This window comes from Vibrio anguillarum (assembly GCF_003390515.1).
Classification (GTDB): Bacteria; Pseudomonadota; Gammaproteobacteria; order Enterobacterales; family Vibrionaceae; genus Vibrio; species Vibrio anguillarum.
In genome coordinates, this window is sequence record NZ_CP031479.1 from 1,808,801 (window position 1) to 1,912,053 (window position 103,253).

The following is a 103,253-nucleotide window of genomic DNA, read 5'->3' on the forward strand; positions in this document are numbered from 1 at the left end:
CCGTCGTTCGCACCATTGATGCCCGTCACAATTGACCCTAAAGCACTTTGAGAATAGCTTTCTAATAGCGTTAAACTTTGTGTTTCAGAGAGGCCTAGCGCGGTGAGTGCTGACGTGGAGAATTCTGTTGCGGCTATGGTTTCCGAAGCGTCGCGAGCGATGCTGACTGAGCCCGTCGGGCTTGAACCGTTCGATTCACCCGCTGCAGTTGCAAGATCTTCGCCTAGCTGTGTTGGGTCTTGGCCTTGCTCTAATGCTGCGAAAATTTCATTGATGTCATTAGTTATATCTACGTTGCGACCATCGGCGTTAACTCTTGATATTTGTACATCATTATTATTGCCTACATCGTTTGGGGTAGCGTTACTGGCACTGATGATTATTTCACCAGGCAAGGTTTTTTCTCCTGGCTGAAGCACCCGTACATTGCCATTTGCATCCACAACGATCATCTGACCGAAAGTTAATGTTGTACCTAAAGAAAAAGAACCAAGTTCCATATAATGCCTCTAATAACTTCCGAATTCACAACGATGCGACTGTTTACATTCCTACATCTTTGCTACGTAATTTGTCATTTCTAATGGTAATAAATTAGCATTTAACACCTGTAATACAAAGGAAAAACCATTTTTACACCTTCTTATGTGACGTAGGTGGAGACTTAAGTCACACATTTATAGTTTGAATCAATATCACACTAAAGATGTACTTTATTATAAGAACAATCAACAATGTTTAATAAATGTTAATTGATGATTTGGTGTATGATTCTTTGCTAAAATCACGAATGTAATGAATATGTTGCTGTTTACTGATGAGAATTTAATGTTATTTTGTTGCGTTTTTCCATCAAGCGTCTCGATAATGCAACAGCTAATGCCGTACTATTGCGGCTTAAAAGAAGTAGAAGTCCCTAGAGGAGTGCCCAAGTGAATTGGATGAACATGAAAACGTTGAGCTACGCCATCGCACTCAGCTTCCCGATCTCTGTATATAGCCAGACTCTTGAGCAAGCGGTGTCAATAACGCTTGCAACCAATCCAAATATTAAAAGTGCATATAACGAATATGTGAGTAAGCGCTATAATAGCGAAGCCTCTTCTGGTGCTTATCTTCCAAGGATCGATCTCGATGCTGGTATTGGCTACGAAGCGGTAGATTTAGCCTCTGGTACTGAAAATGAACTTACCCGTAAAGAAGCCACCATTACCTTAACCCAACTGATTTGGGATGGATCTTCGACTTTAAACGATATTGATCGTACTTCGGCTGATGCCGAATCGGTTCGTTTCCAACTCTTAGCTGACGCTCAAGATATCGCATTAGAGGTCACTAAGGTGTATCTCGATGCAACGAAAGCGTTTGAAATACTGACACTTTCTGAAAGCAACCTCTCAGTACATAAGAAAATATATCGTGATATACAAAAGCGTGTGGAATCAGGCATTGGTTCAACCGCTGATCTTTCTCAGGTTGAAGCTCGTTTAGCTAAAGCCCATGGCAATCTTTTAGCTGCACAGAATAATCTGTTTGATATACATACCCAGTTTAAACGGTTGGTAGGTCAACCTCCTCAAGATTTAATTTTCCCTAGAGCAGACCATTCTGCTTTGCCTTTTACCGTTGATGACGCTTTAGAAAAAGCCTACCAAGATCACCCGGTCATCAAAGTAGCGCAAGCCGATGTTGATTCCGCAAAGTTTCAATATAAACAAACTCAGGGAACAAATTACCCAACGTTATCTTTCGAAGCTGCACAAACATGGCGTGATGATGCCGGTGGGATAGAAGGTAGCAGCGATGAATTCTCGGCCATGATTAGGATGCGTTACAACCTGTACAATGGTGGTTCAGATTCTGCGCGCACCGACAGTGCTGCCTACCAAATGAACAAAGCGAAAGATTTAAGAGATCGGACTTATCGTAGTGTTGAAGAGGGGTTGCGTTTATCTTGGAGCGCTCTCGATTTGACATTACAACAAAAAGAATTTTTAGCCGATCATGTTGATTCTGCTTCAGATACGGTTATTGCTTATGAAAAACAATATAAGCTCGGCAAGCGAACACTATTGGATGTGTTGAATACTGAAAATGAGCTTTTCGAAGCAAGAAAAGGTTATCTCGATGCCAAATACGATGAACAGTATGCAAAATACCGTGTTATGAATGCAACTGGGTCATTGTTGAGTTCGTTGAGAGTGGATACACCCAAAGAGTGGCATGATGCGGTGGAGTACTAACATGTTGAAATACTTATGGCCAATGATAGCGAGCTTACTCTTTATCACCTCGACGGCTTCATCTGCTAGAGATGGTTATCCATATATTGATATGCCACTCGCTGATCAAATAGACGATTTACGTGACGATGATTTTGACGGCGTGATTAATGCCAGAGATTTGTGCCCCGAAACACCATTGAAGTCAGAGATCGATAATGATGGTTGTGGCACTTTCATTAAAACCGAAGAGCAACTCCAGCTTAGAATTCTGTTTGCGAATGATTCAGCAATAGTCAACCCTGTGTTTCTAAGTCAAATACGGTCAATGGCCAATTTTCTCAAGCAATACCCTTCAGCTTCGATTGAATTACAAGGTTATGCCAGTAAGGTTGGGAATCCAGGTTATAACTTAGAGTTATCGAAAAACCGAGCTTATAATGTCGAGAAGGCGCTTGTTAGTTACGGCATTAGCCATACTCGTGTCCGTATTGTTGGTTTTGGTGATACTGAACTGACAGAAAATGGTGATGATGATATTAGCCATGCGATGAATAGAAAAGTTGTCGCCACTGTCGTCGGCCACAAGGGTTCGGTGAAAGAAGAGTGGACCATTTTCACCAAACGCGAGCGTTGAAATCGATATTTATCGAGGATTGGGGCGTTTTCGCCCCTTTTTTCTGTCTAAAATTGTAATGAGTTTACTAGCACAAAATGCTATCCTTGCGCGTCATCACCTTATGAGATAAAGATAATGAGCAAATTAACTGCTGACCTTCAAGCAAACTTAGAATTGTTTATTGAACAAACAAAAGAGACCCAACTAGTATGGGGCTTAAAAAATGAAGATGGTTGGCTGGCATGCGACTCGACAGAATTTGAAAGTAGTGAAGTTATGCCCTTTTGGTCAACCAAAGAAGATGCACAAACTCACAACGTTGAAGAGTGGTCTGACTTCGAAGTGTTAGAAATCCCTCTCGATATTTTCGTAGAAGATTGGTTGATTACCCTTGATGAAGATGGTGTATTAATTGGCACCAACTGGAATGCAAGCTTAGAAGGTAAAGAAGTAGAACCTGCAGATTTGGCCAAAATGTACCTTTAGTACCTTGAACTATTTAGTACCTTGAGCTAAATAATGGGTGTTCTATTTGCACGCTATTCCATTCGCAAACACTAGAACACCCGTTTAAATTTCACTTGATCTATGCGTTGATTATTAGATACATCATAAAGTTACAGATTGCTTTTGGTGAAGCGCATTCATCACCAACGCTTTGTTTACTAAATAATCGTTTAAACCCGCTTTACGTAGCTCACATGATGGGCAATCGCCACAACCATCACCAATAATACCGTTATAACAAGTCAGTGTTTCGTGTCTTATGAGTTCGAGAGCATCATGTTGATCCGACAATGCCCAAGTTTCTGCTTTGTTTAGCCACATTAAAGGAGTACGAATGTTGAATGGGCGATCCATCCCTTGCACCAAAGCACTGTTCATCGCTTTAACAAAATCATTTCGGCAATCCGGATAGCCAGAAAAGTCTGTTTCACAAACACCAGTAATCACCTCATCTGCACCTATTTGATACGCGTAAATACCCGCAAGGGTCAAAAACAGAATGTTACGTCCCGGCACAAACGAGTTCGGTAACCCATTCTCTTGTAACTCGTGTGATACTGGAATATCGTCACGAGTAAGTGAACTGATCGCCAACTCATTGAGTAAGCTGACATCCATGACTTTATGTGCAGCTACACCTAACTTTTTCGCTAAGGTGCTGGCAACCTCAATCTCGAGTTTATGGCGTTGGCCATAATCAAAAGTGATGGCGTGCACTTCATCAAACTCTTTTAATGCCTGAACCAAACAGGTTGTTGAATCTTGGCCACCACTAAATACCACAACGGCTTTTTTCATTTTCCTCTCCTCAGGCAATACTTAAATATTTATGCGTTTGAATCGATAAACGCCAGTTCCTCGCAATGCATGTTTCAATGCACAATTGGGTTGCCCGCTCTTTCTGACTAATAGGCTGTAAAGCAATCACTGTTGAATCAGGAACTTGCGCTCGCAGCAATAACGCATCTAGCTGTTCAATATCTTTAGCCGTTGCGACGGGGTGCTTGATCTCATTTGCTCTTAACAGAGCTGAGTCGAGTACAGGCAGTTTGCCCTTCATTGCAATTTTTGGTGACACTGTCACCCATGTATTTGCCGAGGTTTGAACCGGGAATGTGCCGCTGGTTTCAATTTGAATGTGACATCCCATTGCCTCAAATGCTTGCGCAAGTGGACGCAGATCATAAATACACGGTTCACCGCCCGTAATTACAATATGTTTAGCATGATAACCCTGTGTTTTATAGAGCGACACCATCTCTTCTGCACTGACTGAGCACCAAGTTGGGCTATCTTGGGTTTTGGCTAGCACGTCATTGATTGGGCGTTCATCTTGCGGCGTTGCATCCCACGTCTGCTTTGTATCGCACCAAGCACATCCCACTGGGCATTTTTGCAAACGAATAAAAACCGCAGGAACGCCGGTATGCACGCCTTCACCTTGAATGGTCTCAAACATTTCATTAATTTTGTACAACGTAAACTCAGCCTAACTCAATATCAAAAAATGCAGGTCGCTGACCTTAATAGATGCCTTGCCTTAGGTCAAACTAAACCCATCACGTGCGTAAAAATTTGACTAAATCAGTGGCGATCATATCTCAACTTGCATAAGCTGCTGGCTTTCTTCTTCACTTAATTTAGGTAAGTCATGTATAAACTCATCGCTTTAGATATGGACGGTACTCTTCTCAATAGCCAAAAACAGATCACAGCCAGAACAAAACAGGCTATAGCCAAAGCTCGTGAAAAAGGCGTAAAAGTGGTGCTGGCGTCTGGACGTCCCATTGATGGCATGCGCGATAAGTTGCAAGAACTGCATTTAAACTCAAATGAGGATTTTGTCCTTTACTACAACGGCTCAATGGTTCAAAACATTGGCAGTGGTGAAATTATTCATCACAAAATTATCGATGGCCGCTCTGCAAAATTAGTCGCTAACCTTGCTAACCAACTTAACGTGAATACGCACGCCTTTAGCCAAGTTCATGGTCTGATCACGCCTAAAATCAGTGAATATACCGAGCTTGAAGCAAGAATCAACGGACTGCCGATCACGGAAATGGATTTTGAACAGCTTGAAGATGATCATCCCATCATCAAAGCAATGATTGTGGCAGAGCCGAGCTTGCTACAAAAAGCCATTGAACAACTTCCTCCGGAACTCTATCAACAGTTTACCATTGTACAAAGTGCACCATTCTTTCTTGAATTCTTAAACACACAGAGTAATAAAGGCGTCGGTGTCAAAGCGATTGCCGAGCACTTGGGGATCGAGGCTAAACACATTATTTGTATGGGAGATGCTGAAAATGATCATCACATGCTGCAATACGCAGGACTTGGAATTGCAATGGCAAATGCGATGGAACAAACTAAGCAGCTAGCCGACTATATTACACTCAGTAATGACAACGATGGTGTAGCAGTTGCTATAGAAAAATTTGTACTCGGTGAGTCTCACGAATAGGCATTAAAGACGCCTCAGTCGAGGCGTCTTTAATCGGGATGTTGACTAAACAACCAAGTTAAGCACGGAATTTTCTCATGAACCATGCAAAGATGAGCATGAGTATTGGCAAGCGGAGCGTCTCAACCATTAAAGAGAAAATACTGCTGTATGAAACGAGCGTGGCACCAAATAACACCACTTGATTGAGTGCTAATAACAAAATGATCAGCAGCCACATTCGTTGAAGAGTGATGTGTAGTGGTTCAGTGCCCTTTGTCATAACTAAAGCCGATGCCGTCAGCAAAATGGCTAACCAAGCGGTGAAACTAGGCAAGGGCCAGATCATAACCAGCAGTGCAACCGTGATCGTTAAACCCCACCATACCCCACGCGAACCCAGCAGTGTTCTGACGTCGGTATAAGATTGTTCATCTAAACGAACAATATGCCACGCGACCAGAGCGCCCAACAATCCACCTATCACCATATCGCTGATGAAGGCTTCCCCAATATAGAATTTGGCCAACATTAATAGCCCCATCAACACGATAAAACCCACAAACATTCGGTTGAAATCGAGATGATCAAAAGCTCGCAATAGTGATATCCCGACACCAAACCAAACTGCAATCGGTAAACTTGGAAAACCGTACCCGTAACTTTGGCAAAGTTCCAACAGTGGTATATAGGCATGAGGTCTTGGTAATGCAAATCCTTGCTGAGCCACCAATGACAATAATGAACTCACGGTAACCACAAAAAATATCTTATAAACAGACTCTTTACCCAGATAACAGGCAATCACTGGAAATAAAACTATCAGCAATAAAGGATCCGTCAATTTGGTGATCAATACTGCGATTTGATAAATCGACGAACTCAGCGTATACGGCCATTCCGCGACCGTATTCTGCAATTTCATCATCCAGCCTAATTCGATTTGGTGAAACCGAGGCGCAGCAGAAACCAGATTCTCTACATAAATCACGGGTTGGCTATCCGCTTCTTGATACATGGTTTTGATCCGATCCCATTGCTCAGGGTAACGATACTGACTTGCATCAATACGATACGGATCGATCAGCATTGCGCTAGCAACCTCGACACCATAATGAGGAGCAAACCAAATAGGCAACTCATGTCCATTACGGCTATTTTTTGACTCAAAAGCAATCACATCGGAATCACTGCGACAGCTGTAAACGACAGCCGTATCCGTATACCCCAACGTGCGCCCTACCGTTACAACAAGGCCCGTTTCTTCCCATGTTTCTCTTTGCGCGGCCAATTCTGGAGATTCACCGGGAGATATAGTCCCTCCTGGCAATGAAATCTGCTTGGTGATCACCTCGTTAACGAGCACGATCTTATGATCGGCTTTAACTAGGCATAGAGCACCACGAATATTATCTGGTAGCGTTACGGGTTGTTGAGCGACACCAACACTTGACCAGAACAACGACAGCAAACAGACACTCAACAATGAAAACTGTTTTAACACATTAAAAATCCATGATTATTATTATCGAATTACTTGCTATCGATTGACTTTCTTAACCAATGTATATGCGATGAAAAACCAGAACGTTGATAAAAAGATTGCGCTCCTTGGTTAAAATCCCACACTTCGACAAATACTTGGGTAATACCGTACTCTTTTAATGTCTGCTCCATTTTTTGAAACAGCTGCTGTGCGATATGCTGCTGACGATATTGTGGCTCAACGTAAAGCTCATCAATACTGCCCATTGGTACCGCTTTGCTCACGCTTGAAATTAACTCGCAAAAGTGACCCGATATAAATCCCACAATTTGACTGTCTATTTTGGCAACGTAAACCAAACATTCCGGATCATCTAAATAACGAGCAATACTTTTTTCTTGTTCAATCTCTTCTGCTGTTTTGAAATGCTCAGGGCAAGCAAGGTGATGCTCATGATGAAGGTCATACATCAACTGATTCAGTTGCGGTAAATCACGATCACAAGCAGGAGTTATGATAACTAACGACATATTTCGCGCTCTGAATGAATAAAGCTTTGGCCGTGATTCTATAAGATAGTGATTAAAAAATATATCTTCATGCGTAGTGTTTTTGGTCGATTGAGCGCTAATCTCGTCTTAGAACTAAGACAGATGAACTAAGAGAAACAAATAAAATGCGGATTGCAAATTGGCAGTAAAAACGCCTCATTCATCTGAGGCGCCTCGATTAATCGTCAACTATAGGGTAGCCGCTAGTGATGGAGCGCTTTTTCTAACTCACTCAAGCTCATTGGGTCATCAATTGTTGAAGGGACAGCATACTCTTCGCCATCGGCAATTTGTCGAATGACGCGACGCAGAATTTTACCAGAGCGCGTTTTGGGTAAACGATCAACAATTAACGCATGCTTAAAGCACGCTACCGCACCAATTTCACTGCGCACTTTGTTAACAAGTTCTTGTTCCAACTCGCGCTCATCCACCTTAACGCCATCTTTGAGTACCACCAACCCTAGCGGCAACTGCCCTTTCAGCTCGTCATACACTCCGACTACAGCACATTCGGCAACCGCAGGATGAGCACCGACGATTTCTTCCATCTCCCCCGTAGATAAACGATGGCCTGCAACGTTTATCACATCATCAATTCGCCCCATGATGAAGAGATAACCCTCTTCATCCAAATAGCCACCATCACCAGAAACATAGTAACCGTCAAATTGAGCAAGGTAACCGGACTCAAATCGTTCGTGATCACGCCATACCGTCGCTAAACAACTTGGTGGTAAGGGGCGTTTCAACGCCACAAACCCTTGTTGATTGGCAGGCATCACTTCACCTAGCTCATTGAGAATCTCAACCTGATAGCCGGGGATCGGTTTCGTTGCTGACCCCGCTTTAATTGGCATCGATTCAAGCCCTATCGGATTACCAGCAATCGCCCAACCGGTTTCGGTTTGCCACCAATGGTCAACTACTGGCTTTTTAGTGTGCTGCTCTACCCATTCAAGTGTCGGCGGGTCAAGACGCTCTCCGGCCATAAAAATAGTGGTTAAAGTGGATAAATCATAATGTTTGAGTAGATCGCCATTGGGATCTTCTTTTTTGATGGCGCGAAAGGCGGTAGGCGCAGAAAAAAGTACGTCCACCTTATACTCTTGGCACACTCGCCAAAATGCAGCCGGATCGGGTGTGCGCACCGGTTTACCTTCATACAAAATAGTGGTGCAACCGTGAATCAAGGGCGCATAAACAATATAAGAGTGACCGACTACCCACCCCACGTCCGACGCAGCCCAAAAAACACCTTGTTGAGGCATATTGTAGATGGTTGACATGGAGTACTTCATCGCGACTGCATGACCACCGTTGTCGCGCACCACCCCTTTGGGTTTGCCTGTTGTACCTGATGTGTAAAGAATATAAAGCGGATCGGTCGCCAAAACCGGCACACAATCATGCGGCGGCGCTTCTTTAACGGCTCGATTCCACTCTAGATCTCGCTCATTATTTAAGTCAGCCACATGCTCCGAGCGTTGTAACACCACCACTTTTTCCGGCTTCCATTTGCTGTCTAAAATGGCACGGTCAACTAAGGGTTTGTAGGGTAAAATCTTATTGATTTCGATACCGCAAGATGCCGTCATAATCACTTTCGGTTCAGCATCTTCAATACGTACCGCTAATTCATTGGGTGCAAAACCGCCAAAAACGACAGAGTGAATCGCGCCAAGCCGTGCACAAGCGAGCATCGCCATCACTGCTTCCGGGATCATTGGCATATAAATGATCACCCGATCGCCTTTAGCAACACCTTGCATTGCCAACATTCCCGCCACTTTCGCTACCTGATCTCGTAATTGCGTATAGCTGTATTGACGCTTTCTTCCGGTTACTGGGGAATCATAAATCAGCGCGGTTTGCTCACCTCGCCCCTGTTCACAATGGAAATCTAGCGCCAACCAACAGGTATTGAGTACACCATCGGTAAACCAGCGTTCAATGCCATGCTCATCTTTTTGTAAGATAGTTTGGGGAAACTCAAACCACTCAATCTGCCGAGCTTGAGCCTGCCAAAATGATTCAGGTTCAGATTGAGCCCATTGATATTCCTTTAAATATGCCGACATAACATTTCCCTTAACATGATTTGAGGCTTAACGATGGACTCGCACCCAACCTTCCATTAACACCCGCGCGCTGCGGCTCATACTGGCTTTCTCTATTCCCCAATGACCCTCTCGTAAAACGGCTTTAGCGCCCACTTTCAGCGTACCGGATGGATGACCAAAAGTGACCGATTCTTTTGCTCCACCGCCCGCCAACATATTCACTAACGTTCCAGGGACACTGGCCGCTGAAGCGATGGCCACGGCGGCCGTTCCCATCATCGCATGATGCAGTTTTCCCATAGACAGCGCGCGCACCACAATATCGACATCGTTCGCCGATACCGCTTTACCACTGGATGACAAATAGGATTGCGCTTTTGCCACAAACGCTACTTTAGGCGTATGTTGGCGCAGTTGGGCTTGTTCAATATGCTCAATCAAACCCATTTTCACAGCGCCATAAGCGCGAATCGATTCAAACATCGTCAAGGCATGATCATCATTGTTGATCGCCTCTTGCAGTTCAGTACCTTGATAACCGATGTCCTGAGCATCGATAAAAATCGTCGGAATGCCCGCATTAATGAGCGTTGCATTCAAGGTTCCCACGCCGGGGATTTGCAGTTGGTCGAGCACATTTCCGGTTGGGAACATCACACCGCTATCATCGGCAGGATCGAGAAAATCAACCGCAATTTCAGCAGCGGGAAAAGTCACCCCATCGAGTTCGAAATCACCACACTCTTGCACTTCACCCTGCTCAATTGGCACATGGATGAGAATGGTTTTGCCAATGTTGGCTTGCCAAACGCGAACCGTCACTACACCGTTATTAGGGATCCGTTCTGGGTCGATAAAACCGCTGTGAATCGCAAATGGCCCTACCGCCGCAGAAAGGTTACCGCAGTTGCCGCTCCAGTCTACGAACGCTTTGTCTATCGAAACTTGGCCGAACAAATAATCCACATCGTGATCGGCTTGCTCACTTTTGGATAGAATCACGGCTTTGCTGGTGCTAGAACTTGCGCCGCCCATGCCATCAATTTGTTTGCCATAAGGATCGGGGCTACCAATGACACGCAACAGCAGTTGATCTCGCGCCTCTCCCGCTTGCTGAGCCTCTTTGGGTAAATCTTCAAGCCGAAAAAACACGCCCTTACTGGTGCCGCCGCGCATATACATCGCCGGAATTTTTAATGAGTTACTCACCTGATACTCCTTTATCCTTAGCGTCATTGAGCCAGAAAATCTTGCGCAAAACGCTGCAATACACCACCAGCCTGATACACACTGACTTCATCAGCCGTGTCTAAACGACAAGTCACCGTAACCTTCTGCTGTTCGCCCTTATTTGCGCCTTGCGTACGCGTGATCACCAAGGTTAAGTTGATGCCCGGCTTAATATCTCCCACCACATCATAAAGCTCAGTACCATCGAGTTGCAGTGTGTGGCGGTCTGTTCCCGTTTTAAATTGCAGTGGCAGAACACCCATCCCGACTAAATTCGTGCGATGGATCCGTTCAAACCCCTCGGCAACAATGGCTTCAACTCCCGCCAAACGTACACCTTTCGCCGCCCAATCACGTGACGAACCTTGCCCATAATCGGCCCCAGCAATAATGATCAATGGCTGCTTACGATCCATATAAGTCTCTATCACTTCCCACATGCGGGTAACCAAGCCTTCAGGTTCAATACGCGCTAACGAGCCTTGCTTTACTTTGCCCTCCTCTTGCACCATCTCATTGAACAGTTTGGGGTTAGCAAAAGTGGCGCGTTGCGCGGTCAGATGGTCACCACGATGCGTGGCATAGGAGTTAAAATCTTGCTCCGGAACGCCCATTTTGAGCAAATACTCCCCAGCGGCACTGGTCGCTAAAATTGCGTTCGATGGCGATAAATGATCCGTAGTGATGTTGTCACCTAAAATCGCCAAAGGTCGCATGGCTGACAACCGACGTTCACCCGCTAACGCACCTTCCCAATAAGGCGGACGACGGATATAAGTGCTCATGGGGCGCCAATCATAAAGTGGCTTTTGTTTGGCCATGTGCTCATCTAATTTAAACATCTGAATGTAGATTTGTTTGAACTGTTCGGGCTTAACATGGCGCGCCACCACATCATCGATCTCTTCATCGGTTGGCCATAAGTCATTGAGGTAAATCGGCTTGCCTTGCGCATCTATTCCCAACGCGTCTTTTTCAATATCAAAACGAATCGTACCCGCAAGTGCATACGCCACCACCAATGGCGGAGAGGCAAGAAAAGCCTGTTTCGCATAGGGATGAATGCGGCCATCAAAGTTTCGGTTACCTGATAGCACAGCCGTCGTATAGAGATCGCGTTCAATGATTTGCTGCTCAATCCTAGGATCAAGCGCGCCACTCATACCATTACAGGTAGTGCATGCATAAGCGACGATGCCAAAACCGAGCTGTTCTAGTTCAGGCAGCAGGCCGGCTTCCTCTAAATAAAGTTTGGCTACTTTTGAGCCCGGTGCAAAAGAGGTTTTGACCCAAGGTTTGCGAACCAAACCCAATTGATTGGCCTTTTTCGCCAGCAACGCGGCGGCCACGACATTGCGCGGATTACTGGTATTGGTGCACGAAGTAATGGCGGCGATGATCACTGCGCCATCAGGTAATTCGCCTTCTTTGGTTTGCCACGCCCCCGCAATACCGCGCTCGGTCAGTTCGCTTGTCGGCAAACGGCGATGAGGATTCGAAGGCCCGGCTAAATTGCGCTGTACACTTGAGAGATCAAACTCCAGCACCCGTTCGTATTGCGCTTCAATCAAATCATCGGCCCATAAGCCGGTTTGCTTAGCGTACTGTTCAACCAAGGCTACTTGCTGTGCGTCTCGACCCGTGAGTTTGAGATAGTTGATGGTTTGCTCATCAATATAGAACATGCCTGCGGTTGCACCATATTCAGGTGTCATATTGGAAAGCGTTGCGCGATCGCCAATCGTCAATGCGCGAGCGCCTTCTCCGAAAAACTCCAGATAACAAGACACCACGCGCTGATTTCGCAAGAACTCCGTAATGGCAAGCACAATGTCGGTCGCGGTGATCCCCGCTTGGCGTTGACCGGTTAGTTTAACGCCGACAATATCGGGCAGACGCATCATCGAAGGTCGACCTAACATCACTGTTTCAGCTTCTAACCCACCGACGCCAATCGCCAACACACCTAATGAATCGACATGAGGAGTATGGCTGTCAGTACCGACACAAGTATCTGGAAATGCTAAGCCGTTTTTCACTTGGATGACGGGCGACATTTTTTCTAAGTTAATCTGGTGCATGATGCCATTACCCGCCGGAATAACGCTGACATTTTCAAAGGCGGTTTTGCACCATTCGATGAAGTGAAAGCGATCTTCATTGCGGCGATCTTCAATCGCACGGTTTTTTTCAAACGCGTCAGCTTCGAAGCCAGCATGTTCAACCGCGAGTGAGTGATCGACAATCAGTTGCGTTTCCACCACAGGGTTTACTTTGGATGGATCACCACCTTGCTGAGCGATCGCATCTCTTAACCCCGCCAAGTCCACTAAAGCGGTTTGCCCTAAAATGTCGTGGCACACCACACGCGCCGGATACCACGGGAAGTCGAGATCGCGCTTACGCTCAATCAGCTGTTTCAGCGAATCAACCAATGTGTGCGGCTCACAGCGGCGGACTAAGTTTTCCGCCAGTATTCGTGAGGTATAAGGTAGCCGATCATACGCTCCGGCTTGGATATCATTGACCGCTTGTCGTGCATCAAAATACTCCAGCGCGGTCGCTGGTAATACTTTTTTGTATTGGCTGTTGATCGTTTGATGACTCATCAATTCCACCCATAAAACTGTCTATTCGAAACATTGTCTAGCGAGCTAGGTTTTACCTGCCATCAAACCATACACCAAAGGAGCATGGCTTGATTTCATCCCATTAACGCTGCTCTATTGGTATCCACTCTTGATGTTCAGGACCGTCATAATCGGCACTTGGGCGAATAATTCGGTTATTAGCGCGCTGTTCAAACACATGAGCGGCCCAGCCGGTTAATCGACTCATCACAAAAATAGGGGTAAATAATGGCGTAGGAATACCCATAAAATGGTAGGCCGAAGCGTGGAAGAAATCCGCATTACAAAATAGGCCTTTCTCACGTTTCATCACCGCTTCAACACGTTCTGATACCGCGTACAAATGCGTATCACCCACCGCTTCAGATAACGCTTTTGACCAACGTTTGATCAATGCGTTACGCGGGTCACTTTCACGATAAATGGCATGACCAAAGCCCATAATTTTGTCTTTATTAGCCAACATTTGCAGAATATTGGCCTCAGCTTCGTCCGGTGTTTGCCAGCGTTCAATCATCGCCATCGCCGCTTCATTGGCTCCACCATGCAACGGGCCGCGCAGTGTGCCAATCGCCCCAGTTACGCAAGAGTGAATATCTGACAGCGTAGATGCACAGACGCGCGCGGCAAACGTTGATGCATTAAACTCGTGCTCTGCGTACAGAATCAATGAGCAATGCATCACCTGCTTGTGCAGCTCGCTCGGTGCTTTTCCTGTCAGCATTTTTAAGAAGTAGCCACCAATGCATGCTTCGCTTTGATCTTCAGTGTCAATCCGGATACCTTGGTGGCTGAAACGATACCAATAACAGATAATAGCGGGGAAAAGTGCCAACATCCGTTCGGTCGCACTCAACTGCTCAGCAAAACTGTGCTCGGTTTCAAGGTTGCCTAAAACTGAACAGCCAGTGCGCATTACGTCCATTGGATGTGTACTGGCTGGCAGCAGCTCTAGCGCGGCTTTTAACGGCTGCGGTAAACCTCGTAATCCCATTAAGCGGGTTTTGTACTGGTCAAGTTCACTTTGATTAGGTAAATGGCCAATCAATAACAGATGAGCGACCTCTTCAAACTGTGCATGGTTGGCAAGATCGGTGATGTCATAACCTCGATAAGTTAGACCCGTCCCAGTTTTTCCGACAGTACATAAAGCGGTGACTCCCGCGCTTTGACCGCGCAGACCTGCGCCGCCCAGTGGTGCGTTTGACATGTTGAACTCCTTTTCCTTTGTTTTTATTATTCCTTTGATGAAAAAAGCTCGTCGAGCTTATCTTCGTAATCGTGGTAATTGAGATAGTCATACAGCTCGCTACGGGTTTGCATGCTATCGAGCAAAGCTTGTTGGTTGCCCTGCTCTAATAAATGGCGATAGACATTCTCAGCCGCTTTATTCATCGCACGAAACGCGCTCAATGGGTAAAGCACCATATCCACTTTCACTTGAGCAAGTTCTGCACATGGGTAGAGCGGCGTCTGCCCAAACTCAGTAATGTTGGCTAAAATCGGCACTGACTTACCACAAGCTGCGCTTAACGCGGTGGAGAAACGATCGTACTGCTCAAGAGTGGTCATCGCTTCGGGGAAAATCATATCGGCTCCGGCCTGCACGCAAGCAATGGCACGTTCAATGGCGCTATCAATGCCTTCCACCGCTAACGCATCGGTACGCGCCATGATCACAAACTCTGGGTTCACTCGTGCATCTACCGCGGCTTTTACGCGATCAACCATCTCTTGCTGGCTGACGATCGCTTTATTAGGGCGATGCCCGCAGCGTTTCTGCGCAACTTGATCTTCCATATGCACGGCAGCCGCGCCCGCTTTTTCCATCGCTTTGATAGTGCGAGCAATGCTAAATGCGCCGCCAAAACCGGTATCAATATCCACCAACAAAGGCAAATCACACGCATTGGTGATGCGCTCAACATCCACCAGCACATCATTTAATGTGGTGATACCTAAATCGGGCAAACCATACGAAGCGTTAGCGATGCCACCACCCGACAGATAAATGGCTTGGTGGCCTAAACGTTTGGCCATCATTGCGCAATAGGGATTGATCGTGCCGACAATCTGCAGTGGATCATTTTGTTGAACAGCGAGTCTAAATTTCGCCCCCTGACTTAAGCTCATGAGATTCTCCTAATCAGTCGCTTGGTTATCGCCCTTATTCAAGGCCGCTCTATGCGTGGTTCTTGGTTTGCTTCATTGCAGGCATGATTATTTTCTGCCCACCGCCCTGTGGCTTACTCTTTTACTATCTGCTGTTCAATCAAGATTCGACTGCCCGAAATATGGCGTCGCATCAACATCTCAGCCAGTTCTTCATCGCCGTTTTTGATCGCTTGTAGAATGTATTTGTGCTCGTCCAACGCCTCCTTCGGACGTGAATGTGAGCGTGGCGATTGATAACGATACATGCGCAGTAAGTGATAGAGCTCATCACACAATAAAGTCACTAATTTATGATTACGGCTGGCTTTGATGATGCGGTAATGAAAGTCAAAATCACCGTGTTGATGAAAATAGGAAGCCCCTTCGACTTGCTCAATATGATTCGAATGTGTCGACAATAATGCCTCTAGCCCTTGTAATTCAGAGGGCGAAATGTTGCGCGCCGCTAACCTTGCCGCCATACCCTCTAGCGCTTCGCGTACTGCATAAAGCTCGACCAACTTACCGGGTGACAACTCAATGACTCGCGCACCCACATGTGAAACACGTTCGATCAACCCCAAGCCTTCCACACGCATTATCGCTTCACGCAGTGGCCCACGGCTGACTTGAAAACGTTTGGCGAGTTCGGGTTCTGAAATTTTGCTGCCCGGTGCTATACGCCCTTCAACAATCGCCTCAATCAGATACTCCGTAAGGTTTTCCGATTTGGTGTTCTCTTTTTCTCGTTCAACAGCGTGTGATTTTGTATCAGTACTGTTTAGTGTTAGTGCACTATTCATCTTGTTATCGCTCACAGGTTGGATTCATGCTGAGACGCAAAGCACTCACACACTTATATGTGTTAACAATCATTAAAACTTATTGTTAAAATAGACCATAAAACCATCGATAATCAATAAAATTGTCGACACATTAGACTAATGTATAAGAAACTTAATGATTAAATTTGAACCAGAAGAAGATAAAACTCTGTGAGCTTGAAAAGAGAAAAGTGTCGATTTCGCAGATAGAATAAGCAGTGCAACCCATTACCGATGACACGGCCGTCACTTATGAATATTTGCAAGAGAATCACGCACTCTCCTTTTGGTTACGCTCTCGCCTGCTCGTTGCTCTTATCTGGATGCATTGCTTACAACAGTAAACCGAAAAATCCGCGCAGCTACCCACTACTGAGTGAGGCGATCTATTCTGAAGATGATCTTTCATTGGCAGACAACCCAAATATTATTCGCACGGCAATAGAGCAGAATCAATCGGTTACGATCAATGACCTCAACGCGCTAACAAGCCAGTTACCTATTGTTTTTCCTGAATTAAATTTACACCTTGAGCAAGAGCACTCATTTGATGCTCGCTTATTTCAAAGCGCAGTACAGCAACTTGTTGCTCAATTTGCTTGTGAATTGTACAGCAGCCAGCAAATGTCCGATTCGGTTCAAATGTGTGCAAACGATGGCCGTATAACACCGAACAACTTAGGTTATTTGCCTTTCCAGCAAGGCAAGTATTCGGGTGAGCGCTTAACGGTTCATCGATATTCTCAACCGCAAGGTTCTCAATCGCAAAGTGTAGCTGTTGATCTCTATCTTAAAAGCACATCGGAGCGACCACTGAGTTCAATATGGGGCTCGACGCATACTTTAGGGCGGTTCCATGGATCGCACTTTTCATCGGACAGTGTGGTACTCACCGTCTACTTCGAAGGGCATGTGTTAGATGAGCGTCATCAATGGCAAGCCCAATATCCCGAACCTTTGATCTTTTTCTTGCTGCTACCCAGTATCACGACCTTACTTCAGCAAGGTAATGACGCCTTAGCCGCGCAATTTGCAATGAATAACACCCGTTTACTGCTCGTAGATAGTGAGACAAGACGCTAGCGAAGACTCGTCACACAACGCAGTAAAATAACGCCGTGAACTTTATGAACAAAAACGTTTTTATGCCCTATATTGTTTTTATCTACGCATTAGAGACAAACCTGTAACAGGTTATTAACTTAACGTATCTGCATTAGATCATTGATGCAGTCATGATAACAACGATAAGCACCCTATCTCCGCCTGTAGCATTCAGTCACAAACGCTCCAAGGTAAAGATGAAGATGCGCCCTACATAAGGAACGTGAATATGTTTAAGCAGTTCAAACCAACCCTCACTGCATCCATACTGGCTGCAACCTTTTCTGTTAGCAGCTTCGCCGCTGATATTGAGAAACTTCACATTTTAGTACCCGGTGGCGCGGGTGGTGGTTGGGACATGACGGCTCGTGGTACAGGTGATGTACTGATGAAAACCGACATTGTCGGCAATGTGTCTTACCAAAACTTATCCGGTGGCGGTGGTGGTAAAGCGATTGCACACTTAATTGAAACCGCAGACCGCCAAGAAGATACCTTGATGGTCAACTCTACACCGATTGTTGTTCGTTCTTTATCCGGTGTTTTTCCACAATCCTTCCGCGATTTAACACCGATTGCCGCCACCGTTTCTGATTATGGCGCTATCGTTGCTGCAGGCGATTCAAAATACAAAACGTGGGAAGATGCGGTTGCCGATTTCAAAGACAACCCGCGGAAAGTGAAAGTCGCTGGCGGTTCTGCTCGTGGCAGTATGGATCACTTAGTCGCCGCAGCCGCTTTCAAAGGGCAAGGGTTGGATCCAAAAGAAGTTCGCTACATCGCCTATGACGCGGGTGGCAAAGCCATGGCGGCACTGCTTTCTGGTGAAACACAACTGCTTTCAACAGGCTTAGGTGAAGTGCTTGAAATGTCCAAGTCTGGCCAAGTGAAAATTTTGGCGATCACCGCCCCCAAACGTTTGGAATCTGCCCCGAATATTCCAACATTAACTGACTATGGCAACCCAACTGTATTTGCCAACTGGCGCGGCTTCTTCGCGGCCCCTGGGATCAGCCAAGAGAAGATTGATCAGTGGAACGCAGCATTAGCGAAAATGTACACCACCGATGAATGGAAAATCGTCCGCGACCGCAATGGTTGGATCGATAATTATCAAGCGGATAAAGAGTTTTACGCCTTCTTAGAAGCCCAAGAAAAAGAGATGGGTGATCTGATGCGTGAGCTCGGTTTCCTGAAGTAAGGTCGCTAAGGGGACAGTTCCTTGCCTTGTCCCCGCTAGCAACACTTTTGCCGTGTGCAGTTATGCTCAATACTCCTTTGTTTATCAGGCAAATATGGATAGGAAAACCTCCATACACCTATCCCTTTGCCCTTAGTTAATCAATTCATTAACTCGCTGCTACACGGCTCTTTTCTCCCCTATTTTTACCATGGAGTTGGATATGTCGGATCTGCCAACCAAATTTTTCAGCAAAGAATATTTACTGTGCCGCGATCGCGTTGGCGCGTTGATCTTCCTTGTTCTTAGCCTTTGCTACGGCTATCAAACGACTCAAATACCGATGTTTCCCGGTGATGAATACGAACCGTTTAACGCCCAAACCTTGCCGACTCTGCTGACTTACGCTGGAATTGGCCTCTCTTTGTTGATGCTGGTGTTAGGGCAGCCCGATAAACAAAGTGGCGCGGTATTGCACTTCAACTGGAAATTGTTGATTGGTTTTTTAGTGTTGATGGCGCTGTACGGACTTGGCCTAACCTATTTAGGCTTCGTACTGGCCACCAGTTTCTTTCTACTCGCTGGCTTTTATATTTTGGGTGAAAGACGCAAATCAGTGTTATTTGGTGCTTCTTTTCCCTTTGTCATCGCGTTTTATCTGCTGCTTACTCAAGGTTTGGACATCTACCTTGAGCCCGGCGTTATTTTCACACTCTGGTAGGAACTGATTATGTTAGATGGAATTTTACAAGGGCTTTCTACCGCCATGATGCCAATGAACATCTTCATGGTGATTGTGGGCTGTTTCGTCGGTACTTTTATCGGCATGTTACCCGGGCTTGGCCCGATTTCGGCCATCGCGTTGATGATCCCGATCACCTATGGCCTTGAACCATCTTCAGGTTTGATTTTAATGGCCGGCGTTTATTACGGCGCTATTTTTGGCGGCTCCACTTCCTCCATTTTGATTAATGCTCCCGGATGCTCGGCAACCGTGGTCACCGCGTTTGACGGCTACCCCATGGCGCAAAAAGGCCAAGCTGGTAAAGCGTTAGCCATCGCCGCTTACGCCTCTTTTACCGGCGGAACCTTGTCAGCGATTATGCTCTTGGTCGCAGCGCCTGCACTGGCCAGCGTGTCACTGAGTTTTCAATCCTCTGACTATTTTGCGTTGATGCTACTCGGTCTATCGGCGGTCGCTGCCTTTGCTGGAAAAGGACAAGTCCTTAAAGCATGGATGATGGTTGTTCTTGGCTTGATGCTCTCTACCGTTGGTATTGATAAAGGCGTAGGTGTGGAACGTTTTACCTTTGGCTTAACTGATTTAATGGACGGTTTTAGCTTCCTCTTGCTGGCGATGGCGACATTCGCTTTAGGCGAGACATTAATGGGTATTTTAAAACCAGAAAACGACACGCGTACAGATGAACAGAATAAAATCAGCAACTTGGGCAGTATGAAAATCACCAAGGCAGAATTTAAAGAAGCGGCTCCCGTTTCAATTCGTGCTTCCATTTTAGGTTTTTTCACTGGCGTGTTGCCCGGCGCTGGCGCAACCATCGCCGCATTTTTGAGTTATGGTATGGAGCGCAGCTTAGCGCCCAAAGATAAAAAAGAAGAGTTCGGTAAAGGGTCTTTGCGTGGGCTTGTTGCACCAGAGTCAGCCAATAACGCCGCCTCTAGCGGATCTTTTGTTCCGCTGTTGACACTCGGCATTCCCGGCTCTGGCACCACAGCGATCATGCTTGGAGCCCTGCTCTCTTACGGCATTCAACCTGGCCCTCGTTTATTTGTTGATCACCCTGATGTCTTTTGGTCTGTCATCATCTCAATGTATCTCGGTAATATTGTACTTATCATCCTTAACTTGCCGCTTATTCCTTATATTTCAAGGCTATTGGCGGTACCGAGAACCGTATTGCTGCCGATGATTTTGTTCTTCTCAATCACCGGTGTTTATTTGGTTTCGTTTAACACTATGGATGTTTACGTAATGTTGATCGTCGCGATGGGGGCGATTGCTCTACGGTTAGCCAACTTCCCGCTGGCACCACTGCTGCTTGGCTTTATTTTGGGTGGATTAATGGAAGAGAACCTTCGCCGCGCGTTGATGATCAGCGATGGGGAGTTAAGCTTCTTGTGGGAACGTCCGATCACTTTCGTGTTTACCGTGCTTGCAGTTGTGATGTTGACTAGCCCACTTGTGGTGATGCTGGCGAACAAACTTCGCTCTTCACCGACCAAAGCCGTTGAATAACAAGAGATTGTATCAATAGAAACTCATCCAACCATACAAAGACCTAGCGAAAATGCTGGGTCTTTGCTTTACTATGCACTTCAAATTTTTCCAATGTCAGCGATTGTCATGTCGTTCATCGTACCTATCTAGGAGTCTCCATGACGGATAGACACTCTTTAATCATCGTTGAAGATGATCTAAAACTCAGAGAAATGTTAACAGAATACTTTGAAAGTCAAGATATTAGCGTCATTGCCCTTGCTGAAGGTGCCAAAGCGAGCGCGGTCATTTTAGAGCAACAACCAGATATCGTGTTACTGGATTTAATGCTACCCGGTGAAGATGGGCTGACAATTTGTAGACAGATCCGTCCTATGTACAACGGTAAGATATTGATGCTAACCGCCAGTGATGACGATTTTGATCACGTTGCAGCACTGGAAATTGGTGCCGATGATTTTGTGACAAAGCCGATTAAACCACGCGTCTTGCTTGCAAGAATGCGTATGCTACTGCGCAGAGTCGACAACGAGCCAATTCAAACCGCGAAAACCGTGCTTGAATTTGGGGCCTTGTCTCTCAATCAATCTCGACATCTGTGTGAAATGAATGGTGAGGCCGTAGCGATGACCGACAGCGAATTCGACTTGCTATGGCTACTGGCATCAACACCAGATCAAGTCCTATCACGGGATGTATTAACCAAAGCGTTACGCGGGATTGAATACGATGGGCTTGATAGAACCGTCGATAACAAGATTGTCATTTTGCGTAAAAAACTCGGTGATGATTCTTCCACACCGAAACGCATTATTACGGTCCGAGGGAAAGGATACCTTTTTGTACCAGACACGTGGTAATGACCACGTATTTTAGAAGAAACCTGTATGCGTCGTATCTACGTTGAATCTTTTGTTGGTTTATTGCTCTTTTTTTTAGCGACACTCATTACCATTGAACTGGTCGTTTACCAGCTTGGTACTGACTACGATTACGTACTTGAAGATTATCAAGCTGAAGCATTTCATGACTTGGTCACTCGTATTTATCAGCATGAAGGTGAAGCCAACACCTTAAATGTACTAAAAGAATATGCCGATAAAACACGACAACTGATAGAGACGCATACTGAAAAGACCTTACCCTCAGATGTGCGAGCGTTTTTCTTTACCACCGCCCCCAATGCCTACACCTACTACGATGATGACCGTTTTTTATGGCTGCGCCTTACGTCCACCTCACCAATTTACAGCTTTAAACCCGATGAAGAATCACCACTGAGGCAAGCCATTTTCTTCGCAGATAATCTCTCACTTTTGCTGCTTGTCGTCGGTTTTGCACTGTACTGTGTGTTGCTGATCTGGTTCATCAGTCGGCGAGTGCGTGAATTGGAAAAAGTGACCTTAGCCTTTGCCGCTGGTGATCTGACCGCTCGCGCCTCCATCAAAAGCGGCGATAAAGTCGGCTCTTTAAACAAAAGCTTTAACTACATGGCGAGCAAAATTTCCGCTTTGGTGCTCAGCAATAAAGCGCTGAGTAATGCCGTGGCTCATGAGTTACGCACTCCTATCTTTCGGATCCAATGGCAAGCAGAAATGTTGGCCGATGAATCTCTGACATCAAAACAAGCGGCGAAAGTCGCCAGTATCATCGAAGATACCGAAGAGATGGAAACGATGGTCGATGAGCTTCTTTACTACGCGAAAGTTGAAAGGCCAGAGAACGAACTCAATATGCAGACAATTCAGCTCAATTACTGGCTCGAACCGATACTAGGTAAATGGCGTAGCAACAGCGTAGTCGAGATCCAGTTGCTACCATTAGCACAAGTCGCCACCTTACAGGTCGATCCATACCTTCTCAAAAGAGCTCTGGATAATTTATTGGGTAATGCTCAGAAATACGCCAAAAGCAAAATAGCCGTTGAAACCTCCGTGATCAACGCAGGTCAAGCAGTGCAAATTGATATCCATGATGATGGAGAAGGGATTGACCCGCAGCACTGGCCATTCATTTTTGATGCTTTTTACAGCGCGGATCTCTCACGTGGAGAGCGACAATCAGGCTTCGGATTAGGCTTGGCCATCGTCAAACAGATCGTTTTACGCCACAACGGCCAAGTATCGGTGGCTAAAAGTGTGTTCGGAGGCGCTTGCTTTACTCTTGTACTACCCGTGGTGGGCGTTTAATATCGGGCCACTTAAGAGAATCTGTGAACTGACGTCATTGATTCTCTTTTTTAACATGAGGGTGCGGGGCGAAGGCTATTTTACGTCTACACGTAATTCACTCATGCCCATTGTCATCGTTATTCATTATTAGGTTGTTCATTTTATGAAACCAGGTCGTACGGGTATAAAGCGTCTGTTTTATGCCACAGGTTATTCAATACAAGGGCTGAAAGCCGCGTGGCTAAACGAAGCCGCTATTCGACAAGAAACTGTCACTTCAATTTTGTTGATTACCACTACTTTCTTTTTGCCTATCACTAAAATTGAGCAAATCATGATGATTGGTTGCTTAGTCTTAGTTGTGATTGTGGAGTTGATGAATTCCGCCGTGGAAGCCGTGGTTGACCGCGTCGGTAACGAATGGCACGAACTCAGTGGCCGCGCCAAAGACATCGGTTCAGCTGCCGTACTGATCGCGTTGATATTTTCAGCATTCACATGGATGTTTATTCTGTGGCCTTATTACTTTTAGCGTATCATTTTGGCGCGCGTTAATGGCTCATTGTTTTATAACGGCCAACCAGTTGTAAAAAAGCCAGTAGAATCATAAAACAAACGACTGCTGGCTATGTCGATTTAGGAATGGTTTGGATAATCTGTATATCCCTTAGTACCTCCACCAAATAAGCAACTTGGATCAAATGCCGATAATGTACGGTTCATTTTCAAACGCTCGACTAAGTCTGGATTCGCAATAAAGGGACGCCCAAATGCGACTAAGTCAGCGTAGCCATTTTCCAAGATTTGGTTTGCTCGCTCAACGTCATATCGGCCTGCAACAATAATGGTATTGGTGAACAGCTCACGTAAATGTCGGCGAAAATCTTCAGGGATTTGTGGAGCATCATCCCAATCAGCTTCTGACAAATGCAGATACGCAATACCGAGTTTCTGTAATTGCTCCGCCGCTTGTAAAATCGTTGGGACGATATCTGGGCAGTTCATATCTTTAAATGTGATGTAAGGCGCCAAGCGAACTCCAACTTTGTCAGCGCCAACCTTATCAATGATTGCACTCACAACTTCCATAAGAAAACGCAAGCGGTTTTCTCTGCTGCCACCATATTGATCAGTGCGATGATTCGAATTGGTTCGCAAAAACTGATCGATCAAATAGCCATTACCACCATGAATTTCGACGCCATCAAAGCCAGCCGCAATCGCATTGTGTGCAGCATTAGCAAAATCGCGTACCACTTGGTTAATCTCTTGCAATGTCATTGCTCTTGGTTCAACGCATTCCATCATCTCACCGGCACTCCCCGGCTGTGCAATCCAGACTTTGGTATCGACTGGAGCAATAGCTGAAGGAGCCATCGGCTTTTGACCTTGTTGAAAAACAGGATGCGATACTCGCCCTACATGCCATAACTGATTCACTATTTTTCCTCCGCGGTCATGCACGGCTTGAGTGACCTGCTGCCAAGCCACAATTTGTTCTGGCGTGTATATGCCAGGAGTAAATGAGTATCCTTGGCTATCGTCTGATATTTGTGTTGCTTCAGTAATAATCAGACCAGCACTCGCTCGCTGAGCATAATATTGCGCCATGATGTCGTTGGGTATATTACCTGGTTGGCTTGTCCGAGCCCGCGTCATCGGGGCCATTACCAGCCGGTTATTCAAAGAAAGTGGACCGATTTGTGTCGGGGAAAATAAGCTACTCATCATTCAATCACTCTGTATTGGGTTGTTATCCATAGGCTATAACAAAAGAATCACTAAATAATCTAGCTATAATTAAAAAGAGTATTTAGGATTACTTAACAATAACTGCGATATAGAATCTTAATGAACAAATTATTGAACATGGAGGTCTTTGTTGCCATTGTTGAGCAACAAGGGTTGGCGGCCGCCGCAAAAGCCATCAATATGTCCGCCGCTTCAGTCACACTAAAACTGCAAGAGCTTGAACGCCACTATGGCGTGAAATTGCTGCAAAGAACCACACGTAAAATTGCATTGACGGAAGCTGGCGAACGTTTCTATCCATTATGTTTACAAACCTTAGCCAACATCACTGAAGTCGAGTCTTCGCTATTCGCCGAGAAAACACACTTGGAAGGCAATATAAAAATTTCAGCACCCAAAGATCTCGGGCGACAACATTTATTGCCACTGCTCGACTCCTTCTTAGCAAGACATCCTAAAATTGTGCCTCAGATTACCTTTAGTGACAGTGTGTTAGGGATATATGAAACAAAACTTGATTTGGTATTGCGTTACGGCACACTCAAAGATAGTCAATTGGTTTCCAGAAAATTAGCAACAAGTCGCCGCGTTCTTTGTGCCTCACCCGCATATTTAGCGTGCCATGGTCAACCGACTCACCCAGAGGATCTCAAACAGCATGCTTGTTTGGGTATGCTACGCAAAAGTGAATCATTAACGCGTTGGTCTTTTCTTAAAGGAGATGTCGTTCAAGATATTCTGATCAAACCATCACGTTTGTCTAATGATGGCGAAGTGATTCGTCAGTGGGCACTCGAAGGCGCAGGTATTGCACTCAAATCACAACTCGATATTCAACCCGACCTCAATGCTGGGAAACTCGTTCTTCTCTTGGAAAATTATCGGCAAAGTTTTAGTTCACACGATTTGGCCACAGGATCGGACTTGCATCTGCTCTATCCCAATCGTGATCACCAACCGTCACGTATCAAAATATTGATCGAGGAGATTGTACGCTATTTTGAAAAACGTACGCTTCCTACTGGGCAATAGCAAAAGAGCGCCGATAAAAGCGCTCTTTGTTTATTTCGACAATTTTCGGCGATTAAATGTCGAAAATTGTATTTCTGCTCTTAGGCGGCTATTTCTTATTCGCGTACTTCATTGAGTCCAACGCGACAGCGAAAATAATAATGCCGCCTTTAATGATGTACTGCCAGTAAGGGCTCACGCCAATGTAGGTCATACCATAGTTGATCACAGTGAAGATAAGCACACCCGTGACCACACCCGCAATGCTTCCGACACCGCCAGCAAATGACACGCCACCCACAACACAGGCTGCAATCGCATCCAACTCGTACAGGAAGCCAAGGTTATTGGTCGCACTGCCGATACGGCCAGCTTCCAACATACCGCCAAACGCATAGAACACACCCGATAGAGCATACACTTTCAGTAGCGTCAATGGCACATTAACACCAGAAACTTTTGCGGCTTCTGGGTTACCACCGACCGCGAAAATGTTCTTACCAAAAACGGTCTTATTCCACAAAATCCATGTAAAGATAATCGCGATAATGGCGTAGAAGGTTATGTACGAAAACCTAAAATCTCCAAATCGAATAAAACCTTGAGTGAATGAAGAGAAACGCTCATCAAAACCTGCAATTGGAGATGCACCCACCGAATCGTAGTAGAGAGAGTTAATCCCGTAGACGATGATCATGGTGCCTAATGTGGCGATAAACGGCGTTACTTTTAAATAAGCAACAATCACACCGTTCACTAAGCCGATGATCGCGCCGATCGCGCACACACAAAGAATCACAGCCACAATCGGCACGTCACCAATGCTAGGGAATACTTTGTTGACGTTATCAATTGATTGTAAAAGTGTTGCCGAAATTACAGCGGCTAAACCCACTTGACGTCCAGCAGAAAGGTCGGTTCCTTGCGTTACAATCAGCCCCGCCACACCCAATGCAATAATAACGCGCACTGAAGATTGCGTTAATATATTACTAAAGTTGCGTAAACTTAAAAATGATGGCTCCTGAATAATAATAATTGCCAGAAGAATAAATAGAACCGCATAGATCGCACCTTCCTTTAGGTGCTTCATTGCAAATGTTTTAACTGAATCCATAATAATTTCCCTAGAGGTAACGAGAGGCCAGCTCTAATATTTCATTCTGTGAAGTGTCTTTAGTATTAACGATTCCCGCAGCTCGGCCATTACTCATCACCAATATTCTGTCGGTAATGCCTAACAACTCTGGCATTTCGGAAGAGATAATAATAATCCCTTTATTCTTTTTCGCTAATTCCAATATCAATTGATAAATTTCAAACTTTGCTCCGACATCAATACCCCGAGTCGGCTCATCAAGCATTAATATTTCTGGCTGAGTTAACAACCAACGGCCAATAATGACTTTCTGCTGATTACCACCAGACAAAGAACCGATTGATGTTTCATGAGAAGGTGTTTTTACACTCATGGAGTCGATTACCCACTGTGTATCACTCCTCATTTTTTTATTACTCAGTAAACCTAATTTGGTTTTGTATTCATCCACATTGGCAACCAAAGAGTTAAAGGTAATATCTAAATTACTGTAAATGCCGGTTGAACGACGCTCTTCTGTCACCAACGCAAAACCACTATTGATCGCTTCATGTGCATCACGGTTTTTCATCTCTCGGCCATGTAACATAATGTGGCCGTTACTACGCTCACGAACCCCAAAAATGGTTTCCACAATATCAGTGCGTCTTGAACCGACGAGCCCAGCCACACCTAAGATTTCACCTTCTCTGAGATCAAACGAAATATCCTGAATAGAGGGTTGGTTCAGTGCTGTTAAATTTTTGATTTCGAGGATAATTTCTTTTGGCACATTGGTCTTTGTGGGAAAGCGCTGTGTTAATTCACGGCCAACCATCATCGAAATGATTTTGTCCATATCGAGCCCTTTCAACGGCCTCGTATCAACCCATTGCCCATCACGCAAGATGGTTATCTCATCACAAATAGTAAATATTTCTTCCATTTTGTGAGAGATGTACACCACGCCACAGCCTTTTTCTTTCAACTTGTTAATGATAGTAAAAAGATGCGATACCTCTTTTTCAGTCAAAGAGGACGTGGGTTCATCCATGATCACAATGCGCGCGTTATAAGAAAACGCTTTCGCTATTTCGACCATCTGCCTTTGTGATACCGATAATTTAGCCACTTTAATTTTCGGGTCTATATCAATATCGAGTTCATCAAAGATCTCTTTGGTATCGCGATACATTTTATCGTGATCGACAAAGAGTCCTTTCTTTGGGTAACGCCCTAGCCAAATATTATCCATTACAGAACATTGTAATACTTGGTTAAGCTCTTGGTGGACCATGGAAACACCCGCCTCCAAAGCTTGCTTAGACGATTGAAAATTCACATGTTCGCCTAAAAATATAATATCACCTTCGTTTTTATCATAAATTCCAAAAAGGCATTTTAATAGCGTCGACTTACCTGCACCATTCTCTCCCATTAATGCATGAATAGAGTGTGGTCGAACTTTCAAATTAACTTTATCTAATGCCTTAACCCCGGGAAACTCTTTACTCACTCCTGTCATTTCTAACAGAAATTCATGCTCTTGATTTACCATGGCATCACTTATTTATTCTTTGATTAATACCATTCAATATTAAATAAAATTTAATCAGCAATTATTTATTATTGATTGTATAAACACCCTATAAGTTAGGGAGTAAAGGGGGAATGACTTCCCCCTTGAACTTTAGGTTACTCGAGTGTCGATTTATCCACACCAACATAAGGAACACGAACAATCTTATTGGCCATTTCCCATTGAGTGCCTTCGGTTGCAGCTTTGCCGTTGGCTAAATTACGTGCAAGTTCAAATGTCGCTTTGGCTTGTGAATCTGCATCATTAAGCACAGTGCCTGCCATGTCGCCAGATTTAACTAATGCTAATGCTTCTGCTAACGCATCAACACCGAATACTGGTACTTTCGCACCCGCACCACGTAACGCTTCAATCGCACCCATCGCCATACCATCATTATTGGCAATCACGACTTCGATTTTGCTGCCGTTGGGGCCAGATAACCAAGCATCCATTTTATCTTTTGCCATGGCGGTATCCCACATACCAGTATCCATGTGTAGCTCTTCTGTTTTGATGCCATTTTCGTTAATGGTTTTCACAGAATAAGAAGTACGAGCTTCCGCATCTGGGTGACCTGGTTCGCCTTTCAGCATTACATACTGCAGTACACCGTCACCGTTTTTATCCCAAGCAGGATTGGCTTTCCAGTGTTGCGCAATGAGATCGCCTTGGATGATGCCCGACTCTTTTGAATCTGTACCCACATAATAGGCTTTGTCATATGAAGCGAGCGCTTTAGCACTCGGTTCTTTATTGTAAAAAACGATAGGAACATCATCCATTTTCGCTTTTTGAATAATACTTGGTGCAGCTGCAGGGTCGACAAGGTTGATCGCCAGTGCTTTCACGCCACGAGCCAACATGACATCCACTTGGTCATTTTGCATTGATTGGCTGTTTTGTGAGTCATTCATCAAAACCTTGGTGTTGCCGTCATTATTTGCCTGTTTTTCAATCGCTTGGCGAACAACTGACATAAAGTTATCATCGTACTTATAAACGGTCACACCGATCGTTGTGTCAGCCATGACTTGAGTGCCGAAACTCATACCAGCCGCAAGCATGGCTAAAGTAGTTAACTTTCTCATTGAACAAGTCCTATTTGTTAGTGTTGTTATTACGTTGTGTAGGGGGAGAAACGTTAACTCTGAGAAACAGCAGTGAAAACGTTTACCTTTCAAAGTATAGTAGTAAAACAAACAATTAATGTGAACCAGTTAAAATTTCAGTTTTGAAATCGCATTTTCATGCGGTTTCTTGTGAATAGTTTGATAACTATTGCAAAACTAAGTAATCATACGTAACGCAATGTAACATCGAGACCTATTTCTCTTTTTAAAAGTGCGATCCACCACGAAAGAGATCATACCTCTCAAAACACCAGATGTTAACGTTTACACTTGCGAGTTTCCAATATGCAATAGATTTAACTTTCATTTGACTGCTCACAAAGTGTAGATGAGGCTTGTTACATACGCCTGCAATTTATTCGTGTATTTTTACGCCATATCGGGTCTCGATTTACCAAACAGCACCACGACTTTTAATTAATGAACTCTTACATTGTCATTTTTATTATTGGCATATGCCAATAATAAGGTGTATTTTAAATACAAGAACCCGATAAACTTTAGGAGCCATGATGATTTATGCCATCCCTTGTGATCAAAACTCGCCTTTTAATCACTTTGCCAAAGCGCCTCAATTGATGATTGTGGACGATACCACCGCCACTAGCCAACGTATTGACGTTACTAAAACCGAGGGCAGTTGTGGCCACAAAAAACAGCTACTTGCACTGCTAAGAGAGAATAGAGTGGACGCTGTTATCGTCCGCAATATCGGACAAAATATGTTAGCAGCAATTTTAGAAAAGAAGATTGAGGTATATTACGCACCAAGAGGCAGCCAATTAACATCACTTCATCCAAACCATCTTCTGCCCGTCACCGACGTCTCTTTTGGCAAGCCTTCAGCCAATAAATCGAAGAAACGTTGTGCTAGTCAATGTGGATCGAAGAAAGTGGATAAACATAACAAACTGGCACCCAGAATGCTGTCACCAACTACCATAGAAGCGTTGAAGAAAGTGCTGAAAGTAAAAGCGATTGTCGAGGGAAAATAATGACTTATGTTATAACCTTTGCGTTTTTTATTGGCATTATTGTCTTGATGGCGATCGGTGTTTTGTTTCGCCGCCGCTCGCTGCAAGGCAGTTGTGGTGGGTTAGCAAATATCGATATTGAAAGAGAATGTAACTGCGTAGACGTTTGTGATGAGCATCAGAAGGTGTTGTATCAAATTCAAGAACCTGATCACGAGCGTTAGCGCTCAACCAACATCAACGCATGACCTTCCACCAAGCAAGTCGCGACTTTCGCTCTTGCTTGGTTAACGATATTACCAAAGGTTTGTCGCGATATGCCCATCTGCGTAGCCGCTTGTAATTGGCTAAGCCCCTCTTTATCAGCCAAACGCAACGCTTCAAGTTCTTCTGGCAGTAAATCTACTGTGTTCAATTCAGATAATTTGACACCGTTGGGTTTGAAGCATGCATACGCCACTTGACCACAAACACGACGAATTTTTTTGGGTCTTGCCATTTTCTTCTCCTAATCATTTAAAAACAGTTTGGTGAACTTATGAACATTCAGCCTCCCCTACAACATTGCCACTGCGCGGTGTGTTGTGCCCCGTTCTTTTCTGAAACGCACACACTGCAATTTAACCAAACAGAAACGGGGAGAGTATGCGCACAGATTGTAGCAACAGAAAAGATGCAAGGCTATCAAGGGGTCATGCAGGGTGGACTTATCAGCACCTTACATGATGCGGCCATGACACATTGTCTGTTTGCACAGTGCATTTATGCGATGACAGCAGAGCTAAACGTACGTTATCTGCACCCTATTCCACTGAATGTACCGTTGCAAGTCGAAGCGCATCTTATCAAACAAAAACGTCACATTTACTATCTGTGCAGCACCATTTTTTATGATGGGCTTCCCTATTCTACGGCCAGTGCAAAGTTTATGTGCAAAGCCGAGTAGCTTGAGTGCTACAGTCATTAGGGTGCTGGCTTAGCGTAAACTTCGGTTGAGTCACGCTTTCATCCTCCTTATACTCACTCATCATTTCTTTATTATCTTTCGTTATGAAAATTATCGCAGTAACTGCTTGTCCAACAGGCATCGCGCACACCTATATGGCCGCAGACGCACTCAAAAAAGAAGCGAATAAGCGTAATATCTCAATTAAAGTCGAAACCCAAGGCGCAATGGGTGTCGAGAACCCACTGACAGTGGCAGATATTGTCAACGCGGATCTGATCCTCATCGCTTCAGATATCGACATTGAACAGCGTGAACGTTTTGTTGGTTGCAAAACGGTTCAGGTGTCCATTGAAGAAGTGTTGACGAACGTGCAATCTGTTTTAGATCGTTATTTGTAACCGCCGATGATCACAACGCGCATCACCTTTGTTTTAAAAGCAGGCGGTCTGGTCAGCTGGCAATTAAATGAATTGAAAGATCTCAACCGCCATTTTCGCTCGGTGGTGGTGCTGTTTAACATCACGCGTGACAACAAGGCAATGCTCAACCATACACTGCAAGTGTTAAGCCTTGGTTCAAACCCGGGAGATGTATGCCAAATTGCCATTGAAGGGCTCGACGCCGAGTTGGCCTGCATGGTGATGACAGAGTATTTACGCGAGCACACACTGCTTATTTCAACATCACACAAACAAAATGCCAAAGCGGAATTGGCGTTTGCCACCCACTCTGCTTTTCAACTGCCCTTTTCGCTACAGTGGCATTACGCCACATTAGGCCCTGAGCTTAGCAAATCAGAGGCACTCGACACAATTGCTAAGCAGATCATGCCCACGTATTGTCATGATATTTTGCATGCGCTGGAAAAAAGAGAAGCCATCTCCCCGACCATTATTGGCCGTGGAATAGCGCTCCCCCATGTCATTCACGCACGAGTTGCCCAGCCAACACTGGCGGTTCACTGGTTAGCAAACCCGCTATCATGGTCAGAAAAATCCGGCGATGTGTCGCTGATCATCACCTTATTACTGCCGACATCAGCGCCGCGAACCGTGATTAAACCGGTCACGCAGTTAACTCGTTGGTTGCTGGAAGAGGAACATCGTCAATGGCTACTTACAGCAAAAAGAGAAGAAACCCTTAAAGCCATTTTGCTGCACGTGATGGCTAAGCCGGACGACCCAATACAAAATGAATAGCTTTATTGCGACAGAGTTCGATATTCAGATGGAGTCATACCCGCTTTGCTTTTAAATACGCGGAAAAAATAATTCACATCTTGAAATCCACAGCGCGTGGCCACTTCAGCTAAACGAAAGGTGTATTTCTTCAACATAAATTTTGCCCGTTCAATTCTTACCCAAGTGATGTAATCAGCAAGAGTCATGTGTCCTTGTTGGCGAAACATGCGCGATAAATGGTTGGCAGAGATATTAAACCGCTGTGCGATGCTGTCACGGCAAATATTGCGATGAAAATTTTCTTGGATATAGATGCAGATACCTTGATATAAATCTTCACTGCGCTTTTTAGGAGAAGCGGTCGGTTGATCGAGCATTGTGGCGCTGTAACTCAACAGAGCCAGCAACAAATGTTCGTCCATTGGACTTTTCTGAGGCTCACGTGCTAATGCATTTAGCCCTTCGAGCATGTGATCAATCGCGTGCCCAGTACGCGTTGGGATACTGTGTTTCTGAACATCATAAAAACCACTCTCGCCTTTGTGTTTACTGACCAAACTAAACCCCATTTGACGACGGCCAAATAGCAAACTCAAGACCGAACAGCTCTCTTGCCAATCAGGTTTATTCCAGCAGTTCGGAGGTATATAAAGCGCATCACCAGATAAGATGTTGACCTTACTGATACCGTGTTCAATCTCTTCGATTTCGTTGCTATACACGCCGCTTAAAACCAATTCTAGACGAGGGAAATTGACTTGGTAACTGAACGCTGGCGGCGTTATTTTGTCCCCAGCAAACCATATTCGATTAAAACTTTCTCGCTCCGAGAGCAGCACTTCAATCACATTTTTAAATACTGGGATCACAAAATTCACCCTATACCCATCAATAAACGAGGCAACTATAATCCAATACCTCATAAATCACCAATCATTACGCATTCGATAACTCCGATCGAAAAAGCAAAATAATCAATTTATCCAATTGAATTAAAATAAAAAATTAATCATAAATTAAAATTATCACCCTAAAACCAAAATAAGAGCCTGATCACGTTTGCAGCCACAGGTTACAATAATCCAGTAAATGCCAGTTTCGTACACTACCACTGTTCACCCGAGGCGCTCACAATATCTCCAACAAAAAGCGCGGTGCGCAATAACAATATCCCCAAACAGTTTGAAGTTGCAGCCAACATGGCTCAGTTCTACGTGCGAAGGGGATAAAAACCATATAGGGGACGAAACATGATCACTCAACTCATTAATGAGAACTTGATCCTGCTTGATTTGAAAGCAACATCAAAAGATGGCGTTTTCTCAGAGCTGGTCGATGTACTGTTAGAACAAGGACGCATCAGCGATAAATCGCAGTTTTTAGCCGATATCTATGCTCGTGAAGAGCTTGGTAACACTGGATTTGAAGATGGTGTCGCGCTGCCTCATGCCAAAAGTTCCGCCGTTATCTCGCCTGCAGTTGTGATAGGCATCAGCAAAAGCGGTATCGAATATGGCGCGGAAGATGGCTTGCCTTCTAAATTATTTTTCATGATAGCCTCGCCTGATGGTGGTTCAAATCATCATATTGAAGTGCTGGCAGAGCTCTCTTCCAAGCTTATTGAAGAAGGGTTCATCCAACGTTTCTTAGACGCAAAAACAGAGCAAGCAGCGCTAGATTTGTTGCTACAAAAAACCGAAAAAGCAACCGATGTTGAAGCCAATAAAGGCTTTTTGATTGGCGTAACGGGCTGCCCAGCCGGTGTTGCACACACTTATCTTGCCGCTGAAGCGCTGGAAAAAGGGGCCGCCGCGATGGGTTATCAAATTAAAGTCGAAACCAACGGTTCGATTGGGGTGAAAAACAGCCCAACGGATGAAGAGATCGCTAAAGCTGATGCGATCATCGTGGCTTGCGACAAGCAAGTTGACATGGTGCGCTTTGCGGGTAAAAAACTGATTGAAACGGGCGTTAAAGCGCCGATTCGTGATGCAAAAGGGTTGATTGAAAAAGCCCTCAGCGCACCAAAATATCAAGCCGATGCCAGTACCAAGACTTTAGATGGGAAAGGCAAAGCGGCGCAAGCTCGCTCCGATTTATACCGCTATTTGATGAATGGTGTATCGCATATGATCCCATTCGTTGTTACTGGCGGTTTGTTGATTGCTTTAGCACTCGCTATTGGCGGCGAGCCAACCGAAGCTGGTATGGCCATTCCTGACGGTAGTATGTGGAACCAAGTGCTGAACGTCGGTGTGGTTGCTTTTACGTTGATGATCCCCATTCTTGCAGGTTACATCGCGTATGCGATCGCCGATCGCCCTGCTCTGACTCCTGGCTTAATTGGTGGTTGGATCGCTAACAACGGGTCATTCTACGGCGCAGATGCCGGTACAGGTTTTATCGGTGCCATTATTGCTGGCCTTTTAGTCGGTTATTTCATCAAATGGTTAACAAGCATCCATTTTCACAAGTTTATTCAACCACTTGTGCCAATCATGATTGCACCCATCGCAGGCTCACTCTTTATCTCTGGGCTCTTTATTTTTGTTATCGGCGCGCCGATTGCAAGCTTGATGGATGGCTTAACCGCACTACTTACGAGCATGAGCTCAGGTAACGTGATACTGCTCGGTATTGTGCTCGGCGGCATGGCTGGCTTTGATATGGGTGGCCCATTTAACAAAGTGGCATTCCTCTTCTCTGTTGGTATGATTGCCAGCGGTCAAACTCAATTTATGGGTGCAATGGCGTGTGCCATTCCAGTCGCGCCACTCGGTATGGCTTTAGCAACCGTTTTGGGCCGTAAACTGAACTTGTTTGAAGCCTCTGAAATTGAAGCAGGGAAAGCTTCCGGTGCAATGGGCTTGGTTGGTATCTCTGAAGGGGCGATTCCATTTGCAGCGCAAGATCCGATGTCAGTCATTCCAGCAAACATCTTGGGGTCGATGGTTGCAGCGGTTATGGCGTTCACTTTTGGCATTACAAACAGTGTTGCCCACGGCGGTCCTGTAGTAGCATTGCTCGGTGCCATGAATAAGCCTTTGCTAGCTTTGCTTTGCATGGCAACTGGTGCTGTAGTAACAGGTGTTGTTTGTATCACTCTGAAAAAAATGCGCCAAGCGAAATTACAACAAGCAACGGCTTAATGATCAAGCACTCTCCCCCGAGAGTGCTTGATGTTCATCAACGCTGAGCTTCTGACTTTATGTTGTACTCCCGCTTTAACTCGGGAGTTTTTTATTTCGCTTACTCTATGTACTGCTGCTTTGTTTTTATTTTGATTTTTTGTGAGATGTACTATGACCAATAACAAACAACCTTTCTTTTTGATGGACAACGTCATCCAAAACTATGCGTGGGGAAGCACGACTTCGATTCAGCACTTGTTTGATATTGCTAACCCAAACAACGCTCCACAAGCAGAAATTTGGATGGGAGCACACCCAAATGGATGCTCACAAATTCATGTGAATGGAGAACCTGTTTCGTTGCTTGAGATGATCAACCAAGATAAAACAGCGTTTCTTTCTGCTGCTACTGCAACAACCTTTGGTGAGTTACCTTATCTTTTCAAAGTACTTGCCGCAGCGAACGCCCTTTCGATTCAAGTTCACCCAAGTAAGCAAGAAGCGGAAATTGGTTTTGAGAAAGAAAACCAAGCGGGGATCCCACTCAATGCCGGACATCGCAACTATAAAGATCCTAACCACAAGCCGGAATTGGTTTACGCCCTTACCCCTTATCAAGCGATGAATGGGTTTCGCCCAATCACAGAGATTGTTGAACAATTTCAAACGCTGAATATCAATGCGATTTCAACCTTGGTCGATGCTTTTGCACACAACTCAACATCACAAGGTTTAAAAACTTTTTTTAGTGCATTGCTATCATTAACTGGCGAGCAAAAAGAACATGCGGTGAATGCATTATTAGCGTATGCCCATCATCATTCAGATGATGATCTTTTTGAGCTCATTTTAGAGCTGGCACAACAGTACCCCGGTGATATCGGTCTATTTTCTCCGTTAATGCTCAATGTACTCACTTTAGCTCCGGGTGAGGCCATGTTTTTAGACGCCAGAACGCCACATGCCTACTTGAAAGGTACCGGGCTTGAAATCATGGCCAATTCAGACAACGTATTGCGCGCTGGCCTAACACCCAAACACATGGATATTGAAGAGCTCGCATCATGCACGCTATTTGAAGAAAAACCCGCTTCAAGCCTGTTATTAAAACCAATCGAAGAAAATGGAGCGTTATTGTTCCCCGTCCCAGTACGCGATTTTAAATTTGCGATTTACCTCAATGCCGCGCAAGTTGAGGTGAAAATTAACAGTGCCGAAATTGTCTTTGCCATTGATGCTGATGCGACCCTAACCCATGACAATGGTGAGTCTCTAACCGTGAAAAAAGGTCACTCAATCTTCATCCCCGCATACGCTGAACATTATCAACTGTCATCACTTGGACGTGTCGCACGCGCGTATAATTAACAGCCGACGTGATAAACAAAAAAGCCAGCATCTGTTCTGCTGGCTTTTTATTTGGGATTATTACGAAAATTTGCGCTAATCAATTTGTGGGCAGTTAGATATTCTGCGACTGCTTCCAAACCGCCAGTTCAACCCACATTTGTTCGAGTTGTTGCAACTCTTCTTCTGTGAGCAGTGCTAAGGTCGTTTGAGATTCAGATGTCGGACCGTCTTTGAGAGAGCGAATCTGCGCATAAAAATCCTTCTTTAATTGCGATATCACAGGGTCCACAACCGATTCCTATAAAAATACTAAAATTCTCAAAAATAATACCATTTTTCATAGACATGTCTTATGTCGTGTTAAGTTATGGAATAGTTATCACATTTCTAATATCTAAGCCTAAAGTATCAAAATTACAATTTAAAATTGTTCACTAGGCTATCGAGTTGCTTGGAAACTTTTTTCAAATGTTCGCTACTAACGGTGAGCTCCTCAGCCACTGTTGTTGTTTCCATGGTGAGATGATTAATATCTTCAACGGTGCGGTTGATTTCACTGACCACACTTGATTGCTCTTCCGTTGCCGTCGCCACTTGAATGTTCTGATCACTAATATTCTCTATATAAACGCGGATCTGTTTTAGCGAGCTATTGGCATTTTCAGCTTGTTCAACCACCAACAAACTCTGCTCTCGGCCTTGGGACATTGCCCCAACCGCCCGTTTCGATTCTTCCTGCAAGTTATTAATGACTCTTTGAATTTCTTCGGTTGATGCAGCAGAACGGCTTGCTAAATTTCGCACCTCATCGGCAACGACCGCAAAACCTCGACCTTGCTCTCCCGCTCGCGCCGCCTCAATCGCTGCGTTCAATGCAAGTAAGTTCGTTTGCTCGGAAATGCTACGAATAGTCTCAAGTATCGAGCTGATGTTAACCACTTGACCAGCCAAAGAGCCTACGACTTGTGCAGCTTGCTCTAATTCAGTGATCAAATCTGCAATTTGCACTTGTGCTTTCTCTACTACAGTGGTGCCATTTTCCGCCTGATGAGTGGCCTGTTTCGCAACGTCGGCAGCTTGAGCTGCGTTGTTTGCAATTTCGCCTACCGTTGCGCCTAACTCATGAATGGCAGTGGCCACTTGAACTGTTCTATCACGTTGCGAAGTGCAGTTGTTTTTGGTTAATAGTGCCCGAGCTGAAACTTGGTTAGCCGTATTCGCTAATTCATAAGAACTCGAAGCCACTTGCTTGATCGCTACATGTACTTTCTCAATGAAGTCGTTAAAACTGTCGCTAATTTTCGATAACTCATCTTGGCCACCTAAATCAATGCGAGCATCTAGCGCCATGTTTTCAGCTGCCAAAGCAATCGATTTTTGTAGGCTGGCCACTCTCGTTTTTAGGCCGATAACAATAAAGAATGAAGTGACAAACGAAATTAACACGCCAATACCAATAATGATAAACATGTGGTTTTGCCCTTGGGCATAACTCTTTTGGCTATTGACGTTCTGCTGTTTGGCCTGCTCTAGTAGCGAATCGAGGATCACATTGGCTTTTTTACGCAGTTCACCATAGGTAACCGCGTATTGATCTCGGTATATGTTGCGCGCCGTATCTAGATCGCCCTTTTCAAATGCCGCCAACATAGGATTAAGTTGAGTACTGACCATTTTTTCAAAGTCAGTCAACAGTTGCTGAACTTGTCTACGCTGTTCTGGATCCACTTGTGACTGAACTGCGTGCTCGACAGACTGCCTCATTTCAGGGATATCTTCGTCACGTGTCTCTTTCACGCGTGTGAGGACACCCTTTTTATCTCTTAACGACGTCTCTTGAAGTAACATCATATCGATACCAACCCGCATACGGGGAATTCGAGAGGCAACTTCAGCCATTGAACGCATTGGCGCGGCCGTATTGAGATAGAGCTGCTCTGCCTGTCGTTGAATCGTCGACATGCTATTGAAGCTCGCCATTCCAACAATAATCAACGCAACGCAAGGTAATAACACCGCAAAAATTAATCGCGATTGTAAGGTAAACCGATTAGCAAACATCTTTTATATCCTTTTTAGTTGTAGCGCCATTATGTTATGGGGACAGATCTTAACCAATGAATGGTTTCTTATTTATTAAAAAGTTATCTTTTCTAGAACGTTTAAAATTAAATTAATGACTTTTATGACGTTAACTCAATAGCTAAGTATAGGCAATTTTAGGTTGAATGAGAGATGTGGAGTCAGCCGTATTTGTGGCACAGATGATCTTTTCAAAAAGACCACCACGATTTCAACGCTGAATGGAAATCCTTCACTTGTTGGATGGGCTGCTCGCTAGAAGTAAAAAGCCGAAGCAATCAATGCTCCGGCTTTTATTCTTTATCACCTTAGAATAAAGGTGGATATGTGAAACGATTACTCGTCTTCAGAATCGCTGCTCGGTTCAGAGTCAGCCTCTTCTGCGTCACTTTGTACTTCTAAAATTGCAACGCTCGATTCACCCTCTGGCAATTCCTCACCTTCTGGTAACTCAGCATCTTCAATTTCTTCAATACGTTGTAAACCTACGACGTTTTCATCTTCAGCGGTGCGAATCAAGGTCACACCTTGAGTATTGCGTCCCACTTGGCTCACTTCCGCGACGCGAGTACGAACGAGCGTACCGGCATCGGTGATCATCATGAACTCATCGCCTTCTTCAGTTTGCACTGCGCCGACAACTTGACCATTACGCTCAGACACCTTGATTGAAACAACGCCTTGAGTTGCACGACCTTTAGTTGGGTATTCCCCTAAGGTTGTACGTTTACCATAGCCGTTTTGTGTCACTGTTAAGATGTCGCCATCATTTGAAGGAACAATCAGCGATACCACTTGGTCGCCTTCTGCTAGCTTCATACCACGAACACCGGACGCTGTGCGTCCCATGGCGCGAACACCTTTGAACTTAATTTCTGGCTGGCCATGTTCATCAAGAACAGGCTGACCATTTTCATCCAATACTGGCGTTTCTTCTGATTCTTTAAAGCGAACCACTTTACCAAATTTAGAAAACAGCATAATTTCACTGTTGCCATCGGTAATGTCCACACCAATCAAAGAGTCATCTTCACGCAAGTTAACCGCGATCAAACCGTTAGAACGCACGTTGGCAAAGCTTGAAAGTGATGTTTTCTTCACTGTACCGTCACCGGTCGCCATAAAGATAAACTTATCATCACTAAACTCAGTGACTGGCAAAATCGCAGTAATACGTTCCCCTTCTTCCAGAGGAAGAATGTTAACGATAGGTTTACCACGCGCTGTACGGCTCGCTAGCGGTAATTGATAGACTTTCAAACGGTATGTCTTACCACGAGTCGAGAAGCAAAGAATATGGTCATGAGTATTCGCCACAAGAAGACGCTCAATGTAGTCTTCTTCTTTCATCTTCGTCGCGCTCTTACCTTTACCACCACGGCGTTGTGCTTCGTAATCGCTGAGGATCTGGTATTTCACATAACCTGCATGAGAAAGTGTAACTACCACATCTTCACGAGCAATCAGCTCTTCCATGTCGATATCGTGAGTTGCCGCGGTAATTTCAGTGCGTCGTGCGTCACCAAAAGCATCACGAACAGTTTCAAGCTCTTCGCGGATCACTTCCATCAAACGTTCAGTGCTAGCAAGGATATGCATCAGTTCAGCGATTTCTTCCAGAAGAGCTTTGTACTCATCAAGAATTTTTTCGTGCTCTAAACCTGTCAATCTGTGCAGACGAAGTTCAAGAATTGCTTGGGCTTGTTGCTCAGTTAAGAAATATTTGCCATCACGGATACCGTATTCTGGTTCAAGCCATTCAGGACGAGCGGCATCGGTTCCAGCACGTTCAAGCATTGACGCTACGTTGCCAAGATCCCAACCACGAGCAATCAAGCCTTCTTTTGCTTCTGCTGGCGTTGCTGCGCGGCGAATCAATTCGATGATTTCATCAATGTTGGCTAACGCGAGAGCAAGTGCTTCTAGAATGTGGGCACGATCACGAGCTTTACGCAGTTCAAAAATAGTACGACGCGTCACCACTTCACGGCGGTGATCAACAAAGCATTTCAACATTTCTTTCAAGTTGAATAGCTTAGGTTGACCATTATCCAGCGCAACCATGTTGATGCCGAATGTCGTTTGTAACTGTGTTTGAGCGTAGAGGTTGTTCAGAACTACTTCACCAACCGCATCACGTTTACATTCGATAACAATACGCATGCCGTCTTTATCAGACTCATCACGCAGTGCACTGATGCCTTCGACTTTTTTCTCTTTAACCAACTCAGCAATTTTTTCAATCAAGCGTGCTTTGTTCACTTGATAAGGGATTTCTCTGACGATAATGGTTTCTTTACCATTCTTCTCGACTTCGATATCCGCTTTAGAGCGCATGTAGACTTTACCGCGCCCTGTTTTATAAGCGTCGATAATTCCTTTGCGGCCACTGATTAATGCTGCTGTTGGGAAATCTGGGCCCGGAATGTAGTCCATCAACTCATCAATGGTGATGTCTTCATTATTTATATAGGCCAAGCAACCCTCAACCACTTCCGTTAGGTTATGGGGTGGAATGTTGGTTGCCATACCTACTGCAATACCGGATGAGCCATTCACCAGTAGGTTAGGAATTTTCGTAGGAAGAACCGCAGGGATCTGTTCTGTACCGTCATAGTTCGGTACATAATCGACCGTTTCTTTGTCGAGATCGGCAAGCAGTTCGTGGGCAATTTTTGACATGCGTACTTCGGTGTAACGCATTGCTGCCGCAGAGTCACCATCGATCGAGCCAAAGTTACCTTGGCCATCGACCAACATGTAACGCAATGAGAACGGCTGCGCCATACGAACAATCGTATCGTATACAGCACTATCACCATGCGGGTGATATTTACCAATCACATCGCCTACAACACGGGCAGATTTTTTATATGGTTTATTCCAATCGTTACCAAGCACATTCATCGCGAATAGAACGCGACGGTGTACTGGTTTTAGGCCATCACGCACATCTGGAAGAGCACGACCCACGATAACGGACATCGCGTAGTCTAGGTATGAACCTCTTAGCTCATCTTCAATGTTTACGGGCGTGATCTCTCTAGCTAGATCGCTCATAGAGCCATTATCCCTCTATCTTTTGATCGTATATTCGATACGTACAAGGCCGAAAAATATAACACATAATTCACTACTTCGGCATCCCTTTCCCTTTCCTTTTATCAGGTTGTGACCTTTGTTGTGTATCAAGTGCCGAGAAATTGCACATTCATTCCATACCCGGCTGATTAATGGCCAAATTTTAGCCAAAAATTAATGAAATAAAGATAACCTGTAGCCTGTGATAATCAACTGGTTATAATACCCCACACAACTAAAGATGCCTATTTTGACAGCAAGAGCGAATCTAACATGACTAAAGCACAAAACGTTGATCTTAATGAAATTAAAAAGTTTGAAGAGATGGCGTCACGCTGGTGGGATCTGGATGGTGAATTTAAGCCACTGCATCAAATTAACCCGTTAAGATTGAACTATGTGTTGGTCAATGCCAACGGCCTATTTGGCAAGAAGGTGCTCGATGTTGGATGTGGTGGCGGAATTTTAGCCGAAAGCATGGCGCGAGAAGGTGCGCAAGTGACTGGCTTAGACATGGGCAAAGAACCGCTTGAAGTCGCTCGTTTACATGCTTTAGAAACCGGAACAAAGCTCACTTATATTCAAAGTACGATTGAAGACCACGCCGCTGACAACCCACACACATATGATGTTGTCACCTGCATGGAAATGCTTGAGCATGTTCCAGATCCATTGTCCGTTGTTCAAGCCTGCTCGGCGTTGGTCAAACCCGGCGGTCATGTTTTCTTTTCTACGCTCAATCGTAATTTTAAGTCTTACCTGTTTGCCATCGTGGGCGCAGAGAAGTTGCTACGCATTGTTCCAGAAGGCACACATGATCATGAAAAATTCATCCGCCCATCGGAACTGATTAAGATGATTGATAAAACAAACCTGCAAGAGCAAGGAATAACAGGCCTACTTTATAACCCGTTAACCGATACTTACCGTTTAGGGCGCAATGTTGATGTCAATTACATCGTTCATACTCAGCTTTTTTAAAGTCAGTGGTCATCTAATATGCCATTATCGATAGCGTATTGCCCACGTTAAAAATTAAGCCGAATAGCACATTTTTTCTCGGTTTCTAGGCTGTTTTTTGTGCTCTAGATTCCATTTTAACCACATCGAAAATCGCTCCCTTTTTTCCTCAAAGATCAAGAAGTTTTTTTTTGATTGTGGTTACATCTAAACCAAACTCAAAACGGTAATTTTCTACAATCAAATCGGCTCTTTGATCATCAGTAAGTGGGTACTAACTGTTTTTTTTATTTTTGCTAGTTATCCACAAGCTGTCCCAGATCTGTAACTTGAAATGAGCTTCAGATAGCACTATCTTGTAACTCGCAAAGCAAAGAACCCCTATATGTTGTGTTTGCACTACAATATATAGATAAATTCAGATCACAAAGCCGCGATGAAATTTACAACAATTCTACAAAAATACGGCCTTAATCAGTTTTGTTAGGGAAATGAAGCAGAATGAACCAAAAACTTACTGTCACCAAGCGTGATGGACGCAAAGAAACAATTGATCTTGAGAAAATCCACCGTGTAATCGCGTGGGCTGCGGAAGACCTGCACAATGTCTCTGTATCACAAGTAGAACTGAAAGCTCACATTCAGTTTTACGATGGTATTACGACCTCTGACATCCATGAGACTATCATCAAATCCGCTGCCGATTTGATTTCAGAAGAGACGCCAGATTACCAATATCTAGCTGCTCGTCTTTCGGTGTTCCATTTGCGTAAAAAAGCCTACGGACAATACGAGCCACCCACTTTGTACAACCATGTCTCTCGTTTGGTTGAAATGGGCAAATACGATAAGCACCTTATCGAAGATTATACTCGCGCAGAATTTGAAGAACTCGACACTTATATCGACCACGCACGTGACCTTAATTTTTCTTACGCCGCGGTAAAACAGCTTGAAGGTAAGTACTTCGTACAAAACCGTGTGACGAAACAAATTTATGAGAGTGCCCAGTTCCTCTACATTTTGGTCGCCGCTTGCTTATTCGCGAAATATCCAAAAGAAAACCGTCTCGATTACATTAAGCGTTTTTACGACGCAACATCAATGTTCAAAATCTCGCTGCCAACGCCAATCATGTCGGGCGTGCGCACGCCTACCCGTCAATTTAGCTCATGTGTGTTGATTGAATGTGGTGACAGCTTAGATTCAATCAATGCCACAGCAAGCTCTATCGTACGTTATGTATCACAGCGTGCGGGGATTGGTATTAACGCGGGCCGCATTCGTGCATTAGGCTCGGAAATTCGCGGTGGTGAAGCATTCCACACGGGTTGTATTCCTTTTTATAAATATTTCCAAACCGCAGTAAAGTGCTGTTCTCAAGGTGGTGTTCGTGGTGGCGCAGCCACTGTCTTTTACCCTTTGTGGCACGGTGAAGTGCAGTCGCTACTGGTATTGAAAAATAACCGCGGCGTTGAAGAGAACCGTGTTCGTCATATGGACTATGGTGTTCAGCTCAATAAGTTGATGTATTCTCGCTTAGTCCAAGGCGGTAATATTACCCTATTCTCCCCTTCTGATGTGCCTGGATTGTATGACGCATTCTTCGAAAACCAAGACGAATTCGAACGTTTGTATGTTCAATATGAGAATGACACTTCGATTAAAAAAGAGACGGTGAAAGCGGTAGAACTGTTCTCCCTATTGATGCAAGAACGTGCCTCCACTGGCCGTATCTACATCCAGAACGTTGACCACTGCAATACGCACAGCCCGTTTGATGCGTCTGTAGCGCCTGTTCGCCAATCCAATCTCTGTTTGGAGATCGCACTGCCGACGAAACCGCTGTCTAATGTTGAAGATAATGAAGGTGAGATTGCGCTATGTACGCTTTCGGCATTCAACTTAGGTTCAATTCAATCTCTGGATGATTTCGAAGAGTTGTCTGATCTTGTGGTTCGTGCGCTAGATGCACTGTTGGATTATCAAGATTACCCACTGCCTGCCGCTTATAAGTCAACCATGAATCGCCGTACATTGGGTGTAGGCGTGATTAACTACGCTTACTATCTGGCGAAAAATGGCGTGAAATATTCGGACGGTAGTGCAAATGGTTTGACACACCGCACTTTTGAAGCGATGCAATATTACCTGTTGAAGGCTTCAGTCGCGTTAGCCAAAGAACAAGGCCGATGCCCTCTATTCCATGAAACAAATTATGCCAAAGGCTTGCTGCCTATCGACACCTATAAAAAAGATGTCGACCAAATTTGCGCAGAACCTTTGCATTATGATTGGGATGCGCTGCGCGCAGAGATCATGGAATTTGGCTTACGTAACTCAACGTTAACAGCGTTAATGCCTTCAGAAACCTCTTCGCAAATTTCCAATGCCACCAACGGTATTGAGCCTCCTCGCGGTTATGTTTCAGTAAAAGCCTCAAAAGATGGCATCTTGAAACAAGTCGTGCCGGATTTCATTAATTTGAAAGAGAACTATGAGTTATTGTGGAATATTGGTTCTAACAACGGCTATCTGCACCTAGTCGGCATCATGCAGAAATTTGTTGACCAAGCGATTTCCGCTAATACCAACTACGACCCCAGCGCGTATGAAAGTGGCAAAGTACCAATGAAACAGTTGCTGCAAGATCTGCTGACGGCATATAAATTTGGTGTGAAAACCTTGTACTATCACAACACTCGTGATGGCGCGAAGGATGATCAAAAAGACGCAGTACAGGCACAAGATGATGATTGTGCGGGCGGCGGTTGTAAGATCTAACTCTATTTCACTCAACGTATTCAATAATGCTCCCCACGCAGGGGAGCTTAAAAGGGATTGAGGCATTTATGGCTTACAGTACTTTTTCTCAAAAAAAGAATGATCAACTCAAAGAACCGATGTTTCTTGGCCAATCGGTTAACGTGGCTCGTTACGACCAGCAAAAGTTTGAAATTTTTGAAAAACTGATAGAAAAACAGCTCTCGTTCTTCTGGCGTCCAGAAGAAGTCGACGTATCGAGTGATCGCATTGATTACAACAAGCTTCCAGATCATGAAAAGCACATTTTCATCTCGAACTTAAAATATCAAACGCTACTGGATTCAATCCAAGGTCGCAGCCCTAACGTGGCACTGCTACCGTTGGTTTCGCTTCCTGAAGTGGAAACATGGATTGAAACCTGGTCATTTTCAGAAACAATCCACTCACGTTCATACACTCATATTATTCGTAATATTGTGAATGATCCTGGCATTGTGTTTGATGACATCGTCGAAAATGAACATATATTGAAACGCGCAAAAGACATTGCACACTATTACGATGATCTGATCCAACTGTCTAATGACTATCACCGTTTTGGTGAAGGAACACATCAGATTAATGGTGAGAGCGTCAAAATTAGCTTGGGTGACCTGAAACGCAAACTTTATCTTTGCTTGATGTCAGTCAATGCGTTGGAAGCGATTCGTTTCTATGTCAGCTTCGCCTGCTCATTTGCCTTTGCAGAGCGCGAATTGATGGAAGGTAACGCCAAAATCATCAAGTTGATTGCACGTGATGAAGCTTTGCACCTGACTGGTACACAGCATATGATCAACTTGCTGCGTAATGGACAAGACGATTTCGCCTTCTTACAAATCGCTGAAGAGTGCAAGCAAGAGTGTTTTGATTTGTTCAAAGCGGCTGCTGAACAAGAAAAAGAGTGGGCTGAATATCTGTTTAAAGATGGTTCGATGATTGGTTTAAACAAAGACATTCTGTGCCAATACGTTGAATACATCACCAACGTTCGTATGCAAGCGGTTGGTTTAGATATCGCCTACCCCGGCGCAACATCAAACCCAATTCCTTGGATTAATGCGTGGTTGTCTTCAGACAACGTACAAGTTGCACCTCAAGAAGCAGAAATCAGCTCCTACCTTGTAGGCCAAATTGACAATGAAGTTCGTGCCAATGACTTCGAGGACTTTGAGCTGTAATGGCGACCATTAAAATCAACAAAGTTACAACCATAGAATCAAACTCTTCCAATACTTTATTGGAAAGTATGGAGAGTGCGGGGCTAGAGCCAGAGTACAACTGTCGCGATGGTCACTGTGGTGCCTGTCGCTGCACGCTCGTTAAAGGCGAAGTGGAATACGTTGGTTTTGCGATGGCTTACACAGAGCGCAACGAAATATTGCCCTGTATTTGTAAAGCCAAAAGCCATGTGGAACTTGCTGGTGTTAATTATCGACCCAAAGCAAGGCGAGCCTAATCTCGATCTGCCAATAGTGCACTGTTAACGCATCACACATTGGCGCGTTAAAAAGGTAAAGCCAGAGCTATGCTCTGGCTTTATACATTCCTAGAAGAATGCCATCAGCCGTACCCATTGATACGGATTTGTTAGCGATTTCTCTGCCATCCCCATCAAACAATGAAAGTCTATATCCTTGATAGCTAGGCGTATCTAAGTCTGATGGAGCGTTGAGCCATAAAGAAACAACATCACTCATTTCATTACTCAATGCCTCACCTAAGATCACTTTTTGACTTGCAACTTTATACCAAACTAAAATTTTCGATTGGTTAAACATGTCAGCCTCCTGCTGAATTTCATCGAGCGGACTGACAGTGTACAGAGAAAAGATGTGTAAAAAAGACCCAATTTTGAAACAATTTTATCTGATGCGTGAAATCATGAGCTTAGTCTTTAGACGAAATAATCATAAGCTAAGCACCTCACCGAACCTACGGAATAAGCCAAAAAATCATGCAGTTACCACCCGATACAATTTAAATGCAAAGCACTTAATTATCAACAGCTTAGACTTAAAAATACGCTAACACATTGAGTTGATTAGCCAATGACGCTCGCAGGTAAAAACATCTCTTTGACGGAGATCAATGCCCCATACTGAGCAAAAATAGGCTTATTCGATAAATAGCGGCGTAACATATCAGCCGCGATGGTCCCCATTAACTCCCTCTGCTCATCGGCGCTGTAACGACGCTTGAATTTGAGGATCTGTCCCCACTCTCCCTGCGGAGCCGATAAAGCTAGGCTAAATTGATCATCATTTAATACACCAGTCACAAGCGATAACGAAGTAGAACACTTTTCCTTCGTTGCGCCAGCAAGCGCTAATGACGCCGCGAGTGGATCTTGATCGCCTAAGCCCGATTCAACGTTGCGGCTCAAAATCCAGCAGTGACCGCTCAACGCTTCCACCTGCTCGTTACTTAACAACCAACTGGCGAGCCAACCTTTGGTCGCTTGTTCTGCAATAGAGATCGATAATCCTTTGTCTTGCATTAAATGACCGATATGCGTGAGCATAGGTTCATCGACACTCACAACATGTTGTTCCAAATGCTGGTAGATGATCTGTAGTAGTTTTACTCGGCGTTCTAAATCACTTTTCGGACCAAACAATTTCACCTCAATAAAAGGCAGATAAGAACGATACCCCAGCATATACCCTTCCGGTAAGACTAATTTATCCAACTTATCTGAAATGGCCGATTCCGATGAACCCAGAGTGAATAAACGGCTGCACTCTAATCCCGTTTGTTGTGGGTATGTCGCTAGCAAGTCAGGTAAAATCTGTTCAGAGACCATCAGCTTAAACTCTTTGGGTACTCCGGGGGTGAAATAACAAACACAATCATTAATCTGAACTTTAAAGCCGCAAGCCGTCCCTATTGGGTTATCAATGATGTCAGAGAACTCAGGTAACATCGCTTGTTTGAGGTTACTTTCTGGCATCACAACACCACGCTGCGCAAAAAATTCGTCCAGTTTTTGCTTCCACAGCACAGACAACACCAACTTTTGGTCCGCCGCTTGAGCCGCCGCCGCCGCACTTAAATCATCAGACGTTGGGCCGAGCCCACCATTCACGATCAATACATCATTATTGAAACTGAGCATCAGTAACTCTTCAACCAAGGCTTGCTGGCTATCGCCTACCGTTGATCGTTTTACTAACGAAAAACCCTGCTGGAAGAACTCACTGGATAACCAAGCAGCATTGGTATCGACAATATCGCCATGGAGCACTTCCTCACCCGTGCTTAACATTGCTATTTTCAACATATCATGGTGTCCTTTTGTGTACGCTTACAGGTGTGCTATCAATCAATACGGCAGAGAATAAAGTGCAATATATAACGCTTTGAATGCTATTTTTCTCATAAGTTTCCTTATTTACATAATTTGCTGTTTTCATCACCGCCGCTTTAATAGATAATTGTGATTCTGATCATTAAAAACAAAACTTTGGAGCCCTCCGTGTCAAAGAAAAGCATCATACCATTGATGTTATCGTTTTCGGCTTGTGCTAGTGCCACTGCATACGATTTCAACCAACACATTGAGTTTTCCTATACGGTCGACTGCAATCAAATTTCTTGTTTTAATGACGATCCGAATATTTACCAATCGAACTCTCCATTTTTAGCAAGCTTAGCAGAGTCGCAACCGCTAAACCTTGAAGAGCCCGCGCTACCTAAATATCTTACCGTGCAAGATACAAAAGACTGGGACTATCTCAAAGGCCAAACCTACACCATCTTAGGATTAAGCGTAGCAACCGTTGGCTTAATGACATTTTTGCCTGCATCCATTACCAAATGGGATGAAGAGGATCGCAGCATAAGCGGCATAGGCAGCAAATGGAAAGATAACGTATCATCCGGCCCCACTTGGGATAGAGATGAGCATTATCTCAACTACATTATGCACCCCTACTTTGGCGGCGTTTACTACACAGCCGCAAGACATGCTGGATTTAATGAGTTTGAATCTTTTCTTTACTCTGGTGTTATGTCGACTTTCTTTTGGGAATATGGCGTAGAATCGTTTGCCGAGATACCGTCATGGCAAGACTTGTTTATTACGCCCTTTTTCGGTGCGGTTGTCGGTGAGCTGATGTTTGAAGCGGAACAAGATATTGTTACCACAGGTGGTGAAGTGTTGGGTTCATCGACTCTGGGTGATGTCACACTTTTCTTCCTCAACCCTGTTGGACATATCCATGGCTGGGTATCAAATGCTTGGGGAGGCGATGCCGAAGTAGAATTTAATGGCACACCTTGGTTTGGCAACCAAGATGCCGCAAAGTTTGCTTTGGACTCAGGCGCTAGCTATGATTCGCAATTTTATGGCCTTAATCTCAAAGTCAGTTTCTAAAAAACAGGGCTAAACACAAGGCCAATGCCTAAAGCCAAAGCTATTTTTGTGGCCCAAGTATGAATACTGACAAGCAAGAGACTGCGTAAATGTAAAAAATTGACTCTCATCAAGTCTTATCTAAGATAGGCCTCTACACTGAAGTGAAAGGAATTCAAGATCAACGATTTATCTTTCGTTAGCTTGCTATGGGAGGCCTATTATGAACAGTACTTTTATCGTCAATTTCGTCGGCAGTGCAACACCAGCCACAATTAAACATCTTGCCGCTATCACTCATGAAAATGGTGGAAAATGGTTAATAAGTAAAGTGAACTTTATTGAAAACCAAGTAGCTGCCGTCATTAAAATAGAGTTACCGACCTCAAATGCCGTTATCGTTCAACAAGCATTTAGAGAACAACCCGATCTTCTGGTGCAGATTGTTGATTCTGACGTACATCAACACGAAAAAGAAACGATTTACCAACTGCGGATTGATGCAAACGACCGTGCAGGCATCGTCAACGAAATCACCCACCTTCTTGATAATCAAGGTATCAATATTTTAGATATGGATTGCCAACGCGTTTTTATTGCGGGTGGCGGTGGTGTCAGCTCAAGTTTATTTACCGCCAACCTAGCCATCAAGCTCCCAGCTGCGATACAAATTGAAGACGTAGCCGATGAGCTTGAAGCGCTCAGTGAAGATACGCGCGTGATATTAGAAGTGTAATCTCGTTTACGCCCCCGAAAAAAGGAAGCTGATGCTTCCTTTTTTATCGACCTCACTATCTATTAAGTAAGATTAAAGTTGTGATTCAGTTAACAAAATCAACTAATTGCATTCGCGAAATGACGACCATATTCCAATATTAGAGAGCGGGTAACCATAATTAATCTAAGCCTGCAAATCCTAGATGCCGAATAACTTGAAGACGCCGTCAGATGGATAAACGGATGATTACTAATGAGTATTAACAAACCTTGTGACTCTGGCAATCAAACGTAACCAACATCACGGTAACCTCAAGTACAACAGGTAAACCAATATGCCCAGCAATAAGGTTGGGTTGTTTTAATGGTGGTAACGTCATGTTGAAGCTTGAAAATATTAAGGTCAGCTACAAGCTGACCGCTATTATCGCGGTTGCAATTGTTGGCTTATTGAGCTTACTGTTCATTGCAACTAGCGCGCTGAGAAGTAACTTAGTCGTAGAGCGTGAAGCGAGGTTGAACGCAGTTATCGATACTCTCCTCTCACAAATCTCACACCTTCAGAAAACACTCCCCGAAGACGAAGCTAAATCACAGGCGAAGATACTCATCAACAACACACGTTTTGACAGCAACAACTATCTTTTTGCTATCGATGAGTCTCGTTACACCATTGCCCATCCGATTCGCACTGATTTGGTTGGCAAACAAATGGGAAGCCCAGGAAAAGATACGCAAGGCGAGTTTTGGTTCACTATGGTTGAACTTGGCAAAAATGGTCAACAAGGCACGTTGACATATCCTTGGCAGACGAACAGTGGAACACCCGCAGAGAAATTATCGGCAGTCCACGGGTTTGCGCCGTGGCATTGGATTATCGGCTCAGGCATGCTCATCAATGACATTGAAGAGGCAATCAACAAACAGATCCTCAAGATGGGAGGAGCGACATTGGCAGTTGTGTTTGTGATGGCAACGCTTGGGGTGGTCATCAGCCGAGCCATCATTATGCCGTTAGAGTCAATTAAAGAAGTCATGAAAAAAGTGGCAAGCGGCGATTTAACCGCACAAGTCCCAGTAATGGGAGAAGATGAGATTGGCATTGTGGCATGTCGTATCAATGACAGCGTAAGCGCAGTGCGTTTAGCATTAATCGAGTCGGTCACCTCAGCAAACCTGCTTGCAGAGGCCGCCATTCGCATCGCTTCTTCTGCGGAAGAAACTAGCCAAGCGGTGACCAGCCAACGTGACCAATTAAGTCAGCTCGCAACCGCGATGAATGAAATGAGTGCGACAGTTGCCGATGTTGCAGGCCATGCAGAAGAGACCGCAAGAGACACATTGGATGCCAGCAAAGAAGCTGGCTTAGGCGATAAAGACGTACATTCCAGTGTGGACAGCATTAAAGCGCTCTCAAAAGAGCTGGAAGTGGCTACTGAGCAAGTGCACAAACTCAAAGAAGGCGTGATGCAAATCAGTGAAGTGACCACAGTGATCAGCGGCATTTCTGAACAAACCAATTTACTTGCACTAAATGCAGCGATTGAAGCCGCACGTGCTGGAGAACAAGGTAGAGGATTCGCAGTGGTCGCCGACGAGGTCAGAAATTTAGCTAGCCGTACCCATCATTCCACTGACCAAATCCAAACCACCATTAACCGCTTACAGCAACTGGCCGTTAGTACATCAAACGCGATGCAAAAAAGCCAAGATCTCGCTTATAACAGTGTGGAGCGGGCAGAAAATGCAGGCAGCGATCTTTCCTTGATCGTCAGTCATATTCAGCATGTGAGTGACAAAGCAATTCAAATCGCCACTGCGGCAGAAGAACAAAGTGCAGTGGCCGAAGAAATGAACCGTAACGTCAGTGGCATTAACGATTCAGCATTGGAGATGTCACAATCGGCAAACTATTTGGCAGAAGAGAGTGAAACCTTGGCCGCTCTTTCACGCCAATTAGACGAAAGAATGAAAAGCTTTAAACTCTAAGGTGTGATTTTACAAAAATAGGCCTCACCCACTGTATGGTGAGGCCTATTGTCATCAGTTTACCGACCATTGAGATAATGAACGTTTAAAGTCTTCATAGCCAAATTCATTCAGTTTCTGAAGCTCTCCTGTACTGCGTTGACAATACACGGAAGGCATTTTAAGGCCATTAAACCAATTCAATTTCACCATGGTATAGCCCGCGCTGTCCATGATATGCAACCGCTGGCCAATCGATAATGGCTGTTCAAATGAAGCCACACAAAATTGATCACCCGCTAAGCAAGAACACGAACCAATGACATACTCATGTTCACCGTCCGCACTCGCTTCTAAAATAGCCGCAGGCTCTTTGTAAATCAGTGTGTCTAAACGATGCGCTTCAGTTGCCGAATCAACAATCGCTGTTTTCATGCCATTTTCAACGATATCGACGACAGTCACCACTAAATCAGCCGTTTTCGTGATGATCGCCTCACCCGGTTCAAGATAAAGCTGAACCTGATGCTTTTCTGAAAAGGCCTTAAGCGCTAATGCTAATTTTTCTAGCGGATAACCAGGCCAAGTGAAGAACACACCACCGCCTAGGCTGACCCAATCTAACTTATCCAGATATTGGCCAAAACGCTTAGAGATCGAATCTAATAACGCAATGAACGCATCAGCATCTTTGTTCTCACAGTTCATATGGAACATCACGCCATTGATAGTATCGAACACTGAGTTATCAATGTGGTTTGTTTGAACACCTAAACGAGAAAACTGACGTGCGGGATTGGCAAGATCTTGCCCAGCGTAACTCACGCCGGGGTTTAAACGTAAACCCAATGACGCCTTGCCTTCAACTAAATGACGGTAAGCGGCCAACTGGGATTGCGAATTAAAAATCATTTTGTCGCAAATATCGGCCACTTCTTTAACATCAGCTTCACTGTAGCCAACGCTATAGGCGTGAGTTTCACCACCAAACGTTTCGTAACCTAATTTTACTTCAAATGGGCCACTGCTGGTGGTGCCATCTAAGTAAGGTTTGATGATGTCAAACACTCCCCAAGTAGAGAAGCATTTTAAAGCCAAGACGAGTTTGACACCCGACATCTCTTTGAGCTGCTTCGCGATTTCTAGGTTCGCGATCAACTGTGATTCATCAATCATAAAATAGGGCGTTTGGAGTTCGCTTTTTTGCATCTATTTATCACTCTCAAATTGAAGAAAGCCGACACATCTGCATCGGCTTAACTATCGAAAACTCTTATTTTAGAATTTTAATCTCTGGTTGCCCGATATCGAGCTCTTGAACATGCCAATCCAAACCTAATTTCGGCATCGTTTCTAAAAACAGATCAGGGTCAAGCTGCTCTAGGTTAAACACGCCCGCTTGTGCCCAATGCCCTTGGAAATACTGCAATGCCGCAGTAATGGCAGGAACGCCCGTGGTGTAAGCGATGGCTTGGTGCTCTACATCATGGTATGCCACTTCATGGTCTGCATTATTGTAGATAAAGACACTGCGCTGTTTACCATCCTTCCAACCTTGCACCCAAGTACCAATACAGGTCAGGCCTTTGTAGCCAGGAGCCAAAGAGGTTGGGTCTGGCAGCATCGCTTTAAGCACTTGAAGTGGTTGAACCACAGTACCATCTTGCAGCGTCAATGGGTTTGGACTCAATAAACCAATATCACGCATGCAATTGAAATAGTTGAGATAACGATCGCCAAAACCCATCCAAAATTCAATACGTTTGGCCGGAATAAACTCTTTCATCGAACGCACTTCATCGTGCGACATGGAGTACACCTTGTGCTGGCCGCACTGAGGAAAATCAAATTCTAGCATTCGTGAATGGCAAGGAACACGCTGCCACTGCCCTTCTTCCCAATAGAAAGAGTCGCCTTGAATCTCTAACATATTGGTTTCTGGATCAAAGTTAGTCGCAAATTTCTTGCCGTGATCGCCTGCATTAATGTCCATCACATCAATACTGTCGATTTCGTCAAAGAGGTGCTTCACCGCATACGCGGCAAACACGCTGACCACGCCCGGGTCAAAACCAGCACCGAGAATAGCGGTAATGCCTGCTTGCTTAAATTTTTCACGAAATGCCCATTGAGGATCATACGCTTCAGGCACTTGTTGACCTTCAGAGCAAAGGTCAACAGCAACCGATGTATCTAGATAGGAAACCTTGGCTTGATAACATGCTTCCATGATTGGCACATTTACCCAAGGAGGGCCAGCGTTGATCACAAGATCAGGCTGGACTTCTTTAATTAATGCAACTAACGAGGCTACGTCATCCGCCTTGACGGTGCGTGCCTCAAGTTTTTTAGTTGGATCTTTAAGGTTATTTTTTCCTTTGATCGATTCAATGATCTTCTCGCACTTTTCAAGAGTACGAGAAGCAAGAACAATATCACCGAGTATGTCGTTGTTTTGGGCCGCCTTATGTGCGACAACCCAGCCAACGCCTCCCGCGCCAATTTGTAAAATAGACATGGTTGTTTGTATTCCTTTATGCCTTGGCTAGCTCAGAGGCTAGTGCTTCAATCTTATTAAGTAATGCTTTGAAATCTGACAGTTGTAAGCATGGGTTTAAAATGGTGAATTTAAGCGCTGTTTTGCCATCCACAATCGTCTCGCCCAACACCGCGACACCACGTGTCAATGCTTCTAAACGCAACGCTTTGTTCAACCCGTCAAAATCTACCGCTTGTTTATCCACGGAACGGAATAACACGGTGGAGAGAGCAGGCTCAGCCAAGAGTTCAAAAGCATCGTGATGCTGAACTAAATCTGCCACTTGCAGTGTTTGTTCTAGCAGATGATCGTACATTTCACCCAAAGCCTTAGGGCCTACGTTTTGCATTGTCATAAACACTTTCAATGCATCAAAACGCTTGGTCGTAGAAATAGATTTATCCACCAAGTTTGGCAGTTCATCATGTTCACGGTTAAGGTAATCCGCATGATGCAGTAGATACTTGAAGTGACTTTTATCTTTGAGCAACACCGCGCCACAACTGATCGTTTGGAAGAACAATTTATGGAAGTCGACGCTGACCGAGTGCGCACGCTCAACGCCTTGCAAACGTGCTTTATGGCTACTTAGAACCAATGCGCCGCCGTATGCTCCATCCACATGCATCCATAGATCATGTTGCTGTGCTACATCCGCAATCGTCGACAGATCATCAATCGCACCGTGATCCGTTGTGCCTGCCGTTCCAACAATAGCAAAAGGAATAAGACCTTCCGCTTTCGCTTGTGCAACAACCGCTTCCAGTTTGGTGACATCCATTGTGCCGTTTGGATTCGCATCAACCGCCAAAATGGCTTTCTCGCCCAACCCCATCCAAGAGGCCGATTTTTGCACGGTGAAATGCGATTTTTTCGAGCACACAATACGCAGCTTATCGGCATACTCAGGTAAGCCCAGCTTTTGAATAGAGTGACCACTTAATTTATCGGCAATCCAATCACGAGCTAACATTAAACCCATTTGGTTACTTTGCGTGCCACCACTGGTGAAAATACCATCCGACTGAGCGCCGAGTTCGTATTTCTCACACATCCAATCAATCACTTTCTGTTCAACATAGGTAGCAGAAGACGATTGATCCCATGAGTCCATGGACTGGTTTAATGCACCAATCATCGCTTCAGCCACTACTGATGGCATCAAGGGTGGCGTGTGCAGGTGAGCAATACAATCTGGGTGTTGAACGATAATGGAATTTTTGGCTACCAGATCTGCCATTTCAGAGATCACATCCTTCAATGGCGCATTTTTGTTATCCAAATCTACTGCGTAAATCGCTTCTTCAAGCTGCTTTGGATCCAAACCTGAATAAGGCGCTTTGGCTTGTTCAAAAACAGCTTTCATCGCAGAAGTGGCATGGTTCATCACATCGGCAAATTCATTGCTGCCCATTTCACCGGTTTGGATAAAATGCTTCTTCCACGCTTGATTTTCTGGCTCTGGATCTTTCTCGCCGCCACCTGCGGCTAAAATCGCCGCCTCAAGAGTGCGCAGGGCAAAATCGATCTGCTCGAATGAGATGATAATCGGTGGTAAGAAACGAATAACGGATCCTTCACGGCCACCTTTTTCAACCATCAACCCACGCTCAAGTGCTGCGCGTTGGATAGCGAGTGTTAATTGACCATCGGCCATTGGCTCGCCAAATTTGTTCATTTCACCGTTTGGTTTACGAATCTCGAGGCCGAGCATCAAACCTTTGCCACGAACTTCCGCAATACAATTCACGCGGCGTTGAATCGCTTCAAGACCTTGGCGTAGGTACTGACCCGCGACATTAGCGTGTTCAACGAGGTTATCACGTAAAATAATTTCTAACGCTTTCGCACCAGAAACCATGGCCAATTGGTTACCACGGAACGTGCCTGTGTGCTCACCCGGTTTCCAAGTATCGATCTCTTTCTTGAACACAAGAATAGACATTGGTAGACCACCACCAATGGCTTTAGATAAGCAAAGAATATCAGGACAAATACCAGACTCTTCAAATGCAAAGCGGTAACCCGATTTACCCACGCCACATTGAATTTCATCGAAAACTAATAAAATACCGTGTTCATCACAGATACGGCGTAGCTCACGCAGCCAGAATGCTGGAGCGGGAATGACGCCTCCTTCACCTTGAACAGGTTCAACAATAATGGCCGCCGGTTTCATGATGCCTGCTTCGTCATCGTTCAGCAGACGTTCGATGTAGCGAATGCTCGCTTTGGCACCTTCATCGCCCCCTAAACCAAACGGGCAGCGCAAGTTGTATGGGAATGGCATAAAATGCACATCCGACATTAACCCTGTGCGACGAGCTTTAGTATTCAGGTTGCCCATCATGCCCATCGTTCCGTTGGTCATACCGTGGTAAGCACCGCGAAACGCAAACATGGTGTTACGACCCGTTGTCTGCTTCACCAGCTTGATAGCCGCTTCAACGGCATCCGCACCAGAAGGTCCACAAAATTGAATCGCGGAATTTTTTGCAAACTCTTCAGGCAAAAATGCTTTTACTTGCTTGATGAATTTGTCTTTAGCGTGCGTTGTCATATCCAATGTCTGATATGGCAGACCTGAATCTAACTGCTCTTTCAGTGCTTGATTGATCTCAGGATGGTTATACCCAAGCGCCAACGTTCCCGCGCCCGCTAAGCAGTCGAGGAAAATTTGTCCGCGCGTATCTTCTACTAACGCACCATAAGCTTGCTTGATGGCAATCGGTAGACGGCGTGGGTATGAACGAACTTCAGATTCATGCTCAATTTGATCGAGTAGAATTTGGTCCGGTGTGAGATCATAAATACCTTCAACAACAGGTACCTGAGATGAAAAAATGTTTGCGATAGTGTTATCGACTTCAAAGGCTGTGCTCATTTCCCTTCCCCTTGAATGTGAAAATTTCCGCCTATTTCCTTGGTTTGGTTTGAATATAAGGAAATATGACATAGCAATAAGCTCCGTATTAGCCAAAGGGCAAAAACGGAAATTGGTTCATTGTCTTCGATGAAAGATTACTAAATCAGAGAATCAAGGTTCGGTGATAGAACTGTCTTCAAGCACAGGGCATAGAGGAAGTACAAAGCTGATTAACGTCAGTGTGTTAAGTGATGATGAGTTCAATGTTGGGTTTCCCATTCACATGCAGCTCCCGCTGCAAGAGTATCCCGTCTATCAACAAAAGGACTTGCTGATACCTACCCTACGTAATGTCACAATCAGCCTGAATGGTCATTACGCGTGTCCCCCAGAAGCTACTGTCCGAGATTGGTGCGAAAAATATCAAAAAATAATTACGCTGGCAATAATTTTCAATAAATCGATAAAAACTTAAATTTTCTATTGATTAAGAATATTGATAAATCAAATGGTTAGTTTATAAAATGAATCAGCCCTCGTATTACGGAGGGCTGATTATTCTTATGCGTTTTTTGGCAAAGATAAACGAAGCAATATATAGCCTACAATCGCGGCAGTGGTCGAGCCCATTAATATACCGAGCCGTGCAAACGTATCAAATTCAGCATTGGTCGGTCCAAAAGCCAATGACGAGATAAAAATCGACATTGTAAAGCCAATACCACATAGCACTGACACGGCAAAAATATGCTTGAAATTGATCCCTTCAGGCAATTTAGCGACACCGAGTTTCACCGCAGCCCAACTGAAGGTAAAAATACCCAATGGCTTACCAATAAATAGGCCAAGAGCCACGCCCAAAGGCAACATTGACGTGAGGCTAGATACGGAGATCCCTTCCAGTGAAATCCCGGCATTGGCAAATGCGAACAATGGCAGAATACCAAAAGCGACATACGGGTGTAGCGCATGCTCAAGATGTTTTAGCGGAGAATATTCGCCTTTATTACCTTTCAGCGGAATAGCAAAACCAATCACTACACCAGCCAAGGTTGCATGAACACCAGATTTAAGTACGGCAAACCATAAAATCGCACCGACAATTAAGTAAAGGCTGATTTTGGTAACATGCTTGTTGTTTAGTATAAAAAGCACACCAGTCATTAAGAAACCGACGGTTAACGCAATGGTAGAAAGATCACCGCTATAAAATAGCGCAATAATGACCACAACCCCTAAGTCATCAATAATCGCAAGCGCCAGCAAGAACACTTTTAAGCTGATCGGAACACGTTTACCCAATAGCGCCATAATACCTAGCGCAAACGCAATATCAGTGGCCGCTGGGATCGCCCAACCTTGAATCGCTTGTGCATCACCAGCCGTAAACAGCACGTAAATTAATGCTGGAGCAAGCATACCGCCGACGGCAGCAATGGCTGGGAAAATAGCCGTTTCTTTGGATTTAAGAGCACCTTCCAACAATTCACGTTTGACTTCTAAACCAATCAACAAAAAGAATACGGCCATTAAGCCATCATTGATCCAATGCGACACTGACATTCCAAACACGTAGGAATGTAAAAAAGATTGGTAAACATCATTTAGCGGTGAGTTAGCAATCATCATTGCAATTGCAGCAGCAATAACCAGCAAAATACCACCTGCTGATTCCATCTTGAAAAAGTCGCGAATCACATCACTCATGATATCGTCCTTATAGTTATGCATGTTAATAAACCATTAACAAATGAATATGACAGAGTTTATACAGTAGCTGATAGAAGTAAAAATCGCTTGTTCAGATATTAAGAATCGGAATTTCCGAGTCAAGCATAACAATACAACGTATATTCCTTGGTTTTCACTATTTTCCCATTGTTGATTAGTTTTCATGCATAACAATTTTACAACAAAATAAAAAAGGTTCACAAAAACACAAAGGCCAAGAACAACTTGACCTTTAGATTCCGCAAATATTTGAACTTAGTTGCTCGTTAGTTGCATGAAACCCGTCACCTTATGACTACCATCGGTGATAATGGGGCCTTCCCAATAAGGGATCAGAAAGGGTGACCACAAATCGCGATTCACCGCTTTCGTCACCAGATGAATATTATATTTAGGGATGTTTACCACCCATTGTAACGGGATGTCACGCTCATTCTCCGACGCGGCAGAAACGACAGGAACTAAATCAATTTCATCAGCAGATAGTGCGATCGTGGTGCCCGAATCTTTCACAATTGCCCCAAACAAATAGGGCTCTTGCTGAAAATAACGATAGCGATTAACCAATAAGGTTGTTTTGCTATCGAGTTTAACGAACAACTTATCCCATCCCTGTTTAGCGTTAGGCAGTAGATTATTACCCCACTCCTTGCTCAGCCATGCATTACCTGTGACTTGAATGGGTTGAGAGTTAACACCTAAGTTGAGCACACCTTTGACCTGCAAAAACGGTGCTTGGAGACTATATGAGGCTAAAGAGAGTGAATCATGCTTTTTTTGGTATCCCTGCTGACCAGGTAATACAAATGGCCCAGAGAGGTTATTTTTTAATGAAAGTGAAAACGTATCCATCGCTACGTCTAATACTCCAGGAAATGGAGTCGTCCCCGGTGCGCGCCAGTTCCAATTATCAATCCACATTTTAAACGGTTTTAATTCTAAGCCGGCTTGACCAATTCCGCCCCGCGCAATCCGCTGTTCACGCCAGACTTCATTCTTTGAAGAGATCACCACATAAGCAAGATAAAGCTGAGGACTAAGCCATCCATTGGCATCTCGAGCTTCATTAGCGAGACGAAAATAACTCCACTGGATCCCATATTGCTGCCCATGCTCATCACTGACATTCGCAAAGTAATGCCACCACTCATGTTCAAAACCTTGATGAAAATTGAAATCTTGAGGAAGTCGTACCGGGCGATTAGGAAGCACGAACTCGAACGGGTGCTCTTTCGATATTGATGATGTATCCATTTGCTTAGAAGCTGTTTCAGAAACGGCATATTCTGAAATCGTTTGCTGTGCCTGCCAATACTGGTGCCACGAATAGAGGCCGAACAATACAGCAATCAACAAAGAGCACAAAAGTACGAGGTATCGTTTCATCATTTATAACGCGTCTCTAAATGAGCTAATCGGTGGCCTTCTGACCAAACGAATAACCGGGATTGCACCTGCGCACATCAAGGTCACCATCGCCCATGCTGCCGTTTTCAAATACTCCCCGGGGATCAACTGCAGTTGGATTGTCCAACCAAAGGATTGTTTAATCACGATGTCCACCACAAGACGAGCGAGTGCAAGCCCTAACGGCATCGCAATCACGAGCGCTATCGCCCCAAAAACACATAATTGCAAGCTGCCAATCACCACCAGCTCTTTACCAGAAACACCCAAACAACGCAGTAGCGAAACGTGTCGCTGGCGGGAAACCTCTCCGGCTAACGTAGCAAAGAAAATACCACACACGGCAATCAACAAAGTAATACGCCCGAGCGTATCGGCGATGGCAAAGGTTCGGTCAAACACCCGCATCGCTTGAGTGTGGATGTGATTGTTATCAAATATCCGCTCAGGGCCTAACCTAAATACCGATTCTAGTCGCTTCTTTAATCCTTGGTCATTCACACCTTCGTGCAAAACCACTCCTAGCGCCACATTTCCCGTACTGGCAAACGCAAATAACCAATTTTGGTGTGACAATAAGACTTGGTGGTAAGGGTTACCATAATCGTAATACACTCCCACGACTTGCCACTTTTGGCCCAAAGGCTCAGAAAGGTCAATAAAATCACCAGGCTTAATGCCTAATTTAAGCGCCATGGATTCACTGATCATCAAACTCTTTGAATGGTGTAAATCATACCAATAGTTAGGAACAGCGAGTTTAACCGTCAACGAGTCTAACTCACCATCCGAGATACCTGTGCTGACCACTTGCAATGCACCTTTGTCAGTGGCGAAATCTTTTTCCCAACGCCACCAAACATCATTGACCTCAGGCTGCGCTTTCAACCAACTGCTCATTCTTGATGCTGAACTGTTGGTAGGATAGACATAAATATCGGCCGCTAAACGTTGGTTTAACCATTTTTCAGTAGTGTCTCTAAAGCTACCAACCATGGTTTCAATGCCAATATTCGCCGCCATAGCAATCATAAATGCCATAGTTGCGACACCGCGATAGCTCATACTGGCCGCTGCATCGGCAAAGAACCAACGCGCTTTTACCCAAGCGAGTGAATAGGAAAAACTGTTGAACAGCGTCCAAATAAGATAAGGCGTAAACAACGCAACACTGAGTAACATCAACGCAATAATTGCAAAACCAGAAAGTTGCGTTTGTGGAACTTGATACACGGCAATCGCCGCGACAGTCAATGCGCAAGCAACAAGGGCTTGCAGGCGAAATTCTGTGCCAGCAAATCGAAGCAAAGAGAGACGAGCCGAAAGACGAATAGGCTGCGATTTTAGCAACCGGACGAGGGGCCAAGCGCACGCCGCAAATGCACCAATCAACGCCATGGCTAAACTGTAACTACTCCACTGCCAATTCCAGCTAATCGATAAACCAACATTAGCATCATACAAGTCACCCAAACTGGCTGAAACCGCTGGAATAAGTTGATTAGCCAATAATAACCCCAATCCGTTTCCGCATATCCAGCTAAGCAGGACCATGCCAAACAACTCAATCACCAATGCTTGGGTAAGCTGCCAGCCAGAAACGCCCGCTTGCCGTAATAACCCGACTAAAGGTTGACGCTGGATTAAAGATAAAGACATGGCTTGGTAGAATATGAATAGCCCGACCAAAAATGCCAACATACCCATTGCATTGAGATTGAGATGAAAAGCACGCGTGAGTGATTCCAGCTCAGTGCGAGAACTACGGACTAGCGTCAAACCATTAGGTAAATTATCTTTTAGTCTTTTCAGTTTCTCTGGCGGCATATCACCACAAGCAATAACAGATAAGCCCGAACTTTTCTTGAGCATTCGCACCAAGGATAGATCCGCAATAACGCGTGTGCCGTTGATGAGATCTTGTTGATCGATCTGAATAGGACCTAACTTTGATTCATCATCAAGCACGATAAAATCACCCGTTTGCCAACCTTGGAGACGAGCGAGATCAACACTCACCAAAATAGGATACGGCGGATTCATCAATGATAATGTCGAAAATTCAGATAGAGGAAGGCCGCTATTGGTTGGCAACATCGCGACGGGATCAAGCCCAATCAGCGAAATATCCGTGCCATTTTTTGTCGTCAAACGATGGTTTTCAAAAGGAGCGCACTGAGAAAATCCATCACGGCGCAACTGAATATAGAAACCTTGGGGGATTTTATTGGCAATATGCTTGGAACGAATACGATAAGGTAATGGATTAGAAAACAGCTTTTCGCCATGTTCATAACTTTGACGAGCATGCTGGTTGATGGCCGTCACTCCCACCAACAATGAAACGCCAAGCGTTAAACCCAGCCATACTAGAATGATTTGTAAAGGATAACGCCGATAATGACCAAGTAGCGCCTTAACTACGGGCCATAACATGCAACAACCCTCCTTGTAAACGTACGCGACCATCCATATGCTGCGCGACTTTTTCACTGTGCGTCACCAATAATAACGTGCAATCCAGCTGGCGAGTTAAGGTCGTCAATAAACGCATCACCGCCTCGGCATTACGCTCATCAAGACTACCGGTTGGTTCATCTGCTAATAAAATCTTAGGCTCCATGTACAAGGAGCGCGCGATCGCAGCACGCTGCTGCTGCCCACCAGAAACCTCTTCAGGGTATCGGCCTAGCAACGGCATTAAATCAAGCGAAGAAAGAATTTGACGCAGTAAACCTTGGTCTTCCGGCATTCCTTTCAACTGACGACAAAAGCGAATATTATCCGCGAGATTGAGGGTGGGAAGAAGATTAAACTGCTGAAATATATGACCAATGTTATTTCGGCGATAAGCGGTACGCTTATTTTCTGACGTGTCATGCATGGCAAAACTTGGAAACCAAATTTCGCCAGAATCGACAATATCTAATCCGGCAATAAGGTTGAGTAATGTACTCTTACCCGAACCACTTTCACCCATCAATGCGATTTGGTCGCCTCGGTTTAACGTTAACTCTGCCCCCTGTAGCACGGGATGAAATTCATCGCCATCTAGATAGCCTTTACACAGGTTGGTCAGCTGTAACATCAAATCGCTCGCAATCGACTAAAATTGGATTGTGAATCTACACTAATTCTCCTGTAGTAGAAAGCATTTTGGATACCGGATCACATTATGTGCATCAAATTGCACCACCTAACTGCGTTGTGTCTAATTTTCAATCAAATTTCGCATCCACTTCTTGCTTTTCATTCGATAAAGAGAACCGCCCCATTTAATCAACTCTTCAACGAGAAACAATAAATAGATGGCTTCAGGCTTAGCACCAAGCACAATCGCACAAAATGCGGCTAACGGAATACCGATCAGCCACTGCGCGACTAAATCTTGATAAAGACAAAACTTTACGTCACCGCCAGCTCGCAACACGCCAACAATCACAGTCATTGGAATGGAACGTAAAATGATGCCAAGGCTCAGTATCACGATAAACTCTTCAGATAAAGCACGGGTTTCATCCGTCAAGGCGGTGAAAGAGTTCAGGATAGGGATCTGCACCACATACAAAGCGGCAGCGACAACCACGCCCACAAGAAGGCTGATGATAGTTAAGCCCAAGGCTTGATAATAAACGGCATCGTACTGCTTAGCGCCAAGTTGGTTACCGACTAAAACCGCAGCCGCATTCGACATCCCAATCAGTAAACTCAATGAAATCGATTCTACTGGCGTCATCACCGATAGCGCCGCTAAACCTTGCACACCACTTTGCCCCATGATGGCATGGTAGACAAATAAACCGCCTGCCCATGCAAGGAAATTAAAGGTGGTTGGCAACGAAAGCTTCAAAAAACGAGAAATGGTAGGCCATTCAATGATGGCTCGGATATCGTCAATTCCAAACGCTAACAGATGTTTCTTGGCATAGAGGTAACCGTATAAACACGCGACTTCAATAAAACCACTGAGCACGGTAGCAATCGCCGCACCTTCGATTCCCATTGCGGGAAAACCCAATTTGCCGAAAATCAGCACCCAGTTTAAAAACACGTTTGAAACAATACCAATACCGCTAAAAAACGTACTGAGCCCCGGTTTATGCATCGCTCGCAGCCCTACCGCCATACTACTGACGCAAGCTACAGCAAACATACTGAGTGAGGTAATAATCAAATATTGGCTACCTAGCGCATTAACGGTCTCGGAATCCGTGGTTAGTGCCATAATTTGACTTGGAAACAGTAAAAATAGTGCCACCGTCATTACAGCAAATAGGTTAGCGACTAACCACGTAAGTGCCGTACTTTCTCGCACGCCCTGTTTGTTTCCTGCGCCCCAATACTGAGCTGTTAAAAGTGCGCCTCCGGTTGTCACGCCCACTAGCATGATGGTGGTGACAAAAGTTGCTCTAGCGGCAACGCCTACCGCAGCAATTTCTGCCTCACCTAATTGCCCTAGCATCAAAACATCCACTAGACCACGGCTAGAAAACATAATACTTTGCAAGGTGATCGGCAGAGCGATAGCCATTAAGCGACGGAAAAAATCGCCTCTTGTATGTAACACGATTTGCGAAAAAACAGACAACCGATCACCTCAAATTCAACACATTGATAGCACAGGAAAAATGAAGTCGCTATTATACGTCTGTGAGCATAATCTAACCATCTTATTTGAAGGGACCGTCATGAAAAAAGTGTTAGTACTCGGCGCATCAGGCTATGTCGGCTCACAACTGTTACCTTTGCTATTAGCGCAAGGTTTTCAAGTAACGGCCGCAGCTAGGCACATTGACTATTTAACCTCACGTGCCATATCTCATCCCAACCTTACCTTGCGTTATTTAGACCTTACCGATAAAGAGGCGACACTTGCGCTTATCCCACAATTTGAACTGGTTTATTTTTTAGTGCACGGTATGGCGCAAGGACATGATTTCGTCGACTATGAATTGTCGTTAGCGGAAAACGTTAAACAAGCCCTTGAGGTTAGCCAGGTCAAACACCTGATCTACTTAAGTGCGATTCAGCCACAAACCGGAAACTCAGAGCACCTCAAAGCACGGAAAATGACCGGCGATCTACTTAGGAAAAGTCCTGTACCAGTGACCGAATTAAGAGCCGGTGTCATTCTTGGACCGGGATCAGCCGCATTTGAAATCATGCGTGATTTTGTTTACAACTTACCGATGCTCATCACTCCCAAATGGGTTGATTCCAAAGCAAATCCGATAGCGCTGGAAAACCTCAATCATTATCTACTTGAATTAGCCAATGAGCAGCCCGTTGCACACCAATTATTTGAAGTCGGTGGGCCTGACACCCTCTCCTACCGCGAACAATTTGCCATTATTTGTCAGGCAACGCAGAAACCATTTCGGTTATGGTCTACCCCACTATTAACCCCCAAAATGGCTTCTTACTGGCTAGGTCTTATCACCTCCGTCCCCTCTAATATTGGCAGAGCACTACTTGCCGGTTTAGATCATGATTACATTGCCGACTCACAAGCCATTGAAGCACGCTATCCCCAAAAACTGACCCCCTATCGTGACGTTGTCACCAAAATAATCGAGCATGAAGGGGAATTTACACGCTCGCAGGTGTGGGGATTTGATCCAAGTGCCCTACAGCGTTGGCAACCCGGTTTTGGCTACTATCCTAAACAGGCAGGAGCAACGATTCAGACCAGCGCTTCTGCTGAGGCTTTATGGGATGTTATCCGAACCATAGGAAGCCGCCAAGAAGGCTATTTTTTTGCCAATGCACTATGGCGTACACGCGAATGGCTCGATCTTTTATTCGGTGGTGGCAAACCTGTGCGCCGCTCCCCTTGTGGCCCGGAACTGCAAGTTGGCGATTTTATTGATTCGTGGAAAGTGATCCGCTGCCAACCTCAACAGTTTTTGTCTCTTCTTTTTGGGATGAAAGGCCCTGGATTAGGGCGATTGGAATTTACCATTAAAGATCTAGGCGAAACGCGAGAACTCAATGTGACCGCATGGTGGCACCCCAAAGGATTCTTAGGGTTACTTTACTGGTTCGCGATGATGCCTGCCCACCTTTTTATTTTTAATGGCATGGTCAAAGCCATCGTCAAAAAGGCACAAAAAAAGAGCTAGCGAAATCGCTAGCTCTGCAACTTATTGGGTTTCAATTTCATACTAATCAATAGGAAAGCCTAATGGAATTTCAGCCAATTGCACGCCATGGTTGCTTGGGTATATCAAATACTCACCATGATATTTCACATTCGACTTATAATCGGTACGTTTATGCACCATAAAGCCAGCACTGCTGGCTTTTTCGACGAAATCAGCATGATGGCCCCGTACAAACCAGTTCATCGGCTTCACGAGCAGTTCACCATCAAAGCATGATTCACACTGATTTGCGCACAAAGCCAATGAGTTTTGCCCATCGGTAAAAAGCTGTAATTTGCCTTCATTCACCAATGGATCACATGTTGTCACTTCCCAGTGAGCCGCTTCCATGAATTCCAAAAACGCGTCAATTTTCTTATCGGTAATGATGTTATCCGCGTCTTGCGCAAAAAACTTACCGTAAAATGCTGAGATGCGTTTGAAGATAAACAGTAATTCAGATTGGTTGCCTTTCGAACGTCCAGCTTTCTGCCAACGATTTAAATCATCCACCACACAGCGATGAAATCGTTGTGCTTTCAATGCCTTACTCACCCAATGCACCAAAAAGTGATTATTAGCTAAAGGCGCATTCACCAGCTTATTCGCTTGGTGTTCTGCTGTTAACTCTTGCAGCGCTGTATTCACTACACGTTGAATTTCGAGGTAATACTCTGACATTACGCCTTTCTTCCTAATGTCCAATAAAAAAGAGATGAAAGTACCGAGCACGCCGTCATGACCACAATCATCGGCCACTCAACATCACTAGGCATCATCGCGACAATCGCCGCAACCACTGAGCCTGTGCCAAAACGCAACGTTCCAGCCAGTGAAGAAGCGGTGCCCGCCATTTTCGGATAACCACTTAACAATAATCCCATTGAATTACTGCCTATCGTTGACAATGTACCAATAAAAAGCACCACAAAAGGCACAATGCCCCATAAACCAAGGTTGAGTAACCACGCGATAAATAGCCCGATACCTGCGCACAACTGAATCAACAAACCAAAGCGTAGCATGGCGTGGGAACCAACTCGTTTCACCATTCGACCATTTAAACTGGTCATGATAATCATCGCGACGATATTGAGGCCAAACAGGTAACCAAATTGATCAGGATCGACTCCATAAATATCAATATAGACAAAAGAGCCTGCGGTCAAAAAGGCAAACATACCAGCAAAAGAGAAAGCACCAGAAAAAACAAGCCCCATCGCGACTGGGTTACGGCTTAACTGCACATAGTTGCGAATGGTATTTCGAAAGCGTAGTGGTTGACGATTTTCTGCACTGAGCGTTTCTGGAATTTTCCAAACCACGAGAGCAATCACCACCGCGGCAAAAATAGCCAACACCCAAAATATCGAACGCCAACCAAACCAAATGGCCAAGTGTCCGCCAATCATCGGCGCAGCTAACGGAGCAACAGTCATCACTAAGGTGACAAAAGACATGGCGCGAGCAAAATCTTCGCGATCAAACATATCACGCACCACCGCTTGAATAACCACAGCCGCCGCTGCTCCAGCAAAACCTTGCGCAGCGCGAACATACGTTAACGCTTCAATACCTTGCGTAGTCGCACTCACAGTGGCAGCAATACCAAACAGTAATACGCCGATCAGCAGCACTGGGCGACGGCCATAACTGTCGGCTAGAGGACCATGCAATAGTTGGCCTATCGCAAAACCAGCGGTATAAGCGGTCAGCGTCATTTGTACCGCTCCAGCACTCACACCGAGATCTTTAGCAATCGCTGGCATGGCTGGCAGATACATATCAATCGCCAGCGGCGTTAATGCGCCAATCGCGCCTAATACTAAGAAGAGTAAAAAACTAATGTGCGGCGTATTATTCGCTGTAACAGGTTGAGATGAAGTCATAGTTCTCCAGATAAATAAGGAATGAAGTTGCAGTAAAGCTAGGCCGTTCAAGCCCCAATAGAAGCCACTTCTTGGTCAGTCAAATAACGGTATTCACCGGGCTCTAGTGCCTCATCTAACACAATATGACCAATGCGCTCACGGTGAAGGCCAACCACTTTATTGCCTAAAGCAGCAAACATGCGTTTAACTTGATGGTATTTGCCTTCATGAATGGTCAGTAAACATTCATTCTCACCGACAACTTCCAATTGCGCAGGCAAGGTTAGCTCACGCTCATTACGCAGTTCAATACCCGTTAAGAATTGTTCGACATAGTTCGTTTCAATAGGGTCGGCAAGCCAGACACGGTAGGTTTTGTCGCATTTGTGTTTTGGCGAGGTAATGCGATGAGACCATTGGCCGTCATCGGTGATCAGAACCAAACCTGTGGTATCGACATCCAAACGTCCTGCAAAATGCAAGTCTTGAACATTCACTTCATCGAGCAAAATAAATGCCGTATGATTGAAGCCGTCTTCATGTGAGCAAACGTAGCCAGCGGGTTTGTGTAACATGATATAGCGCGGGCCATGCAAGATTAACTCACGACCTTGCCACTCCACCTCACACTCCTGCGTCACCTGCAATGAACCACTTTTTTGCGTCTTACCATTTACTGTGACATCACCACTTTTGATGATCTTGGTGGCTTCTTTACGTGTCGCACCTAACGCATCACACAAAAATTTATCTAACCGCATGATTACCTCATCTAAATCAAGTCAGGTATTATACGCAGCTAAAATGAAATAGTTGATCTATTTCACTGTTTTTATCCAGCGTTCAACAAGAGACAACGCGAGTTATGTACACACTTCGCCCTTATCAATCGGACTCGGTCAAAGCCGTGATCCACTATTTTCGTCATCACACTACGCCCGCCGTAATTGTACTACCGACGGGTGCAGGAAAAAGCTTGGTCATTGCTGAGCTGGCAAGGCTTGCCAAAGGACGAGTCTTAGTACTAGCGCACGTGAAAGAACTGGTAGAACAAAACCATGCCAAATACGAGGGCTACGGTTTGCAAGGCGCGGTATTTGCGGCAGGTTTAGGACGAAAAGAGACCGATCAACAGGTCGTCTTTGCTTCGGTACAATCCGTGGTGCGCAATTTAGATGCCTTTAAAAATCAATTTTCATTACTGGTGATTGATGAATGCCACCGCGTACCGGATGAGAAAAGTAGTAGCTATCAAAAGGTGATCACCCATTTAAGCGAGCTTAACCCGGGAATTAAAGTGTTGGGGTTAACCGCTACGCCTTATCGTTTAGGCATGGGCTGGATTTATCAATACCACACTCGCGGCCAAGTGCGCAGTGAGGAGCCTCGCTTCTTCCGTGACTGTATTTTTGAGCTACCGATCCGTTATCTGCTCGATGAAGCTTTTTTAACGCCAGCGCGAATGGTTGATGCCCCCGTGCTCAGTTACGATTTTTCGCAGCTAAAACCCGCCAATACCGGGCGCTACAAAGAAGCCGAACTCGACATGGTGATTGAGCAATCGAAACGTGCCACACCACAGATTGTTCAACAAATCATCCAACTAGCACAGCAAAAACAGGGAGTAATGATCTTTGCGGCCACCGTTCGCCACGCCCAAGAAATTGTGCAATTACTGCCCAATAACGAAACTGCCATCGTCATTGGTGACACTCCGACCCCTGAGCGCGACACCATCATCAAGCAGTTTAAACAGCGCCAAATCAAATTCTTAGTTAACGTGTCGGTATTGACCACAGGTTTTGATGCTCCGCATGTTGACCTGATTGCGATTTTACGCCCCACCGAGTCCATCAGTTTATATCAGCAAATTGTCGGACGTGGGCTACGCTTATCCGCAGGAAAAACCGAATGTTTGGTATTGGATTATGCGGGCAATAACTATGATCTTTATCAACCAGAAGTCGGTGAGCCAAAGCCCGATCCCAACAGTGAAATTATTACCATTCCCTGTCCGGCCTGCGGTTTTAATAACAACTTTTGGGGTAAACTCGATGCCGCTGGTTTTTTGCTTGAACACTATGGTCGACGTTGCCAAGGCTATTTTACAGACGAAGAAAGTGGCGAACGAGAACACTGTGGTTACCGTTTTAGAGCAAAATATTGCGGTGAGTGTGGGGCTGACAACGATATCGCCGCACGTATCTGCCATGAATGTGACGCAACACTGGTTGACCCTGATAAAAAGCTCAAAGAAGCACTCAACCTCAAAGATGCATTGGTTTTTGAATGTATCGAAATGGATTTGAATGTACATAAAGATGCAAGTGGAAAAGCGCAACTGCGCGTTACCTATCGTGGTGAGAACGATGCGCAAGTCCACGAATTTTGGCCACTAACCACCAAGAAACAGAAACAGGTGTTCCACGACCAATTTGTGCGACCACACCTAGCCGATAAGCATCGCCCTTTTGATCAATCTTCACCAAGCAAAGTGGTGGCTCATCAACACCGTTTTCGTCCACCACAATTTGTCATTGCGCGAAAAGTGGGACGATTTTGGAAAATGCGCGATAAGATCTTTGAAGATGAGCTACAAAACCGATGATTCACTTTCTATTCATGTAAGGTCATTTATACTCTGTTCATCTTATTTACAGGGGGCGCAACATGTTGTTCAAAAAGGGTAAAGCTTTCGCACACTTACTGCTGCTCTCATCATTATCCTTACCCACTTTAGCTGCGAGCAGTGATGTACACGATTGGGTTCAAGACACTTATAAGCCAGGAACCAAGGTAGAGATTGATGAGGATCAAGACGAGGTCTACGCGGCAGTTCAAAAAGGTTTAATTCATCCATTGTCTGAGCTTTATGCCACGATAGATAAAGAACTCAATGGCCGAGTTATCAAGGTAGAGTTAGATGAAGATGATGGTGAATGGGTCTACGAATTAAAACTGATGCATGACAACCGAGTTATCCGCGTAGAATATAATGCAAGCACATTAGAACTAATGGCTATTCGTGGCAGGAACCTACGCGACATCATCAAAAAATAGAGAATAACCATGAAAATATTGGTAGTCGAAGACGATCCTCGTCTTGGGGAACAAATTGTAGAAGCGCTTGAACAGACCGGCTGGGTGCCTGAATTATCACAAGATGGCATTGATGCACTCTATCGCGCTACATCAGAAGAGTGGGATGTGATTGTGCTCGACCTCGGTTTACCCAAGCTCGATGGGCTCACCGTATTGAAAGGCATTCGAGATGAAAACATTAATACGCCCATTGTGATCCTCAGTGCAAGAGACGGTTTGACTCAACGAGTCGAGGGCTTAAATGCAGGAGCAGATGATTACCTCACCAAACCATTTGAGATGGTGGAATTAACCGCTCGTATCCGCGCACAACTGCGCCGAGCATCAGGTAACGCTTCCCCTGTGATGCAAATCGGTGACTTAAGCCTTGATACTCGAACCTCTAAAGTGATGTGGCAAGGTCAAGCGGTGAGCTTGACGGCACTGGAATACAAAGTGGTTGCCTACTTCATGCACAATGCCGACAAAGTCATTTCACGGACTGAACTGGTGGAACACATCTACAAACAAGATTTCGATAGAGACTCCAACACCATCGAAGTGTTTATTGGCCGCATCCGTAAAAAAATCAATAACAACATTATCAAAACCGTGAGAGGACTGGGATACCAGCTTAATGCAAAATAAAACCTCGGCCTTAAAGCGCCTCAGTTTAAAAAGTCGTTTACTGCTCGCGGCAACGTTTTGGTTAGGTACCATGATTTTAGCGGCGGGAATTGGCATTCCCACACTGATCAAAGACTACCTAGTCAATGATGTGCAAAGTCAGCTACGTTTAGCGATGGATGAAATCACGGCGAACTTGGAAGCGACACCGCAAGGGAATCTAGTACTGTCGTCGCGCCTTTCCGACCCTCGTTTTAGCCAACCCTACAGCGGCCTTTATTGGACGGCCTCAAGCCATGATCAATCGCTTCGTTCTCGCTCATTGTGGGATAAGCGCCTTATCAGCGAAAAACATGGCTTGAAAAACATCGTCAAAGGCGCAAGAGATGAAAAACTGATCGTCATTGAACAAATCATCTACTTACCAGATTTCCCTTCTCCTATCACCATTACCATCGGTCTTGATGAAGCGCCATTACAAGACACTTTAAACAGCGTAATTAGCCAATTGTGGATGATACTAGGTCTGCTCTTCAGTGGTGTATTGGTGCTGATTGGCTTGCAAGTCAGTTGGTCATTACGGCCGTTAGGGAAAATGCAAAAAGAGCTGGCCGCATTGCGCAAAGGTCAACAAGCCAGTCTCAGTGACGAGTACCCAAAAGAAGTCTTTCCGTTAGTCAATGATTTGAATGCACTGTTATTCCACTATCAAGAATTGCTTGAACGTGCACGTAATCATGCAGGCAATCTCTCTCACGCTTTAAAAACGCCGATTTCTGTACTGCGCAATGAGATCGATCATCTTGATTTCGCACAACAGCAGAAACTCAGAACACCGATTGAACAGTTACAAAAGCAGATTGACTACCATCTAGGCCGCGCGCGCATGGCTGGCTCAATGAATATTCTTGCGGTAAAAGCCAATCCAAGCGAACGGGTAGATGCTATTTCTATGGCATTTGACAAAATTTACGCACAGCGTGAAATCACGTTAGTTAATGAGTTGGATTCTGATCTAGAGGTTGCCGTTGACCCAACCGATCTCGACGAGATGCTCGGCAACCTACTGGAAAATAGCTACAAATGGGCAGCTTCTTTGGTTCGAGTTCACGCAAAAAATCGAGAAGAAGGCTGGGTAGAAATCCACATTGAAGACGATGGCCCAGGTATTGCTGAGCAAGATCTGGCTAAAGCGGTACAACGTGGCGTGCGCTTAGACGAAACAACCTCTGGATCTGGGCTTGGGTTGAATATTGTCAGTGAAATGGCGCACAGTTATCGCGGTACGCTAACCCTATCGACTAGCACCATGGGGGGGTTAAAAGCGGTGCTAACTTTTCGTTCGGTTTAATGGACGAAATCGAACTCGACATTAAGCAATAAAGACTGTCACGGTCCTTCGTAACACTGCAATAAATCGATGCTGCAAGGGATTTTCTATTGCCCCATCTTAGATAGAGTGCTAGTATCCGCGCTCGTTTTGTTAGTAATCATTGATTCACTATCAAAGCTATACCACATCAGCAAGGTCGCATTGCAGATGTGAAGTTTATTTTTACTAATTTGAGTGTAAAAACTATGAAATTCGAAGCAGTAGTACGTACTGAACTAGGTAAAGGTGCGAGCCGCCGCCTACGTCACGCGGGCCAATTCCCAGCAGTTGTTTACGGTGGTGAAGCAGCGCCAGTTGCTATCGCACTGGATCATTCTGACGTGATCAACCAAATGGACAAACCAGAATTCTACGAAGCAATTACTCTAGTAATTGATGGCGCAGAAGTAAAAGTTAAGCCACAAGACGTTCAACGTCACGTGTTCAAGCCAAAAGTTGAGCACATGGACTTCATCCGCATCTAATTTCCTACCAAGGAATTAGTTGGATAAAATCCAACCTTTTGCATAAAGACTATCGGCCTTACCATCCGAGAAATCTAAAAATTCGAAACCCCGATAGCTACCAACTATCGGGGTTTCACCGTTTTATAAGACCGTGTTATAACGGAAAGTCATTCAAACAAGAACATGGCTATTATGATCATCACGATTTCCCTCCCCTCATTGATTCATCGGCTTGGTGGAGAAAATGCGAAAAAAGCAAAAATGCTGGCGAGAGAATATCAGTGCGACCTGAAACGAATACGACGTTCCAGAAATTGGCAAATCAGTGGTGAGATAACGCAACTTGAATTATTGGCAAATCGGCTCAGAGAACTTGATTCACTGGTCATGCAATTTTTAATAACGAGACTCAAAGACAAACTGGCAGAATATCAGGAACAGCTTGAACCCAAATCAGCCAAGTTGGTAAGGCTTGTTAAACAAAACCCATCAATCACTCTCGCCGAACTTATGCACATCACGCACTGCACAATCGCAGAAGCACGCACCGCTCGTTTCAACGCAGACAGTTTTTGATTTAAGCAGAACGTAAAGACGAGAAGTAAGACGGGTATCTTTGGCGAATATAACGCTGTTCTTCAACCATGTGCTTAAAAGCAGGACCATTGGATAGTTGAACCACGACTTCATCTTGTTGAAAGCGCAGTACTTGACCTGCAATTTTGACTGTATTGTTGCTGCGTAGCTGCACCGTACCAGACATTGATAGACCACAATATAAGGTAGTCACTCTCGGCATTGAAATACGAATGCCTTGCTCTGATATTTCACAGACATGGAATAGCTGATCATCAATTTTTACGGTAGGTCTCGCCCGCTTTGGATACTTTAAGCGGTAATATTGCCGTTTCTGTACAAAATCTGCATTGTCCATGGCGTCTATGCATCCTTTATCAAGGTTAATTACTTCTGCGTCAGCATGATGCTACGCAAGTGTTGAGAGTCTACCATTTATTATCGGCTTCTGAAGTAAAAACATAATAGAAAGATAGGCAACCGCTATGAATCACCAATTCATCTCATTTGTGAACTCAAATACAATTGGTCAATAATGTAGGAAATTTATCACTGATCACGATAAACGTGAGATAAATCACTCTAAATCCTATATAGTGCACGGCTAAAATTAAGAACTGTAGGCTGTCTGCTTAAGGAACCCGTTAAATGTCATTTTCATCTCAAGGTTTTGCACCTGAACTTGTTAAAGCGCTTACTGAATGCGGCTATGAAAAACTTACCCCCATTCAGCGACAAGCCATTCCCGAGGCTCGTAAAGGGCATGATATTTTTGCAACGGCGCAAACTGGCACAGGCAAAACCGCAGCATTCGCACTGCCCGTTATTCAACATCTGTTAGATAGCGGCAAGCAACCTTCGCCTAAAACAGCGCGAGGCTTAATTTTGGCACCCACGCGTGAATTAGTGGCGCAAATTGCCCAGAACATTAAAGACTACGTCAAGTACACCAAACTCAGTGTCGCTGCTGTTTACGGTGGAAATAAAATGTCTTCTCAAGTTCGTCAGCTTGAAATGGGTGTGGACATTTTGGTCGCGACCCCTGGCCGACTAGAAGAGCATTTAAGTGAAGGTAATGTTTCACTCGCCAACCTTGAGTTTTTGGTTTTCGACGAAGCAGATCGAATTTTAGATATGGGATTCATCAATCCCGTGCGTAAAATCATGCTGGAAGTAGAAACCTCACCGCAAATCATGATGTTCTCGGCCACTACATCCACTCAGCTTAACCAACTGGCGGGCGATATTTTACGCAAACCCAAACGCATTAATGCTGATCGTGCCAATACCACGGCCGCAACAGTGGCGCATGTGGTTTACCCTGTCGATCAAGAGCGTAAAACGGAACTGCTATCTGAACTGATTGGCCGCAAAAATTGGCAACAAGTCTTAGTGTTTGTGAACTATAAAGAGACGGCTAATGACGTGGTTAAAGAGCTGAAACTGGATGGCATCAAGGCCGTGCTGTGTCATGGCGATAAAGCACAAAGTGCACGTCGACGCGCTCTTGAAGAATTTAAAGAAGGCAAAGTGCGTGTCATGGTTGCGACCGATGTGGCTGCACGTGGTTTAGATATCGTCGACCTGCCGCACGTGGTTAACTATGACATGCCATTTCTCGCCGAAGATTATGTACACCGCATAGGTCGTACTGGTCGTGCTGGCAAACAGGGACATGCTGTCTCATTTGTCAGCCGCGAAGAAGAGTTGACTGTTGTTCAGGTTGAAAACCTTATCCAGCAACGCATCCGCCGTGTTGAACAGCCTGGTTATGAGCCTAAACAGCGTGATGCCTACATTGAAAAACTTCACACAAAAGCGGCGTACAAAGATCGCCAAGGCCGTCGTAACAACCCAAATGACGAAAAGCCAGATCAAGCCTCAGCAGAACGTCGTTTGAACATGATGAATCGACTAAAAAATCGTAAGAAGTAAGCCATAACAACGAAAGAGCTGCAGCAATGCGGCTTTTTTCATCTCTGTGCATCCTATCTATGCTTCATCATCCCAAACGGTCATCTTTATTGGTTTCAATCCGTAAGTAGCACTGTCGTCAATTGCACAGCAAAGTGAAATAGTGAAGATTGTAATTAATGTGTATGCTAGAGCTCTTGTCTCTCAACACGGATTGATTAATGAGCAGTACTTTACTTCTGGCATTTATACCAACATTCTTTTTTGTTTCGATTACTCCAGGTATGTGCATGACATTGGCACTGAGTCTTGGGATGAGTATTGGTTATCGCCGAACTTTATGGATGATGATGGGAGAGATCGTCGGTGTGGCGTTCGTTTCCATCGCAGCCGTTTTGGGGATGGCTTCGATTATGCTCAATTACCCTTGGCTCTTTACCGGATTCAAAACCATCGGTGCCATCTATCTTGGCTATATAGGCATTCAGATGTGGCGCTCAAAAGGCAAGCTTGCCCTCAGTAGCGACTCACAAGTCACTCCCCATAACAAAGACTGGGATCTTGTCATGCAAGGTTTTGTGACCGCGATTGCTAACCCTAAAGGCTGGGCGTTTATGATCTCCCTACTTCCGCCTTTTATTAATAGTGAAGCACCACTTGCACCTCAACTATTACTGCTGGTGTCCATTATTATGGTCTCAGAATTTGTCTGCATGACACTTTACGCAACAGGTGGCAAGGGGTTAAAACGAGCTCTAGGGCATTCAAAAAATGTGCGTCTAATGAACCGTATTTCAGGCTCATTGATGATAGGTGTTGGATTCTGGTTATTGATGAGTTAGTCGTTAAAGTAGTAGGCTCTGACTTTTGGCCAGAGCCTTAACCGTTAATTTAAAACTTTAGCTAATCTAAAACATTAGCATTCAATGCCTTGAGCAATACAATCTCTCGATTGATACGCTGTTTTTCAGCATCAGAAGCTTGGCTACTTTGCAAAATACGCGCATTGATCGCCTCTTCAGCCGCGGCCTTATTGGTAAAAAGTAGTGCTTTAACATTGATCGAGGCGATATTGCTATAACGCCCATCATCACTACTTGGTACATCAATTTGGCCACTATTAATTAGAGCTTTCACGATGGCACGTTCCGATTCATACCCTTGCAAACCTTCCAGCTTCCAACGTTGCATTGGTTTCCCTTCGTAGCGGCCTTGCTTCTCTTGGGTGAGATAGCGGATCGTTAGGTTTCTAATAGTTCCTTCCTCTTCGCCATATTCCGCTTCCGAGTCAAAAATAATCGGGAATGACCGCCCTTCAAGGCTACCCCCTTTCTGCGTCAAATGCCCCATTCGGTAACTATTCATACCCAACCGAATATCACTAGTATCATCAATCGGTTGTCCACCAGCAAAACGCAGATCTTTAATTCGCTTACCCGCAGGTTGAGTAAGATCAATGGTGTAAGTGACACCCGCAAAAAAATCATTGGTTGAGTATTTCGATGCGCGCCGCTTTGGATCAAAGCTATAAGTCACATCGCCTGGCAAGACGGAATTGAAATACCCAGCGGCCCATTCCATGTAGGTGCGCAGCTCTTTACCCGTCATTTGGTAAACCGTAATTTCACCACCAGCATATTGATAGTTAAACGCGATATCTTTTGCTTTGATTGGGCCAGTATCAAGTTGAGCTTGGTCATTATCAATTTGCAGTGCGATCACGTTTGCTTTTGGCGCGTAGAAAAAACTGGCTTCCTGAAACAGCGCACTGATGCCGGTATCTTGAATATGCACTTGAGGGATACCGCGTATTTCATCATCAGGAACCAAGTCGACTCCGTCAAGTATCGCAATTTCGCGATTGGCATTTTCTCGTAAGCGTTGATGATAAGGTGCGTACAGCGTTTCCATTTTCGAATCAGAATCAACACCTTTTATAGGGTAAGTGAAGCTGTCTTTATGAACGAGCGTGTATTTGCCATCCTTTTCTTCAAATTGGAAATCGATTCGAGATAAAACGCGTCCATATTTGTCAGGCTCGGTAATGATGACACCGTTTACCGTCGCTTTATCAATTTTAGTGTGCATGTGGCCAGCAACAATGGCATCGATTTCTGGGTTAGCATTGGCAATATCAGATACGCCCGTATCTTTGATGTCGTTTTCGTTATCCAGCCCCATGTGCGCAACCAAAACGATCGCATCGACATCATTTTTTATCTGCCCAATCACTTTTTTCACTTCAAGTGTTGGGTTAGTGAAGCTCATGCCTTCAAGGCGATTAGTGCCTTCAGCAAACACTTGTGTCATCGGAGTATCCATTCCAATGATACCGATCTTGACGCCATTTTTTTCAATAATTGTTGCGGCGGGTAAGAATGGATTGCCATCGGGCCTCTGAATATTCCCGGCTAACGCTCGGCCTTTAAATTGAGTCAGGGAGCGATTTAATACCGATAAACCAAAATCAAACTCATGGTTACCCAGCACCCAAACATCGTAGTTCATCTCATTAAAACCGAGCATCATAGGGTCTACGGCTTCATGCTTAAACGTTTCAACAAAGTTTCCCTGAATCGTATCTCCCGCATCCACTAAAATAACGTTTTTATCTTGCTCTCGTATCTGTTTAACCTTGGTGGCGATTTGACTTAGGCTCCCCTGCATATTCAGTTTGTCAGCAGCATAATCCCATGGCATAAAATGCCCGTGAATATCGGAAGTACCAAGAATGGTAACCTGATGAATATCGCCATCAGCAGCGAAAGAAGAAGCGGCAATAGAAGCAAGTATTGCGCTAGTAACAATTTTTAGTTTCATAACATACTCATACGTATAAACAGGCTTTCATTAAAACAGAGTGGATATTATTGATTTTATAAATATGTTTATGTGATGGGGTCGCTCATTCGGTTGCAACACTAAAAAGCAATCACAAAATTTCGAGAGCGATCTCTCTTTAAATAGATTCTATGGCTTAAAGAGCTTTAATCGAGCCAAATCAGGCGGTTAATTTTTAATCATAAAATTGAGCAAATTTTAAGCAGATCTTTGATTGACGCTGTACTGGATCGCTTCTATTTTTTCTATTGGTTACCACAACAATGGAGGTTATAGAAATGAAACGCGCAAGTTCCACTTATCGATTACAACTGATAAAAGATGTTGTAACGCGGCACCAACGTACGGATCCAATGGCGAACTATATTCAACAGCTTCTGACAGAAAAACCCAACATGGAACAACCCGATGTGAATAAACGTTTTCACGGTAATCATTTTGATGAACATGCTGGTGGTTGGGTCAGTGATTTTTGGGGAATGAAGTAATTGATTAAAACAGATCGCGCTGCGGGTTCGTTTCTGGCTCGGAATCTGCTTTGTTTTGCGCTTGTTGTTTCTGTTTTTTCCGCTTATAGCGCTGTTGGCATAATTTTATGACATGCAGTTGCTGCGCAGCAGTCATTGAGAGCCAGTTAAAACGCTCTTCCCTTTTACGCATACAGCCTTGGCAATAACCTTTGTCATCAACTGAACATACACCGATACAAGGGCTCAGCACTTTAAAAAATTCGAGTTGCTCCATGGTTACTCAATTATTTTTCCAATTTAATGTCCGCCACATAAGAGTAACGTGTGTCACTTCCTGATTGCAAACTGTGACGCATATAAAACAATCACCTTATACTGACAAAAACAGTACTCAATTTTATATACTGTGCGCGTTTTCCAAATTCTGGGGTCTAATACGATGAAGTTTAGTTCAAAAAAATGGCTAGCCGCAATTTCTCTACCTGTATTGGTGAGTGCCTGTGCAAGTAATGGTGATGTAGAAAGCATTACCGCTCAAGATTTGCAGCATCACAATTGGCAACTAGTGCAAATTGATGGCAAGGACGTGGTCAATAATGACAAACAAAAAGCACCGCGATTAGAAATCGGCGAAAAGATGATGGCTAGCGGTAACGCAGGTTGCAATAACTTTTTTGGGCAAGCCGAGCTAAAAGACAACCAATTCCGCATCGAAAAAATGGGCATGACCATGATGATGTGTATCGGTGATGTCATGGATACCGAGCAGGCGTTTTCTCAAACATTGTCAGATTGGAGCGAGATCAACCTGACTAAAGATAGCCTAACGCTTAAAAATGAGGTTCACACGCTCACCTTTACTTTGCGTGATTGGGTAAATTAATTTCAGTCATTCTTCTCATGGCAGTCTTTTCCATCAGGCTGCCATTTCCGTAGACCACCTCACACATCATTCACCTATCTGCGACTTCTGCTTTTTCTTACCAATTCAGATCTTTTGTTTTTTTTCGTTCATAATGAATGAACATGGAAATATCTCCGGTCTATTCACTAAGTCACTGAATAAAGCGATCTTTAAGGATAATTATGAAAAAGCTCATCACCTTACTCTGCACGTGTGCCTTCGCACTTTCCGCGTCAGCGCAAACTTGGCAACAAACCACAGATGCAGCTAAAGGACAAACCGTTTACTTTCACGCGTGGGGAGGAAGCCAAGAGATTAATGAGTACATTCGCTGGGCAGGCAACGAGCTTCAAGATCGCTACGGTATCGAGTTAAAACAGGTGAAAGTGACCGATATTGCCGAGACAACAACACGGCTTATTGCAGAAAAGGCGGCCGCTAAAAATAATAATGGCAGTGTCGATCTAGTATGGATTAATGGTGAAAACTTTAAGTCCATGAAAAATAATGGTTTATTGTATGGCCCATTTACGGAGCGTTTACCTAACTGGCAATATGTTGATTCCTCACTGCCGATCGATCAAGATTTTTCAGAGCCGACTCTTGGCCTTGAAGCGCCTTGGGGTGTAGGACAACTGGTGTTTATTTACGATCAGGAAAAGCTCAATAACCCACCCCGTTCATTTTCAGAAATGTTGAGCTACGCAAAGGCGTTTCCGAATCGTGTTAGTTACCCTCGTCCTCCTGAGTTTCATGGCACCAGTTTCCTTAAAGCCTTATTGATTGAACTAACAGAGAACGATGTTGCCCTGTCTAAGCCTGTGGATGAACAAAATTTTGCCATAGTGACAGCGCCTCTTTGGCGCTATCTTGATGAATTTCATCCTGTGGCCTGGCGTCAAGGCAAGCAGTTTCCCAGCGGTTCCGCTCAAATGCTGCAATTGCTTGATGATGGTCAGCTTGATCTTTCCATCAACTTTAACCCCAATGCTGTTTTTTCCGCTCAAGCAAATGGAACGCTAGCGGCCTCTACCCGCTCCTACGCGTTTGAAACAGGGGCTCTTTCTAACATTCATTTTCTCGCCATTCCTTGGAATGCGAGCGCCAAAGAAGGCGCATTGGTTGCGATCAATTTCTTACTCAGTCCGGAAGCACAATCTCGTAAAGGAGATCTTTCCATTTGGGGAGATCCATCGGTATTACAAAATGAGTTCTTAAGTGGCAGCGCTAAGAAAACTCAGCTGTTTAAATCAATCGCCGAGCCACATCCAAGTTGGCAAACGGCGCTTGAAGCCGAATGGCAACAACGCTACGGCCACTAAAGAGACTGAGATAAAGCCCGATGTTTAGAGCAAGCTATTTGCTGATTATTGTCATCTGTATTGCCCCAGTTGTTCCCGGCCTACTTGGGGTCATACTCTCCTCATTGGGCTATATTCCTCCCGTCGGCTTGCACCACTTTTCTCTAGATGGCTACATCGCCATCTTACAATGGTCGGGAGTCGGGCAATCTCTACTACTTAGCATAGGTTCTGCGTTAATCAGTACCTATCTCGCCGCGGCGATCTGCTTTGTGATATTGCAATCATTGTGGCACAGCCGTCACTGGTCAAAAGTAGAGAACGCTTTATCACCGTTACTGGCTATGCCTCACGTCGCTTTTGCCATTGGTTTTGCTTTTTTATTCTCACCAAGCGGCATGACGGATCGCCTTTTGTATCATCTGTTTGGAACCTCATTCATGGGAGATGGCGCTTCACTTTTAGTACGCAACCCTTACGCAGTCGGATTAACCTTAGCGTTAGCACTTAAAGAAGTTCCTTTTTTACTGCTGATGAGCATCCCCATTTTGCAGCAATTAAACATTGATAAACTGCAACAAGCAGCGGCTTCGCTGGGTTATTCTCAACCCCAACTATGGCTAAAAGTGATCTTCCCACAGTGGTTAAATAAACTGCGGTTTGCCCTCTTTGCCGTGATTGCCTACGGCGTATCCGTTGTCGATTTAGCGCTCATTTTAGGCCCCAATAATCCACCAACGTTTGCAGTATTGGTATGGCAGTGGTTTAGTGACCCTAACTTAGCCTTAATTCCTCGCGCCGCCGCTGGCGCCGTTCTGTTGTTTATACTTGCCAGCGCCATGTTATTGATCGTTCTCTTCATCGAAAAGTGTTCGACGCGACACTACAAACGCTGGCAATACTCAGGCCGCTATGCGCTTTCCTTGCCAGGAAAATCACTGTTTTTATTCATTATTACCTTATCTTTGCTGATGTTGCCTTTAATGGTGGTTTGGAGTTTTGCACAACGTTGGCGCTTTCCAGATTTATGGCCCAGCCAGTTCAGTACCCGTTTTTGGGACAACGAATGGTTGAATATCGCACCAACCATTTATCAAAGCGTACAATTAGCGCTATTCAGCACTGTGATTACGCTGGTGTTATCTCTACTCGCTCATGAGTATAAGCTCAAATATCAGCGCCATTTACCCAGTTATTTGATCGCCTTGCCGATGCTCATTCCTCAGCTTTCACTGTTATTTGGCATGCAGATCGCCACACTCTTTTTAGCCAGCGATCAGTATTGGCTTTGGGTTACATGGTCACATGTATTTTTCGCCTTTCCTTTTGTCTATCTTGCTTTGGATGGTCCATGGAAAAGCTACAATCAAAACCTGACTAAAGCAGCGTTAAGTTTAGGAAAAACGCCGTGGCAAGTATTTTGGCAAATTAAAACGCCGCAACTCTTGCCAGCCATCGTTTACGCGGCAGCGGTTGGAATGAGTGTGAGCTTAGCGCAATATTTGCCGACTTTGATGCTCGGCGCAGGAAGGATCGCTACTATTACTACCGAAGCCGTTGCGCTCTCGAGTGGCTTTGACCGCAGAGTCACCGCCATCTATGCCATTTGGCAAGCCCTACTGCCTTTAATTTTTTTCACCTTGGCGATTGTGATCAGCCGCCTGCAAACTCATCGCCGTACCATGAACCCTATCGTTAAAAAAACTGCCCGTAAGGAAGCCATTACTCATGACGTTCTGCCTCGAAAACCTCGCCATCCATAAACAAAAAAATGGTGAAGTTCTCTTATCGGATTTAAATATCACCATCTCCCCAGGTGAAATTGTTAGCTTAATGGGGCCAAGCGGCTGCGGAAAATCAACGCTACTTAATGTAATTGCGGGTCATTTGGGGAGGGATTTTTGCTTCCAAGGCAGAGTCATACTGGACGATGTCGACATCACTTTGCGGCCTGCACATCAGCGGCAAGTCGGTATTTTATTTCAAGATGATCTGCTCTTCCCACATCTGACGGTTTGGCAAAATTTGGCTTTTGCCTTGCCCAACTCGGTAAAAGGCCATGAACGGCAGTCTCAAGCAGAAAAAGCATTACAGAAAATTTCTCTCGAACATCTTGCCAATGCTTACCCAGAACAGATATCTGGGGGGCAGCGAGCACGTATTAGCTTGGCTCGCATGCTACTGGCTCAACCTAAACTGGCACTATTGGATGAACCATTTAGTAAGTTAGATAAAGCACTGCGGATCCAATTTAGGGATTGGGTCTTCAATCAACTGGTCGCCGAAGGCATTCCGACCTTGATGGTCACGCACGATAAAGATGATGTTCCGCCTAACAGCCGTATTTTAACCTGCTCATGGGAGAGCGCACATGCTTGATCGATTTAGTGTCAAAATCATTCGTTGGCCACTAGAGAAAACAGCTCAAGGGCTTCATCGCTTAGGCATTACAGCGAACCAAACGACACTCTGGGGTTTTGCTTTAGGTTGCTGTGCACTTCCTGCACTTGCTTTCTCGCAGTACACGCTGGCATTAATTTTCATCATACTAAACCGAATAGCGGATGGTCTTGATGGTGCGTTGGCAAGAATTCAAGGGGTCAGCGATGCGGGAGGATTTCTCGATATCAGTTTAGATTTTCTGTTTTACTCGCTCATTCCGTTTGGTTTTGTGCTGGCTTCACCTGAGCACAATGCGGTAGCTGGTGCCTTTTTGATCTTTTCTTTTATCGGTACGGGAAGCAGCTTTCTTGCATTCGCCGTGATGGCCAGCAAGCGAAACATCCACAGCCCTATCTACAAGCATAAATCACTGTATTACATGTCAGGCTTGACTGAGGGTACGGAAACGATTGCTTGTTTCGTCCTGTTTTGTCTTTTTCCTCAACATTTTGCCTTAATAGCTTATCTATTCGGCGGCGCATGCTGGTTCACCACCATTACCCGCATTTATTCTGGATTTCAAACACTCTATAACACTCACTCACGTCAAGAATACAACCATGATTAACGCTATCACTTTTGGCTTCGAACTACAGCTTCAAATCCAGATAATGTAATACATTGGGTAATCGTATAACTCTTCGAAATTCTCATCAATTGAACCAGTGGCATGCTAAACTGCGCACTTACTAACGCAGTAGCATAACGATGCCTAAGGTTGCATTTATGACTTTGACCAGACCCGTTAAAATAGCGATCTTACTCTTTCTGATCCCGACTCTTATTTTTTCGTTAGCCATCCCGATATTAATCAATCCGTTGACACGCTATGTGCTGGAAAGCAAACTCGATACCGTCAATCTTTACTTGTCCAATAGAGCTCAGAGCTTAAATGATATGATTTTAGATCAAGTCGCTCAGATAAATTATGAATGCCAAGCAAGCGATATGTCATTAATTCGTGATTCCAAGTACTACAACCGATTTATCAGAATGATCGCAGTTGTCAACAAAGACGGGCGTAGCTGCTCGACTGTCGGTTTCCCATTACAACTTTCGGATGAGTTGAAAGCCTATGACCTCTCTTCAGGGTTTTACATGTCCACCACTCCCGCACTTTTTAATACAGAAAAAGAGCTACTTATTTATTATCAAAAAGAAGGTAATCGAATTTTTTGGATATTAGACAGTAGCTGGCAAGAAGAGATATTAAAAGGTGATTGTATAAATTGCTTTTTATTAAATTTTCATTATTTATCGCCTAGTTTAAATGGATTGAGAATGAGTCGAGGCAATAAAGAGATTGCTTACCAAGACCACATCACAACCATTAGTTACACCATAAAAGAGTTTGATATTCAAGAAACACTCTCTGTTGGTAAAGAATTCAACCAATATCTTTACTACCAATTAATATATTGGGGTTATCCCATTGCGCTAGCAATTGGTATCTTATTATCTATTTTTTATTTAAAGTTCAGAAATTATAAAAACTCAATTCAAGGATTAATTCTTAAAGGCATTAAAGATAAACAATTCATCCCTTACTACCAAGCCATTCTTGATAGCCGAGAAGAGAGAGTTATTGGCTATGAGATCTTAGTTCGTTGGTGCAAAGGCAAGGAGATGGTTCCACCAAATGAGTTCGTTGGTCCGGCGGAAACATCCGGTTTAATCATCCAGATAACGAATCAAATCATAAGAAAAGTAATTGATGATTTAGAACAATTCGATGTGCAGCAATGGGTGAGTATCAATATCGTGCCAGCCCACATTGAAAGTGGTGGCTTAGCAGAAACACTAGAAGAACTCAATTGGCCGACCACCAAACAGATTCATTTTGAAATAACAGAAAGAACGCCATTTATTAATATTGAAAATGCAGGTAGGGCACTATCTCATCTTATGGCAAAAGGCTATAAATTCAAAATTGATGATTTTGGGACAGGCTACGGTGGTTACTCATATATACAAAATCTTGGTATTTCTTGTATTAAAATAGACAAGATGTTTATTGATACGATTGGAACTGACGACTTAAAAATAAAGGTACTCAATTCTATTATTCTCTCAGCACAAGAAGCTAATATTGAAATTATTGCTGAAGGCGTTGAACGCGGAGACCAAGTTGATTATCTTGCTACTCGTGCTGTGTATCTTATCCAAGGATTCATCTATTCTAAACCCTCACCGATTGAACATATTTTGCAAAATTAATAATTCCTGAAGTCAGGAGCAATCACACCATAACCAACTTTATTATGGCGTGATCTTACCTGATCTCCATTCTACTCAGGAGAAAATCAGTGCTTTCAGGCTGGCTTGCGGATCAATATCTTCAAACTCTGGTGGGTTTTCTAGGCGAGCTTGAAAAGTAAGTGATGGCGCTTCCACCTTCATCCCTTCGATTAAAAAATCGCAGGTTACGGCTGGTGAATTAACGCATGCAAGCACTTCGCCGCCTTGTTCTAACAGCTCAGGTAAACGGCGTAAGATACGTTGATAATCTTTAGTCAGCGCAAAGCTACCTTTTTGAAACGAAGGAGGATCAATAATAATCAGATCATATGGCCCTGATTTTTTGATTTTTCCCCAAGACTTGAAAATATCATGTCCAAGAAACTTCACTGAATTGAGATTGTGGCCATTCAATTGATGGTTTTCACGGCCTTTAGCCAGTGATGCTTTGGCCATATCGACATTCACAACTTGGTCAGCACCACCAGCAATCGCTGCTACTGAAAAACCGCAAGTATAGGCAAATAGATTCAGTACATTTTTATGTTTAGCGTGAGATGAAACCCACTCACGGCCGTAGCGCATATCCAAAAACAGACCAAAATTCTGATTACGCCCAATGCTCAATTGGTACTTTAAGCCATTTTCGATCACCACAGGGTAAGGGTCTAATTCTCCCCATACTGTTTCTGAAGGCGCGCCATCGGCATATCGATGCTGAAGTAAGACACAACGACCTTGCTTTTCTAGCCATAACGGACGGGTTGTTAGGTGCAACAAACCCGCTTTTAACTCCGCGAGAAAGTCCTCTTCGATATTTTTAAATAAGTTGACGACTAACTGCCCTTGCAACCAGTCACAGGTGAGCTGTTCTAGACCTGGCCACTGACGACCTCGGCCATGAAATAAGCGGCGAATTTCACCTGTATTGCAGGAGAGCTGCTGCTCAATATGGGTAAAAAAGTGAGAAAGCGCTGAGCGTTGCATTGTTTGTTCTGTCATTTGTTTACTTTCGGCCAAACTAGATTCCAAGGTGTTAACCAAGATTCAATCCCTTGGCTAACAATGTCTGAGTTCCATTTCTGCCCCATCGCTACTTGATTGCGTGGGTCGCAGATAAATTGATACCACTGATCCTGATAGCAAAAACGTAACGCAAAAGCGTGTAGATAGCCTCTATCAGAACCATCATGAGAATGATAAATCGGGTCACCGACAATCGCAGAGCCGAGTGATTTCAAAGCAACCCTAATTTGGTGGGTTTTTCCGGTAAAAGGTTTACATAAAAAGAGACGTTCACCCGGCTCAGCAGAACAGGAAAAAAACTGCGTTACGGCAGGGTTATTTTGTGTCGCTACTAACTTCCATGACGAACGTCGAGAGCGTTCCATATCACCGCTTATCAAGCCCTGTTTCTTTTTAGGCTTTTTACTGCCAATGGCAAGATAGAATTTCTCGACTTCCCTTGCTGCAAAGTTTTTAGACAACTCACTGGCCGCAGCTTGGTGGCGGGCAAGCAATAAAATGCCGGACGTCATTTTATCCAACCGATGAACTAAGTAGAGCTGGCCATCACCTGAAACCTTACCCACTTCTTGCAGCAGCATCGTATCCCCGTCATCTTTGTGTACAGAAACATTGGGATGCTTGTTGATGATGAGAAAATCGTTGTGAGTATAAAGAATATCAAACATGTGAATCACTAACTGCAGAATAGGCGGCTGAGTATAGCGTTAAACAACGCAGATACCAATAAATGCAAGGTTCAAGGTCGTAGGATGATAAAAAGGCTCTCGGATGAGAGCCTTAGGAATGCGCTAAATTAATGAATAAGCAAAGACCATTAAAATCGCCACTGGGCAAACAAAACGCACGTACCATGGCCAAATTTTCCAGAATAGGCTTTGTGCAATGTCTGGGTTACCTTGTTTGATCTCATCAAGCAATTTATTACGATGCCAAACCCAACCCACCACAATAGCCCAAACCACACCTAATAAAGGTTGCATATAGACGGTCGAGACGTTAGCCACTAGGTTAAATAACGCCCCAAAGTTAAGGGAAATGATGATGCTCAGCAGCGCAATGGCTCCACCGATCATCCATGTTGCTTGGCTACGAGTCATTTTTAGTTCATCTTGCGCGCAAGATACTGGTACTTCTAGCATAGAAATTGAAGAAGTTAGCGCTGCGATAACCATCAAAATAAAGAAACCAAAGCCGAGCAACACCCCTGCACTGCCCATATTATCAAACATCGCAGGCAGCACGGTGAAGACTAAATCGCCCGAACTCATCAAGTTGCCTGCATCATCAAAAATTTCGACACCATGATTTTTAGCCACAAACATTGCTGGGAGAATCAAAAGGCCAGCTGCAAACGCCACTCCCGTATCAATCGCCGCGACTTGCGCCGCTGTTTTTGGCAAATTAACATCTTTCTTAAGATATGAGCCATAAACGATCATCGCTCCAACGCCTAAAGAGAGAGAGAAGAAAGCTTGCCCCATTGCGTCTACTAATAAACTGGGAGTGATGTGCGCAATATCAGGGATCAAATACATCTTCAATCCTTCCATTGCCCCATCTTGGGTAAAGATATAAGCAATCATGGCGCCGAATAGAATAAAAAGCACTGGCATCAAACGGGTAGACCATTTTTCAATGCCGTCCGCGACACCTTTTCGCACAACATAAATAGTGAGCAAAGAAAATGCGAGAGCCAGTAAAACATTGCGTAAGCCGCTAAAATTCACTAACCAATCGGCCGCCGTCTGTAAACCCAACAAGCCTAATATAGGAGATGCCGCAAAACCCATAAGCCATCCGGCAAGAATGGAGTAAAAACTGAGGATCATCGATGAGGCAATCATCGCGATAATACCAAACAGTGCCGCCGCCGCACGATTTTTGGTCCAGATACTTCTTAAAGAAGCGATGGGGTTAGATTGTCCATGTCGCCCGATCGTCAATTCCGCAACCAGCATTGGAAACGCCAGCAAGAATACCATTGCCAAATAAATCACTAAAAATGCCGCGCCACCATTACTTGCCGCTTTGGTCGGAAAACCCCACACATTCCCTAGGCCAACCGCAGAACCTGCAGCCGCCATAATAAAACCAAGTCTCGATGAGAAATGACCTCTTGAACTACTTGCCATAAACTATTTACCAATGTTGTGTTTGTTAGGCAGTGCTAAAAGTGAGTGTAAACTTTTAATTACACAAGTTATAATTTTTAGTCGCACTGAGATGGTGGCAAGTAAAACAGTTTGAGATTAAAATTGGAAGTCCGAACGATATAAATTATGGATTAGACCGTAGTTTTATAGTTCAATTGTTGCTTTTTTATCCTCAGATCATTTTTTTAAACTGCTATGATCACTTTAGTAACACGATTCATCTGTTACTATTTTCATATTATTCACGCGATAAACTTCCTTACTTTTCCCTTTCCCTTTACTATCGTGACTTATTCTATCGACAAGATTAATGGCATGGACAAGGTTTACCACGTTCTTACTTTAGCAGGCATCGCACTCTATTGGTTTTTGGTCGCCGCAGTCACGCTACGCGTTGTATTGAAACGCCGAGCGGTGAGTGTTTCTCTGGCTTGGCTGATGGTGATTTATATCATTCCGATTGTGGGAGTGATCTGCTACTTTCTTTTTGGTGAGCTAAATTTAGGGCGCAAGCGTGCAGAGCGTGCCAAGGAAATGTTTGCTCCATTTGGTGATTGGTTTAGACAGCTTAACGATTGCCAAGCTCATGCCCCTGAGGGAATGGGTGCTCAAATTTATAAAATTGATGAACTGTGTAACCACCGCATGGGGATTCCGGCCTTAAGTGGTAATACGTTATCACTGCAAACCTCCCCTAACGAAATTCTGCATTCCATCATTGCCGACATCGAACAAGCTCACACCAGTATTCAAATGGTATTTTATATTTGGCACCCAGGTGGATTGGCGGATTCGGTTGCGTCGGCTCTGATCCAAGCGGCCAAACGAGGTGTACACGTTAAGCTGCTGCTTGATTCCGCAGGGAGCCCCCGTTTTTTCAAAAGTCATTGGTATACCATGATGAAAGACGCAGGAGTTGAAGTCGTCCAAGCGTTAGAAGTGAGCCCGTGGCGGATGTTCTTACGCCGCTTAGACCTACGCCAACATCGTAAAATCATTGTTATCGACGATAAAATTGCCTACACAGGATCGATGAATTTAGTTGACCCAGCTTATTTCAAACAAAACTCTGGTGTGGGTCAATGGGTCGATATTATGGTTCGTATTACTGGGCCTGCGGTCAATGTGCTGTCCGCAGTACATTGCTGGGACTGGGAGGTGGAAACAGGAACACGCATGTTGCCAGCACAACCAGAATGCACAATTGGTCCGGATCAGCCCCATCATCCAGTACAGGTTGTCCCTTCAGGCCCTGGTATGCCAGAAAACTTAATCTCTCAAGTGTTAACACTGGCGATTAATCAGTCAAACCAATCCGTTAGGATCACTACCCCTTACTTTGTTCCTAGTGCAGACCTATTAGCAACGCTAAAAATGACCGCTCAGCGCGGTATCAATGTTGAGATCATTATTCCACATAAAAATGACTCATTGATGGTCAAATGGGCATCTCGCGCATTCTATGGTGAGCTACTGGAAGCCGGGGTGAAAATATACGAATTCTACGGTGGTTTGCTGCACACTAAATCCGTCGTGATCGATAACCAGTTCTGTCTTGTCGGTACAGTGAATATCGATATGCGCAGCCTATGGCTCAATTTTGAAGTCACGCTCGCGATTGAAGACCAATCTTTCACTCAGGAAATGAACTGGCTACAGCAACACTATATAGAACAATCTCACTTGGTTGAGCTACCAATATGGGAGCAACGCCCACTGTATCATAGGTTTTTTGAACGATTGTTCTATTTGTTTAACCCTCTGCTATAAACTTTTTATCTGACTGGGGTTGCCAAGCTAGGCAACTCCATGTTTTAAATAACGAACTCTCTCCCAGACAAGGATTTCGGATGTCAGAAGGTAAAAAAACACTGTTGGTCAATGCGGGTCGTAGTAAAAAGTGGACCAATGGCGTTGTCAACCCACCTATTCAGCGCGCCTCTACCGTTGTATTTGATAGTGTGGCTGAAAAAAATCAGGCCACTGTCAATCGGGCTAATAAAACACTCTTTTATGGACGCCGTGGTACTCATACGCACTTTGCGTTCCAAGAAGCAATGGTGGAAATTGAAGGTGGCGTCGGTTGCGCGCTTTTCCCTTGCGGTGCGGCCGCCATTGCCAATAGTATTCTTTCCTTTGTGCAAACGGGTGACCATATTCTGATGGTCGACACTTGCTATGAACCTACTCGTGATTTTTGTGAAAAAATCATGAAAAAAATGGGCATAGAAACGACCTACTACCCACCGACCATAGGTGAAGGGATCCGTACTTTGATCCAACCCAATACCAAAGTGTTGTTCACTGAATCACCCGGATCGATCACGATGGAAGTGCAAGATATCCCAACCTTAGCGCGGGTTGCACATGAACATGACATCATTGTCATGCTGGATAACACTTGGGCGGCGGGCGTGAACTTTTCACCTTTTGAACATGGTGTTGATATTTCGATCCAAGCGGCGACGAAATACATTGTTGGCCACTCAGACGTGATGTTAGGAACAGCGATTGCCAATGAAAAATGCTGGGATCAATTGCGAGAGCAAAGCTATTTGATGGGACAATGTGTCTCACCTGATGACGCTTATTTAGGGCTACGAGGGCTAAGAACGTTAGATGTTCGCTTACGTCAACATGCTCAAAATAGCTTAGCCATTGCGCACTGGTTAGCAGAACAACCTGAAGTGGATCATGTTCGCCATCCTGCGCTAGAGACTTGTCCTGGACATGAGTTTTATCAGCGTGATTTCACTGGTGGTAACGGACTGTTTTCATTTGTATTAAAGAGCAGTGATGCAAAAGCTACGACGGCTTTGCTCGATGGCATGCAACATTTTAGTATGGGCTTTTCATGGGGTGGATTTGAAAGCTTGATTTTAGCTAATGAACCCAAAAGCTTTGATAGTTTAAGAACCGTCGCACACCCGCACTTTGCAGGTACACTGATTCGAGTGCATATTGGTCTTGAAGATGTAGACGATCTGATCGCTGATCTAAAAGCGGGATTAGAACGCTACAGTGCACAGCTTGCTCTGCGTGCATAATATGAGCGGAAGACCAAAAGGCCGCTGAATCTTCAGCGGCCTTTTGCATATTAGGTTACCCTGAAAAATTAACGCTTGGGGCAATCAGCCAAATGATCGTTCACCATACCCACCGCCTGCATAAAAGCATAACAAATCGTTTCGCCAATAAACTTGAAGCCTTTTTTCTTTAGAAATTGGCTCATCGCCTTAGACGTGGGCGTCGATGTAGGGATATCACTCATCTGCTGCCAATGATTGAGCACTGGTTGACCATCCACAAACTGCCACAATGCTTTGGATAAAGAGCCATACTCTTGCTGCAACAATAAAGCCGCTCGTGCATTGGAATAGACAGAGGTAATTTTGCCTTTGTGCTTCACCACATCGAAATGCTCGATAATGTAAGGTGCCCGCGTTTCGTCGTACTGAGCCAGTTTTTCAAGATCATAACCGTCAAAGGCTAAGCGATAACCTTCGCGCTTTTTCAAAATCGTAATCCAGCTCAGCCCAGCTTGCGCACCTTCTAACGTCAAAAATTCGAACAACTTGACATCATCGTAAACGGGAATGCCCCACTCATTATCGTGATAATCGCGCTCTAAAGGGTGATTCATCGCCCATGCACAAGTCATTTCTGTATGATGCTTCATTTTTTGTTTCCTTACCCTTACCTTCATTTGCGGTGTCAGTTGAACAATGACACTGCAAATCTACGTGCCTAGCTTTACTTTTTAAAGCTGATTAAACTCACGATTGACTTTAAATGCTTCAGAGGTGACATAAGCCTCCATTTTACGGATTTTCTGATCCACTCGAGTTAAATCTTGATCCAATGTCGCCAGCAAAGCTTCGGCGGTTTGTCCTTGCTCCCAAGGCTTATTCTTCAATGTATGTTCGCGTTGGGCTTTTAGCGTTTCAACATACTGAGTAGGCTGCTTTTCTAACATCAGCATCAAAGCCATATAAGCTAAAAGCACTAAAAAGCCACCACCGAGTAGTGCAGCCGAGATGACCAATATACGCACCAACCAAACTTCTAACCCAAGATAATTAGCAAGCCCAGCACATACGCCAGCTATTTTGCCATTGACCGGATCTTTATAGAGTTCTCGGCTAGCCATGATTTTGCCTCCAAGTCGGTGATTCAGCATCTAAGATGCGTTCAAGGGTTTCAACACGGCTTTGCAGTTTTTCCGCTTTTTCAGATAACGCTTTGATCCGCTCTAAATCCTCTTGTGACAATGAGTTGCTGCTATGTCGTTTACCTCTGTAATGCAGAAAAAGCCATATCGGTGCAACAAAAATCAAAAAGACAATCAGTGGACCTGCGATAAAAAATGATGACATATATGCCACTCCTCGTTATTGGTTTTTGTCCATTTGTTGTTTCAGTTTTGCTAGCTCTTGTTCAATTTCATCTTGCGCTTGAAGTTCAGCAAATTCTTGGTCGAGTGACTTAGCGTTACCGGACATAGCGTAGAGATCGGCTTCAGCTTCAAGTTCATCGACTTTACGCGAGTACTGCTCAAACTTCGCCATCGCTTCATCAGTACGGCTAGTATGCAAATGACGTTGCACATCACGACGGTTGTGCGCAGTTTGGCTACGAAGTGCCAAAGCTTGTTGCTTCACCCGTGTTTCGGCAATTTTGGCCTCTAACTTACCGATTTCCCCAGTCAATTTATCGATAGTTTCTTCTACCAAGGTTTGTTCAGTGTGCAAGCCTTTCTGCATTTCTTGCAATTTCTTTTTTTCAATTAAAGCAGCGCGAGCGAGATCTTCACGCTGTTTAGCAAGCGCCAAGGTCGCTTTCTGTTGCCAATCTTCAATATGAGAGGCCATAGAATCCACTTTACGCGCGAGCTCTTTCTTATCCGCAATAGCTTTGGCCGAATTGGTGCGTACTTCCACCAAGGTGTCTTCCATCTCTTGGATGATTAAGCGGATCATCTTTTCAGGATCTTCCGCTTTATCTAACAGTGCACTGATATTCGAGTTTACGATATCGGCAAAACGAGAAAAAATACCCATGTTCAATCTCCTGATTAGTTGTTCATGACGATGTAGTTATTGGTGAGCTATTTTAAATCGCTCAAAACGTTAAGACGAGAAGAGATAACCAAGTTTCATGCCATATATAAATCTATTGATAATCAATAAATTAGATAATATCTCATAGAATAAGATTACTGTGCTATGATGATTTTCGCCAAGAGTTGGTGAATTTAACCACCCTTTCAATCACAGTGTGGAGAGTGAACATGCAACAAAACTTACTGGGTGAAGCGCCTCAATTTTTATCGGTACTGGATAAAGTCTCTAAGCTTGCACCGATTGATAGGCCGGTATTAATTATTGGCGAGCGGGGAACGGGCAAAGAGTTAATCGCTCAGCGCTTACACTATCTTTCCAAACGTTGGGACCAACCACTGGTTTCGTTAAACTGTTCAACCTTGAGTGAAGGGTTAATTGACTCTGAGCTCTTTGGTCATGAATCAGGCTCGTTTACCGGAGCCAAAGGACGTCACCAAGGACGATTTGAACGGGCGGAAGGTGGAACTCTTTTTTTGGACGAGCTCGCCACCGCGCCGCTTGCTGTGCAAGAGAAACTACTCCGAGTGATTGAATATGGACATTACGAACGTGTCGGCGGTAGCCAACGGCTTAATGCGAATGTCCGTATCGTCTGTGCAACCAATGCTAATCTTCCACAATTAGCTGAAATTGGAAAGTTTCGAGCTGACTTACTCGACCGACTGGCCTTTGATGTGATCCAGCTTCCACCGCTAAGAGAGCGAAAAGAAGATATTATGCCACTTGCTGAGTATTACGCGATTAAGATGTGCCGTGAACTGAACTTAGCGCTCTTTGTCGGGTTTAGTGCAGAAGCGGCAGATCAGCTTCAACACTACTTGTGGCCGGGAAATGTGCGTGAACTTAAGAATGTCGTGGAGCGTGCTGTCTATCAACACGGAACGGCCTCCCATCCGATTGAAAACTTGGTTTTTAACCCTTTTGCTAATGAGTGGCACAAACCAGATGACCTTACTGGCAATCTCTCCACAGATCGCCATACTTACACCACTGGCTTTGAATTTCCGATGGATTACAAAATGTGGCAGGAGGATCAGGACAGACAACTACTGAGTGCCGCGCTCAATGCCAGTAAGTTTAATCAAAGACAAGCTGCAGAATTACTCGGCTTGAGCTACCACCAATTGAGAGGTATGGTGAGAAAATATCAACTCGTCGGCAGCAATGATGATTAACCCTAGGTTTAGATCAACAAAAAATGGTAGATTATCAGGATTTTGAGGCATAATGATTAGCTTTGTTTGCCCTACTTCTCACAGTTATTTCTCTTTATGAAAACATTGATACGATTCGCACTAGGAATATGCAGCTTTAGCCTACTGATAGGCTGTAGCGAACAAATTGACCATAGTAAAATTCGCCAGAGCGGATTCGTATATTGTGGTCACGGCAATCCCACCACTTTTAACCCACAATTGGTTGAGAGCGGCATTACGTCTGAAGCTCTCAGCCCACAGATTTACGACACGCTGTTGCAATTGGATTCAGAAACCTTACAACCGATACCAAGTCTGGCCACGAGTTGGACAGTGAATCCACAGGGTACAGAGTATACATTCAAGCTAAACGATGGCGTTCAATTTCAATCAACCGCTTGGTTTACACCGACTCGCGCTCTTAATGCCGATGATGTGGTCTTCAGCTTTCGCCGAATCATTGACCCAACCAACCCATTTCATTACGTCAATAGTGGCGTCTACCCATGGTTTGCGGGTATTGATTTCAAAAACTTGCTGATCGATGTTCAAGCTCTGGATGAACTCACGGTTAAATTTACCCTCAGCCGTCCCGACAACTCCTTTTTATCCAATATCGCCACCAGTCACGCTGTCATACTCTCCTATGAGTATGCTAATCAATTAGTGATTGAAGATGAAAAAAGCATGATCGACAGCCATCCTGTTGGATCCGGACCATTTTATCTAGACGAATTTAAAGTGAATGACCTTATCCGCCTCCGTCGTCATGGCGCTTATTGGAATGGCGTGGCGAAGATGGAACAAGTCGTATTTGATGTCTCCAACCGAGGCACAGGGACACTCGCCAAACTACTACGCCATGAATGCGATGTGCTCAGCTCGCCTATTTCAAGCCAAATCCCTATTATCAAGCAGCAATCGGAAATAGAGCTTGATGCCAAGCCTGCGATGAACGTGTCTTATATTGCTGTGAATACCTCTCACCCTGCGCTCAGTGATGTTCGCGTGCGTAAAGCGCTTAATTTTGCGATCAACCGCCAAAATATTTTGGACTCGGTCTATTACGGTACAGGAAGTATTGCTTATAACATTCTTCCCCCCTCCTCTTGGGCCTATCAAAAGGACAGTATTCAAATTCGCTATGATCGTAACTACGCGATCGCATTACTTAAAGAGGCTGGCTATTACGCCAACTTGGAATTGACGATGTCTGTTCCTGCAGAGTCTCATGCCTATAATCCAAGCCCACGTAAAACCGCCGAGTTAATTAACGCTAACCTTGCCGACATTGGTATTACATTGCATATCATCACGGAAGACCGCCTCGATCGTTCAAATTTGACCCAGCACGCCAACGTTGATCTGATTTTAACGGGCTGGAATGGCGATACCGCAGACCCAGATAACTTTTTGCGTCCACTGCTCTCATGTAATTCAGATCGCTCAGGGCTCAATGCCTCGATGTGGTGCAATAGTGATTTCGATTTTCTACTCGATTTGGCCTTGGAAGTAGACAAGTCGCGCTATCGCCTGAACTTATACAAACAAGCGCAAAATATTTTAAACGAAGAGTTCCCGGTTATCCCATTGGCACACGGCATGCAATTTAAAGCGTACAGCAAAACATTAACGGGCTTTAAACTCAGCCCATTTAATGTACAACCATTCAATACGGTTGAGAGGGTCGAATAGTGTTTTTATATACGGTACGCAGACTCAACTTATTTATTATCACGTTACTCATTTTGACTATGGTCGGGTTTGCACTGCTGCGCTTAGATCCACAGTCGCCTCTAACTGCTCATGGATTTTGGTCAGGTTGGTCAACCTATTTAGGGCAACTACTGCAACTGAATTTTGGCGTCAATCACAGTGGTGTCCCGATTGTGGACGAACTGGCGATGGTCTTTCCAGCAACGCTGGAGTTATGCCTTATTGCTTTTACTCTCTCTTTGTTAATTGGTCTCCCTATTGGTACGCTCGCAGGAATGAAGCAAGGTAAATGGATTGATACCGTCATCTCCTTCACGTCAATGTCCGGCTATTCAGCACCGCTATTTTGGGTAGCTTTGTTAATGATCATGGTCTTTTCACTGCATTATGAGCTGTTTCCTGTTTCAGGACGTTATGATCTGCTCTACCAAGTGGAACACGTGACAGGTTTCGCTCTGATCGATGCTTTTTTCGCTGAAGGCAACTACCGTGCTCATGCTTTGCAAAGTGTTATTGAACATATGATTTTACCCTGCTTGGTACTGGCTCTAGCACCGACGACACAAGTGGTGAGCCTGATGCGTTCTTCGGTGGCCGATGTAATGGCTCAGAACTATATACGCGCCGCTCGAATTAAGGGTTTAAGTGATTACGAAATTGTCACCGAGCATGTGCTGAGAAATGCAATTCCACCTATTATTCCTAAATTCGGGGTTCAGTTATCGAGTATGTTAACGCTAGCAATTATTACTGAATCCATCTTCAACTGGCCGGGAATCGGCCGTTGGCTGCTCGATGCCTTATCTAACCAAGATTATGTCTCCATTCAAGCCGGCGTGATCGTAGTTGGTACGCTCGTTCTCACAGCAAACATTCTGTCTGATTTGATTGGCGCTATGGTTAACCCGCTGGTAAGAAAGGAATGGTATGCTAACAAATAACATTTATCAGGAAGAGCATATTCCAACTCAGTTTGAGCGGTTTTGGCGCAGCTATCGCAATAACAGTTTGGCGATGTTTGGCTTGTGGTGCTTAGGACTCATTGTGTTGATTACCCTCACCTCTCCTTGGATAGCCCCTCATGATCCGCAGTTGCAAACGAGCAACCTATTAATACCGCCTTCTTGGGATCCTGCGGGTACTGTCGAATTTTTCTTAGGTACCGACGATTTAGGCCGAGATATCTTGTCACGGTTGATTGATGGTACCCAATACACCTTCGCTGCCGCTATTTTAATCACCGCTATCGCGGCTGTGATCGGCTGTTTTATCGGCATTATGGCAGGCATGACCAAAGGATTATTGTCCAGTACATTGAACCACTTACTCGACACGGTCATGTCGATTCCATCGTTGCTGCTTGCCATTATTTTTGTGGCACTGCTCGGTTTTGGCGAGTTCAATATTTTGCTTGCGATTGGTTTGGCACTCATCCCTCGCTTTGTTCGTTCGGTGTATATTGCCGTACACAACGAAGTAGAAAAAGACTATATCCTCGCCGCACGTTTAGATGGTGCCAATGACTTTTATCTGTTGTGGAACTCCATTTTACCCAATGTCCTTGCTGTCATCGCCAACGAAATAACACTCGCGTTATCCATTGCCATCTTAGACATCACCGCTTTGGGCTTTCTTGGTTTGGGTGCTCAAGCACCAAGCACCGAATGGGGCACCATCTTAGGTGATTCAGTTGAGCTGATTTACCTCGCACCGTGGACAGTCACTCTCCCCGGTTTAGCGATTATGTTTACGGTGATCATCATCAACTTAGTCGGTGAAGGTGTACGACAAGCTCTGAATGCAGGGGTGGAATAATGCCATTATTAGATATTCGCCATCTCACCATCGAAATTGATACGCCACAAGGCATGGTAAAAGCAGTCGATCGCATGAGCTTAACCATGAACGAAGGCGAAATTCGCGGGTTGGTGGGAGAATCCGGATCAGGAAAAAGCTTGGTGGCTAAAGCCATCGTAGGAATATGCAAAGATAATTGGACCATCACCGCCGACCGCATGCGCTTAGGTAACATTGATCTACTTCAGCTGACGCCGCGCGAACGCCGGCGAGTGATTGCCCGCGACATCGCGATGATTTTTCAAGAACCGTCAACCTGCTTAGACCCTTCAGATGAAGTGGGAAAACAGTTGATTGAATCAATTCCATCGCGCACATTTGAAGGCAAATGGTGGCAGCGTTTTACATGGCGTAAAAAACAAGCCATTGCCCTTTTACATAAAGTAGGAATCAAAGAGCACGCGCGCATCATGAGTAGCTACCCCTATGAGCTAACTGATGGTGAATGCCAAAAGGTGATGATTGCGATGGCTATCGCAACCAAACCAAAAATTTTGATTGCTGATGAACCAACGAACGATTTGGACCCCATTACCCAATCACAGATATTGCGCCTGCTAAGCCGGATGAACCAGGTTAATAACACCACGATTCTATTGATTGGCCACGACTTAACCACCATTACCCAATGGGCTAACCGTATTACAGTGATGTACTGCGGTCAGTCTGTTGAGTCAGCCGATACCCAGAAAATATTGAGTGAACCCAAACACCCTTATACGGCCGCACTACTGAAAGCGATGCCCGATTTTAGTGATTGGATCCCGCATAAAGAAAAATTGCAATCCTTACCGGGTTCCATTCCACCCTTGCAACATTTACCGATTGGTTGCAGATTGGGGCCTCGCTGCCCCTATGCTCAGCGCCAATGCGTTGAAATACCGTATCCGCAACGTATTAAAAATCATAAGTTTGCCTGTCATTTCCCACTCAATATGGAGCAACAGTCATGAGTGCATCATTATTAGAAGTGAACGGGTTAACTAAAGATTTCATTACTCGTTCAGGTCTGTTTCGCAAGAAAATTCAGCATGCAGTCAAACCGGTTAGCTTTACGTTAGAAGCGGGACAAACCATTGGTTTTATTGGCCAAAATGGTTCTGGTAAATCGACATTGGCACGAATGCTTGCGGGGATGGTTGAACCCTCGGCTGGCGAGATACGCGTTAATGGAGAGTTATTGGAACACAAGGATTACTCCACGCGCTGTAAGCTGATTCGAATGATTTTTCAAGATCCGAACACATCGCTCAACCCAAGAATTCAAATTGGTCGTATTCTAGAAGGGCCGCTCAAAAGAAACACTAATATGCCACCTGAAGCTCGTATGAAGCGCGTGAAAGATACGCTATTGCGCGTTGGGTTATTGCCAGAGCACGCCTACTTCTACCCGCAAATGCTCGCCACCGGGCAAAAACAGCGGATTTGCTTGGCACGAGCACTGATTCTACAACCGTCGATCATTGTGGCTGATGAAGCATTAAACGGGTTAGACATGGCAATGCGATCACAGATGATTAACTTGTTTCTAGAACTGCAAGAAGAGATGGGTGTCTCGTTTGTGTATGTCTCTCAACACCTTGGTATTGTAAAACACATTACTGATAAAATTATGGTGATGCACGAAGGCGAAGTAGTCGAATCGGGTGACACACAAGAAGTATTGTCTAATCCAACTCATCCCATCACTCAAAGAATGATTGAGAGCCACTTCAACAAAGCGCCAAGCTTTAAATAGCCACTCTGTATTTAATGTTGGAAGACAATATCATCGATATTGTACTGTTCCTCCCCTTTTTAGGGGGAGGATTGACAGTGTTCACCCCACCCTAACCCTGTCTCTTGATCACAA

At 44.6% G+C, this 103,253-nt stretch carries 93 protein-coding genes; 50 read left to right on the forward strand and 43 right to left on the reverse strand.

The genetic code is table 11. The features are described 5' to 3' along the window. Positions 1-500 (reverse strand): retention module-containing protein (locus DD616_RS11825; RefSeq protein WP_208871718.1); only part of this gene is annotated, 500 nt, incomplete at its 3' end. Between the two features lie 432 nt (positions 501-932). Between DD616_RS11825 and DD616_RS11830 the strand changes: the two genes are divergently transcribed. The 3 genes from DD616_RS11830 to DD616_RS11840 all read left to right on the forward strand — a co-directional run bounded on the left by DD616_RS11830 (position 933) and on the right by DD616_RS11840 (position 3,327). Further along, the gene (locus DD616_RS11830; protein ID WP_013856940.1) at positions 933-2,243 is read left to right on the forward strand and encodes a TolC family outer membrane protein; all 1,311 of its coding nucleotides are present in this window, start codon (positions 933-935) and stop codon (positions 2,241-2,243) included. Beyond that, entirely contained in the window at positions 2,224-2,859 is a 636-nt protein-coding gene (locus DD616_RS11835; protein ID WP_017046139.1) for an OmpA family protein, read from the forward strand. Before DD616_RS11830 ends, DD616_RS11835 begins: the two co-directional genes overlap by 20 nt. A 117-nt stretch (positions 2,860-2,976) precedes the next feature. Continuing rightward, positions 2,977-3,327: a DUF2750 domain-containing protein gene (locus tag DD616_RS11840; protein WP_013856942.1), complete on the forward strand. Its 351-nt coding sequence runs from the start codon at positions 2,977-2,979 to the stop codon at positions 3,325-3,327. Between the two features lie 123 nt (positions 3,328-3,450). Here the strand turns inward: DD616_RS11840 and queC are convergent, their stop codons facing one another. Together queC and queE are read right to left on the reverse strand one after the other, a co-directional pair. Further along, a complete protein-coding gene (gene queC / locus DD616_RS11845) occupies positions 3,451-4,146 on the reverse strand; it encodes a 7-cyano-7-deazaguanine synthase QueC (RefSeq protein ID WP_208871719.1) in 696 nt (231 codons plus the stop codon). Between the two features lie 10 nt (positions 4,147-4,156). Further along, a complete protein-coding gene (gene queE / locus DD616_RS11850) occupies positions 4,157-4,807 on the reverse strand; it encodes a 7-carboxy-7-deazaguanine synthase QueE (RefSeq protein WP_170900054.1) in 651 nt (216 codons plus the stop codon). Between the two features lie 192 nt (positions 4,808-4,999). On the opposite strand from queE, the gene yidA reads away from it, so the two are divergent. Further along, positions 5,000-5,818: a sugar-phosphatase gene (gene yidA, locus DD616_RS11855; protein WP_064625137.1), complete on the forward strand. Its 819-nt coding sequence runs from the start codon at positions 5,000-5,002 to the stop codon at positions 5,816-5,818. Between the two features lie 58 nt (positions 5,819-5,876). Here yidA and DD616_RS11860 read toward each other — a convergent pair whose 3' ends face one another. From DD616_RS11860 to DD616_RS11895, 8 genes are all read right to left on the reverse strand, one after another. Then, positions 5,877-7,301 carry a bifunctional NUDIX hydrolase/phosphatase PAP2 family protein gene (locus tag DD616_RS11860; RefSeq protein WP_208871720.1) on the reverse strand — a complete coding sequence of 475 codons (1,425 nt, stop codon included), beginning with the start codon at positions 7,299-7,301 and terminating at the stop codon, positions 5,877-5,879. A gap of 29 nt (positions 7,302-7,330) precedes the next feature. Beyond that, the gene (locus DD616_RS11865) at positions 7,331-7,813 is read right to left on the reverse strand and encodes a GNAT family N-acetyltransferase (RefSeq protein WP_017046144.1); all 483 of its coding nucleotides are present in this window, start codon (positions 7,811-7,813) and stop codon (positions 7,331-7,333) included. 224 nt (positions 7,814-8,037) lie between these two features. Continuing rightward, positions 8,038-9,915 carry a propionyl-CoA synthetase gene (locus DD616_RS11870; RefSeq protein WP_208871721.1) on the reverse strand — a complete coding sequence of 626 codons (1,878 nt, stop codon included), beginning with the start codon at positions 9,913-9,915 and terminating at the stop codon, positions 8,038-8,040. Positions 9,916-9,942: 27 nt separating this feature from the next. Next, positions 9,943-11,133, reverse strand: a complete 1,191-nt coding sequence (prpF, locus tag DD616_RS11875; protein ID WP_208871722.1) for a 2-methylaconitate cis-trans isomerase PrpF — start codon at positions 11,131-11,133, stop codon at positions 9,943-9,945. After that, complete coding sequence (acnD, locus tag DD616_RS11880; RefSeq protein WP_208871723.1) at positions 11,130-13,736, reverse strand: Fe/S-dependent 2-methylisocitrate dehydratase AcnD; 2,607 nt, start codon at positions 13,734-13,736, stop codon at positions 11,130-11,132. Before acnD ends, prpF begins: the two co-directional genes overlap by 4 nt. 103 nt (positions 13,737-13,839) lie before the next feature. Continuing rightward, a complete protein-coding gene (gene prpC / locus DD616_RS11885) occupies positions 13,840-14,967 on the reverse strand; it encodes a bifunctional 2-methylcitrate synthase/citrate synthase (RefSeq protein ID WP_013856951.1) in 1,128 nt (375 codons plus the stop codon). A gap of 26 nt (positions 14,968-14,993) precedes the next feature. Next, positions 14,994-15,890 (reverse strand): methylisocitrate lyase, encoded by an 897-nt coding sequence (prpB, locus tag DD616_RS11890; RefSeq protein WP_017046149.1) that lies wholly within the window; start codon positions 15,888-15,890, stop codon positions 14,994-14,996. A 113-nt stretch (positions 15,891-16,003) separates the two neighbouring features. Then, complete coding sequence (locus DD616_RS11895) at positions 16,004-16,714, reverse strand: GntR family transcriptional regulator (RefSeq protein ID WP_026028009.1); 711 nt, start codon at positions 16,712-16,714, stop codon at positions 16,004-16,006. 273 nt (positions 16,715-16,987) lie between these two features. On the opposite strand from DD616_RS11895, the gene DD616_RS11900 reads away from it, so the two are divergent. The 7 genes from DD616_RS11900 to DD616_RS11930 all read left to right on the forward strand — a co-directional run bounded on the left by DD616_RS11900 (position 16,988) and on the right by DD616_RS11930 (position 23,961). Beyond that, complete coding sequence (locus DD616_RS11900; RefSeq protein WP_208871724.1) at positions 16,988-17,818, forward strand: hypothetical protein; 831 nt, start codon at positions 16,988-16,990, stop codon at positions 17,816-17,818. A 250-nt stretch (positions 17,819-18,068) separates the two neighbouring features. After that, a complete protein-coding gene (locus DD616_RS11905) occupies positions 18,069-19,040 on the forward strand; it encodes a tripartite tricarboxylate transporter substrate binding protein (RefSeq protein ID WP_094125328.1) in 972 nt (323 codons plus the stop codon). 202 nt (positions 19,041-19,242) lie between these two features. Further along, on the forward strand, positions 19,243-19,740 hold the full coding sequence (locus DD616_RS11910; RefSeq protein ID WP_010318351.1) for a tripartite tricarboxylate transporter TctB family protein: 498 nt from the start codon (positions 19,243-19,245) through the stop codon (positions 19,738-19,740). 9 nt (positions 19,741-19,749) lie between these two features. After that, positions 19,750-21,276, forward strand: coding sequence for a tripartite tricarboxylate transporter permease (locus DD616_RS11915; protein WP_017046152.1), 1,527 nt, complete (start codon positions 19,750-19,752; stop codon positions 21,274-21,276). A gap of 140 nt (positions 21,277-21,416) precedes the next feature. Next, positions 21,417-22,118 carry a response regulator gene (locus DD616_RS11920; RefSeq protein WP_013856957.1) on the forward strand — a complete coding sequence of 234 codons (702 nt, stop codon included), beginning with the start codon at positions 21,417-21,419 and terminating at the stop codon, positions 22,116-22,118. Positions 22,119-22,145: 27 nt separating this feature from the next. Next, entirely contained in the window at positions 22,146-23,447 is a 1,302-nt protein-coding gene (locus DD616_RS11925; RefSeq protein ID WP_208871725.1) for an ATP-binding protein, read from the forward strand. Positions 23,448-23,592: 145 nt separating this feature from the next. Further along, the gene (locus DD616_RS11930) at positions 23,593-23,961 is read left to right on the forward strand and encodes a diacylglycerol kinase (RefSeq protein ID WP_170899189.1); all 369 of its coding nucleotides are present in this window, start codon (positions 23,593-23,595) and stop codon (positions 23,959-23,961) included. Between the two features lie 104 nt (positions 23,962-24,065). On the opposite strand, the gene DD616_RS11935 is transcribed toward DD616_RS11930, so the two are convergent. Next, on the reverse strand, positions 24,066-25,157 hold the full coding sequence (locus tag DD616_RS11935; protein WP_208872326.1) for an alkene reductase: 1,092 nt from the start codon (positions 25,155-25,157) through the stop codon (positions 24,066-24,068). Between the two features lie 123 nt (positions 25,158-25,280). Here DD616_RS11935 and DD616_RS11940 point away from each other — a divergent pair, with 123 nt between their 5' ends. Continuing rightward, positions 25,281-26,213 carry a LysR family transcriptional regulator gene (locus DD616_RS11940; protein WP_208871726.1) on the forward strand — a complete coding sequence of 311 codons (933 nt, stop codon included), beginning with the start codon at positions 25,281-25,283 and terminating at the stop codon, positions 26,211-26,213. 88 nt (positions 26,214-26,301) lie between these two features. Here the strand turns inward: DD616_RS11940 and mglC are convergent, their stop codons facing one another. The 3 genes from mglC to mglB all read right to left on the reverse strand — a co-directional run bounded on the left by mglC (position 26,302) and on the right by mglB (position 29,940). Then, positions 26,302-27,309: a galactose/methyl galactoside ABC transporter permease MglC gene (gene mglC, locus DD616_RS11945; RefSeq protein ID WP_013856962.1), complete on the reverse strand. Its 1,008-nt coding sequence runs from the start codon at positions 27,307-27,309 to the stop codon at positions 26,302-26,304. Positions 27,310-27,319: 10 nt separating this feature from the next. Then, positions 27,320-28,828 (reverse strand): galactose/methyl galactoside ABC transporter ATP-binding protein MglA, encoded by a 1,509-nt coding sequence (gene mglA / locus DD616_RS11950; RefSeq protein ID WP_013856963.1) that lies wholly within the window; start codon positions 28,826-28,828, stop codon positions 27,320-27,322. A 137-nt stretch (positions 28,829-28,965) separates the two neighbouring features. Next, positions 28,966-29,940: a galactose/glucose ABC transporter substrate-binding protein MglB gene (mglB, locus tag DD616_RS11955; RefSeq protein WP_026027227.1), complete on the reverse strand. Its 975-nt coding sequence runs from the start codon at positions 29,938-29,940 to the stop codon at positions 28,966-28,968. A gap of 551 nt (positions 29,941-30,491) precedes the next feature. Here mglB and DD616_RS11960 point away from each other — a divergent pair. Together DD616_RS11960 and nqrM are read left to right on the forward strand one after the other, a co-directional pair. Continuing rightward, positions 30,492-30,977 carry a NifB/NifX family molybdenum-iron cluster-binding protein gene (locus DD616_RS11960; RefSeq protein ID WP_231140389.1) on the forward strand — a complete coding sequence of 162 codons (486 nt, stop codon included), beginning with the start codon at positions 30,492-30,494 and terminating at the stop codon, positions 30,975-30,977. Next, positions 30,977-31,180 (forward strand): (Na+)-NQR maturation NqrM, encoded by a 204-nt coding sequence (gene nqrM, locus DD616_RS11965; protein WP_013856966.1) that lies wholly within the window; start codon positions 30,977-30,979, stop codon positions 31,178-31,180. Before DD616_RS11960 ends, nqrM begins: the two co-directional genes overlap by 1 nt. Here nqrM and DD616_RS11970 read toward each other — a convergent pair. Then, entirely contained in the window at positions 31,177-31,455 is a 279-nt protein-coding gene (locus tag DD616_RS11970) for a DUF134 domain-containing protein (protein WP_047689176.1), read from the reverse strand. The genes nqrM and DD616_RS11970 overlap by 4 nt on opposite strands. Positions 31,456-31,494: 39 nt before the next feature. Between DD616_RS11970 and DD616_RS11975 the strand changes: the two genes are divergently transcribed. The 3 genes from DD616_RS11975 to DD616_RS11985 all read left to right on the forward strand — a co-directional run bounded on the left by DD616_RS11975 (position 31,495) and on the right by DD616_RS11985 (position 33,104). Then, complete coding sequence (locus tag DD616_RS11975) at positions 31,495-31,902, forward strand: PaaI family thioesterase (RefSeq protein WP_017042460.1); 408 nt, start codon at positions 31,495-31,497, stop codon at positions 31,900-31,902. A 104-nt stretch (positions 31,903-32,006) separates the two neighbouring features. After that, a complete protein-coding gene (locus DD616_RS11980; RefSeq protein ID WP_017042461.1) occupies positions 32,007-32,303 on the forward strand; it encodes a PTS fructose transporter subunit IIB in 297 nt (98 codons plus the stop codon). A gap of 6 nt (positions 32,304-32,309) precedes the next feature. Continuing rightward, on the forward strand, positions 32,310-33,104 hold the full coding sequence (locus DD616_RS11985) for a PTS sugar transporter subunit IIA (RefSeq protein ID WP_088728822.1): 795 nt from the start codon (positions 32,310-32,312) through the stop codon (positions 33,102-33,104). A gap of 2 nt (positions 33,105-33,106) precedes the next feature. On the opposite strand, the gene DD616_RS11990 is transcribed toward DD616_RS11985, so the two are convergent. Continuing rightward, positions 33,107-34,009, reverse strand: a complete 903-nt coding sequence (locus DD616_RS11990; protein ID WP_017049831.1) for a helix-turn-helix transcriptional regulator — start codon at positions 34,007-34,009, stop codon at positions 33,107-33,109. 327 nt (positions 34,010-34,336) lie between these two features. On the opposite strand from DD616_RS11990, the gene DD616_RS11995 reads away from it, so the two are divergent. Together DD616_RS11995 and manA are read left to right on the forward strand one after the other, a co-directional pair. After that, positions 34,337-36,235, forward strand: a complete 1,899-nt coding sequence (locus tag DD616_RS11995) for a PTS fructose transporter subunit IIABC (RefSeq protein WP_208871727.1) — start codon at positions 34,337-34,339, stop codon at positions 36,233-36,235. 141 nt (positions 36,236-36,376) lie between these two features. Beyond that, complete coding sequence (gene manA / locus DD616_RS12000; RefSeq protein ID WP_208871728.1) at positions 36,377-37,585, forward strand: mannose-6-phosphate isomerase, class I; 1,209 nt, start codon at positions 36,377-36,379, stop codon at positions 37,583-37,585. A gap of 94 nt (positions 37,586-37,679) precedes the next feature. On the opposite strand, the gene DD616_RS12005 is transcribed toward manA, so the two are convergent. The 3 genes from DD616_RS12005 to gyrA form a co-directional block, all read right to left on the reverse strand. Next, complete coding sequence (locus tag DD616_RS12005) at positions 37,680-37,856, reverse strand: hypothetical protein (RefSeq protein WP_017042466.1); 177 nt, start codon at positions 37,854-37,856, stop codon at positions 37,680-37,682. Between the two features lie 125 nt (positions 37,857-37,981). After that, positions 37,982-39,628 carry a methyl-accepting chemotaxis protein gene (locus DD616_RS12010; protein ID WP_017046166.1) on the reverse strand — a complete coding sequence of 549 codons (1,647 nt, stop codon included), beginning with the start codon at positions 39,626-39,628 and terminating at the stop codon, positions 37,982-37,984. 357 nt (positions 39,629-39,985) lie between these two features. Then, positions 39,986-42,709: a DNA topoisomerase (ATP-hydrolyzing) subunit A gene (gene gyrA / locus DD616_RS12015; protein ID WP_208871729.1), complete on the reverse strand. Its 2,724-nt coding sequence runs from the start codon at positions 42,707-42,709 to the stop codon at positions 39,986-39,988. Between the two features lie 294 nt (positions 42,710-43,003). On the opposite strand from gyrA, the gene ubiG reads away from it, so the two are divergent. The 4 genes from ubiG (at position 43,004) to yfaE (ending at position 47,954) form a co-directional block, all read left to right on the forward strand. Beyond that, positions 43,004-43,711 carry a bifunctional 2-polyprenyl-6-hydroxyphenol methylase/3-demethylubiquinol 3-O-methyltransferase UbiG gene (gene ubiG / locus DD616_RS12020; protein WP_017044298.1) on the forward strand — a complete coding sequence of 236 codons (708 nt, stop codon included), beginning with the start codon at positions 43,004-43,006 and terminating at the stop codon, positions 43,709-43,711. 480 nt (positions 43,712-44,191) lie between these two features. Next, positions 44,192-46,474 carry a class 1a ribonucleoside-diphosphate reductase subunit alpha gene (gene nrdA, locus DD616_RS12025; RefSeq protein ID WP_017046168.1) on the forward strand — a complete coding sequence of 761 codons (2,283 nt, stop codon included), beginning with the start codon at positions 44,192-44,194 and terminating at the stop codon, positions 46,472-46,474. Positions 46,475-46,542: 68 nt separating this feature from the next. Beyond that, on the forward strand, positions 46,543-47,676 hold the full coding sequence (gene nrdB, locus DD616_RS12030) for a class Ia ribonucleoside-diphosphate reductase subunit beta (protein ID WP_010318364.1): 1,134 nt from the start codon (positions 46,543-46,545) through the stop codon (positions 47,674-47,676). Further along, positions 47,676-47,954, forward strand: a complete 279-nt coding sequence (gene yfaE / locus DD616_RS12035; protein ID WP_013857000.1) for a class I ribonucleotide reductase maintenance protein YfaE — start codon at positions 47,676-47,678, stop codon at positions 47,952-47,954. The genes nrdB and yfaE overlap by 1 nt, the downstream gene beginning before the upstream one ends. Before the next feature lie 67 nt (positions 47,955-48,021). Here yfaE and DD616_RS12040 read toward each other — a convergent pair whose 3' ends face one another. Continuing rightward, positions 48,022-48,276 carry a hypothetical protein gene (locus tag DD616_RS12040; RefSeq protein ID WP_013857001.1) on the reverse strand — a complete coding sequence of 85 codons (255 nt, stop codon included), beginning with the start codon at positions 48,274-48,276 and terminating at the stop codon, positions 48,022-48,024. A 263-nt stretch (positions 48,277-48,539) separates the two neighbouring features. Next, the gene (locus tag DD616_RS12045; RefSeq protein WP_013857002.1) at positions 48,540-49,778 is read right to left on the reverse strand and encodes a CinA family nicotinamide mononucleotide deamidase-related protein; all 1,239 of its coding nucleotides are present in this window, start codon (positions 49,776-49,778) and stop codon (positions 48,540-48,542) included. A gap of 156 nt (positions 49,779-49,934) precedes the next feature. Between DD616_RS12045 and DD616_RS12050 the strand changes: the two genes are divergently transcribed. The 3 genes from DD616_RS12050 (at position 49,935) to DD616_RS12060 (ending at position 53,558) form a co-directional block, all read left to right on the forward strand. Next, on the forward strand, positions 49,935-50,873 hold the full coding sequence (locus DD616_RS12050) for a DUF3943 domain-containing protein (protein ID WP_017044301.1): 939 nt from the start codon (positions 49,935-49,937) through the stop codon (positions 50,871-50,873). Between the two features lie 202 nt (positions 50,874-51,075). After that, a complete protein-coding gene (locus DD616_RS12055) occupies positions 51,076-51,588 on the forward strand; it encodes a glycine cleavage system transcriptional repressor (protein ID WP_013857004.1) in 513 nt (170 codons plus the stop codon). 359 nt (positions 51,589-51,947) lie between these two features. Next, complete coding sequence (locus DD616_RS12060; RefSeq protein ID WP_026028013.1) at positions 51,948-53,558, forward strand: methyl-accepting chemotaxis protein; 1,611 nt, start codon at positions 51,948-51,950, stop codon at positions 53,556-53,558. A gap of 54 nt (positions 53,559-53,612) precedes the next feature. Here the strand turns inward: DD616_RS12060 and nspC are convergent, their stop codons facing one another. From nspC to DD616_RS12100, 8 genes are all read right to left on the reverse strand, one after another. Then, the gene (nspC, locus tag DD616_RS12065; protein WP_208871730.1) at positions 53,613-54,746 is read right to left on the reverse strand and encodes a carboxynorspermidine decarboxylase; all 1,134 of its coding nucleotides are present in this window, start codon (positions 54,744-54,746) and stop codon (positions 53,613-53,615) included. A gap of 64 nt (positions 54,747-54,810) precedes the next feature. Next, positions 54,811-56,055, reverse strand: coding sequence for a carboxynorspermidine synthase (locus DD616_RS12070; protein WP_017044304.1), 1,245 nt, complete (start codon positions 56,053-56,055; stop codon positions 54,811-54,813). A 16-nt stretch (positions 56,056-56,071) separates the two neighbouring features. After that, a complete protein-coding gene (locus DD616_RS12075) occupies positions 56,072-58,960 on the reverse strand; it encodes a pyridoxal phosphate-dependent class III aminotransferase (protein WP_208871731.1) in 2,889 nt (962 codons plus the stop codon). Between the two features lie 543 nt (positions 58,961-59,503). Beyond that, positions 59,504-60,649, reverse strand: coding sequence for a Na+/H+ antiporter NhaA (gene nhaA, locus DD616_RS12080; RefSeq protein ID WP_170889147.1), 1,146 nt, complete (start codon positions 60,647-60,649; stop codon positions 59,504-59,506). Positions 60,650-60,928: 279 nt separating this feature from the next. Beyond that, the gene (locus tag DD616_RS12085; protein WP_208871732.1) at positions 60,929-62,062 is read right to left on the reverse strand and encodes a lipocalin-like domain-containing protein; all 1,134 of its coding nucleotides are present in this window, start codon (positions 62,060-62,062) and stop codon (positions 60,929-60,931) included. After that, entirely contained in the window at positions 62,063-64,516 is a 2,454-nt protein-coding gene (locus tag DD616_RS12090; protein WP_013857012.1) for an FtsX-like permease family protein, read from the reverse strand. Continuing rightward, the gene (locus DD616_RS12095) at positions 64,497-65,168 is read right to left on the reverse strand and encodes an ABC transporter ATP-binding protein (RefSeq protein ID WP_013857013.1); all 672 of its coding nucleotides are present in this window, start codon (positions 65,166-65,168) and stop codon (positions 64,497-64,499) included. Before DD616_RS12095 ends, DD616_RS12090 begins: the two co-directional genes overlap by 20 nt. Before the next feature lie 123 nt (positions 65,169-65,291). Continuing rightward, on the reverse strand, positions 65,292-66,668 hold the full coding sequence (locus tag DD616_RS12100; RefSeq protein ID WP_047689207.1) for an MATE family efflux transporter: 1,377 nt from the start codon (positions 66,666-66,668) through the stop codon (positions 65,292-65,294). A 40-nt stretch (positions 66,669-66,708) separates the two neighbouring features. Between DD616_RS12100 and DD616_RS12105 the strand changes: the two genes are divergently transcribed. After that, entirely contained in the window at positions 66,709-68,202 is a 1,494-nt protein-coding gene (locus tag DD616_RS12105; RefSeq protein ID WP_194568710.1) for a DUF2867 domain-containing protein, read from the forward strand. 42 nt (positions 68,203-68,244) lie between these two features. On the opposite strand, the gene DD616_RS12110 is transcribed toward DD616_RS12105, so the two are convergent. From DD616_RS12110 to rsuA, 3 genes are read right to left on the reverse strand one after another with little or no spacing between them, the layout of a single operon-like run. Beyond that, positions 68,245-68,904, reverse strand: coding sequence for a DUF2913 family protein (locus tag DD616_RS12110; protein ID WP_017049847.1), 660 nt, complete (start codon positions 68,902-68,904; stop codon positions 68,245-68,247). Beyond that, complete coding sequence (locus DD616_RS12115) at positions 68,904-70,112, reverse strand: Bcr/CflA family multidrug efflux MFS transporter (RefSeq protein WP_013857017.1); 1,209 nt, start codon at positions 70,110-70,112, stop codon at positions 68,904-68,906. The genes DD616_RS12110 and DD616_RS12115 overlap by 1 nt, the downstream gene beginning before the upstream one ends. Before the next feature lie 47 nt (positions 70,113-70,159). Then, complete coding sequence (gene rsuA, locus DD616_RS12120) at positions 70,160-70,855, reverse strand: 16S rRNA pseudouridine(516) synthase RsuA (protein WP_094500009.1); 696 nt, start codon at positions 70,853-70,855, stop codon at positions 70,160-70,162. A gap of 104 nt (positions 70,856-70,959) precedes the next feature. On the opposite strand from rsuA, the gene radD reads away from it, so the two are divergent. From radD to DD616_RS12150, 6 genes are all read left to right on the forward strand, one after another. After that, positions 70,960-72,702, forward strand: coding sequence for a DNA repair helicase RadD (radD, locus tag DD616_RS12125; protein ID WP_013857019.1), 1,743 nt, complete (start codon positions 70,960-70,962; stop codon positions 72,700-72,702). A 62-nt stretch (positions 72,703-72,764) separates the two neighbouring features. Beyond that, the gene (locus tag DD616_RS12130; protein WP_026028016.1) at positions 72,765-73,154 is read left to right on the forward strand and encodes a PepSY domain-containing protein; all 390 of its coding nucleotides are present in this window, start codon (positions 72,765-72,767) and stop codon (positions 73,152-73,154) included. 9 nt (positions 73,155-73,163) lie between these two features. Next, positions 73,164-73,823 (forward strand): response regulator transcription factor, encoded by a 660-nt coding sequence (locus DD616_RS12135; protein WP_010318384.1) that lies wholly within the window; start codon positions 73,164-73,166, stop codon positions 73,821-73,823. Beyond that, the gene (locus tag DD616_RS12140) at positions 73,813-75,153 is read left to right on the forward strand and encodes an ATP-binding protein (RefSeq protein ID WP_064625082.1); all 1,341 of its coding nucleotides are present in this window, start codon (positions 73,813-73,815) and stop codon (positions 75,151-75,153) included. Before DD616_RS12135 ends, DD616_RS12140 begins: the two co-directional genes overlap by 11 nt. Before the next feature lie 227 nt (positions 75,154-75,380). After that, the gene (gene rplY / locus DD616_RS12145; RefSeq protein WP_010318386.1) at positions 75,381-75,659 is read left to right on the forward strand and encodes a 50S ribosomal protein L25; all 279 of its coding nucleotides are present in this window, start codon (positions 75,381-75,383) and stop codon (positions 75,657-75,659) included. Positions 75,660-75,824: 165 nt separating this feature from the next. Next, on the forward strand, positions 75,825-76,217 hold the full coding sequence (locus DD616_RS12150; protein ID WP_017047699.1) for a ribosome recycling factor family protein: 393 nt from the start codon (positions 75,825-75,827) through the stop codon (positions 76,215-76,217). A gap of 1 nt (position 76,218) precedes the next feature. On the opposite strand, the gene DD616_RS12155 is transcribed toward DD616_RS12150, so the two are convergent. Then, positions 76,219-76,575: a PilZ domain-containing protein gene (locus DD616_RS12155; RefSeq protein WP_017046184.1), complete on the reverse strand. Its 357-nt coding sequence runs from the start codon at positions 76,573-76,575 to the stop codon at positions 76,219-76,221. 290 nt (positions 76,576-76,865) lie between these two features. On the opposite strand from DD616_RS12155, the gene DD616_RS12160 reads away from it, so the two are divergent. Continuing rightward, positions 76,866-78,152, forward strand: a complete 1,287-nt coding sequence (locus DD616_RS12160) for a DEAD/DEAH box helicase (protein ID WP_094123731.1) — start codon at positions 76,866-76,868, stop codon at positions 78,150-78,152. 200 nt (positions 78,153-78,352) lie between these two features. Further along, a complete protein-coding gene (locus DD616_RS12165; RefSeq protein ID WP_013857026.1) occupies positions 78,353-78,973 on the forward strand; it encodes a LysE family translocator in 621 nt (206 codons plus the stop codon). 61 nt (positions 78,974-79,034) lie between these two features. On the opposite strand, the gene DD616_RS12170 is transcribed toward DD616_RS12165, so the two are convergent. Further along, positions 79,035-80,951, reverse strand: coding sequence for a bifunctional metallophosphatase/5'-nucleotidase (locus DD616_RS12170; protein WP_170907614.1), 1,917 nt, complete (start codon positions 80,949-80,951; stop codon positions 79,035-79,037). 299 nt (positions 80,952-81,250) lie between these two features. On the opposite strand from DD616_RS12170, the gene DD616_RS12175 reads away from it, so the two are divergent. Further along, a complete protein-coding gene (locus tag DD616_RS12175) occupies positions 81,251-81,460 on the forward strand; it encodes a hypothetical protein (RefSeq protein WP_026027723.1) in 210 nt (69 codons plus the stop codon). Between the two features lie 4 nt (positions 81,461-81,464). Here DD616_RS12175 and DD616_RS12180 read toward each other — a convergent pair whose 3' ends face one another. Further along, entirely contained in the window at positions 81,465-81,716 is a 252-nt protein-coding gene (locus DD616_RS12180; protein WP_013857474.1) for a DUF1289 domain-containing protein, read from the reverse strand. Between the two features lie 165 nt (positions 81,717-81,881). Between DD616_RS12180 and DD616_RS12185 the strand changes: the two genes are divergently transcribed. The 6 genes from DD616_RS12185 to DD616_RS12210 all read left to right on the forward strand — a co-directional run bounded on the left by DD616_RS12185 (position 81,882) and on the right by DD616_RS12210 (position 88,306). Next, complete coding sequence (locus DD616_RS12185) at positions 81,882-82,325, forward strand: META domain-containing protein (protein WP_026028018.1); 444 nt, start codon at positions 81,882-81,884, stop codon at positions 82,323-82,325. Between the two features lie 203 nt (positions 82,326-82,528). Then, positions 82,529-83,668, forward strand: coding sequence for an ABC transporter substrate-binding protein (locus DD616_RS12190; protein ID WP_094127029.1), 1,140 nt, complete (start codon positions 82,529-82,531; stop codon positions 83,666-83,668). 20 nt (positions 83,669-83,688) lie between these two features. Beyond that, positions 83,689-85,410, forward strand: a complete 1,722-nt coding sequence (locus DD616_RS12195; protein ID WP_064625073.1) for an ABC transporter permease — start codon at positions 83,689-83,691, stop codon at positions 85,408-85,410. Beyond that, a complete protein-coding gene (locus tag DD616_RS12200) occupies positions 85,376-86,026 on the forward strand; it encodes an ATP-binding cassette domain-containing protein (RefSeq protein WP_208871733.1) in 651 nt (216 codons plus the stop codon). The genes DD616_RS12195 and DD616_RS12200 overlap by 35 nt, the downstream gene beginning before the upstream one ends. Then, on the forward strand, positions 86,019-86,657 hold the full coding sequence (locus DD616_RS12205) for a CDP-alcohol phosphatidyltransferase family protein (protein WP_199871256.1): 639 nt from the start codon (positions 86,019-86,021) through the stop codon (positions 86,655-86,657). The genes DD616_RS12200 and DD616_RS12205 overlap by 8 nt, the downstream gene beginning before the upstream one ends. 158 nt (positions 86,658-86,815) lie before the next feature. Continuing rightward, on the forward strand, positions 86,816-88,306 hold the full coding sequence (locus DD616_RS12210) for an EAL domain-containing protein (RefSeq protein WP_208871734.1): 1,491 nt from the start codon (positions 86,816-86,818) through the stop codon (positions 88,304-88,306). Positions 88,307-88,381: 75 nt separating this feature from the next. On the opposite strand, the gene DD616_RS12215 is transcribed toward DD616_RS12210, so the two are convergent. The 3 genes from DD616_RS12215 to DD616_RS12225 all read right to left on the reverse strand — a co-directional run bounded on the left by DD616_RS12215 (position 88,382) and on the right by DD616_RS12225 (position 91,488). Beyond that, a complete protein-coding gene (locus DD616_RS12215; RefSeq protein ID WP_208872327.1) occupies positions 88,382-89,314 on the reverse strand; it encodes a class I SAM-dependent methyltransferase in 933 nt (310 codons plus the stop codon). Between the two features lie 11 nt (positions 89,315-89,325). After that, positions 89,326-90,021 (reverse strand): TIGR01621 family pseudouridine synthase, encoded by a 696-nt coding sequence (locus DD616_RS12220; RefSeq protein WP_017043600.1) that lies wholly within the window; start codon positions 90,019-90,021, stop codon positions 89,326-89,328. A 123-nt stretch (positions 90,022-90,144) separates the two neighbouring features. After that, complete coding sequence (locus DD616_RS12225; RefSeq protein WP_013857032.1) at positions 90,145-91,488, reverse strand: sodium-dependent transporter; 1,344 nt, start codon at positions 91,486-91,488, stop codon at positions 90,145-90,147. A 336-nt stretch (positions 91,489-91,824) separates the two neighbouring features. Here DD616_RS12225 and cls point away from each other — a divergent pair, with 336 nt between their 5' ends. Together cls and DD616_RS12235 are read left to right on the forward strand one after the other, a co-directional pair. Beyond that, on the forward strand, positions 91,825-93,279 hold the full coding sequence (gene cls / locus DD616_RS12230) for a cardiolipin synthase (RefSeq protein WP_094165914.1): 1,455 nt from the start codon (positions 91,825-91,827) through the stop codon (positions 93,277-93,279). An 80-nt stretch (positions 93,280-93,359) separates the two neighbouring features. Then, positions 93,360-94,556 carry a cystathionine beta-lyase gene (locus DD616_RS12235; RefSeq protein WP_208871735.1) on the forward strand — a complete coding sequence of 399 codons (1,197 nt, stop codon included), beginning with the start codon at positions 93,360-93,362 and terminating at the stop codon, positions 94,554-94,556. 68 nt (positions 94,557-94,624) lie between these two features. Here DD616_RS12235 and DD616_RS12240 read toward each other — a convergent pair whose 3' ends face one another. From DD616_RS12240 to pspA, 4 genes are read right to left on the reverse strand one after another with little or no spacing between them, the layout of a single operon-like run. Continuing rightward, entirely contained in the window at positions 94,625-95,215 is a 591-nt protein-coding gene (locus DD616_RS12240; protein WP_047690935.1) for a DNA-3-methyladenine glycosylase I, read from the reverse strand. A gap of 54 nt (positions 95,216-95,269) precedes the next feature. Continuing rightward, entirely contained in the window at positions 95,270-95,659 is a 390-nt protein-coding gene (gene pspC / locus DD616_RS12245; RefSeq protein WP_013857036.1) for an envelope stress response membrane protein PspC, read from the reverse strand. Further along, positions 95,652-95,885, reverse strand: coding sequence for an envelope stress response membrane protein PspB (pspB, locus tag DD616_RS12250; RefSeq protein WP_026027627.1), 234 nt, complete (start codon positions 95,883-95,885; stop codon positions 95,652-95,654). The genes pspC and pspB overlap by 8 nt, the downstream gene beginning before the upstream one ends. A gap of 15 nt (positions 95,886-95,900) precedes the next feature. Next, the gene (gene pspA / locus DD616_RS12255; protein WP_026027628.1) at positions 95,901-96,569 is read right to left on the reverse strand and encodes a phage shock protein PspA; all 669 of its coding nucleotides are present in this window, start codon (positions 96,567-96,569) and stop codon (positions 95,901-95,903) included. Between the two features lie 230 nt (positions 96,570-96,799). Between pspA and pspF the strand changes: the two genes are divergently transcribed. The 6 genes from pspF (at position 96,800) to DD616_RS12285 (ending at position 103,139) form a co-directional block, all read left to right on the forward strand. Next, the gene (gene pspF / locus DD616_RS12260) at positions 96,800-97,807 is read left to right on the forward strand and encodes a phage shock protein operon transcriptional activator (protein ID WP_026028021.1); all 1,008 of its coding nucleotides are present in this window, start codon (positions 96,800-96,802) and stop codon (positions 97,805-97,807) included. Between the two features lie 96 nt (positions 97,808-97,903). Beyond that, entirely contained in the window at positions 97,904-99,523 is a 1,620-nt protein-coding gene (gene sapA, locus DD616_RS12265) for an ABC transporter substrate-binding protein SapA (protein ID WP_094149655.1), read from the forward strand. Beyond that, positions 99,523-100,485 carry an ABC transporter permease gene (locus tag DD616_RS12270; protein ID WP_013857041.1) on the forward strand — a complete coding sequence of 321 codons (963 nt, stop codon included), beginning with the start codon at positions 99,523-99,525 and terminating at the stop codon, positions 100,483-100,485. The genes sapA and DD616_RS12270 overlap by 1 nt, the downstream gene beginning before the upstream one ends. After that, a complete protein-coding gene (locus DD616_RS12275; RefSeq protein WP_013857042.1) occupies positions 100,472-101,359 on the forward strand; it encodes an ABC transporter permease subunit in 888 nt (295 codons plus the stop codon). The genes DD616_RS12270 and DD616_RS12275 overlap by 14 nt, the downstream gene beginning before the upstream one ends. Further along, positions 101,359-102,354, forward strand: a complete 996-nt coding sequence (locus DD616_RS12280) for a peptide ABC transporter ATP-binding protein (protein WP_010320232.1) — start codon at positions 101,359-101,361, stop codon at positions 102,352-102,354. The genes DD616_RS12275 and DD616_RS12280 overlap by 1 nt, the downstream gene beginning before the upstream one ends. Continuing rightward, entirely contained in the window at positions 102,351-103,139 is a 789-nt protein-coding gene (locus DD616_RS12285; RefSeq protein WP_013857043.1) for a peptide ABC transporter ATP-binding protein, read from the forward strand. Before DD616_RS12280 ends, DD616_RS12285 begins: the two co-directional genes overlap by 4 nt. Positions 103,140-103,253: the final 114 nt, after the last annotated feature.

Coding starts and splice junctions, on each gene's coding strand:
- acnD (WP_208871723.1), bottom strand. CDS start 13,736: ATGAGTCATCAAACGATCAACAGCCAATACAAAAAAGTATTACCAGCG.
- cls (WP_094165914.1), top strand. CDS start 91,825: ATGGACAAGGTTTACCACGTTCTTACTTTAGCAGGCATCGCACTCTAT.
- DD616_RS12110 (WP_017049847.1), bottom strand. CDS start 68,904: ATGTCAGAGTATTACCTCGAAATTCAACGTGTAGTGAATACAGCGCTG.
- DD616_RS11995 (WP_208871727.1), top strand. CDS start 34,337: ATGATCACTCAACTCATTAATGAGAACTTGATCCTGCTTGATTTGAAA.
- DD616_RS11975 (WP_017042460.1), top strand. CDS start 31,495: ATGAACATTCAGCCTCCCCTACAACATTGCCACTGCGCGGTGTGTTGT.
- DD616_RS12115 (WP_013857017.1), bottom strand. CDS start 70,112: ATGACTTCATCTCAACCTGTTACAGCGAATAATACGCCGCACATTAGT.
- DD616_RS11925 (WP_208871725.1), top strand. CDS start 22,146: ATGCGTCGTATCTACGTTGAATCTTTTGTTGGTTTATTGCTCTTTTTT.
- DD616_RS12150 (WP_017047699.1), top strand. CDS start 75,825: ATGGCTATTATGATCATCACGATTTCCCTCCCCTCATTGATTCATCGG.
- DD616_RS12205 (WP_199871256.1), top strand. CDS start 86,019: ATGCTTGATCGATTTAGTGTCAAAATCATTCGTTGGCCACTAGAGAAA.
- DD616_RS12155 (WP_017046184.1), bottom strand. CDS start 76,575: ATGGACAATGCAGATTTTGTACAGAAACGGCAATATTACCGCTTAAAG.
- DD616_RS12135 (WP_010318384.1), top strand. CDS start 73,164: ATGAAAATATTGGTAGTCGAAGACGATCCTCGTCTTGGGGAACAAATT.
- DD616_RS11870 (WP_208871721.1), bottom strand. CDS start 9,915: ATGTCGGCATATTTAAAGGAATATCAATGGGCTCAATCTGAACCTGAA.
- DD616_RS12225 (WP_013857032.1), bottom strand. CDS start 91,488: ATGGCAAGTAGTTCAAGAGGTCATTTCTCATCGAGACTTGGTTTTATT.
- DD616_RS12075 (WP_208871731.1), bottom strand. CDS start 58,960: ATGAGCACAGCCTTTGAAGTCGATAACACTATCGCAAACATTTTTTCA.
- DD616_RS12090 (WP_013857012.1), bottom strand. CDS start 64,516: ATGTTATGGCCCGTAGTTAAGGCGCTACTTGGTCATTATCGGCGTTAT.
- prpB (WP_017046149.1), bottom strand. CDS start 15,890: ATGAGCTTAAGTCAGGGGGCGAAATTTAGACTCGCTGTTCAACAAAAT.
- DD616_RS12165 (WP_013857026.1), top strand. CDS start 78,353: ATGAGCAGTACTTTACTTCTGGCATTTATACCAACATTCTTTTTTGTT.
- DD616_RS12210 (WP_208871734.1), top strand. CDS start 86,816: ATGACTTTGACCAGACCCGTTAAAATAGCGATCTTACTCTTTCTGATC.
- DD616_RS12175 (WP_026027723.1), top strand. CDS start 81,251: ATGAAACGCGCAAGTTCCACTTATCGATTACAACTGATAAAAGATGTT.
- DD616_RS12070 (WP_017044304.1), bottom strand. CDS start 56,055: ATGTCTATTTTACAAATTGGCGCGGGAGGCGTTGGCTGGGTTGTCGCA.
- DD616_RS12095 (WP_013857013.1), bottom strand. CDS start 65,168: ATGTTACAGCTGACCAACCTGTGTAAAGGCTATCTAGATGGCGATGAA.
- DD616_RS11930 (WP_170899189.1), top strand. CDS start 23,593: ATGAAACCAGGTCGTACGGGTATAAAGCGTCTGTTTTATGCCACAGGT.
- DD616_RS11985 (WP_088728822.1), top strand. CDS start 32,310: ATGATCACAACGCGCATCACCTTTGTTTTAAAAGCAGGCGGTCTGGTC.
- DD616_RS12105 (WP_194568710.1), top strand. CDS start 66,709: ATGAAGTCGCTATTATACGTCTGTGAGCATAATCTAACCATCTTATTT.
- DD616_RS11915 (WP_017046152.1), top strand. CDS start 19,750: ATGTTAGATGGAATTTTACAAGGGCTTTCTACCGCCATGATGCCAATG.
- radD (WP_013857019.1), top strand. CDS start 70,960: ATGTACACACTTCGCCCTTATCAATCGGACTCGGTCAAAGCCGTGATC.
- pspB (WP_026027627.1), bottom strand. CDS start 95,885: ATGTCATCATTTTTTATCGCAGGTCCACTGATTGTCTTTTTGATTTTT.
- queC (WP_208871719.1), bottom strand. CDS start 4,146: ATGAAAAAAGCCGTTGTGGTATTTAGTGGTGGCCAAGATTCAACAACC.
- DD616_RS12045 (WP_013857002.1), bottom strand. CDS start 49,778: ATGTTGAAAATAGCAATGTTAAGCACGGGTGAGGAAGTGCTCCATGGC.
- DD616_RS12055 (WP_013857004.1), top strand. CDS start 51,076: ATGAACAGTACTTTTATCGTCAATTTCGTCGGCAGTGCAACACCAGCC.
- DD616_RS11980 (WP_017042461.1), top strand. CDS start 32,007: ATGAAAATTATCGCAGTAACTGCTTGTCCAACAGGCATCGCGCACACC.
- rplY (WP_010318386.1), top strand. CDS start 75,381: ATGAAATTCGAAGCAGTAGTACGTACTGAACTAGGTAAAGGTGCGAGC.
- nrdA (WP_017046168.1), top strand. CDS start 44,192: ATGAACCAAAAACTTACTGTCACCAAGCGTGATGGACGCAAAGAAACA.
- DD616_RS11920 (WP_013856957.1), top strand. CDS start 21,417: ATGACGGATAGACACTCTTTAATCATCGTTGAAGATGATCTAAAACTC.
- pspC (WP_013857036.1), bottom strand. CDS start 95,659: ATGGCTAGCCGAGAACTCTATAAAGATCCGGTCAATGGCAAAATAGCT.
- DD616_RS12130 (WP_026028016.1), top strand. CDS start 72,765: ATGTTGTTCAAAAAGGGTAAAGCTTTCGCACACTTACTGCTGCTCTCA.
- DD616_RS11970 (WP_047689176.1), bottom strand. CDS start 31,455: ATGGCAAGACCCAAAAAAATTCGTCGTGTTTGTGGTCAAGTGGCGTAT.
- DD616_RS11905 (WP_094125328.1), top strand. CDS start 18,069: ATGTTTAAGCAGTTCAAACCAACCCTCACTGCATCCATACTGGCTGCA.
- nrdB (WP_010318364.1), top strand. CDS start 46,543: ATGGCTTACAGTACTTTTTCTCAAAAAAAGAATGATCAACTCAAAGAA.
- DD616_RS12160 (WP_094123731.1), top strand. CDS start 76,866: ATGTCATTTTCATCTCAAGGTTTTGCACCTGAACTTGTTAAAGCGCTT.
- DD616_RS12280 (WP_010320232.1), top strand. CDS start 101,359: ATGCCATTATTAGATATTCGCCATCTCACCATCGAAATTGATACGCCA.
- DD616_RS11895 (WP_026028009.1), bottom strand. CDS start 16,714: ATGAATAGTGCACTAACACTAAACAGTACTGATACAAAATCACACGCT.
- DD616_RS12010 (WP_017046166.1), bottom strand. CDS start 39,628: ATGTTTGCTAATCGGTTTACCTTACAATCGCGATTAATTTTTGCGGTG.
- DD616_RS12285 (WP_013857043.1), top strand. CDS start 102,351: ATGAGTGCATCATTATTAGAAGTGAACGGGTTAACTAAAGATTTCATT.
- nqrM (WP_013856966.1), top strand. CDS start 30,977: ATGACTTATGTTATAACCTTTGCGTTTTTTATTGGCATTATTGTCTTG.
- prpF (WP_208871722.1), bottom strand. CDS start 11,133: ATGACGCTAAGGATAAAGGAGTATCAGGTGAGTAACTCATTAAAAATT.
- DD616_RS12220 (WP_017043600.1), bottom strand. CDS start 90,021: ATGTTTGATATTCTTTATACTCACAACGATTTTCTCATCATCAACAAG.
- DD616_RS12235 (WP_208871735.1), top strand. CDS start 93,360: ATGTCAGAAGGTAAAAAAACACTGTTGGTCAATGCGGGTCGTAGTAAA.
- DD616_RS12085 (WP_208871732.1), bottom strand. CDS start 62,062: ATGATGAAACGATACCTCGTACTTTTGTGCTCTTTGTTGATTGCTGTA.
- gyrA (WP_208871729.1), bottom strand. CDS start 42,709: ATGAGCGATCTAGCTAGAGAGATCACGCCCGTAAACATTGAAGATGAG.
- yfaE (WP_013857000.1), top strand. CDS start 47,676: ATGGCGACCATTAAAATCAACAAAGTTACAACCATAGAATCAAACTCT.
- pspF (WP_026028021.1), top strand. CDS start 96,800: ATGCAACAAAACTTACTGGGTGAAGCGCCTCAATTTTTATCGGTACTG.
- DD616_RS12040 (WP_013857001.1), bottom strand. CDS start 48,276: ATGTTTAACCAATCGAAAATTTTAGTTTGGTATAAAGTTGCAAGTCAA.
- DD616_RS12195 (WP_064625073.1), top strand. CDS start 83,689: ATGTTTAGAGCAAGCTATTTGCTGATTATTGTCATCTGTATTGCCCCA.
- DD616_RS11935 (WP_208872326.1), bottom strand. CDS start 25,157: ATGAGTAGCTTATTTTCCCCGACACAAATCGGTCCACTTTCTTTGAAT.
- prpC (WP_013856951.1), bottom strand. CDS start 14,967: ATGTCAAACGCACCACTGGGCGGCGCAGGTCTGCGCGGTCAAAGCGCG.
- DD616_RS11865 (WP_017046144.1), bottom strand. CDS start 7,813: ATGTCGTTAGTTATCATAACTCCTGCTTGTGATCGTGATTTACCGCAA.
- nspC (WP_208871730.1), bottom strand. CDS start 54,746: ATGCAAAAAAGCGAACTCCAAACGCCCTATTTTATGATTGATGAATCA.
- DD616_RS12215 (WP_208872327.1), bottom strand. CDS start 89,314: ATGCAACGCTCAGCGCTTTCTCACTTTTTTACCCATATTGAGCAGCAG.
- pspA (WP_026027628.1), bottom strand. CDS start 96,569: ATGGGTATTTTTTCTCGTTTTGCCGATATCGTAAACTCGAATATCAGT.
- DD616_RS12060 (WP_026028013.1), top strand. CDS start 51,948: ATGTTGAAGCTTGAAAATATTAAGGTCAGCTACAAGCTGACCGCTATT.
- DD616_RS12185 (WP_026028018.1), top strand. CDS start 81,882: ATGAAGTTTAGTTCAAAAAAATGGCTAGCCGCAATTTCTCTACCTGTA.
- yidA (WP_064625137.1), top strand. CDS start 5,000: ATGTATAAACTCATCGCTTTAGATATGGACGGTACTCTTCTCAATAGC.
- DD616_RS12170 (WP_170907614.1), bottom strand. CDS start 80,951: ATGAAACTAAAAATTGTTACTAGCGCAATACTTGCTTCTATTGCCGCT.
- mglA (WP_013856963.1), bottom strand. CDS start 28,828: ATGGTAAATCAAGAGCATGAATTTCTGTTAGAAATGACAGGAGTGAGT.
- DD616_RS11960 (WP_231140389.1), top strand. CDS start 30,492: ATGATGATTTATGCCATCCCTTGTGATCAAAACTCGCCTTTTAATCAC.
- DD616_RS12275 (WP_013857042.1), top strand. CDS start 100,472: ATGCTAACAAATAACATTTATCAGGAAGAGCATATTCCAACTCAGTTT.
- DD616_RS11840 (WP_013856942.1), top strand. CDS start 2,977: ATGAGCAAATTAACTGCTGACCTTCAAGCAAACTTAGAATTGTTTATT.
- DD616_RS11910 (WP_010318351.1), top strand. CDS start 19,243: ATGTCGGATCTGCCAACCAAATTTTTCAGCAAAGAATATTTACTGTGC.
- nhaA (WP_170889147.1), bottom strand. CDS start 60,649: ATGAGTGATGTGATTCGCGACTTTTTCAAGATGGAATCAGCAGGTGGT.
- DD616_RS12140 (WP_064625082.1), top strand. CDS start 73,813: ATGCAAAATAAAACCTCGGCCTTAAAGCGCCTCAGTTTAAAAAGTCGT.
- mglB (WP_026027227.1), bottom strand. CDS start 29,940: ATGAGAAAGTTAACTACTTTAGCCATGCTTGCGGCTGGTATGAGTTTC.
- queE (WP_170900054.1), bottom strand. CDS start 4,807: ATGTTTGAGACCATTCAAGGTGAAGGCGTGCATACCGGCGTTCCTGCG.
- rsuA (WP_094500009.1), bottom strand. CDS start 70,855: ATGCGGTTAGATAAATTTTTGTGTGATGCGTTAGGTGCGACACGTAAA.
- DD616_RS11940 (WP_208871726.1), top strand. CDS start 25,281: ATGAACAAATTATTGAACATGGAGGTCTTTGTTGCCATTGTTGAGCAA.
- DD616_RS12190 (WP_094127029.1), top strand. CDS start 82,529: ATGAAAAAGCTCATCACCTTACTCTGCACGTGTGCCTTCGCACTTTCC.
- mglC (WP_013856962.1), bottom strand. CDS start 27,309: ATGGATTCAGTTAAAACATTTGCAATGAAGCACCTAAAGGAAGGTGCG.
- DD616_RS11900 (WP_208871724.1), top strand. CDS start 16,988: ATGAATATTTGCAAGAGAATCACGCACTCTCCTTTTGGTTACGCTCTC.
- DD616_RS12240 (WP_047690935.1), bottom strand. CDS start 95,215: ATGAAGGTAAGGGTAAGGAAACAAAAAATGAAGCATCATACAGAAATG.
- ubiG (WP_017044298.1), top strand. CDS start 43,004: ATGACTAAAGCACAAAACGTTGATCTTAATGAAATTAAAAAGTTTGAA.
- DD616_RS12180 (WP_013857474.1), bottom strand. CDS start 81,716: ATGGAGCAACTCGAATTTTTTAAAGTGCTGAGCCCTTGTATCGGTGTA.
- DD616_RS11835 (WP_017046139.1), top strand. CDS start 2,224: ATGATGCGGTGGAGTACTAACATGTTGAAATACTTATGGCCAATGATA.
- DD616_RS12200 (WP_208871733.1), top strand. CDS start 85,376: ATGACGTTCTGCCTCGAAAACCTCGCCATCCATAAACAAAAAAATGGT.
- DD616_RS11990 (WP_017049831.1), bottom strand. CDS start 34,009: ATGAGGTATTGGATTATAGTTGCCTCGTTTATTGATGGGTATAGGGTG.
- sapA (WP_094149655.1), top strand. CDS start 97,904: ATGAAAACATTGATACGATTCGCACTAGGAATATGCAGCTTTAGCCTA.